The organism is Tomitella cavernea, from assembly GCF_016599145.1.
Classification (GTDB): domain Bacteria; phylum Actinomycetota; class Actinomycetes; order Mycobacteriales; family Mycobacteriaceae; genus Tomitella; species Tomitella cavernae.
Genome location: NZ_JAENKO010000009.1, coordinates 1 through 95,322 on the forward strand (window position 1 = coordinate 1; position 95,322 = coordinate 95,322).

The following is a 95,322-nucleotide window of genomic DNA, read 5'->3' on the forward strand; positions in this document are numbered from 1 at the left end:
ACACCGCGCACCCCCCGGCGGCGGGCCGACCCGTGGCGCGACCCGGCGTCCGCGGCGCACGCGGAGACACCGAGCCCCGGTGACGGCGGCACGCCGAAGGCCCCCGCGGGCCGACTGGGCGTGCGGGACGTGCTCTTCGGCGGGCGGGTGGCGCCGCGCGCACTGGCCGTCGTCGGGGTCATCGCACTCACCATCGGGGTGCTCGGGGGACTCATCGGCCGCTACACGGCCGAAGTGTCGAGCTCGCTCACCAGTTCGTCGGTGCAGCTGGTGCAGCCCGAAGGCGAGAGCGCGGATCCGCCGGCGAACAGGACTGTGGCCATCGCTTCGGCGGTCGTCCCGTCCGTCGTGTCGATCCAAGTGACCTCGCCCCAGTCGGTCGGTTCGGGCTCGGGCGTGGTTATCGACGGCGGCGGCTACATCGTGACCAACAACCACGTGATCTCGAAGGCCGCCACCGAACCGGACAACACCGAACTGCAAGTGGTCTTCTCCGACGGGCAGTCCGTTCCGGCCCGCATCGTCGGCCGCGACACGAAGACCGACCTGGCCGTCGTCAAGGTCGATGACGTCGACGACCTGACCGTCGCCCGGCTGGGCGATTCGGACATGCTCCAGGTGGGTGCCGATGTGGTCGCGGTCGGATCGCCGTTGGGGCTCAACAGGACCGTCACGGAAGGCATCGTGAGCGCGCTGGACCGCCCCGTGCCGCTGTCCGGTGACGGCACCGACACCGACGCGGTCATCGACGCCATCCAGACGGATGCGGCGATCAATCCAGGCAACTCCGGCGGGCCCCTGGTGGACGTCGAGGGGAAGGTCATCGGGATCAATACCGCCATCCGCACGCTTGGCGCGGACAGCAGCGGGTCGATCGGGCTCGGATTCGCGATCCCGGTGAACACTGTGGCGTCCGTGGCGCAGGAATTGATCCGGAACGGCGTCATGCATCATCCGGAGATCGGTGTCAATGCCCGCACGGTGTCCAACGACCGGGTGACCGGCGCCGAAGTGGCCAACGTGCAGGCCGACAGCCCGGCGCAGAAGGCAGGGATCCTCGAAGGCGATGTGATCGTCAAGGTGGGGGACCGGACGATCGCCGGCTCCGACGAGCTGACCGTGGCCGTGCACGAGTTGACGATCGGCAAGCCGGCCACGGTCACTCTGGTGCGCGACGGCCACTCCGTCACCGTCGACGTCACCCCGCAAAGCGACTGACCGGACGAGGGGCCGTTCGGCCGGGCTCGCGGGACACCAGACACCGCGGCGGCACGGGGCGTGCCGCCGCGGGCAGATCCGGTGTCGGCGCGGCGCGTCCGCGTGGGACCACGTACTCTGAGCGTGTGTTCGGCAATATCGGTTGGGCTGAGATGGTGATCATCGTGATCGCCGGTCTCGTCATCCTGGGCCCCGAGCGGCTGCCCGGCGCCATGTCCTGGCTGGCGCGCACGGTCAAGCAGGTCCGCTCGTACGCCACCGGAGCGCAGACGCAGCTTCGTGACGAGCTGGGACCGGAGTTCGAGGACCTGCGCAAGCCGCTTTCGGAGCTGCAGCAGCTGCGTGGCATGACCCCGCGCGCAGCCATCACCAAGCATTTGCTCGACGGCGATGATTCGTTGTTCACCGGCGAGTTCAACGCCGACGACGGCGGTGCGGGGACGACGCGCAATGGTGCGGCGGCGGCCGGTGCCGGTGCGGGGGCCGGCGACGGGGCGCCTCCGTCGCACGGAGTGAACGGCGGTGCTGTGAACGGCGGTGCTGTGAACGGCGGTGCTGTGAACGGCGGCGGAACCAACGGTGCGAGCGGGGCCGCCGAAGTCGACGGGGCCGGACGATCCGCACCACGATCGGACACTCGGGGCGAAACGCCGCCGGCGGCGCCGGGCGGGCCTGCCGCCTACGATGTCGACGCCACCTGACCGCATCGGGACCTGAACCCGCGCCAAGACTGCCGATCGGCCGCACCCGAACCGGCCACGGCCGCTGAATTGTCGACGAGACCCCCACGCGAGGGCGCGGGGGCCCTCGCGCCGAACACCCTGCCGGGTGCGCCGGGTCAGCGTCCGGCGGGGTCGATGCTCAGCGACATTCCCGCGAGCCCGCGCTTGCGCACGCTCAGCTTCTCCGCGATGGCGTTCATGGCCGCCCCGGCCGGCGTGTCCGGCCCGGACAGCACGATGGGGGTGCCTTCGTCGCCTGCCTCGCGCACCGCGGTGTCCAGCGGCACCTGGCCCAGCAGCGGCACGTCGGCGCCCATGGCGCGCGTCAGGTTGGCGGCGACGGCCTCGCCGCCCCCGGCGCCGAAGATCTCCATCCGGGTACCGTCCGGCAACTCGAGCCACGACATGTTCTCGATGACGCCGGTGATGCGTTGACGCGTCTGCAGGGCGATCGCCCCCGCGCGCTCGGCCACCTCGGCCGCCGCTTGCTGCGGCGTGGTCACCACGAGGATCTCCGCACCGGGGATCAGCTGCGCCACCGAGATCGCGATGTCGCCGGTGCCAGGGGGCAGGTCCAGCAGCAGCACGTCGAGGTCGCCCCAGAAGACGTCGGCGAGGAACTGCTGCAACGCGCGGTGCAGCATGGGGCCGCGCCAGACGACCGGCGCATTGTTGTTGGTGAACATCGCGATCGAGATCAGCCGCACATCGTGGGAGATGGGCGGCATGATCATCTTCTCCACCTGGGTGGGGCGGGCGTCCGTGCCCATCATGCGCGGCACAGAATGGCCGTAGATGTCCGCGTCGAGCACACCGACGGACAGCCCGCGCGCGGCCATCGACGCGGCGAGGTTGACAGTGACGCTGGACTTGCCGACGCCGCCCTTGCCCGAGGCGACGGCGTACACGCGCGTCATCGACCCCGGTTGGGCGAACGGGATCACCGGGTCGGCGGAGTCGCCGCGCAGGCTTCGGCGGAGCTCGGTGCGCTGCTCGTCGCTCATCACGTCGAGTTCCACGCGCACCGCCGCGACCCCCGGGACGTCGGCTGCGGCGCGAGTGACGCGGTCGCTGATCTCGCTGCGCATGGGGCATCCGGCAACTGTCAGGTAGATGCCGATGTCGACGGTCCCGTCGTCGGCGATGTCGATGTTGCGGACCATCCCCAGTTCGGTGATGGGTTTGCGGATCTCCGGGTCGTCGACGCGGGCCAGCGCCGCACGGACTGCGGGTTCGGTGAGCTCGGTCATCGCTTCCGATCATAGGACGCATGACGGCGCGACGGGCAATCCCGCCGCCCGGTTGCAATCCAGGTCACCTGTCGGGACGTGGCGGGAGGGCCGTGGGCCGTCATTTGAACGAATGTTCCTTTTACAAGAACATACACCGTGAAAAGGCTGTGGCTGGCCCGGGCGCCGAGTCCGCCACCAGCCGGGTTCAGGGGGTCGGCTGGCCCGGCGCGGGCGCCGCGCCAGGTGTCCCCTCCTTCGGCGTGGACGGTGCAGGCTCCGGAGCCGGGGGCGGAGGCGGCGGGCAGTTGAACAAGCACGGCAGCTCGATCTTGGGCAGTTCGATCTTGGGCAGCTGCACCGGAGGCAACCCTGGTACCTCGACCGTGGTGGCGGGGATGTCGGTGCCGGGGAGGGTCTCCGGCTCCGGTGCCTCGGCGGGCGTGGGCGGGTCCGGGAGATCCTCGGGGGTCGGCGCCGGCTCCGCGCCGTCCGGCGCGTCGATGGCCTTGTCCTCCGGCGAGATCGGCGGCAGCTCGCTGGGGGTGGGGTAGGCGCCCGTGGCGTAGGCATGCGCCCAGGCCTGGACGTTTTTCACATAGGCCATCGAATGGTTGTAGGTGAGGATGGCGCCTGTCGTCGCTGCGGGATCGGAGAGGTTCGACCCGGCCGCACAGAGCAGACGGCCGGCGGCGAAGGTGGCGTCGTAGACGTTGTTGGGGTCCGCGGCCCCGTCGTTGTTCCCGTCCGCGCCGTAGTGGCTCCAGGTGCCGGGCATGAACTGCATCGGCCCCACTGCGCGGTCGTAAGAGGCGTGGCCGTCGAGTGCCCCGCCGTCGGTGTCCGTGATGACGGCGTTCCCGGCGAGGTGCCCGTCGAGCACCGGCCCGAGGATCGTGGTCGTGGTATTGCCTCGGGAGTCCGCCGCGCCCCCGGAAGCATGGCCGGACTCGATCTTGCCGATACCCGCCAGCAGGTACCACGGCAACCCGCAGGAGGGCTGGATCTGCGCCATGAGATCTGCGGCGTGCTTGTAGGCGTTGAGCATGATGCCGGGGATGCCCAATGGCCCGGGGGCGAATTGCACCACGTCGCCGACGAGCGCCGCGGGGTTCACGGGCGCGTCGCCGCCCGCCGTGGGCGCGGACGCGGCCGGCTCGGGGGCGGTGCGGTAGCGCGGAATAGGCCGAAGTGCGGACGCGACGACGCCCGCGGGAGTGGGCTGGGCAGCTTCCTGTGCGGTGATGCGGACCTGTACCGCGCGCTCGGCGGGAGAGGCATGTGACCCGGGCAGGCCGGTGCCGGGCCCGGCGGCGGCCAGCGCGGCGAGGCCCAGGGGGAGAAGGGCGATCAGCGCGGCTCGTGTCTGCCAGCGATGCGGCGATGCCGACGGTGACGATGATGTACGCCGACGGCGTTCCAGCGCCGCCCTCCACGAACCGCTCAACTGCACGACCCCCATCCAGACCGAGACCCGAATGTGACCAAGGCTACAGAACGCGTGAGACGCCCGCAGTGCGAATCGCAAACGCGTGACGCCGCGTTGCGGACGAGTACGGGATGAGCGGACGTGCCGATGATCACACTGGTGCCATCGCCCTGTGCGCGGTCAAGCGTTACCCGTCTTGTGGTCGGTCCAGGGGTGCGCGCTGCAATTGCACTCCGCTGTCCGCGCCGGGGTCACGCGGCCGGCGGGCGGCATCGGACTCGTCGATCGCGTGCCGGGCGACGGCGGTCTGCTCGAGCAGCTCACGGATGTCGTCGAGCTCGCGTCGCAGATAGTCGCGGGTGGCGACCTCGCCGACCGCGATCCGCAGTGCGGCGAGCTCGCGCGCCAGGAACTCGGTGTCCGCCTTCGTCTGCGTCGCGCGGGCCCTGTCCTCCTCCATGGAGACGCGGTCGCGGTTCTCCTGCCTGTTCTGCGCCAGCAGGATCAGCGGTGCAGCGTAGGCGGCCTGGGTGGAGAACGCCAGATTGAGCAGGATGAACGGGTACGGGTCCCAGCGCAACTTGACGGCGGCGACGTTGAGGACGATCCACACGAAGACCACGATCGTTTGAATGGCCAGATAGCGCACAGTCCCGAAGAACCGCGCGATCTGCTCGCTGACCCTTCCCGCGGCCTCCGGATCGACGTGCAGGTGGAGCCGGCGCCGGTCGCGCGGTGTGTCGAGGCGCTGCGACCCGGTGGCGCGGCGCGTACGGGCATCAGACACTGTCGGCCCCTCCCTCCGGTAAACGGCCGCCCGGCGTCGTGCCGACGGCACGACGCCGGAGCCGTGTACGTTCCGGCGCGGCGTCGTCGACCACGATCTCGGCATCGACCAGGTCATCGTCGCGTTCACGCCAGTCGTCGGGCAGCAGGTGGTCGAGGAGGTCGTCGACGCTGACCGCCCCCAGCAGGTGGCCTTCGTCGTCCACGACCGGCCCGCAGACGAGATTGTAGGTGGCGAAATAGCGGGTCACGCGGGCCAGGCTGTCGGCGGGGTCCAGCCGCGGCAGGTCGTTGTCGACCACGCCGCCCACCATCGCGGCCGGCGGTTCGCGCAGTAGCACCTGCATGTGCACACAGCCCATGTACCTCCCCGTCGGCGTCACCGTGGGCGGCCGTGTGACCAGCACCATGCTGGACAGGGCGGGGGTCAGGTCCGGGTGGCGCAGGCGTGCCAGAGCCTCGGCGACCGTGGTGTCCGGCGTCAGCACCACCGGCTTCGGAGTCATCAGTCCGCCCGCGGTGTCCGGCGAATGCTCCAGCAGGCGGCGCACGGGGGCGGAGTCCTCCGGGTCCATCAGCTGCAGGAACGACTCGGCCTCCGGCTCGGCCAGCACTCCCAACAGGTCCGCCGCATCGTCGGGGTCCATCGCCTCGAGGACGTCCACCGCGCGGCTCTTGCCCAAGTGCGTGAGCAGGTCGGTCTGGTCGTCGGTGGGCAGTTCCTGGACGACGTCCGCCAGGCGCTCGTCGTCCAGGGCGGCGGCCAGCTCGTGGCGCCGTTTGTCCGGCAGCTCGCGCATCGCGATGGCCAGATCCGCGGGCCGCATGCCCTCGAACTGGGTGAGCAGCTCGGTGGCTCCTTGCCCGGGCAGCGTCAGCGCGTACTGGTCGAGCCCGTTGACATACTTCCAATCGGTCACCCGGATCGCGGAGCGGCGGCCGAGCCGGGTGCGCCGCTTGCGCACCGCGACGCGGCCCACCACCCAGTCGCGCGAGCGGGTGCGCTCCAGCCCCAGGTCCACGACCACCGAGTCGCCATCGGCGAGGTCGTCGAGCTCGGGATCGGTCACGCGCACGCGCGAGTCGAGGACCTCGCCGAAAACGAGCGTCTCGGTGGGGCGTCGGGTGAACCTGCGCAGCGAGACCGTGCCGGTGGTCAAGGTGATCGATGTGGGTTCGACGGAGGTGACGCGAAGCATCGGCACGAAGATGCGGCGGCGGGTGGCGAGCTCCACAACGAGCCCGAGCACACGCGGGGGTTGGCGCCCGAGCCGCAGGGCGATGACAAGGTCGCGCACCCTGCCGATGGACTCGCCGTCCGGGCCCAGGACCAGTAGGCTCGCGAGCCGAGCCGCATACATCTTGTTCACCGGAGCCATGAGGCAAGGCTAAAGCGTGGGTGCCGGATTCGCCGCTTGCCCACACCGGCCGGGGCTGTAAGGCTTGGAGTATGACCAATTCAATGCCGGGCGGGTCCGTGCCGGGAGGACCGCAGCGCGGCCGCGGGCTGCCGACCCCGCCGACCGGGTGGCCGATCGCCTCCTACACCACGTATGCCGACGCGCAACGCGCCGTCGACCATCTTGCCGACAGTCAGTTCCCGGTGGAGAAGGTGACGATCGTCGGCGTCGACCTCATGCAGGTCGAGCGCGTTCTAGGCAGGTTGACCTGGGCGAAAGTGCTCGCCGGCGGTCTGGTCTCCGGGGCATGGCTGGGCGTGTTCTTCGGGTTGCTGCTCGGGATCGTCACCGGCGGTTTCCTGGGCCCGCTGCTGCTCGGGCTCGTCGGCGGCGTCATCTTCGGGCTGATCTCGACGTCGGTGCCCTACGCGGCCTCGCGCGGCCAGCGGGATTTCGCCTCCACGATGCAGCTCGTCGCCGGACGGTATGACGTGCTGTGCGACCCCAGCCGCGCGGAGGAGGGTCGCGACATCCTCGCTCGTCTGGGGCTGTGAGTGCGGATATGGACTCAGCGAGCGGCGATCCGACTCCGGGACGCGTGATCCGGGTTTTCCCTGAGTACGGACATCCCAGTTCGCTGTGGCCCTCGAAGGAGCTTGTGCTCCGGCAATCGGACCGGCCGTATGTCCTCCCTGGTGACATCGGGATCGACGATGCACTCGGCGACGAGATCGTCGCGTGGACGGACTGCTTTCAGGAGTGCCTGGCCGAGGAGTACGAGGACTTCGATAGGAGGCCACGCTGGGCCCCGGGCATCAGCGCTTTCGATTGGTATGACGAAGGGCGCCGAATCGTTGCGGAGCTTCGTGCGCGCTTTCCCGACGTGCAGGTGCTGGGGCAGTTCGGAAATTACGTGTTCTCCGTGAATGAGATGAGGGAGAACGTCGGCCGCTTACCGATCAGCATGCCCGGGGAAGTCAGGAGCGGGTACATCGGCGTCCGTGACTTCGTTGCGCAGAATCTATACCGCTGACGCGAGGTCGCGGAACCCGGAGACGCTCGTCAGCGTCCCCCCAGGCCTGCGATCAGCAGGGCCTCCGCCAGCGCGCACCTTTCGATCTCCCCAGGGTCCACGCTCTCGTCCGGCGCGTGGATGTTGCACAGCGGCTCCTCCACGCCGATCAGTGCGATCTCCGCCTCCGGGTGCTGCTCGGCCAGGGCGGTGCACAGCGGGATCGCTCCGCCCTGTCCGCTGTACTCGACCTCTGCGCCGAAGGCCTTGCGCAGCGCGTCTGCCAGCGCCGCATAGCCGGGGCCGTCGGTGCGCGCGAGAAACGGGCGCCCCACGACCTCGCGTTCGACGCGCACCCGCACACCCCACGGCGCGTGCGCATGCAGGTGCGCCACCAGTGCGTCCTGGGCCGCGATCGCGTCCGTTCCGGGCGGCACCCGCAGGTTGATGCGGGCCGCCGCGTGCGGCTGCACCGCGGCGGCGGAACCGACGACGGGGGGACAGTCGATCCCGAGGACGGTCGCAGTGGGGCGCGCCCACACGGAATCGGCGATGGCGCCGCTGCCGATGACGTCGACGCCGTCGAGGACGCCGGCATCGGCGCGGAACCGGTCCTCCGGGTATGCGGCGCCCCGCCAGACGCCGCAGGCATCGAGACCGTTGACGGTCGTGTCTCCGTTCGCGTCGCGGAGGCTTGCGAGCATCGTGATGAGTGCGGCCAGCGCGTCGGGCGCAGGCCCGCCGAACATGCCCGAGTGCACCTCACCGGCGAGCGTCTCCACGTGCACGTCCACGTTGGCGTTGCCGCGCAGGCTGGTCGTCAGCGTGGGCCGTCCCGCAGCCGCGTTGCCGGAATCGGCGATGATGATCAGGTCGGCCGCGAACAGCTCGGGATGCTCGACCACCAACTGCTCCAGGCCGCCGGTCCCCATCTCCTCGGAGCCCTCGGCGACCACCCGCACGCCGACGCCCCCGAGGCCGCCGTCGCCGAGCGCCCGCAGTGCCGTGAGATGCATGACGAGGTTCCCCTTGCAGTCGGCGGCGCCGCGCCCGTACCAACGGCCTTCACGCTCGGTCAGTGTGAACGGGTCCGAGCCCCACGCGGCATGATCGCCGGTCGGCTGTATGTCGTAATGGCTGTAGAGAAGCACCGTCGGCATGCCCTGCGCCGGCGGACGGTGGCCCACGACGGCGACGGAGCCGTCGGCGGTCTCGACGAGTTCCACCTGGGGGATGCCCGCCGCGGTGAACGCGTCTCTTGCCCACCGCGCCCCGCGCAGGCACTCCTGCGGATCGACCTGGCGGGCGTCGGCCAGGGTGGGAATCGCGACCAGCTCCGCCAGGTCCGCGCGGGCCTGCGGCATGAGCCCGCGCACCTGCGCGCGCAACGCCTCGGCACCCCTGGACTCCGTTTCCGCATCTTCCATCGGGCGCATCCCTTCGCTGATCGGGCCGGGCTTCGGAGCCGGCGGGCCGCATCGTCGTCGTATGCCGACGACGTGCGCAGGGGCGCGGTCCGCATACGGTCGCCGCCGACGACGACCACTGTGCCACGACCGTCGGCGGTCCGTCCGGTTAGATGGCAGGCGTGGTGGACAACGTGATAGGGCAAGTCGAGGCGCATCTTGTAGAGCAGTTCGGCGGGGCGTCCGCAGGCGCCGCGTCGGTGACCTTCCTGGGGCTCGAGCCGATCGTCGTGCAGGCATTCGTGGCGGCTGCCCCGAGGCCGAACAGGTCTGCCGCGGGGGACGCTGACACGCTGCTGCACCTGGTCTCCGTCGGGTGCTCGCGCGCGCCGATGGCCGATCCGACGGAGATGGTCGCTGATCCGCAGCGCGGCCCGCGCGCCGAGATCGTCGTCGTACTGCGCCCCACGGGCGGCGGCGTTCCTGCCGGGCTGCACCGCTCGGTCGCGGTCCTGGCGGCGGCACCCGCGGTGGAAGGTGTCGTGTTGGCGCCCGACGGGATCGTCGACCTGGCCGAGCCGATGTGGCAGGGGTGCGCCTTCACCGCGGTGCTGCTCGGCGAGTCGGCTGTGCCGGATCTCACCCTGGGTCAGCCGCGCGACCCGGTGCGGTTCCTCGAGGCGGTACCCATCACCGCCACCGAAGCGGCCTGGGTCCGTGTCCGCGGTGCCGATGAGCTGCGTGCGGCGTGGGTCGAGGCGCAGGTCGATCCGCGTGATCCGGGGCGCCGCGCCGTGGCACTCTGACCGGACCGCTGCCCCCGTGCGCCGCCCGGTGCGGGCGGCGCACGCACCGGGCGGCGCACGGGGGCAGGGCGCCGGCGACAGGGTGCGGTCACCGCATGCGCGCGGCGCGATCACGCCGGCGCTGACAGACTGGATCCCGTGCGAATCGACCTGCATGCCCACACCACCGCGTCCGACGGCACCACCGCGCCGCGCGCCCTCGTCGCCGAGGCCGTGACCGCCGGGCTGGACGTGGTCGCGATCACCGACCACGACACCACGGCCGGGTGGTCGGAGGCGACGGAGGCTGCGCTGTCCGCACCGCGCCCGCTGTCGCTGGTGCGGGGGATGGAATGGTCGTGCGAGGCGCGGGCGGAGCCGGACCGGACTGAGCAGAACAGGCGGGTCTCGGTGCATCTGCTGTGCTATCTGTTCGATCCCGATGATCCGGCCATAGTCGCGGAAACCGAGCGACTACGGGGCGAGCGTGCGCGCCGCCTGCGCGTGATGGCGGAGCGTATGGCAGCGGACGGCCTCCCCGTGGACGCGGACGCGCTGTTCGCCGACCCGGGGCGAGTGCCGGGGCGCCCGCACCTGGCGCGGTTTCTGGTCGATCGCGGGGTCGTCGAGTCCATGCAGGCCGCGTTCGCCGGTCCGCTGAGCACGGATTCGCCGTACTACGAGCGCAAGCGCGATACCCCGGTCGAGGACGCGGTGCGCGCGGTGACGGCCGCCGGCGGAGTCACCGTCATCGCCCACCCGCGTGCGCGCAGCCGCGGACCGCTCATGGACATGGCCCAGATCGTGGAACTGGCGGAGTCCGGCCTGGCAGGCGTGGAGGCCGATCATCTCGATCATGACGCGGACGACCGTGCGTGCCTGCGGGACCTCGCCTCTCGCGCGGGCCTGGTGGTGACGGGCTCGTCGGACTTCCACGGCGGGAACAAGACGGTACGGCTGGGCGCGGAGCTCACCGCACCCGATCAGTATGCTGCGCTGGTGCAGCGGGCGAACGGAATCGACGTGGTGGGCACCTTGCGTGCGTCGGCGGACGAGGGGGCCTGAGTGGCGCGGGGGCGGGCGGACTGGGGCACCGGCGGGCGTGCCGGCGGCGCGATGGAACGCTCCGGCGACGACGACCGGGACCACGGGTTCCAGGGTTACGGGACGCACAACTTCGGGGCTCAGGATCACGAGTGCGCCAACGACGAAGGGGCCGTGTCCGGCAATGATGGCGCTGCGGCCCCCTATCGTGGGTCGGGCGCGGTGATGGCGGCCCCGGAGGGGCCCGGCCGGGCGGTGCGGGTGCTGCGTGCGCTCAGCGGCTCGGTCGTCGCCGGGCTGGTGCTGCTCACAATCGGGATCATCGTCGTATCCATCCTGGGCGGCAGGCGCGGCATTCCGGGGCCCGGCGACGAATCGCTGATCGTGCATCTTGTGGCGAGCGCCGTCGCCCTGCTGGCCCAGCGGTACGCGGACCGCCGCCGCGGTCTCGCGGCGGCGGCGAGTTTGCTGGTGGTGTTCTGCGTGGCGGGTGCCGTCCTGTGGACTCAATGGTGGGGGTAATCCGCGAAAACGGCGGCTGTAGTGTTGTGCGGGTAACAGGCCCGGGTGGGCCGGGTGACCCGGCCTGCTGCGAACACGCAGGAGAGTACGTGTCCACTGAATTCGATGCCGTCCACGCTCACCAGCAGACGCTCTCTTCGTTGACCGCGGAGGAGATCTTCGACGGACATGTCGGCGGCAAGCTGTCGGTGGAGACCACCACGGCACTCGACAACCAGCGGGCGCTGTCGATCGCCTACACACCAGGAGTGGCCCAGGTGAGCCGGGCCATCGCCGAGGACGACGCGCTGGCACGGCGGTTCACCTGGACCGAACGCCTGGTGGCGGTCGTCTCGGACGGCACCGCAGTGCTGGGGCTGGGGGACATCGGCCCGCGCGCGTCGCTGCCGGTCATGGAGGGCAAGGCCGCGCTGTTCAAGTCGTTCGCGGGGCTCGACGCGATCCCGATCGTGCTCGACACGCACGACCCCGACGAGATCGTCGAGACCCTGGTGCGGATGCGCATGAGCTTCGGCGCCGTCAACCTGGAGGACATCTCGGCGCCGCGCTGCTTCGAGATCGAGCGGCGCGTCATCGAAGCGCTTGATTGCCCCGTGATGCACGACGACCAGCACGGCACCGCCATCGTGGTGCTCGCGGCGCTCACGGCGGCGTCCAGGGCCGTGCACCGCGATCTCGCAGGGCTGCGCGTGGTCGTGTCCGGCGCCGGCGCGGCCGGGGTCGCCTGCGTCAACATCCTGCTCGCCGTCGGGGTGCGGGATCTCACGGTGCTCGATTCGCGCGGCATCGTCTCCGCGGACCGCGCCGATCTGTCCGAGAGCAAGGCGGATCTCGCGGCCCGCACCAATGCCGTGGGGCGCACCGGCGGCATCGCCGAGGCGCTCGACGGTGCCGACGTCTACCTGGGGGTGTCCACCGGCACCGTTCCCGAGGAGCTGGTGGCCACGATGGCGCCGGAGGCGATCATCTTCGCGTTGTCCAATCCCGATCCGGAGGTGCATCCCGACGTCGCCCACAAGTATGCGGCGGTCGTCGCCACCGGTCGCAGCGATTTCCCCAACCAGATCAACAACGTACTGGCGTTCCCGGGCGTGTTCCGCGGCGCGCTGGACGTCGGTGCCACCGAGATCACTGAGAACATGAAGGTCGCCGCGGCACACGCGCTGGTGGACCTCGTCGGGGACGATCTGGCACCGGAGCACATCGTCCCTTCGGCGCTGGACCCCCGGGTGGCACCGGCGGTCGCGCGCGCAGTGGCTACGGCGGCGGAGGCCGACGGCGTGGCCACCCGGCCGCTGCGGGATCCGGTGGTCGCCGCCGTGCGGAAGGGCGGCACTGCGGGGTGAGGTATCGCAGGTCTGCGGCAGCCGCCGCGGCGGTGGTGACGGCGGCAGTGGCGTTGACGGGGTGCAAGTCCACCACGGCGCTGGAACAGGAGTACTCGTCCACCCAGGTCGTGGTGGGCTCGGGTGCCTCGGCGGAGAGCCGGATCGTCGCCACCATCTATGCGGAAGCCCTGCGCGGCACGGGTATCGGGGTGTCGACCGATCTCGGTGTGGGCGACAGGTTCGATTACGTGCGGGCTCTCGAATCCGGGCGGATCAGCGTCGTCCCGGACGACACCGCGTCACTGCTCGCGTTCTTCCAGCGCTCGAACGCGCAGAACACCCCGGATTCGGCGCCCGACGCGCAGAAGGCCGGCGGCGAGACCGCGGCCACGTCGGACGAGCCGGGTGCGGTGAGCGCGGTCGAGGAGGCGCTGAGCCGCGCGTTGCCGCAATACCTCCGGGTATCCGACGCGGCCCTGGCCGAACGCGGTCAGACGTTGATCGTCGACGACGGCACGGCCCGAAAATGGGATCTGCACAGCGTGTCCGACCTGGCCGCACACTGCGCGGATGCGAATGCGAGCCTGGTGGCCGGGCTCGTCTCGGATGCGCAGGTGCGCGCTGCGCTGGCGGAGTCCTACGGGTGCACGTTCGCCGTGGTGGATGTCGTAGGCGCTCCCGCCGACGCGGCGGACGCGGTGACGCAGGGACTGTCGGAGGTCGGCGGCGTGACGACGCTGTCGCCGGCGGCATCGATGGACGGTTTCACCGCCCTGGAAGACGACCATGACTCGCTGCCCGCCGGGAACATCATTCCGATGTACCGCACGGCGAGCCTGGGCGACCGCCAGGTCGAGGCGCTCAACAACGTCGCCGGAGAACTGACCACCGACGACCTGGCCGGCATGGTGCGCCGGGTCGAGGTCGACGGCCGATCGGTGGCGGACGTGGTGGGCGAGTGGCGTGCCCAGCACGGCGTCTGAGCGTCCGTCAGGCCGTCAGGCCGTCAGCCGTTCGTGGAGGAACGCGGCGATCGCGTCCACCGATTCGGCGGCCTGACGGACCAGGCCCGACTGCAACTGGGCCACATGCCACAGCACGGGGGAGACGTCGAAGGTGACGTCGATCCCGTTCTTCCGCAGCAGCCGGACATACCGCACGGTGTGGTCGTGCAGCATCTCCCTGGACCCCACCTGCACGTAGGTGGGCGGGAATCCGTGGGTGTCGGCATGCAGGGGAGCGAAGCCCGGGTCGTCCGCCGGAGCAGCGCCACGGTATGCGTCGCAGGCGGAGCGTACCCATCCGCGTCGCAGGACGGCGTCGTCCTTCATCGTCGCCGCGTCGGCCCCGGGGTCCACCGCGGGCGCGATGAGGACCAGCGCGACGGGGCCTCGGCCACTGTCGAGCAGCCGGCGCGTGAGCGCCGCGGCGATGCCGCCGCCGGCGGAGTCCCCGGCCACCGCGATGGACGCCGAATCGCCGCCGTGCTGCCGGGCCAGGTCGGCGAAGGCGGCCTCGGCGTCGTCGACGGCCGCCGGATACGGGTACTCCGGTGCCAAACGGTAGTCGAGGGAGTAGACGACAGCGCCGGTGCCCCGTGCCAGCCGTGCGGTCAGCGGACGGTGCGTCCGCGGCGATCCGGCGACGAAGCCGCCGCCGTGCAGATAGAGCACGGCGGCCGTCGGCTCCGCCGGGGCGGCCGGGCCCGCCGCGACGATGCCGTCGCCGGCCGGCGGGGTTGCGGTGAACCGTTCCGCCGGTCGGCCGCCCAGGCGGACCGTGTCCCGGTGCACGTCGCGGACCACCGGCTGCACGCCGGATGCGAGGTCGAGCAGGCGGCGTTGCCAGGCTACCGGCATGCGGTCGTTGAGGATCGTCCGGTAAACGGGCCGTAGCGCGGTCTCGACCAGGCGCGGCGGCAGTGCGAATGCGGGCACGGTGGTGTGCAGTCCTTACCGGTCGGCGTCAGCGGGCCTCGGATGAGGAGGCGGCGCCCTGCGGTTTGGGCATCAGCAGCCCTGTGACCGTGGAGACGACGCGCTGGTAGCCGGACCCCGTGAGCCGGACGAACAGGTCCAGGGCCCGGGCGTCGAGGCCGATGAGGACGCGTCCGCGGTCCGCGTCGACCCCCTTGAGGATGCGGCGTGCGGCGGCCTCGGGGCTGGTGTGGGCCAGGTAGCGGTCGAAGAACTGGGCGAAATCGCGCTGCTGGTAACCCTCCGCAGTGGTGCTGTTGCGGGCGATCGCGGTCTTGATGCCTCCGGGATGCACACAGGTGACCCGGATGGGCCGTCCGGCAGCGAGCATCTCCTGGCGCAATGCTTCGGTGAACCCGCGCACCGCGAACTTGGCCGCGTTGTAGGCGCTCTGGCCGGGGATGGCGAGGAGCCCGAAAAGGCTCGACGTGTTGACGATGTGCCCGTCGCCGGACTCGATGAGATAGGGCAGGAACGCCTTGGTGCCGTTGACGACGCCCCAGAAGTCCACGTCCATGACGCGCTCGATGTCTTTGAACTCGGAGATCTCCACCTCGCCGGTGAAGGCGATCCCCGCGTTGTTGAAGACCAGGTTGACGGTGCCGAAATGCGCGTTGACCGCCGCGGCGTAGTCGATGACGGCCTCACGCTGGGTCACGTCGAGGGGCGCCGAGTGGACGTCCGCGCCGAGCTGCTCGGCCTGCCGGACGGTTTCGGTCAGGCCCAGGGTGTCCATGTCGGACAGCGCGAGCCGCGCTCCGCCTTGCGCCAGTTGGAGGGCGAGTGCCCGCCCGATGCCGGAGCCCGCGCCGGTGACCACTGCCACTTTGCCTGCGATGTCGGTCATGATGCGTTCTCCTCGAGGGTCGCGCCGGCACGGTCGCGGCCGGTCGGTCGGGTGGTCAGGTGGTAGGCGTCCAGATCGAAGCGCCTGGTGCTGCGGCGGAAATCGAAGGTGAATCCGGGCCACAGTGTGGTGTTGTTGCCGTGGCTGTCCAGATACCAGCTGGCGCAGCCGCCCGTCATCCACACCGACGGGCCCAGTTGGTCCTGGAGCTTGCGGTTGAAGTCGTCCTGCACGTCACCGCGCACTTCCACCGACGCGAGGCCGCGCCGGTGCATGGTGGCAACCGCGTCGACGACGTAGTTGATCTGGGATTCGATCATGTAGACCATCGAGCTGTGGCCGAGGCCGGTATTGGGGCCCACCATGAAGAACATGTTGGGGAAGCCGGCCACCGTGGTGCCCTTGTAGGCCTGCATGCCGATGCGGCGCCACGTCTGCGCCAGCGAAGCGCCGGAACGGCCGCGGATCACCTCGAAGGTGGGCGAGTCGGTGACGTGGAATCCGGTGGCCACGATCAGCGCGTCCACGGGGCGCTCAGTGCCGTCGGCGGTGATGATCGAGTGGGCGGCGACCTCCTTGACGGGGTCGGTGACCACGTCGACGTCGTTCCGGTCGAGGGCGGGGTAGTAGTCGTTGGAGATCAGCATGCGCTTGCAGCCGATGGTGAAGTCCGGCGTCACCTTGCGGCGCAGCGTGCGGTCTTTGATGCCGCGGCGCAGATGCAATAGTGCTGCGAGTTGCAGCGGCTTGAGCAGTGCGGGCACGTGGGCGAGACCCACCACCTGGGTTTCGCGCATGGCGTAGACCCCGGCGCGGGCCAGCCGCTGGAAACCGGGGACGTGCCGGAAGGCGAACCGTTCGGCGGGGGAGTAGCGACGGTCCGCGCGCGGCATGACCCAGGGTGCGGTGCGCTGGTAGACGTCCAGGTGGGCGACGTCGGCCGCGATCGACGGGACGATCTGGATGGCCGACGCGCCGGTGCCGATGATCGCCACGCGTTTGCCGGTGAGGTCCGCGTCGTGGTTCCACCGCGAAGAATGGAAGAGCTCGCCTTGGAATCCGGCGATCCCCTTGATGTCCGGGAGCGCGGGTTCGCACAGTGCGCCGACCGCCGCGATGACGGCGTCGGCCGTGTAGTCACCGTCGGTGGTCTGCACCTGCCAGCACGCGCCGTCACTGTCCCAATCCGCGCCGAGCACTTCGACGCCGAACCGGTGCCGGCCCAGCACGCCGGAGCGCTCCGCGACCGAGCGGATGTAGGCCTGAATCTCACCTTGGCGCGAGAACGACCGCGACCAGTCCGGGTTCAGCGCGAACGAGTACGAGTACAGCTGCGACGGCACGTCGCAGGCGGCCCCCGGGTAGGTGTTGTCCCGCCAGGTGCCGCCCACCTCCGGCCCCCTCTCGAGGACGAGGAAGTCCCCCTGACCCGCCTCGTCGAGCTTGATGGCGGCACCGAGCCCGGCGAACCCGCTGCCGATGATGAGCGTGCGGACGTGCCGGGGCGCGGTGCGGCCGCCCGCGCCGCCCTTGGTCGCTGTGGTCATGCCTCGAATCTAGAACGCTATTGAACTTGAGTCAATAGCAGGAGCGCGGTAATTGACTTCGAGTCAGTAGAATGACGCCCGTGGAAGAGAAGCGCACCAGACTCAGTCCGCAGGCCCGCCGCCGCCAACTCGTCACCCTCGGCGTCGAGATGCTCAGCGGCCGGTCGATCGACACGGTGTCGGTCGAGGAACTCGCGGAGAAGGCGGGCGTGTCGCGCGGGCTCATCTTCCACTACTTCGGGTCCAAGCAGGGGTACCTGCTAGCGGTGGTCCGGCACCTGAGCGAGGAGATGATCGCTTTCACCGATCCCGACCCGTCGCTGCCTCCGCTCGAGCAGCTCAGCGCGTCGTTGGCGGCGTATCTGGATTACGTCACCGAGAACCGGGACGGCTACGTGTCGCTGTTGCGCGGGAGCACGAGCAACGATCCGGAGATGCGCATGGTATTCGAACACACCCGGGGCGTGCTCGTGCAGCGTGTCCTCGAGCGGGTCCCGTTGATCGGCGTCGACATGACGCCTCGCGTGGAGTTGGCGGCGCGCGGCTGGGTGGCGTTCGTCGAGGAGACGGTGATCAGCTGGCTGCGCGAGCCCGGAGTCACCCGTGCGGAGCTGCTGGCACTGCTCAATTGGGCACTGCCGGCGGTGGCCATGCGCCCCGAGCAGGCGCTGGCCCTGCTCGCGTCCTCCGATACGTGAGTGTTGCGGCCCCGACGGATGGGGGCTGCATGACGAGGCAGGCGGAGGGCCGGGGCGGATGCCGAGGGCCCCGCCCCGGAAACGTTCCGGGGCGGGGCCCTCGTTATCCGTACACCGCAGACGGGCGCACGCGGTGGGGCGGCTAGCCGAACGCCGCCTCGATCACCTCGTGCTGCTCCACGGCGTGCACCTTGCTGGACCCGGAGGACGGGGCAGACATGGGGCGCCGCGAGACCCGCTGGAGGCTGCCGAGCAGGTCCGGCAGAAGATCTGGCAGCGCCAGCCCGATCGTCGGCCAGGCGCCCTGGTTGCCGGGCTCCTCCTGCACCCACCGGAAAACGGTGGCATTGGGGTAGGCCTCGAGCGCCTCACGGATCCGCCGCCGCGGCAGCGGGTACAACTGCTCGAGCCGGACGATCGCGGTGTCGGTGATGTTCTCCTTGTCGCGCTTGGCCGCCAGTTCGTAATAGAGCTTTCCGCTGACCAGGAGGACCTTGGTCACCGCATTGCGGTCGCCGCCGCCGCCGGTTGCGAAATGCGGGTCCTGCATCACCGAACGGAACTTGTTGTCGGTGAAGTCCGCGACCGGACTGACCGCGGCCTTGTTGCGCAGCATCGACTTGGGGGTGAACACCACCAGGGGACGGTGGATGCCGTCGTAGGCGTGCCTGCGCAGCAGGTGGAAATAGTTGGCGGGGGTCGACGGCACTGCCACGGTCATCGAGCCCTCGGCGCACAGCTGCAGGAACCGTTCGATACGACCGGAGGTGTGGTCGGGCCCCTGGCCCTCGTGTCCGTGCGGCAGCAGCATGATCACGTTGGACCGCTGCCCCCACTTGGCCTCGCCGGAGGAGATGAACTCGTCGATTATCGACTGGGCGCCGTTGACGAAGTCGCCGAACTGCGCCTCCCACAGCACAAGAGCATCGGGGTTACCGACGGAGTACCCGTACTCGAAGCCGAGTCCCGCGAACTCCGTGAGCGCCGAGTCGTAGGCGAGGAACTTGCCGCCCTTGTCGCCGCCCAGGTTGGACAACGGCGTGTACTCGGACTCATCCTGACGGTCGATGAGCACGGAATGGCGCTGGCTGAAGGTGCCGCGCCGAGAGTCCTGGCCGGACAGCCGCACCAGGCGACCCTCGTAGACCAGTGAGCCGAAGGCGAGGAGCTCCGCGAAGGCCCAGTCGACGCCGCCGTCACGCGACATCTTGCGCCGGCGCTCAAGCACCGGCTTGACGCGCGGGTGCACGGTGAACGCTTCGGGGAAGCCCAGGTGGGCGTCGCCGATGCGCTGGACGAGCGTGGGGTCGATGGCGGTCACCAGGCTGGTGCGCAGCGTCTGGTCTTCGAGGACCGAGGGGCTGGGCTCGGCGATGTACTTCTCGAGTTCACGCACCTCGTTGAAGACCCGCTCCAGTTGGCCCTGGTAGTCGCGCAGCGCGGCCTCGGCCTCGTCGAGCGAAATGTCGCCGCGGCCGATGAGAGCCTCGGTGTAGCTTTTGCGGACGCTGCGCTTGCTGTCGATGACGTCGTACATCTGCGGCTGGGTCATCGACGGGTCGTCGCCCTCGTTGTGCCCGCGGCGGCGGTAGCAGATCATGTCGATGACGACGTCCTTGCCGAACCGCTGCCGGAAGTCGACCGCGAGCTTGGCGACCCGCACGCAGGCCTCCGGGTCGTCGCCGTTGACGTGGAAGATCGGCGCGTCGATCATTTTCGCGACGTCGGTGCAGTACTCGGACGAACGCGAGTACTCCGGCGCGGTGGTGAAGCCCACCTGGTTGTTGACGATGATGTGCACGGTGCCGCCGGTGCGGTAGCCGCGCAGCTGGGCCAGGTTGAGCGTCTCCGCGACGACGCCCTGGCCGGCGAAGGCCGCGTCGCCGTGCAGCAGCATCGGCAGCACGGTGAAGCCGTCCTGGCCCTTGTCCAGCAGGTCCTGCTTGGCGCGCACCAGGCCCTCCAGGACAGGGTCGACGGCCTCGAGGTGCGACGGGTTGGCGGTGAGCGACACAGTGATGTCGTTGTCGCCGAACATCTGGATGTACGTGCCGGAGGAGCCGAGGTGGTACTTCACGTCACCCGAGCCGTGGGAGGCTTTCGGGTTCATGTTGCCCTCGAACTCGGTGAAGATCTGCTTGTACGGCTTGCCGACGATGTTGGCGAGCACGTTGAGCCGTCCGCGGTGCGGCATGCCGATGACGACCTCGTCCAGCGCGAACTCGGCGGCCTGGTCGATGACGGCGTCCATCATCGGGATCACCGTCTCCGCGCCCTCGAGCGAGAACCTCTTCTGGCCGACGTACTTGGTCTGCAGGAAGGTCTCGAACGCCTCGGCTGCGTTGAGCTTGCTCAGGATGTACTTCTGCTCGGCGACGGCGGGCTTGGTGTGCGGAACCTCTATCCGGTTCTGCAGCCACTCGCGCTGTTCGGGGTCGAGGATGTGGGTGTACTCGATGCCCATGGTGCGGCAGTACGCGTTGCGAAGCACGCCGAGCACGTCGCGCAGCTTCATCTTGTCGTGGCCGGCGAAACCGCCCACGTTGAACTCGCGGTCGAGGTCCCACAGCGTGAGGTGGTGGCTCAGTACATCGAGGTCGGGGTGGCTGTGCAACCGTGCCGGGTCCAGGCGCAGCGGATCGGTGTCGGCCATGAGGTGGCCGCGGTTGCGGTACGCCGCGATGAGCTCGAGCACCCGCGTGTGCTTGTCGATCACGCCCTCGGCGATGTCCTGCCGCCAGCGCACCGGTTCGTACGGGACCCGCAGGTCGGTGAACAAGTCGTCCCAGAACTCGTCGGAGAGCAGCAGCGTGTGAATGCGCCGCAGGAAGTCGCCGGACTCCGCACCCTGGATGATGCGGTGGTCGTAGGTGGACGTGAGCGTGAGCAGTTTGCCGATGCCCACCTCGGCGAGCCGTTCGTCGCTGGAGCCCTGGAACTCCGCGGGGTACTCCATGGCGCCGACGCCGATGATGGCGCCCTGCCCCTGCATGAGGCGCGGTACCGAGTGCACGGTGCCGATGGTGCCCGGGTTGGTCAGCGAGATCGTCACGCCGCTGAAGTCCGCGATCGTGAGCTTGCCCTCGCGGGCGCGGCGGACGATGTCCTCGTAGGCGTTCCAGAAGCGCGAGAAGCTCATTGTCTCGCAGTTCTTGATGGCCGCCACCACGAGAGAACGGTTGCCGTCCTTGCCGGGCAGGTCGATGGCCAGGCCCAGGTTGACGTGCTCGGGTGTGACGATGTGGGGCTTGCCGTCGACCTCGGCGAAGTGGCGGTTCATCCCCGGGAAGGCGGCGATCGCGCGGACGAGCGCGTAGCCGAGGATGTGGGTGAACGACACCTTGCCGCCGCGGGTGCGCTGCAGGTGGTTGTTCGCCACCACCCGGTTGTCGATCATCAACTTGGCGGGGATGGCGCGCACCGACGTCGCCGTGGGGATCGACAGGGAAGAAGCCATGTTCCTGGCGACGGCGGCGGCGGGGCCGCGCAGGACTCTGCTCTCAGATCCATCGCCGGAGTCCGGCTTGGCCGGGGCGGCCTTGGCTGCGGGGGCCGCCTTGGCGGGCGCGGGCTTCGAGGGGGCCGGAGCGGCCTGGCGGGTGGCGGCGTTCTGTCCGGCGGTGGGCTTCTGCGCAGACGCGGAGTCGGCGGGCGCAGCCGGGGCGGGTGCCTTCCGGGCCGGTGCCGGGGTGCCGCCGGCGGGCTTCGCGGTGCGCTGGCCGGCGGGGGGCGCGGTGGTGGACGTCGTCGCGGCGGGCGCGTGCCCCGGGGAGCGGCCGTTCTCACCGGTACCGGGCTGGTAATCGGCGAGGAAATCATGCCAACTGGCGTCCACGGAGGAGGGGTCCTCCTGGAAGCGCTGGTACATCTCCTCGACCAACCACTGGTTTTGGCCGAACTGCGACGTCGAGCTGCTGGTCACGGCAGAAATTCGCCTCGTTTCGTTCTTCGCTCATCGATCAGCGTGCATGCCTGTACAGGCTATCGTGTCCGCACAGTCGGGGCGCTACCTCATCCTGTTTCGCGGCGCTGCCCGGCGCGGCAGTGGCGGGCAGCGCGCGAAGGCCCCTCGGACGGGGGTGGTTCATGCGCGTGCAGGCTCGGTGGTCGCGGAGGCGGCGAGCAGCCGCGAGTAGTGGCCTCCGGCATGGCGAAGGTGCTGCGGCGCGCCCCGTTCCACGATCCTGCCGCCGTCGACGACCACTATCTCGTCCGCCTGTTCGGCGGTGGCGAGTCGGTGGGCGACGAGCACGGCGGTGCGATCGCGGCGCACCCTGCGTCCGGCCGCGAGCACTGTGAACTCAGTCACCGGGTCGAGCGTGGCGGTCGCCTCGTCCAGAAGGAGGACGTCCGGGTCGACGAGCTCCGCGCGGGCCAGGGCGATGAGCTGACGTTGCCCGGCCGACAATCCTTGCCCCCGTTCGCCGACGGGATGGAGCATTCCGCCGTCGAGTCCGGCGATGGCGGGGAGGGCGCCGACGGCCCGGGCCGCGTCCTCCACCTGACCGCGGGATGCGTCCGGCCTACCGAAAGCGATGTTGTCGGCCACGGTCCCGGTGAACAGGTGCGCCTCCTGAGGGACCACGCCCAGCCGGCGGCGGTAGTCGTGCAGGGGATGGCGGCGGATGTCCGTGCCGCCGACGCGCACCGTGCCGGAGGTCGCGTCGTAGAAGCGCGCGATGAGCTTGACGATGGTCGATTTGCCCGCCCCCGTGCGACCGACCAGTGCCACGGTGGTGCCCGGGGCGATCTCCAGATCCACTCCGGTCAGGGCGGGCGGCGATTCGGGCGCGTACCGGAAGTCCACGCCGACCAGGGCGACGGCCCCGTCGAGCCGGTCCACCGGAACGGCGCCCGGGGTGCCTGTGGGGTCGACGATGGAGCTGGGGGTCCGCAGCAGCTCGCCGATCCGGCGCAGCCCCACCCGCGCCTGCTGATACCCGTCGAACACTTGCGAGAGTTGCTGGACGGGGCCGAACAGCAGCCCCAGATACAGCACGAAGGCGGCGAGAGTGCCGGCCGAGGTGGTGCCGGCGGCCACCTGCTTGGCGCCGACGAACACGATGGCCGCGAGCACGAGGTCGGATATGAGCGTGATCAGCGGGAAATACACCGAGATCGCCACCTGGGCGCGCATGCGCGAGCGCAGGTACGACTCCGCCAGGCCGGTGAACCGGGCCGCGGCCGTCTGCTCGCGCCGGTGGGACTGCGTCGTGCGCAGACCGCTGATGTTCTCCTGGAAGTCGGCGTTGACGGCCGACACCCGCTCGCGTGAGGTGGTGTATGCGGCCGACGAGATCCGCCGGAAGACGACGGTGGCGGCGATGAGCGGGGGGAGCGCGCACAGTGCCATCAGCCCCAGGGTCGGGTCCGTCACGAGGAGCGCCGAGAGCACGCCGATGATCGTCAGCACCGCGACGATCGCCGTCGACAGCCCGGTCTGCAGGAACGACGAGAGGGCGTCGACGTCGGTGGTCATCCGGGTCATGATGCGGCCGGACAGCGTCTTCTCGTAGTAGTCCAGTCCCAGGCGCTGCAGGTGGCTGTAGCTGCGCACGCGCAGCCCGTAGAGCAGCCGTTCGCCGGCGCGCGCGGTGAGCACCGTCATCCGGGACACGATGACCCAGTTGACGGCGACGACCGCGGCGGCGCCCGCGGCCGTGAGATACAGGATGTGCGGCCGGTGCGGGAGAACGCCGTGGTCGATCGCGTACCGGACGATGATCGGGAAGGACAACCCGACCGCCGTATCGAGGGCCACGAGCAGCGCCACCAGTGCCAGCAGGGGCGCCACCGGGGCGAGCATGCGCCGCAGGCGGAAGTCGAGGTCGGGGGCGCGCAGGCCGCGATGGTCCATGCGCGGATCCTCAGTGGCCGGGGGAAGCGCGGCGAGTGCCCTGCGCAGCTCCGGCGTGGCGGCCATCGCGCCCAGTGCGCCGTCGTCGTGCTCCTCCGGCGGGGGTCCTCCCGCGGCGCCGGATTCCCGGGACCAGAGCCGCGCGGAGTCCAGCGCGCCATCGCCGCCGCGGTCCGAGTCGGCGGCCCTGCCGTCGCCCGCTCCGCCAGCGGTCGCCCGGTGGACGAGCTCGGGGTGGATGAGCTCGCGGAACAGGCCACTGCGCGCGAGCAGCTCGGTCTCGGTCCCGGAGTCGACGACGCGGCCGCCGTCGAGCACGGCGATGCGGTCGGCGAGGGCGAGGGTGGAACGGCGGTGCGCGATCACGATCGTCGTGCGGTCGGCGCGTCCGGCTCGCAGCGCGGCGAAGATGCGCGCCTCGGTCTCCGCGTCCACGGCGGACGTCGCGTCGTCGAGCACGAGCAGGCGCGGGTCCTGCAGGATCGCCCGTGCGAGCGCGATCCGCTGCCGCTGGCCGCCGGACAGGGTGAGTCCGCGTTCGCCCACCGCCGTGGCGTAGCCCTCGGGAAGCGCGGCGATGAACTCGTCAGCGTCCGCGGCCACCGCGGCGGCGCGGATGTCCTCGTCGGCAGCGGCCGGCCTGCCCAGCGCGATGTTGGCCGCGATGGAGTCGGAGAACAGGAAGGGCTCGTCGAAGACCACGGCCGCGGTCTCTCGCACGCTGTGCAGCGCAAGTTCGCGCAGGTCCACCCGGGCGGCGCCGGACGTGAACGCGACGATGCCCGCGTCGGGATCGTAGAAGCGGTCCAGAAGCTGGGCCAGCGCCGACTTCCCGGACCCGGTGGGGCCGACGAGCACGAGGGTCTCCCCCGGTGCGACGGTGAGGTCCAGACCGTCGAATACCGGACGGCCCGGCGTGTACGCGAAGTCGACGTTCCGCACCTGCACGCCCACGGGACCTTCCGGCAGGGCCGAGGGGGCGTCGGGCTCGCCGATCGTGGGCCGGGAGTCGATCACGCCGAAGACCCGCTCCGCTGCGGCGCGGGAGAGCTGCACCATGACGAGCATCCCGGCCATGATCCGGGCGATCGCCGCCAGTCGCGTGATGTAGGTGGCGAAGGCCAGGAACGTGCCGATGGTGAGCGACCCCCGCATGGCGAGCCAGCCGCCGAGGGCGATGACGGCGACGAGGCCGAGCTGGGGGAGTGCGGCCAGTGCGGGGGCGAAGCGTGCGTTGACCCGGGCGGCGCGCATCCGGCGGGCGTAGAGGGTGCGCCCCAGCGTCTCGATGCGCGCGATCATGCGCGACTCCTGCCCGAAGCCCTTCACCACACGGACACCGGTGACCGTCTCCTCGACGTGCTGCGCGAGGTCCGCTGCCCCCTGTTGGGCGGACCAGGTGGCGGCGTGCATGGATTTACGGCTGACGTAGGCCACTGCGGTGATGCACGGCGCCACCGCCAACGCGACGACGGTGAGCAGAGGCGACAGGTAGGCCATGATCGCGAGTGCCAGCACGAACTGCAGCGCCGAGCCGGCGACCATCGGGAACATCGACAGCAGGCCCTGCGTCAGCTGCAGGTCGGTGATCGACCGCGACACCACCTGTCCGGTCCGGATCCGGTCCTGCGTGCGGCCGTCGAGCCGTTGAATGGTGGCCAGCAGGTTCAGGCGCAGGTCGTGCTGGACGTCGAGGGAGAGCCGTCCCGCGAGGACACGGCGCCCGAACATGCACGCCCAGCGGACGCACGCGAGCGCCGCGATGGCCACCGCGATGCCTGCGATCGTCGCGGTGCGACCGGCGGTGGCATCGTCGAGCGCGCTGCGGGTGAGCAGGGGGAACGTCAGTTCCATGACAGTGGCGCCGGCGGACAACGCCAACGCGCCGAAGAGGACGCCGCGGCGCGCCATGCACATCACCCACAACCGGCGCAGCCACCCGGGCGGGGAGGCGGTGCGGGACGACTGGTGGCGCTGCGGGCGGGCGGTGGTCACCGTGCGTGGTCCCTCACCGGTCGGCACCCGTCACACGGCGGCGCCCGTACCGGCGCCGCCGGGGCGTGCGTGACAGCCGTGCACCGGCCCGTTCGATCCCATATCAGTGATCGTATGCCCGGCCCGGGACGATGACGACCCGGCTTCCCGAGTCGGTGAATCCCAGACTGTCCGCGAGGGCCGCGGCGGCGGTGGATTCGACACGGATCCTGGCTTGGCAGATCAGCCCGCTGTCTAGGGCCTCGCCGACGGCGATGTCGACGATGGTGCGGGCGTGGCCGCGCCGGCGGAACCCCGGTGCGGTGACAACGCGCAGGTCCGCCAGAAGGTGGTGCACGGCGGTGTAGCCCGCCAGCGCCACGCGCGATTCGTCGTCGAGTACGAGCGTGCAGGGCTGCGCCGGGTGCGGCGGCGCCGATTCCGGCGGGTCGTGCTCTGCGCCTGGGGCGGCGACCGCGCCCGGAGTGCGGAGGATGTCCCTTCGGTCGTCGGCCGGCGAGGCGTCGAGGACGCGGGCTGCATCGTGGGCGCTGCGCGAGACCACCGGCACGGCAGCGCCCGGTGCGATGGCGGGCGCGTAGTGGTCACGGAATGCGAGTCGCTCGCGCGCGGCCGTGCGGGTCCCGGTGCCCGGCTGGTCCTCGGCGACGGCGGCCACCGCGGTGCCGTCGAGGAAGGCGGCGGAGGGCAGCTGCGCCGCCACGTCGACGAGCCGACCGGGCCCTCGGAGCGCCGAAGCGCCGAAGAGCTCGACGAACTCGAGCCCGGACAGTGCGTCGTCGCGCACCAGCGCGCGCTCGCCTGCACGGGAGAAGGCGGCGTCATCGCTCAGCGACAGGCCGCGCGACCACGCGAGCCCGATGACGGCCGCGGTGTGTGCGTCCACGTGGCCTCCTCGGGATTGATCGGGGACCGCGCGACGAGCGCGAGCGGGCCCGGGGAATTATTGCAGCCGGGGCGCGGTGCGGGCCCGGCAGGATGATCAGCCGAGAACGCGGGCGAGGTAGTCGTTCCCGAACACGCGGTCGGGGTCGACCTCGTCCCGTACAGCGACGAAGTCGTCGAACCGCGGATAGGCGGGACGCAGGTCCGCCGCGGCCCGGCGGTGGAGCTTGCCCCAGTGGGGCCGGCCGTCGACCGACCGTGCGATGTCCTCCACCGCGCGGAAATACCGCCGCTGGTCCTGCTTCCAATACATGTGGACCGCGACATAGGCGGTGTCGCGTCCGTGTGCGGTGGAGAGCCACACGTCGTCCGCCGCGGCGAAGCGCACCTCGATGGGGAATCCGATCCGGTGTCCACCGTCGGTGAGGAGCCGGTCGATCCTCTCGAGCACGCCGGGCAGCTCCGCGACCGGGACCGCGTACTCCATCTCCCGGAAACGCACGCGCCGCGACGAGGCGAACACGCGGTGCGCGGCGTCGGTGAATTCACGCGCGGAGAGCAGGCGTGCCGCCAGCGCGTTGGCCCGCGGGATGATCGCGGGCACGCGGGTGGACACCGCGTTGATCCCGCCGAAGACGGTGTTGGACAACAGCTCGTCATCGATATAACCGCGGATCCGGCCGACGGGTCGCAGCGGCGTCGCTCCGGGCAGCCGGGTGTTGCGTTTGGTGAGGACGCGGTGCGTGTGCGGCCACCAGTAGAACTCGAAATGGTCGACTGATGTGCGGATGCGTTCGAGGTCGGACAGTACCGCGTCGAGCGGTTCGGGCCTTTCCTCCGCGTGCATCACATAGGCGTTGCGGCAGGCGATCGTCATCGTAGTGATGACGCCGAGCGCGCCGAGGCCCAGCCGGGCGGCCTCGAAGAGTGTGGGGTTCCGCTCCGCGGAGCACGTCACCACCTCGCCCGTGGCCGTGACGATCTCGAGCCCGACGACTTGTGTGGCCAGGCCGCCGAAGGCCGCGCCGGTGCCGTGGGTGCCGGTGGCGATGGCGCCGGCGAGCGTCTGCATGTCGATATCGCCGAGGTTGATCATCGACAGGCCCAGTGACCACAGCAACTCGTTGAGACGTTCCAGGCGGGTGCCGGCGTAGACGGTGACATGTGCACCCTCGGACGTGGGCACGACGGCGGCGATGCCGGTGAGACGGTCCAGGTGGATCTGCATCCCCGTGGTCACCGCGACCGGTGTGAACGAGTGCCCCGCGCCGACCGCCTTGACCGGGAGTCCGGTGGCGGCGGCCTGCTGTATCAGGCCCGCGACCTCCTCCGCGTCCGCGGGGTGCGCGACGGCCTGTGGTTCGGCGTGGGCGCAATCCGCCCAGTTCCTCCATGTAGTACCGGTCACATTCACAGTATGGACTGGACGGTGGTCCAAGGCAATTCGGGCCAGCGTGTCCGATCCTAGTGCGGCGGCCGGTGCCCGTAAGGTCCGCTGTGGTGAAAAGATCACAGGCAGTGGAATGTGATCCAGGAGAGAGGCTCGGGTCGCGACGAGCGACGCGGCAAGTGGATCCGGGGCACCGGCCCCGGTCTGGCAGTCAGGACGGTAGACAGGTGACAGGTCGAATGGCGAACACTCGGTTGCCCGCGGAAGAGCGCCGTGGGCAGTTGGTGCACGCGGCGCTGACTTTGGCGGAGGCGGAAGGGTTCGGGTCCGTCACGATCCGCCGCGTGGCCGACGAGGCCGGGGTGTCGCTCGGCGTAGTGCACTACTGCTTCGAAAGCAAAGAGGAGTTGATGTCCGCGGCCATCAGCAACATCGTCGCAATGCTCGGTGAGACGATGGCCGAGGCCTACGCTCCGGACGACGGCGCAGAGCAGGTGCCGCAGGGGCGCGAGGGTATGCACGAGTACCTGCGCCGCGGGGTACAGCGGATGTGGGGGCTGATCGAGTCCACCCCCAACGTCCAGCTGCTCACCTACGAGATCACCACCTACGCGCTGCGCCGGGGTGCGGGGCAGGAGGGGTCCGAGCGGGACGCCGCCGCACATGCGCTGGCCGCGCGCCAGTACATCGTCACGGATTCGGTGGCCGTCGAGTTCCTCGAAGAGGCCGCCCGCGCGTCCGGTATCGAGTGGGCCCGGCCGGTGGAGTATGTGGCACGCGTGGCGTTGACTTTCATCGACGGGCTTGTTCTGCGCTGGCTGGTCGACCGCGATACGGAGGCGGCGCAGACCCAGCTGGACGACTTCACGGCGTTCGTGGTGGAACTCGCCGTCGACGCGGGCTGACCGCGCGCGCCCTGCGGGTCTCCGCAGGCCGGTCCCGGCCCGGTCTGCGGAGGCCCGCAGTCACTTGGCGTACAGGGCCTCGATGTCGTCCGCATAGGTGGACGTGACGACATTGCGCTTGAGCTTGAGCGTGGGAGTGAGCTCGCCGCCTTCCACCGTGAAATCCGTGGTGAGCACGGAGAACTTCTTGACCTGTTCCGCCCGCGATACGGCCGCGTTGGCCGTCTGCACCGCGGAGTCGATCTCCGCGACCAGGTCCGGGTCTGTGGCCAGCGCGGCCATCGACGTGCCGGCGGGCTTCCCGTTGCGCTCGAGCCAACCCGGGACCGCCTCGGGGTCGAGGGTGATGAGCGCGGCGATGAACGGCTTCGCGTCGCCGACCACCATCGCCTGGCTGATGAGCGGATGCGCCCGCAGGCTGTCCTCGAGGCCGCTCGGGGCCACGTTCTTGCCGGCCGCGGTGACGATGATCTCCTTCTTGCGCCCCGTGATGAACAGGTAGCCGTCCTCGTCGAGCCTGCCCAGGTCGCCGGTGTGGAACCAGCCGTCGCGGATCGAGTCGGCGGTGGCGGTCGCATTGTTCCAGTAACCGCCGAAGACGACGTTGCCCTTGAGTAGCACCTCGCCGTCGTCGGCGATCTTGACGGCGCAGCCCTCCACCGGCCTGCCCACCGATCCGATACGTTGCGCCTGCGGCGTGTTGACGGTGACGGCCGCGGTGGTCTCGGTGAGCCCGTAACCCTCGTATATGGTGACGCCGACGCCGCGGTAGAAGTGGCCGAGCCGTGCACCGAGGGGGCCGCCGCCGGACACTGCGGCCTCGCACCTGCCGCCGAGCGCCGCCTTGAGCTTGCTGTAGACGAGTTTGTCGAAAAGCGTGTGTTTGAGGTTGAGGAGCAGGCCGGGGCCGCCGGTGTCGAGCGACCTGCTCCATTCGATCGCGGTGGCCTCGGCGGCCGCGAAGATCCGGCCCTTGCCCCCGTCTTCGGCCTTCTGCTTCGCGGTGTTGTACACCTTCTCGAAGACCCGGGGGACGGACAGGACGAAGGTGGGCTGGAACACGGCGAAGTGATCGACGAGATTCGCGATGTCGGCGGTGTGGCCCACGGTGATCTTGGACATGAACGCGCCGACCGAGATGGCGCGGGCGAAGATGTGCGCCAGCGGCAGGAACAGCAGCGTGCTCTTGCCCTCGGTCATCATGTCGCCCAGTGCGGCACTGGCCGCGACGCCCTCGGAGAGCAGGTTGAAGTGGGTGAGTTGCGCTCCCTTGGGGCGGCCGGTGGTTCCCGAGGTGTACACCAGGGTGGCCGCGTCGCCGGCGCGTACGGCCGTGCGTCGGGCCGTGACATCGTCGTCGCCGACCTGGGCGCCGCGTTCGACGAGCACGTCGATCGCGCCGCGATCGGCGTCGAGCAGCAGCAGTTCCCCGACGTTGTCGAGGCGGTCGACGACGTCCCGTGTGACGGCGGCATGCTCCTCCGACGCGACGATGAGCATCCGGCTGCCCGAATCCGAGAGGATCCACTCAGCCTGTTCCGCGGAGGAGGTCTCGTAGATCGCGACCGTGCACGCGCCGACCGTCCAGATGGCGAAGTCCAGCGCCACCCACTCGTACCGGGTGGGCGACATCAGGGCGACGCGGTCGCCATGCTTGATTCCGGAGGCGATGAGCCCCTTGGCCAACGCCGTCACCTCGTCGGCGAACTGCGTCGCGGTGACGTCCGTCCACGCGCCCGCGACGACCCGCCTGAACGGCACGAAGTGCGGGGCCTCCCGGGCGTATCGGTAGACGGTGGCAGAAAGCGAATCGTCGTCGGCGATCGTGTACGACGCCTGAACCGCCAGCTCTGTCATGGAACCCCCTTCTGTGGCCGGTAGGACGGTGACCGTCCTCACCTGGTCGCTGTGAGTCAAACCATAGCGGATGCGTTCCGTCGCGGCGAGGGCGGTTACCCGTCGGTAGAACTCGCGCCGTCGCGGTGCCGGTTCGTGCGGCGCCCCGGCAGTGCGATGATCGCGCAGTGCCATTCTTCGCGGGGGTCGAGGGCAAGGTGTTCTACCGCCGTTGGCGGGCAGCGGAGGCGTCCGGTGCGCCGCCCGCGGTGATACTGCTGCACGGGCTCGGCCAGCACAGCGGTGATTACGGCGGGTTCGCGCGGCTTCTCACCCGGCGCGGTATGGAGGTGTGGGGGCTGGACCACGTGGGCCACGGAATGACGGAGGGCGAGCCGGGGCGGATCGGGCCGATGGACGGGCTCGTCGAGAACGCGCGCCGCCTGACCGCCCTGGCCGGACAGGGCGGCGGTCCGGGCCCGGTGCTGGTCGGCCACTCGCTGGGCGCCGTCGTGGCCGCCGAACTCGCGATGCGGTCCCCGCGACCGTGCGCCGGACTGGTGCTGTCCGGCGTCCCGTTCGCGGCGCCGGACCGCGGACGGTCCCCGCGGCCGGGGGACGACGCACCCGAGGTGGTGGCACGGCGCGAGGAGATCGACGGTATGCGCCGGCGCTTCTTGCGCGATACCGGCACGCCGACTCTGGTACTGCATGGCGCCGATGACCGCATGGTGCCGGCGGAGGGGCTGGTCCGGGCCCTGCGCGGCCGTGGCGGCATCCGCGTGGTCGTGTACGACGGGGCGGGGCACGATCTTCCGCACGAGCACGTCCGCGTCGAAGTGGCGGACGCGATCGCAGGGTTCACCGCCGGTCTCAGTGATCCGCGGGGGTGATCCGGCCGGGGTCGTCAGGCGACGGTGAGCGGTGCGCTCATCGCGTAGGGGGCGGAGGCCGGCGACACACGGTTGAGCTCCCACCGCCAGACTGCGTGCTCGAGCTCCACCGCGGTCGTGCCGACGGCGTCGGCGGCCGCCGTGACGAGCGCGTCGACGGAGCGGGGGCCGGGGACGTCGGACGCATGCGCGATACCGAGCGCATCGGCGACGAACCACGTGGTCAGCGAGCCGGGCAACACGCCGGGTGCGCCCGCGAGCATCAGCAGGTACGCCCAGTTGATCTCGTCGGTGGCGCTGGAGGCGGAAAGCCAGGCGTCGCGTATCGCCCGATGGTGTTCCGTGTCGTGCGCGGCGGCCCGCAGGTCTTCCACGGTGTCGACGCCGAAGGCGTGCATTCTCTCGGCGGCGTCCTGGATCGCCATGGCGCGCACTGCGTTCGCGTCCCCGTAGGGCATCTTGTAGCGGCCGACCTTTCCGCTCCACACCAACGATCCACCCACCTGCTCGAACGTCCGCAGCAGATCCCTTGCGCCGTCGACCACGTCTTCGACGCCCTGGGCGTGCCGATACGCCCGATACCTGTCGACAGTGAGAACCGACTTGTCATACTGCGCGGCGGTGGACTGCACCGCGTCGATGATGCAGAGCGCCAAGCTGTCGTGGAAGCGATCGTGGCGCGTCCACGTGCGCGGTTCGCCGAGCCGTACCCGCACTGCTCTGACGAAGGCGTCCGCAGGGTCGTCGGATTCGGCGGTGCTCGTCACGGTCGCCCCTCACATGTCGGCTTCGATGCCCGCCGGCGCCGGGTCCGCACCGTGGTCCGGCGGCCCCGGGCGCGCCGACGCACCCTCTGCCTGACGCATCGCATGCCGTGACGCGGCTGTTACCTTTCCGCGCGCCGGGTCCGAGATGCGGACCGGGTCTGCGCGGGCGATCCCGGAGGGGGCGGCCGGGCGGCACCGGACACGCCGCTGAGGGGCGTGGAGACGCACGGGGCCGACCCCCGTGTCGCGACGGGGACGCGGCGCGGGGCCCGCTGCCCGAATGGTATAAAATGCTGGGCAAATGAATGATGATAACAGCGTCGGCCCTCGCGCGAGCGACCCTCTTCCCGCCGACGAGCCCACTCCCACTGAAGACACCTCGGTAGACGACACTGACGCCTCGGTAGACGACTCTTCCGAAGACGACACGTCCACCGACGACGAACGGCGCGAGGGTGCGCGTCCGGCGGGTGAACGGGCCCCGGGCGGTGGCGACGCCGCCGTGCCGTCGGCCGGGGGGGCCGCTCCGGTTGCGGCGTCCTCGGACGAGCTGTCCTTCGCCGATCTGGGCATCGCGCCCGAGGTTCTGCGGGCGCTCGGCGACGTGGGCTACGAGACGCCGTCGCCGATCCAGGCCGAGACCATCCCCTTGCTGCTGGCCGGCCGCGACGTTGTGGGGCTGGCACAGACCGGCACGGGCAAGACCGCCGCCTTCGCGGTGCCCGTGCTGAGCCGGATCGTCCCCGGCGGCAAGAAGCCGCAGGCGCTGGTGCTCGCCCCCACCCGCGAGCTCGCGCTGCAGGTGTCCGAGGCCTTCGGAAGCTACTCGGTCCATCAGCCGGGCGTGCACGTCCTGCCGATCTACGGCGGCCAGAGCTACGGAGTTCAGCTGTCCGGCCTGCGCCGCGGCGTCCAGGTGGTGGTCGGCACGCCCGGCCGCATCATCGACCACCTTGACAAGGGCACGTTGGACCTGAGCGAACTCGAGTTCCTCGTGCTCGACGAGGCCGACGAGATGCTCAAGATGGGCTTCCAGGAGGACGTCGAGCGTATCCTGGCCGACACCCCGGAGTCCAAGCAGGTCGCGTTGTTCTCTGCCACGATGCCGGCGGGGATCCGCAAATTGTCCAAGCGGTACCTCGACGATCCGGCCGAGGTCACCATCAAGGGCAAGACGGCGACAGCCCGCAACATCACCCAGCAGTGGGTGTCCGTGTCGAACCAGCGCAAGCTCGACGCGCTCACGCGCATCCTCGAGGTCGAGGATTTCGACGCGATGATCATCTTCGTGCGCACCAAGCAGGCGACCGAGGACCTCGCGGAGAAGCTGCGCGCACGGGGGCTCGCCGCCGCGGCCATCAACGGCGACATCGTCCAAGCGCAGCGTGAGCGCACCATCGGCCAACTCAAGGACGGCCGGATCGACATCCTCGTGGCGACGGACGTGGCGGCGCGAGGACTCGACGTCGACAGGATCTCGCATGTCGTCAACTACGACATCCCGCACGACACCGAGGCCTACGTGCACCGTATCGGTCGCACCGGTCGTGCCGGGCGTGCCGGGCAGGCGCTGCTGTTCGTCTCTCCACGCGAGACCCGTCTGCTCAAGGCGATCGAACGTGCCACACGCCAGCCGCTCCAGGAGATGAGCCTTCCGACGGTCGACGACGTCAACGCCCAGCGGGTGTCGAAGTTCGCCGATTCGATCACCGCGAGCCTCGAAGCGCCGATGGTGGAGCTGTTCCGCCAGTTGATCGAGGAGTACCAGCGCGAGCACGACGTGCCGATGGTCGACATCGCGGCGGCGTTGGCGACACAGTCCAGGGACGGGGAGTCGTTCCTGCTGGCGCCGGAGCCCGAGCGCCGTGACCACGGCAAGGGACGCAAGAACGACCGGGACCGCGGCGACCGGGACCGCGGCGGGCGTGATCGGTCGCGGGGCCGCAACGGCACGGAGTTCTCTACGTACAAGATCCAGGTGGGTCGTCGTCATGGCGTGCAGCCGGGTGCGATCGTCGGTGCGCTCGCCAACGAGGGCGGCCTGGGCCGCGCGGACTTCGGCCACATCAGCATCCGGGGCGAGTATTCGCTGGTGGAGCTGCCCGCGGGCCTGTCTCGTGAGACGTTCGCGGCCTTGCGTCACACGCGGGTCTGCGGTGAGCTGATCGACCTCAAGCCGGACAGCGGTCCGCCGTCCGGGCGTCCGGGGCCCAACGCCGGGAAGGGCCGCGGCAGCGGACACCGCAAGGGCGGCCGGGGGCCGCGTGACGGAGAGCATGGAGATAAGCGCTCGGGCGGCGCGCGACGGAAGTGGGACGGCCCGCGCGGATAGCGTTCCCACTCGTGGAACTCGTTTCAGTTTGAGCGGTGCCCGGCGATCCGACACGCCGCAGAGTTTCTGCGCAGCGCGTCAACCGGCGGGGGGGCCGCTGAATGGAACGTGTTCTTGTAGTGCTCTTCACAAGTGCTGCCCGACCGTTTATGTTCGAACCAGGACGGTGCGCCCTCCCGGGCGTCTCCGAGGTTCGACGAAAGGCCAGACGGGCATGAAGACCAAGGGTGCGATCCTCCGCGGACTCAACCAGCCGTGGAGCGTCGAGGAGATCGAGGTCGGCGAACCGCACGCCGGCGAGGTGATGGTGGAGCTGCACGCGTCCGGCATGTGCCACTCGGACCATCACATCGTCACCGGGGACACGCCGATGCCGGCGTTCCCGGTGATGGGCGGGCACGAGGGCGCCGGCAAGGTCGTCCAGGTGGGCGAGGGCGTCACGGACGTCAAGGTCGGGGACCACGTGGTCTTCTCGTTCATCCCCTCCTGCGGCAAGTGCGAGCCGTGCGTGACCGGCCATTCGAACCTGTGCGATCTGGGTATGTACCTGCTCACCGGCGAGTCGATCAGCGACGGCACCCGGCGCATCCAGACCGCGGCCGGCGAGGACGTCATCCCGATGTGCCTGCTGGGCACGTTCTCGCCGTACGCCACCGTCCACATGTCCTCGGTGGTGAAGATCGACGAAGAGATCCCGTTCGAGGTGGCCTGCCTCGTCGGTTGCGGAGTGACGACGGGCTGGGGCTCGGCGACGAACGTCGCGGAGGTCGAGCCGGGGGAAACCGTGATCGTGGTCGGGGCCGGCGGCGTCGGCATGAACTCGGTCCAGGGCGCGGCGGTCTCCGGCGCCAAGCGCGTGATCGTCATCGATCCGTCCGAGTTCCACCGCGAGGAGGCCAAGAAGTTCGGCGCCACCCACGCCTACCCGTCCATGGCCGAGGCGATCGCGCCGGTGATGGAGATGACCTGGGGCAAGATGGCCGACAAGACCATCATCACCGTGGGCAGGATCAACGGCGAGGACATCGACCCCGCGCTCACGCTGACGAAGAAGGGCGGCCGCGTGACGGTCGTCGGCATGGGCGGCATGGCCGACATGGACGTCAAGCTCAACCTGTTCCTGTTCACGATGCTGCAGAAGGAACTGCGCGGCGCGATCTTCGGCGGCGCGAACCCCAAGGCGGAGATCCCGGACCTGCTGTCGATGTACAAGGCGGGCAAGCTCAACCTGGACGATCTGGTGACCAAGACGTATTCGCTCGAGGAGATCAACCAGGGGTACGAGGACATGCTCGACGGGAAGAACATCCGGGGCGTCATCCTCTACACGGACGCGGACCGGTGACCTCCCCGGGCGGGGGCGAGGACCGCACGCGGATCTACGTGGACGGCCGGTGGACGGACTCCTCCTCGGCCGGCGTGATCGACGTAGTGGACCCGACCACCGAGCAGGTCATCGCGCAGGTGGCCGAGGGCACCGCGGAGGACGTCGATCTCGCCGTCGCCGCGGCGCGCAGAGCGTTCGACGGTTGGTCCGCGCTCCCGGGGTCGGAACGGTCGTCCTACCTGCAGAAGGTGGCGGACGGACTGTCCTCCCGCGCCGATGAGCTCGCCGAGCTCATCGCGCGGGACATGGGCATGCCGGTCCGGTTGGCGGCGCCGATCCAGATCGGCATGCCCACCGCCAACATGGCGGCCTTCGCGCAGTTGGCCGACACCTACGGCTTCGACACGGAGGAGATCGGCAACTCGCTGATCGTGCGCGAGCCCGTCGGGGTGGTCGGCGCGATCACCCCGTGGAACTACCCGCTGCACCAGGTGGTGCTCAAGGTGGGGGCGGCGCTGGCGGCGGGGTGCACCGTCGTGCTCAAGCCGACGGAAGTGGCGCCGCTGATCAGCTATGCGCTCGCCGAGATCATGGACGCCGCAGGCCTTCCGCCTGGTGTGTTCAACCTGGTAAGTGGCACCGGACCCGTGGTGGGGGAGGCGATCGCCCGGCATCCGGGCATCGACATGGTGTCGTTCACCGGATCCACCGGTGCGGGCAAGCGCGTGGCCGCGGTGGCGTCGGAGACGGTCAAGCGTGTCGCACTCGAACTCGGCGGCAAGTCGGCCAACGTCCTCCTCGAGGGTGCCGACCTCGCGAAGGCGGTTCCGGACGGCGTGTTCAAGTGCTATCTGAACTCCGGCCAGACCTGCACCGCGCTCACGCGGATGCTCGTGCCGCGGGAGCGCCTTGCGGAAGTGACGGAGCTGGCCGTGGGCGCGGCGCGGCAGTTCGCCCCCGGCTCCCCATTCGACGACGCGGCCCGGCTCGGACCGCTGGTGAACGCGCGTCAGCTCGAGCGGGTGCGCGGATACATCGACGCGGGTGTGGCCGAGGGCGCCGAGCTGGTGCTGGACGGCAGGGAGACGGGGCTCGAATCCGGGTACTTCGTGGGCCCCACCGTGTTCAGCGGAGTGACGCCCGACATGACGATCGCGCGGGAGGAGATCTTCGGTCCGGTGCTGTCGATCATGGCGTACGAGGACGAGGATGACGCGGTGCGCATCGCGAACGATTCCGAGTACGGGCTCGCCGGCGGCGTGTGGGGTGCCGACACCGATGCGGCCGTCGCCGTGGCCCGCCGGATCCGCACCGGTCAGGTCGAGGTGAACGGCGGGTCATTCAACACAGCGGCCCCGTTCGGCGGCTACAAGCAGTCGGGGATCGGCCGCGAGGGCGGCGTCTACGGTCTGGAGGAGTTCCTCGAGATCAAGTCGATCCAACGCTGATCGGCGTGCCGCGCCGACGCGGAGAGGCACATGATCGGGCGCGGCCCGTGGGGTGACCCACGGGCCGCGCCCTTTTCACATTCGTGCCCGGTGCCCGCGGACTCGTATGACTGTCCGTCAGCGGAGTTTCGGAGTTGACGTCAAGTTCAAGTTGTGATTGCCTTGAGACGTCGCACACATGACTGGGGCCGTCGGGGTCTGCGGCTTTCGAGAACCGTCGAAAGGACATTCATGCAGCTGGCATTGTCGGAGGAGGACCGCGCATTCCAGCAGGAGATGCGCGACTTCTTCACCACGAAGATCCCCGCGGAGCTGCGCCTCCGGCCCGATGCCGGCGGGGAGGCGAATCCTGAGCTCATGCGCCGCGCCCAGCGGACCCTCAACGAGGCCGGACTCGCGGTGCCCGGCTGGCCTGTGGAGTGGGGCGGGCGCGCTTGGACCGATGTGCGCAAGCACATCTGGCTCACCGAGATGCAGTTGGCATCGGTCCCGGAGCCGCTCGCGTTCAACTGCGTGATGGTGGGCCCGGTGATCGCCGAGTTCGGGTCAGAGGAGCAGAAGAAGCGGTTCCTTCCCGCCACCGCCAACCTCGATATCTGGTGGTGCCAAGGATTTTCGGAGCCGGAGGCGGGCTCGGACCTCGCCTCCCTCAAGACGCGGGCCGACCGTGACGGCGATTGCTACATCGTCAACGGGCAGAAGACCTGGACCACGCTCGGTCAGCATGCCGACTGGATCTTCTGCCTGGTGCGTACGGATCCGAACGCACCGAAGAAGCAGGCGGGCATCTCCTTCCTGCTGATCGACATGAAGACGCCGGGGATCACGGTCCGGCCGATCAAGCTGATCGACGGCGGCCACGAAGTCAACGAGATCTTCTTCGAAGACGTGCGCGTGCCCGCGGAGAACCTCGTGGGCGAAGAGAACGCGGGATGGAGCTACGCCAAGTTCCTGCTGGGCAACGAGCGCGTGAACGTCACCCGGCTCGGTGCCTCCAAGGTGCGCGTGGCGCTGGCGAAGGAGCATGCCGCCGCTCTCCGCGTGGGCGACGGCATGCTGCTGGACGAGCCGCAGTACGCCGCGCGCTTCGCACGGCTCGAGAACGAGCTTGTGGCATTGGAATTGACGCAGATGCGGGTGGCGGCGGACTCTGCGGACGGTCGGCCCAACCCCGCCTCGTCGCTGCTCAAGCTGCGCGGGTCCCAGCTGCAGCAGGCGGCGACGGAGCTGCTGATGGACGTGGCGGGGTTCGATGCGCTGCCGTTCCACACGACGGCGGACGTGCAGACCCCGCAGTGGGCGCAGGCGGCGACGCCGACGTACCTGAACTACCGCAAAGTGTCGATCTACAGCGGATCCAACGAAGTTCAGCGAACGATCATCGCCAAGTCGATTCTGGGATTGTGAGGAACCGCCGTGGATTTTTCCTACACCGATGAGCAGAAGATGCTGGCCTCAGCGGCATCGGACCTGTTCGAGAAGGCCTACGACCCCGAAACCCGCCGAGAGACCGTGGCCACCGACCTGGGGTGGAGCAAGGACGTGTGGGCGCAGTGCGCCGAGATGGGGCTGCTCGGGTTGCCTTTCGCCGAGGAGGACGGCGGCATGGGCGCAGGCCCCATCGAGGTGATGGCGGTGATGACGGAGGTGGGGCGCCGGCTGGTGCCGGAGCCGATCCTCGATGTGGTCGTAGTCGCGGGCGGTGTGATCGCCCGGCAGGGGACGGCGGAACAGCGTGCGGAGTTGTTGCCCGGGATCACCGACGGAGAACGGCTGGTGGTGCTGGCGCACCACGAGCCGGCTACCCGGTGGCCGGTGCGCACGGTGACGACCTCGGCTCGCCAGGACGGCGACCACTGGACGGTGACGGGCGTGAAGAACCCCGTTCCCCATGGGGACTGCGCCGACACGGCGATTGTGAGTGCGGTTTTGCCGGACGGTGGTACGGGGCTCTTCCTGGTGCAGGCCGATGCGCCGGGCGTCGAACGCACCGGCTACGCCACGCACGACGGCCTGCGCGCCGGCCAGTGGGATATGGACTCGGCGGCGGCGCGGCCGTTGGGCGAGCCCGCCGACTGCGGCGGCGTGATCCGGGACGCGGAGGTGCGTGCCCAAGCGGGCCAGGCGGCGGAGGCCGTGGGCGCGATGGACGAAGCGCTGCGCCTGACCACCGACTACCTGAGGACGCGGCGCCAATTCGGTGTGCCACTGGCGACGTTTCAGACGCTCACGCAGCGGGCCGCGGACATGTACGTGCTCGTGGAGCTGGCGCGCAGCATGAGCATGTACGCCTCGATGTCGCTGGCCGACGGCGATGCGGACCCCGTGATCGCCTCACGTGTGCAGCTGCAGATCTGTGAATCGGCGCGGACCGTCGGGCAGGAGGCGATCCAGTTGCACGGTGGAATCGGCGTCACCGACGAATATCCGGTGGGGCACTACGCCAGCCGGCTGCTCGCTATCGAACACACGCTAGGCGGCCGCGAGGAACACCTGCGCGTGCTGGTCGACGGCGTGCGGGACCACGAGGTGGTCGAGCTGTAGCGGCGGGGCCGGGAGATCTGCTGCGCCGGTCCGTCAGTGCACGATGAGGTCGCTGTGCGCCGATCAGGCGACGAGGTCGTTGTACTGGGGATGCGCTTCGATGAACCCGAGCACGAAGCTGCATGACGTGACGACGCGCTTGCCTTCCGACCTGGTCGTGTCGAGGGCGTGCTCGATCAGCGCGGATGCGAGTCCCTGCCCCTCGAAACGGCCCTTCGTGACGGTGTGGTCGAAGTTGCGGGTTTCGCCCACATCGACATAGTCGGCGTAGGCGCCGACCTCCTCGCCCACATAGATCTCGAAGCGCTCGAGGTCCGTGTTGTGCAATATTCTGTGTGCCACCGGAGCCTGCCCCTCTCGTTCGAGGTTCTGCATTGTCACGGCTGCTGCTCGCGGGTGCGCTGTCCTGTGGGACCGGCGCTGTCCTGGAAGACCGACGGAGCCGACAGGCCACTAGCGGTTGCCGCGCGACGACCGTCCCTCCAGGTTAGCGCGATCCGAAGCGCCGCGGGAGGGAACGGACGCCGCAGGAGATGTCGTGTATGCGGTGCGGGATCCCGGGTGCGGCGGTGCGGTCACATCCGTCCGTAGTGGTGCGTGAATCCGAGGACTTTGCCGGCGTAGACGGTCGACTGGTTGTAGCGCAGGATCGCGGTCATGATGTCGCCGGGGTTGCGCAGGTCGAGTCCGCCGTCGCACAGGTAGCGGCCGGTCGTCAGGGCCGAGTCGTAGAGGTTCTGCGGGTCGGCGACGCCGTCGCCGTTGCCGTCCGCGGCATATTGCGCCCATGTGGTGGGGATGAATTGCGTCGGCCCCACGGCCCGGTCGTAGGCGGCATCGCCGTCGAGACGGCCGCCGTCGGTGTCGGTGATCACCTGATTGCCGCCGAGGCTGCCGTCGAGGCGAGGCCCGTAGATGGGGTCGATGAGGGTTCCCTGCGCGTCCGTGGCGCCGTGGTCCGCATGCGTCGATTCGACGCGGCCGATGCCCGCGATGAGAGACCAGTCGATGCCGCACCGGGGCATCTCCTCGGCGAGGACCTCTGCGGCATGCGAGTATGCCGCGAAGTTGATGTCGGGCATCCCGCCCTGTACGACGTCGGTGGACAGGCCGGCCGGACGTGGCAGTCCGGGGGGAGCATGCAGGGTGAGCGAACCGGCGGACCCTACGGGCGCTGTGGATCCTGCGGCCGCTGCAGCGGCGTCGCCCGGAGTCGGCCGGGTGACGGCGGTGGCAGTAGCGGCGCCTGTGTCGGGCGCGTCGGCGGGGCCGGGGGCCGTGGGAGAGGTCGCGTGCAGCGGCCCTGCGGAAGCGGGGATCGCGGCCGTGGTGACCGACATCGCGAGTACCGCTGTGGGGATGAGCGCGCGGGCGGTACGCCGGAACTGGGCGTGGTCTCGGGTGCTGGGCACGTGGCTCCTGGTGCTATCGGTGGTGGGCCGGGCCCGCAGCACTTCACGGCGTCGGCGGTGTTAGGTGACGTCGGTCCGCTGTGCGGGGCGGCCCGGCCCCGGGCCGTCGGCGACAGTACCGTCAATTCGTGATCTTGTCGTTATCCAAGCGTTATCAAACGGGTAGCGTGTGGCATATGTGATGGATGATGCGGGAAATGAGCAAGCGGCCATCGTCCAGGTGGATGCAGCCGCTGCCATGGTCGGGCTGGTTGCGGGGGTGTGACCTGTGCGAATGTCGAGCTGTGCGGGCGCGCCCCCGTACTCCTTGCTCGTGGTGCTCGGGCATGCGGCGCTATCCTGGTGACTCCCGTCACCGGAACCCGGCCGACGGCCGGACAGGGACCGTCGGCACGCATGACTGCTCGACGCGGCGTTGGTGTTGTAGAGCCGGCCGTGCCGCGCCGACAGCGCCGCCCGTGCATCGCCGCCCGTGCAGTGCCGGCCGCGGGTTCCGCGACGGTGCGCGCTAGCGTCACAGCATGATCGACGGATCCACGGGCCGCTGCTCGGGTATGCCTGCGTCACCGGATCGGGAAACGTGGAACCGCGGGTCGCTGGTCGTGGCACCGCCGTGTGGAGCTGTACGTGGGCATTCCGACCGGCGGGCGGGCGAACCAGACGTGGGGCATGCGCGCGCCGACCGGATACGGGAGGTCTTCGCGTGGCGTGGAATTCCGTTCGCCGAGCCGCCGGTGGGGGCGCTGCGGTTCCGGGCGCCCGTCCCCGCCCGCAGGTGGAGCGGGGTGCGCGACTGCGCGGAGTTCGGGCCCGTCTGCCCGCAGGCCGAGGGCATGCCCATCGAAGCCGAGCTGGTCCGTGACGAGGACTGCCTCAACCTCAACGTCTGGGCTCCGCGTCCGGAGCAGACCCTGCGCCCCGTGCTCGTATGGGTCCACGGCGGCGCGTACTTCCTGGGCGCGGGTTCGCAAGGGGTCTACCAAGGGCACCGGCTGGCCGCGGAGGGCGACACGGTGGTGGTGACCTTCAACTACCGCCTCGGCGTCCTGGGGTTCGTGTCCCTGGATTCGGTGTCCGGCGGCGCAGGAACATTCGAATCCAATGTGGGTTTGCGCGACCAGCTGGCGGCTCTGGAGTGGGTGCGGGAGAACATCAGCGCATTTGGCGGCGACCCGAACAACGTGACGCTCTTCGGCGAGTCGTCGGGCGGGGGAGCGGTGACGACGTTGATGACGGTGCCGCACGCGGCGGGGTTGTTCCACCGCGCGATCGCGCAGAGTTCGCCGGCCACATCCGTGTACGGCATGCAGCGGGCGTCGTCGGTGGCCGGTCGGCTGTTGCGCCTGCTGGACGTTTCGGCCGAACGAGCGGAAACGCTGCGGACGATGCCCGTCGCCGAGCTCGCCGAGGCGAGCGGCCGACTGTCCGCGGAAGTGTCCGGATCGGATCCGGGCACCCTCGCCATGGCCCCCGTCGTGGACGGGGAACTGGTTCCGCGGTATCCGGTGGCGGCGTTTCAGAAGGGTCTGGCGCACCGCGTGCCGCTGATCATCGGGACCAACCGTGACGAAGCGTCGATATCCCGTCTGCTACGCGTGCAGATGATGCCGGTGACGCCGCAGTCGGTTTACCAGATGCTGGCGGGGGTGCTCGCCGCCAACCCGGACGTCGCACCCGAGCGGGTCGCGGCGATCATGTCCGGATACCGGGAACTGCCGCGGACGCGGGGCGCGGTGGCGGTGTCGCAGGACGCCGCCTTCCGGATGCCCGCCGTGTGGATCGCGGAGGCGCACAGCCGTCGCGCGCCGACGTGGCTGTACCGGTTCGACCACGCCTCGCCGATGCTGCGCGCGGCCCGCGTGGGCGCGGGCCACGCCACGGAGGTTCCGTACGTTTTCGGCACGTTCGGGGCGATGCGGCGCGACCCGACCTTCGCGTTGGGCGGCCGGCGCACGGCGGAACGGGTGGCGGACAGGATGCGCGCACGGTGGCTGACGTTCGCGCGCACGGGCAGACCCGACGGTGAGGACGGCGCCGAACCGTGGGCCGGCTACGACGAGCGCGGGCGCCGGACACTGGTGATCGATCGCCGGGACGAGGTGGTGGTGGATCCGGACAGGAGGGCGCGCTCGCTGTGGGGCTGCAGAGTGCTGGGGTTCCCCTGATGGCCCGGCCCGGTCAGCCGATGCGGCCGGCGAGTCGACCGGCGAGCCCGATGGCCCTGTCGGCGAGTCCGGTGACGCGGCCGATCAGGTGGTCGGCGCCGCCGAACAGCGCGCCCGGATCGCCTGCGGACTGCGAGACTCCGTCGAGGATCTGCTCGGGCCGAGCGCCTTCTGCCCCGGCGGCCTGCTGAGTGACGCCGGCGCCACCGCTGGATACTGAGGTGTGCTCGTGGGCGGACCATTGTCCGTAGTAGTTCTTGCGGATCGTGTTGAGGTCGATCCCGATTCCGTCTACTTTGTCGGTGTCGATGGCGCGCTGGTGCAGATGCGCGGCGTCGTGGATGCGTCCCGCGCTTCCCCAGTCGTGCTGCCAAAAGTACGCGCCCACGCCGGCGGCGAGCGCCCGGTCGATGGTGGGCGCATTGCAGTAGACGCCGGTGCGGGCGTGGCCGAGCACGCTCTCGCAGCCCTGGAGGAACGGCAGCACCTGGGCGTCGAACTGTGCGCGGGTGGGGTTCGAGTCGATGGACATGTACAGGGGGGCGCCGTCGGGGCCGCCGGCTGCGCGGTGCAGTTCGAGTCCCCGCGTCGCGTGGCGGACCCCCGCTTCGTGCCCGCCGAGCCAGTCGGAGGTGTCGCCCTTTCCGTACTGGTAGCACGAGACGACCTCCAGCCCCGCGTCCTGCAGCGCGTCGGCCTCGCTACGGGCCATGGGCTTGCCGGCCATCCAATCGGCCCGTGCGTCCGAGCAGTAGCGGATGGCGCCCGTGTAGCCGGCCGCCCGGATGGATCGGGCGGACGGGACGCCTGCGGAGTAGTCGATGAGGGTGCCCAGCCCTTCGGCCCGGGCGGCGGGAGCCGCAATGAACGCCAGGCCGGCGGCGGCGGTGGCTCCGGTGACGAGCGTGCGCAGCGCATCGCGACGAGACAGTTCCACGGTGACCTCCCACCGGACCCGGTCCGGGTATGCGTTGTTACGCGAGTGATGGTTGTTGTGTAGAAGTCAACTATTGATGCTCGCGTGTTGCAAGTGAAATCTGTGAAAAGTGGGAACGCGTGCGCGCTGTACTGGCGGGTCGGTCAGTCTCCGGTACCCGGAACCACGGGGGTGACGTCGAGTTGCGTCACGTTGGGGGAGGAAGTCGCACAGCCGGTGCTCGCGCGTGGGAGGACCACCGAACCGGTGTCTCCCGGCGGGTATACCCGTATGCCCGACACAGGGGTCGGTTCGCACTCCTCGGCCGGATAGTTCCGCACGTTGGCCGCGCGCACCTGGGACGAGGCGCTCTGTCCCGGCTTCAGCAGCACGGTCTGGCCCGGGCGCGGCGAGCGCACTGCGGCGGACCCCACCTGTGTCTCGCCGTCCGCCCCCACGTAGGAGACGCCCGGGAACCCGAACAACGTGCACGGCCCGGAGGAGGTGTTGGTGAATACCAGCGTGAGGATGATCGACCCCGCGGCGGCGCCCACTCGTCCGAAGCCCACGTCCAGCGCATCGGCGGGGCAGGCCGGAGCCGGTGCAGCGGAAGGCGGGCCGGCGGTCGGCGACGCGGGGGGCGACGACGCGGGTGGCAGCGCTGCGGACAGCGTGGTGACGGGCGTGGGGATGGCCTGCGGAGTCCGTTCCGCCCGGCTGGGCGGCGTCGCGCGCGCCTGAAGGGAGGGGATCGTCGTCTCCTGCGCGGAAGGATCGGTGATGGCGCTTTCGCAGCCGGTGAGCGTGACGGCCGACGCGAGGGCCAGCGCCCCTGCCGCGAGCGCCCGGATGTTCCTGCGGCGCCGCCGGTCCGGACGGTGCGGGCAGTGCCGGAGGCCGCGCCCGCGGGCAGCACGCGACCCCGCCCGCGAGGCCGCGCGCCTGGGGGCCGAGTGCCGCGCCGGTCTCCTCATGTCTCCCAGGCTACGCGGAGCAGGACCGGGCCAGGGGGACGACGCGGCTCAGGGCGGGACACGTGCCGCCCGTGCCGCCCGCGTGCGGCACGGGGATAGGCTGGGGACGGCGCAGGGAGCACAGAAAGGAGCCGGCGTGGACGGTCCGGAGTTGCTGCCCCACCCGCTCGCCGGAGGAGCATTTCCCTCTCCGGTTCCGCCCGGCATAGGGTGGCCGGGCGATCCGGCCGATTCGTCCACTCCTGTCGCGGCGACCCCCGGGGAGGTCGCGTCGCTCGCCGCCGGAGCGGTCGACCTCCACGCGCTTGACGCGCGGATCTCGGTGTGCCGGGCCTGCCCGCGGCTCGTCTCCTGGCGCGAAGAGGCGGCGGTGGCCAAGCGCAAGTCATTCGCCGATCAGCCCTATTGGGGCCGCCCGGTGCCCGGGTTCGGTGACGAGGCTCCCGAGATCCTGGTGGTGGGGCTCGCGCCGGCGGCGAACGGCTCCAACCGCACTTCGCGGATGTTCACCGGGGACCGTGCCGGCGACTGGCTCTATGCGGCGCTGTGCCGGGCGGGCTTCGCCGCCATCCCCACGAGCACGCACGTGGGGGACGGTCAGCGCCTGCAGCGCGCGCGGATCATGTCCGCGGTGCGGTGCGCGCCGCCGGGCAACAAGCCCACGACGGCCGAGCGTGACGCCTGCGCGCCCTGGATGGCGGCCGAGCTCGCGGAAGTCCTGCCGACGGTGCGCGTCATCGTCGCACTCGGAGGGTACGGCTGGGACGCGGTGCTGCGCTCACTGCGCGATGCCGGAGTGCGAATACCCAGGCCCAAGCCGCGGTTCGGGCACGGTGCGCGGACCGCGGTGGAATTGTCCGGCGGTCGCTGCATCAGCGTGCTCGGCTGCTTCCACCCGAGCCAGCAGAACACCTTCACCGGCAGATTGACGGAAAAGATGCTCGACGAACTTTTCGCGGATGCGCGCGCACTGTGCGCGCCCGAATAGTCCGGGGAGGCCAAGGCCGCCCCGGGCCGGTCGGTCGTCCCGGGGCGATCGCGATAAAGGGTCAATCGAGATAGCGCAGTATCGAGAGCATCGCCTGCTCGTCCGGCGGCTCGTCCGGCTGTGTCCGGCACGCATCCAGCGCCGCGACCAGTGCCTGTTCGTCGATGCCCGTCCCGATCGCGACAAGGCGGGTGCCGGAGGCGGCCGGGCCGTCGGCGTCGCGGCGGGGTGCTTCTGCGGCGCCGACGGAACGCCGCCGGGCGTGGATGTATCGGCCGACGGTCTGGATCTCGAACGATCCGCAATCGTCCGGGTCCGCGAGCGCAACTACGCCTTTGGTCCGGTACAGGCCCGCTGGAGCGTCCTCGAGCAGCGCGGCCAGCCGCCGCGGGTGCAGCGGTCCTTCGTGGACGTAGGAGACGGTGTCGTATCCGGCGTGCGGATGCGGGGAAGCGTATTGTGCTTTGCCGCCGCTCGTCGCGCCCTTGTGCGCGGACTCGCGCAACAGGTCGTCGAGCGTCATCTGACGGGGCAGGTCCGGCGCTGCGACGGCGCCGCGTTCGTCGAACAGCAGCGCCGGATCGATGCGGCCGTGGGCCGCCTCGACCACGGGGACCGGACCGCACAGCGACGTGATCGTCCCGCGGACCGCGGCAAGTTCGGCGGGGGAGGCCTGGTCGGTCTTTCCGATGACCACGAGGTCGGCAAGCCGCACGTGGGCGTCGAGTTCCGGGTGCCGCCGGCGGGTGTCGGGGAAGGCGGCTGCGTCGACCACCTCGACCAGCCCGCCGTACCGGAACGCGCGCGATGCGCCGCCGACCACCATGCGGATGAGGCTCCGCGGCTCTGCGAGCCCGCTGGCCTCGATCACGATCGCGTCGACGCCGCGGGATGCGCGGGCGATGCGGGTGAGGGCGGATTCGAGTTCATCTCCCTCCACTGCACAGCACACGCATCCGTTTCCGAGATCGACCACTCCGTCGACCTGCCCCGCCACGAGCAATGCGTCGATCCCGACGGCGCCGAAATCGTTGACGATGACGCCGAGTCGGACCCCGATCGTGTTCGACAGCAGGTGGTTGAGAAGCGTCGTCTTGCCCGCGCCGAGGAATCCGGCCAGCACGACCACCGGTACAGGCGCCGCGGTCACCGCAGTTCCCCTTGGCCGGAGTCGTCTCCCGCGGTATCACTGCGCAGCCGCGGTGGTTCGATCCACAACGGTCGGGGCGGGGTGCCGGTGCGGTCGAGACGCGTCGACCACCCGGCACACCAGGCCCGGATCCCGGGCACGTCGATGCCGTACGGCGGCGTCGCAGCGAACGGTGCGATCGTGACGGCGGCGCGGTCCAGCACCGCCGCCGCCCCAGCCGGATTCCCGCGGGCCGCATGCGTGATCCCGACCGCGAGCTGTGCGAGGCCGCGCCACAACGGCCTGTCGGCGCCCGTCGTCTGCTTCCAATGATCCTCGAACACGTCGTGCGCGTGGAACGGACGGTGCCGGTCCAGCAGATCCTGGCCCAGTTCCAACGTCTGGCCCGGAGTGCGGACGATGCCTTCCGGCTGGCGGGGAACACCGGACGCGCCGTGCGGGAGCGGCCGGCCGAGGGCGTCGCGGGGGCGGTCGTTCTGGGCGCGCCCGCGGTCGTCGCGTGCGCGTGGCCGGCGCGGCGTATCGCCGTCGTGTGGGGAGCTGCGCTGCTCGGGGTTGTGGCGGGTCACGAGTGCATTGTGCGTGATCGTGCCGCAAGCCGGGCGGAGGCCAGCTGGGTGAACAGTACCGCGCAGGTCACAGCCCATACGGCAAGCGCCGCCCACGCTTCCCATCGACCGACGTCCGTGAGCCAGCCGGTGCCGTGGATGGTGCCGAGCTGCCTGCTGGCCTCGCCGTACATGCCGATCGGAAACACCATCGACCACCATGCCGTCCGAAAACGGGGAACGCCGGGGCGCCGCGACAGCTGCCAGACGAACAGCCCGATGAGAAGCGGGACAAGCCATGTGGCGAAGGACCACAGGACCATGGAGACGGTCGCGACCACGTCCGGCTCCAGGAGGGACTGTTCCGAGCTCAGCTCCAGGATCTGCGCCCCGGCGAGGACCGTGATCGCCGCCGAGCCCATGAAGATCCAGTAAGGGGCCACGGTTTCGCGCGGCGCGAGACGGTGCAGCATCAGGCGGGAGAACTCGAGCGACGCGATGAGCCCGAACTTCACCACGCCCACCGACCAGCACAGTGCAGCGAACGTCGCCAGGCCGTGGGAGCCGAAATGGGTGGCGTACGCGCCGCACACCACGGCGACGGACTGTGTCGACACGACCCAGAGGAACCAGGTGCCGTCGACTTGCGACAGCTCGTCGGCGAAGGAGACGCGTTTCTCCGTGGCCGCCGCGGCGACGGCGCGCGCGGTGACTGTGTAGCCGAGGACCACCCACGAGGCTATGGATATGACGACGAACGCCAGCGCGGCGATCCGGAACCCGAGGAACGCATAGTGCGCCCCGAGCACACCCGACGCGGCCACGAAGGTCAGCGTCATGAAGCCGCCGTCGCCTGCCGCCCGGTGATGCTCCCAACGGAACGCCACCCGCACCGTGAGAGTGAAGTACGTCACGTTCGCGATCGTGAACAACACCGCCGCGGCGATGTGTGCGCCGGAGTTGAGGATCGCCGTGGAGACGATCCCCGTGGCCATGACGAAGGCGAAGGCTCCGCGCCAGGGATCCCTCGGAGCGATGTCGGGGTCCGGGGAGGTATCTGTCGACGTCGGCACGCGGATCAGCCTATGGGCGTCGGCGTGGATCGGCAGCTGATTGCACCCCCGTCCGCGGGTACCCGGGCATGCGGATGGGACCGCAACGAGCGTGCCGGGGGGCTGCTGACATAATCAGCGGATATCGGGTTGATTGCGAAGGACAGTGTTACCCATCGGTTTTTGCGGCAGACCCGCCGCTGGTTATAGTCACCCGATCCCCGGGGCATATGCGGACACGATCCGCGCCGCGGGTGCGGCCACCCCGCGGGGGACTCTTCAGATCGCGAGCACGACGCAGGTCGAAAGCGCAAAGCAAGTCGAAAGCACAAAGCAGGTCGAAAGCACAACGTAGAAAGTTTCAGACACTTGGATTCAGCACAGAGCGGTAAGGCTCAGGGTGCCGTGGTGGGCGTGGTTCGGGAGACGAACGACGGCGAGCGCCGCGTCGCTTTGGTGCCGAAGGTAGTGGGCAAACTGGCCGGCAAGGGCGTGAAGGTGGTCGTCGAGGCGGGCGCAGGTGAGAGCGCGCTGATCCCGGACGACGCCTATGTCGAGGCCGGAGCGGAGATCGGGGACCCCTGGGAGTCCGAGGTCGTGGTCAAGGTAGCCGCGCCGAATGCGGGCGAGCTGACCCGTATGCACTCGGGGCAGACCCTGATCGGATTCCTCAATCCGCGCGGCAACGCCGACGGCGTTCAGGAACTCGCCGCGGCCGGCGTCCACGCGTTCGCGGTGGAAGCGATTCCGCGGATCTCGCGTGCACAGGCCATGGACGCGCTGTCCTCGCAGGGCAACGTGTCCGGCTACAAGGCGGTGATCGTCGCGGCGACGGAATCGACCCGGTTCTTCCCGATGCTCACCACTGCGGCGGGCACCGTGAAGCCGGCCACAGTGCTGGTCCTCGGCGTCGGCGTGGCAGGCCTGCAGGCGCTGGCCACGGCCAAGCGGCTCGGCGGCAGGCCCACCGGCTACGACGTGCGCCCGGAGGTGGCCGACCAGGTGCGTTCCGTGGGTGCGCAGTGGCTCGATCTGGGCATCGACGCCGCAGGCGAAGGCGGTTACGCCCGCGAGCTCACCGAGGCCGAACGCGATCAGCAGCAGCAGGCGCTCGAGGACGCCATCAAGGGGTTCGACGTGGTGATCACCACGGCGCTGGTGCCCGGCCGTCCCGCTCCGCGCCTGGTGACGGCCGCCGCGGTCGAAGGCATGCGCCCCGGCAGCGTGATCGTCGACCTCGCCGGCGAGACCGGCGGCAACTGCGAGCTCACCGAGCCCGGACAGACCGTCGTCAAGCATGGGGTGACCATCGCGTCGCCGCTGAACCTTCCGGCGACGATGCCGGAACATGCGAGCGAGCTGTATTCGCGCAACGTCCAGGAGCTGCTCGAGCTGATGCTCGACGACGACGCGCGCCTGGCCCCGGATTTCTCGGACGAGATCCTCGCGGCGGCCTGCGTCACCCGCGCGAAGGAGGACAACTGATGTACACCGGACTATTGGCGAACATCGCGATCCTGGTGCTGGCCGGGTTCGTCGGCTTCGCCGTGATCTCGAAGGTCCCGAACACCCTGCACACTCCGCTGATGTCGGGTACCAACGCCATCCACGGCATCGTGGTGCTCGGCGCCCTGGTCGTGCTCGGTTCGCTGCCGGCGGACGCAGGTTGGGGCGTGCGGATCATCGCGTTCGTGGCGCTGGTGTTCGGCACGCTCAACGTGATCGGCGGCTTCGCCGTCACCGACCGCATGCTGGGCATGTTCAAGGGTAAGAAGGAGGCGGCCAAGTGATCCTTGCTGCTGCGCACACCGCCAGCGAGGGGCTGCACTACACCGTCCTCGCTCTCTACATCGTCGCATTCGGCATGTTCATCTACGGCCTGATGGGTCTGACCGGTCCGAAGACCGCGGTCCGCGGAAACTGGATCGCCGCGGTGGGCATGCTCCTCGCGGTGGCCGCGACGCTGCTGCAGGTCTACAACGACGGCGCAGTCTCCGACGACGGCCACGGCCGGGTCGACGTGCCCGCGATCAACTGGATCCTCATCGCAGTGGGGCTCGTCCTGGGCGTCGTGCTCGGCGTCCCGCCGGCACTCAAGACCAAGATGACCGCGATGCCACAGCTCGTCGCCCTGTTCAACGGGGTCGGCGGCGGCACGGTCGCCCTGATCGCCTGGGCCGAGGCCTCGGAGACGAATGGGTTCTTGAACTTCCACGGTGTCGAGCCGGCCTCGCCGATGGTGGTGGGGTCGCTGATCGCAGCGATCATCGGTTCGATCTCGTTCTGGGGTTCGCTGGTGGCGTTCTCCAAGCTGCAGGAGGTCATGCCCAAGGGCCTCGAGAAGTTCGCCACCGGCAACGCAAAGCTGTTCCAGCTGGCCAACATGGTGTTGCTGATCGTCTCGATCGCCCTCGCCGTGGTGATGGGCGTGCGCGCGGCGACCAATGACGGTTCGTCGATCTGGTGGATGGTGGGCCTGCTCATTGCGGCCGGCATCATGGGCCTGTTCGTGGTGCTGCCGATCGGTGGCGCCGACATGCCGGTGGTGATCTCGCTGCTCAACGCGATGACCGGACTTTCGGCGGCTGCGGCGGGTATTGCGCTCGACAACACGGCGCTCATCGTCGCCGGCATGATCGTCGGAGCCTCCGGTTCGATCCTGACCAATCTCATGGCCAAGGCGATGAACCGGTCGATCCCGGCGATCGTGTTCGGCGCGTTCGGCGGCGGCGACGCGGCCGCGGGCCCGGTCGGCGATGCGGGCGGCACGGTCAAGTCCACCTCGGCGGCGGATGCCGCGATCCAGATGGCCTACGCCAACCAGGTGATCGTGGTGCCCGGCTACGGCCTGGCCGTGGCGCAGGCGCAGCACACGGTCAAGGAGATGGCCAGCCTGCTCGAGGAGAAGGGCGTCGAGGTCAAGTACGCAATCCACCCGGTTGCCGGCCGTATGCCGGGGCACATGAACGTGCTGCTCGCCGAGGCGGATGTGGAATACGACGCGATGAAGGAGATGGACGACGTCAACGGCGAGTTCGGCCGCACCGATGTCGCGATCGTCATCGGCGCCAACGACGTCACCAACCCGGCGGCGCGCAACGATCCGTCGAGTCCGATCCACGGAATGCCGATCCTCAACGTCGATCAGGCGCGCTCGACGATCGTGCTCAAGCGCTCGATGAGCACCGGCTACGCGGGCATCGACAACCCGCTGTTCTACGCGGACGGCACCTCGATGCTCTTCGGTGATGCGAAGAAGTCCGTCGAGTCCGTCATCGAAGAGCTCAAGGGCCTCTGACACGACACGGTCGGCACCACAGGACGACTAGGGCACGCACGAAGGCCCTTGCGCGCCGTCCTTTACCGATCCACCATCGCGGGTCCCGCCCGGCTCCGGCCGGCGCGGGGCCCGCGTGCGTTGTGCACGGGAGGGGCCGTGTACTGGTAGAGGGCTGCCCCGGGAGGTCGGACTTCCGGGGGCAGGTTGGTTGACTGGACGCGCGAAAGGCGGGTGCACGATGAGGCGACGAGCGGTGCGAGGCGCCGCCCGCACCCCGATTCCACGGTCGATCTGGGTGCTGGTGACCGCCGCATTCGTGATCGCGCTCGGATTCGGACTGGTGGCGCCGGTGCTGCCGCAGTTCGCCAAGAGCTTCGACGTGGGCACCACAGCGGCCACCGTGATCATCAGCGCGTTCGCGTTCTTCCGCCTCGTTTTCGCCCCGGCCGGCGGGCGGCTGGTGAACCTGGTCGGTGAGCGGTGGGTGTATCTGACGGGCCTGTTCATCGTTGCGATCTCCACCGGCGCCTGCGCCTTCGCGGCCAACTATTGGCAACTACTGCTGTTCCGCGGACTCGGGGGCATCGGTTCGACCATGTTCACGGTGTCGGCGATGGGCCTGCTGGTGCGCCTGGCCGATCCGGGCGCGCGCGGGCGTGTGACCGGCCTGTACTCGTCGGCCTTCCTGGTGGGGAACATCCTCGGCCCGGTCCTCGGCGGGCTGTTGGCGGGGTTCGGGCTGCGCGTGCCGTTCCTGGTGTACGCGGCAGCGCTCATCGTGGCGATGATCGTGGTGGGCCTGCTGCTCAAGGACGTGTACCCGGCGGACGGCGGTGACGGGACGGACAAGCCCGTCATGGAACTCCGGGAGGCCCTGGCCCATCGTGCGTACCGTGCGGCACTGGTGTCCAAGTTCGCCAACGGCTGGTCGTCGATGGGGGTCCGGGTGGCGCTCGTGCCGCTGTTCGCGGTCGCCATCGGCGCGGGTGAAAGCATGGCCGGAGTCGCGCTGGCGGTGTTCGCGGTCGGCAACGCCCTCGTGATCATCCCTGCGGGCCGGATCGCCGATACGCGGGGCCGCAAGCCGATGGTGCTGGCGGGGCTCGTCGTCACCGGCGTCGGCACCGCTGCATTGGGGTTGTCCGCGGGGTCGGCGATGCTGGTGGTGACCTCCTTCGTCGCCGGTGCCGGGGCGGGCCTGCTCAACGCCCCGCAACAGGCGGTGGTGGCGGACCTGATCGGCGCCGACCGCCGCGGCGGCAGCGTGTTGGCGGGATTCCAGATGCTCTCGGACGTCGGTGCGATCATCGGCCCCATCGCCGCGGGCTTCCTGGCGGAACAGGCCTCTTACTCGGTGGCCTTCGCGGTCACGGGCGCGGTGTGCCTGCTCGCGACCGTCCCGTGGGTGGGCGCGCCGGAGACGCTGACAGGCGCACGGCGCGGCGGCCCGGACGTGATCGTGCGCGGCCGGTCCTGAGCCCGGCCGGCCTGAGACCGTAGCTGCAGTGGAGTCCCCGGGGCCTGTGGCGGACAGCCGTCATCCGCAGCGGTCGGCGATGTGTGCGAGGACGGTCCGGTCGCCGGCGGTGATGGGCAGGGAGTACCGGACCGCGACAGCGAGGTACTTCGCCGCGTAGAAGCAGCGGTAGGCGGCGGGGCCCGGTATCCAGTCCTGCGGCGTGGAGTCGCTCTTGCGCATGTTCGCCGGTCCGTCCACGGCGAGCAGCTCGAAATCCGTGTCATTGGCGAACCTCCTGCGCATCGCCGGCGTCCACGTGTGGGCGCCGAGGTCCCATGCGGCGGCGAGCGGGATCACGTGGTCGATCTGCACCTTGCCCGCGTCGGACTTGCGGAACGTGATGCGGCTCCCGGTGTAGGGGTCGTCGAGCAGCCCCGCGACCACGACGCAGCGTCCGGTGCCGGGCCGGAACCGCACCCCGCTCATGGCCCGGGCGAGCACGTCGTTGCGGGTGTCGCAACCGTTGTGGGAGAGCGGGGCGCTGGTCGCATCGGTCCACGCCGAACCGAATACGCACCCCCCGCCGGGACCGCAGTCGCGCTCATACCCGGGTATGTCGGGCCGTTCGGGGATCACCTGCACCCTGTCGAGGAGGGAGCGGATCCGTTCGGTCGAGGGGCTGCCGGGCGCCGGTCGGTCGGCCATAGGTGTGAACGCGGTGCAACGGTGCGCCAGGAGCACCGCCGCGACCAGCGCGATCAGCCCCGCCGTCCGAGCCAGGACTCCCGTCCACTTGATGCCGCGCGACCCGGCGCAACGTGCTTCGCCGTCCTGCGGCCGTGTATCCCCCCGCGGCATCGTCCCCCCCTGCGGCATCGTCCCCGTCCGGGATGTCCGGGCACCGGAACATCCGCCCCGGCGACCGATTCTGCCTCTGTGACGCTCAGCCCGCCAGGCGCAGCGGATTCTCGAGGGTTCCGGCGACGGTGGCCAGGAACCGCCCTGCCAGTGCGCCGTCGATGAGCCGGTGGTCGAAGGACAACCCGAGCGTGACGACGTCACGGACGACGAGCGCGTCGTCGCACACCCACGGCCTGCGCGCGACCGCGCCGAGCGACAGGATCGCCGCCTCCCCGGGATAGATCAGAGCGGTGCCGGCTTCGAGCCCGAACACGCCGATGTTGGTGATGGTGAAAGTCCCTCCGCGCAGTCGTGCCGGAGGGGTGCGGCCGGTCCGTGCCCCGGTGACGAGCTCGTCGATCGACGCCGCGAGTCCGGCCAGCCCCAGGGAGTCCGCGGCGGGGACGTGCGGGACGGTCAGGCCCCGCGGCCCGGCGACCGCGATCCCGAGGTTCACGTGAAGATGCTCGACGATCTCTGCTTCCGCCTCATCCCAGGACGCGTTGACGAGCGGGTGCCGGTCGAGCGCCACGAGCACCGCCTTGGCGACGAGCGTGAGGGGGGTGAGCCGCGCGTCGCGGTAGTCGGCTGCGGTGTCCGTGTCCGTGTCCGTGCCCGTATCAGTGTCGGTGTCGTCGCCGCGCAGCCGCCGCAGTAGGACCATCGCGGTGGTGACGTCGACAGTACGGAACGCGGACGCGTGCGGGATCGCGCGTGCGCTCGCGGTGACCGCCTCGGCTGTCGCCCTGCGGAACGCGTCTGCCGGGGTGCGGCTTCCGTCGTTCCCGCCGCCGGCGTGACGCGCGACGTCGGTCTCGGTGATGACGCCGTCGTCGCATGCTGGGCGGACTGCGGTGAGGTCGACGCCGAGCTCGCGGGCGGCCTTGCGGGCGGCCGGCTTCGCGCGGGGACCGACTTCGTGATCCGTCCAGGATGCCGTGGCCGGGGGTCGGTGCGAGCGGCGGCGCCACCCCGTGCGGCCCGGCCGGTGCGGCAGGGGGCCGGATCCGACGAGCGTGGGCGGCGCGGGCTCGACGGCGGCTGGGTCCTTTGCGGTGCCGGAGCCGTCAGGGACCGGGACCTCTGTTGCGCCGGGGCTTTCAACGGCGTGACGCTCTGCGGTGTCGGTGTCGGTGTCGGTGTCGGTGTCGGTGTCGATCGAGACGAGCGGTTCGCCGACGACGACGGTTGCGCCGGGCTCGGCGTGCAGCGCGGCGACGGTCCCCGCGAACGGTGCGGGCAACTCGACCACCGCCTTGGCCGTCTCCACCTCGCACAACTGCTGGTCCAGCTCCACGGTGTCGCCGACGGCCACCGACCACGACAGCAGTTCCGCCTCGGTGAGCCCCTCACCGAGGTCCGGCAGCAGGAATTCCGTGGGCGTGCTCATTGCGCCAACACCTGATCGAGGGCGTCGAGGATGCGGTCGACGCCGGGGACATAGTGCGATTCGGCGCGGGCCGCAGGGTACGGGGTGTGGAATCCGCCGACGCGCGCCACGGGCGCCTCCAGCCGATAAAAGCAGCGCTCGGTGATGCGCGCGGCGATCTCCGCCCCGAGCCCCATGAACACGGGCGCCTCGTGCGCCACCACCAGCCGCCCTGTGCGCTGCACCGACGCTTCGATCGTGTCGAAGTCGATGGGCGAGAGAGAACGCAGGTCGACGATCTCCACGCCGCACTCGGAGGCGGCGGTCTCCGCGGCCTCGACGGCCGTGGTCACGAGGGCTCCGTAGGTGACGATGGTCGCCGTGGCGTCGCCGTTCCCGAAGGCCGTCAGGCGTGCGCCGCCGAGCGGTTCGGGTGGAGCGGTGCTGAAGTTCACCGGCGCCTTCTCCCAGTACCGCCGCTTGGGCTCGAAGACGATGACCGGATCGGGTGCGGCGATCGCCTGTCGGGTCATCCAGTATCCGTCCGACGGGGTGGAGGGGCTGACGACCCGGATCCCGGCGGTGTGGGCGAAGTAGGCCTCCGGGGATTCCGAATGGTGTTCCACGGCGCCGATCCCGCCGCCGAACGGGATGCGGATCGTGAGCGGCATGCGCACGAGGCCGCGCGTGCGGTTGTGGATCTTCGCCACCTGCGTGACGATCTGATCGAATGCGGGGTAGACGAATCCGTCGAACTGGATCTCGCACACCGGCCGCTTGCCGCGCAGCGCCATCCCGAAGGCGGTGCCGACGATGCCGGACTCGGCGAGCGGCGTGTCGATCACGCGCCGTTCGCCGAAGTCCTTCTGCAGGCCGTCGGTGACGCGGAACACGCCGCCGAGCCGGCCCACGTCCTCGCCCATGATCACAACCCGGTCGTCGTCCTCGAGCGCACGGCGCAGGCCCGCTCCGATGGCGGGCGCCAGCGCCATGCGTGTGACGGTGCTGCCCGCATCGGGGGCGGCGTCTCGAACATTCGCGGTGCTCATCGCGGGACCTCCTTGCCGGTCGACGGGCCGGCGGGGACGGCCGTGGCGGCGGCCCCGCCGAGGGAAGCGAGGTAGTCGGCGTAGGCGTGGCGCTCCTCGACGATCAGCGGATGCGGCGCCGCGTAGACGTGCTCGAAGATCCCCGCCGCATCGGGCTCCGGGAGTTCCGCGCACGCCGTGCGGTAGCGCTGTGCCGCGTCGTCGGCGGCGCTGCGCACCACGTCCGCATCCGATTCGGTGATCAGTCCGGAATCCGCGAGGAACCCGCGCATGCGCTCGACCGGGTCGCGGGCACGCCACGCCTCCAGCTCTGCGGCGGACCTGTACCGGGTGGGGTCGTCGTTCGTGGTGTGCGGGCCGAGCCGGTAGGTGACCGCTTCGACGAAGTACGGCCCGCCGCCCGCTTGCACGTGCGCGGTGGCCGTGCGGGTGGCGGCGAGGACGGCGAGCACGTCGTTGCCGTCGACGCGCAGCGAGGGGATGCCGAAACCGTGTGCGCGTTGCGCGGGCTGCACGGCGGTCTGCTGTGCGATGGGGACGCTGATGGCGAACTGGTTGTTGGTGCAGAAGAACACCACCGGCGCCGTGGTCGTGGCGGCGAAGTTGAGTGCCTCGTTCAGGTCGCCCTGGCTCGTCGCGCCGTCGCCGAAGAACGCGATCGCCCGGTCCTGGGAGCCGTCGAGCGCGGCCGCCATCGCGTAACCGGTGGCGTGCAGCCCGTGCGCCCCCACGATGATCGCCGGGTTGGTGATCCCGTACTCGGCCGGGTCCCAGCCTCCCAGGGCGCTTCCGCGCCACATAGGGAGCACCTGCTCCGGGGGGACGCCACGCAGGTGGGCCATGAGCGATTCGCGGTAGCTGATGAACAGGTGGTCGTGACGGTCCGCCGCCCGTGCGGCGCCCACGAGCACGGCCTCCTGGCCGACGATCGGCGCCCACAGTGCGAGCGCGCCCTGGCGTGCCAACGCGAGGCACTGCTCGTCGATGCGGCGCAGAACCGCCAGGTCGCGGTAGAGCCCCAGCAAGGCCTCATGGTCGTCGAGAATGTCCCTGAGCCGGTCCTTCAGGGCAGGGGCGGCGGTGCTCCCGGCCTCCGGTGCCATCACGCTCGACGTGGGCAATGGGCCGGAGAGATCGGTGCATTCGGTGGTCATAGTCGCCTCCTCGTGCCCGTCCGGAGGTCTTCCGGGGCGGGAGACTGCCTCCTGGTGACCCGCGCCGCGTCGGCACCGCGCCCACCCCGGTCGGGGCAGCACGCGGAATCTCCGCTGCCGGCGCCCCTCCCGGTTGGGCTGTGCGCCGTGCGCGCGTCCTGCCTCCAGGATGCCCCGTTTTGCGCTCTGCGCACACCGATTCGCCGATATGGGCCGGATCCAGGAGGTTTCGGGTACGGCCGGCCGGTAATAGTCCTACGATGAGATCCAGCTCACCGATTGTCGGCGATCACTCCGGAGTCCGCAGGCGGAGCGGTCTCCACCGGACTGTCGCCGAACCGCCGCTTAACCGCCGCTTAACCGCCACCGTTTCGCTGGAAAGGCGCATCATGAGCATTCTCTGCATTCGTCCACGCGGAAACGCCGTCCGGTCCGCGGGCGCGGCCGTCGGCCTGTGCGCAGCCGTGGCCCTCATGCTGGCGGGTTGTGGCAGTTCCGGGGACTCCGGAGCCACCACCACCTCGCCGTCCACCGCGACGGTGCAGCAGACGACGGGGGCGGGGGCCGTCGATGCGAGCGGCCTGACACAGCAGGAGCAGAGCGACATCACGTCGGCGTATGAGACGTTCTTCTCCGGCAAGTCGGACGCGCAGACCAAGCTGGGTGTCATCGAGGATCCCGACCGCTTCGCGAAGACGATCAACGCTCAGTCCTCCTCCGGACTGGCCGAATCGACGTCCGTCACCGTGAGCGAGATGAGCCTGGTCAGCCCTGGCCGCGCGTCGGTGGTCTACACGATCCTGATGGACGAAAAGCCTGTGCTGCCGGACCAGACCGGCTACGCGGTGAAGGTCGACGGCAAGTGGAAGGTGTCCGCGTCCTCGTTCTGCGGGTTGCTCACTCTGGAGAACGGCGGCACGCCCCCGGCGGAGTGCGGGGCGCGGGGCGGTGCCTCCGCTGAGGCGGGCACCCCGGCCACCCCGACGAGCTGACCAGAGGGGTCGGCGTTGTCCACGGGCACCGCGGCGGCCGGCGCGACGCGGTCGCAACGCGTCGCACTCGGCACTGTGTGCGCTGTCCTGTTCCTGACCTTCATCGACACGACGATCGTCTCCGTGGCGCTCGGCGACGTGCAGTCCGATCTGCATGCCGGGGTCATCTCACTGCAGTGGGTGGTCAACGCCTACACGCTGGTGTTCGCGAGCCTCATGCTCACGGCGGGGACGTTGGGCGACAGGCTCGGGCGCAAGCGGGTCATGGTCGCGGGGATGGTCGTGTTCTGCATCGGTTCGCTGATCGCCGCGACGGCCCCCACCGTGACGCTGCTCATCGTCGGCCGCGCGGTGATGGGGGTCGGCGCGGCGGGGTCCGAGCCGGGGACGCTGTCGGTGATCCGGCACGTGTTCCCCGAGGAGCACGCGCGGGCGAAGGCCATCGGCGTGTGGGCCGCGGTGTCGGGTGTGGCGCTCGCGCTCGGGCCGGTGGTGGGCGGCGTCCTGGTCGGCGCGTTCTCGTGGCGCGCCATCTTCTGGTTCAACGTGATCCTGGGCATCGCCCTGGTGGTGGCGGCGGTCCTGTGGGTTCCGGACAGCAGGGACCGCCAGCATGGTCGGGTCGACCTGCCCGGCTTCGTGCTCGGTTCGACGTTCCTCGCGTGCGTCATCTACGCGGGTATCGCGGGCCAGGAGGTCGGCTACTTCGCCGGCAACGTGTTGACGCTCTTCGCCGTGGGCGCGGTGGCGCTGGCAGGGTTCATCGTCGTCGAGCTGCGCGCGGACAACCCGATGTTCGATTTTCGCTACCTGCGGATACCCATCGTGGGCAGTGCGTTGACGGTGGCGTTCACCATCTACTTCGGCATCTTCTCGATCTTCTTTTTCACCGCGCTGTACCTGCAGGAGGTGGTCGGATACTCGGCGTGGCGCACGGCCGCGGTGTTCGCGCCGATGGCGGTCGCGATCGTTCTCGGCTCCCTGCTCGCCGGCGTGTGGGTGTCGCGATCGATGCCGAGCATCCCGATGATCGTCGGCTGTGTTCTGGCCGGCGGAGGGATTCTCCTGACCCGCCCGCTGTTGCACCAGGACGCCGATTTCACGGTGCTGGCGTTGTCGTTGATGGTCGCCGGCGTCGGCTTCGGCATCGCCGTGGTGCCGCTGACCTCCGCGGTACTCTCGGGCGTCCCGGGTGAGCATTCCGGGATGGCGGCGGCGGCGACCAACACGATGCGCCAAGTGGGCGCGGTGATCGGCGTGGCGGCGCTCGGCGGGCTTGTGAACGCCAACCTCACGAGCGGGCTCAAGTCGAGGCTGCGTGAGCTGGGCATACCGCCCACCTTCGACTCGATCATCATCAACGGGATCGAGACCGGCAAGGTGCCGCAGGGGGCCGGGGGCGCCGGCGATTACGAGCAGACCTACGGATCGATCGTGGTCAAGGTGATCCAGGCCACCTATAACGCATTCCATGCCGGTCTCGACATCGCACTGCTCGTGTCCGGGCTGCTGATCTTTTTGGCCGCGCTCGTGGTGCTCGCCGGGGTGTTCCGTCAGCGCGCGCGGGAGGGCAGGGCTGTGATCGGCTGTCCCGGCCGGCGCGACACGTGACCGAGGTGACGTGCCGCCGACGTCCTGTCGCTAGTATGTTGCCGGGTCGCGGGGCCGCCCGGGACACGACCGACGATGAAGCGAGCACATCGGCGGTCCGGCCGGGTCGGGGCCGGTGCCGTGCGCGGAAGGACGATCAATGGCCGGGGGTCGGCACCAGGCTGCCAACAACTCAGGGGGTGTGCTGCGGTACGCCGCGCTGGCGGTGATCGCCATCGTGGTGGTCGTCGCCGGTATCGTCGTCTTCCAAGTCGTCCGCGGCAGCGGGTGCTCATCGACGACCGCCGTCACTGTGGACGTCGACGCGGCCCTGGCGCCGGCGGTGCAGCAGGCCGTCGCCGCGGTGCCCGCGGCGGACCGCGGTTGCACGGAGTTCCAGGTGAAGGCGCGCGAGTCCGCCACCACGATGAACGCGTTGCTGCACGGAATCGACATCCCGCAGTTGTGGATTCCGGAGTCCACCCGCTGGGTCACCAAGGTCAATCAGGCGGCGGACCTGCCCGTCGACATCGACACCCCGTCCGTAGCCACCTCTCCGGTGGTGGTCGCGGCCGCCACGGGCGCGGTCCCCGCCGCCCGCACCTGGACCGACGTGCTGCGCACCCCGGGTATCAGACTGGGCAATCCCCAGGCCAGCGCGGTGGCGGAGGCCCCGATCCTCGCGGCTGCGGCCGAACAGCAGGCCTCGGGCACCGATCAGACGGCGGCCGAGCAGGCCATGGTCGCCGCGGCACAGACGCAGAGCATGCAGCTGAGCGCCGACGCGCAGACGGTGTCCGACGGGGCCGCCGAGCCGGAGGACATCCTCCACTCCGGCGAGGGGCCCGCGGTGGTGACCGAGCAGCAGGTCGTGCAGCTCGGCCGCGGCTACCAGGCGGCGGTGCCGGACGCCGGCACCGTGATGATGGACTACCCGCTGGTGGTGACGGCGCGCGGCGATGCGAAGGTCGATGCGGCCGAGAGCGCGGCGGACCTCGCGGCGGTACTCGACTCGGACGCCGGCCGGGATGCGCTCACCTCCGCGGGCTTCCGCGTGGACGGTGCGCCGCTGCCGGGCGGTGCGGGCGTCGGCGGCGTGCCGGTGTTGACGATTCCGGATCCCGCCGCGGCGGAGGCAGCGCTGAAGAAGTGGAACGTGCTTGCGGTGCCGGTGCGCAGCCTGGTCCTGTTCGACGTGTCCGGATCGATGTCCTACGTCGCGGACGAGGAGAACAGCCGCATGCAGCTCACGCAGAAGGCGGCGCGCATCGGTGAGAGTCTGTTCCCGGACAACACCCAGCTCGGCGTGTGGGCTTTCTCCCTCAACTTGGACGGGCCGCAGCGCGACTACAAGGAACTCGTGCCCATCGAGAGGCTGGATGCGCAGACCGGCGCCGGTACGCAGCGCGAGGCGGTGAGCGCGGCGGTGGACGAACTGGGCGGCCTCGTCGGCGGCGGCACCGGACTCTACGACACGATCAGCGCCGCATATCGTCAGGTCCAGTCCACCTATGACCCCAACGCGGTCAACTCGGTCATCGTGCTCACCGACGGCGAGAACGAAGACCCGGTGAGCCTGACGAAGGAGCAGCTTCTGCAGCAGCTGCGCCAGGAATCGGATCCGGCGCGCCCCGTGCTCATCATCACGATCGGCATCACGGATGATGCGGACGCGGAGGTGCTCCAGGAGATCTCCGCCGCCACCGGAGGGTCAAGCTACCTTGCCCGCGACCCGGCGGACATTCCGCAGGTGTTCGCGCAGGCGATCGCACAGCGCGGAAAGTGACGCCCGCACAGCCCGCGGCCGTCCCCCCCGGGCTGCACGCGCGGTGGGAGGAAGGCGCGGGACTGCTCGTGTGGAGCGCCGAGCCGGGGCGCGTGCGGTTCCTCGCGCGCGCACTGGGGCGCCGTTCGCCGCGCCACCGTGTGCGGATGCCGTGGCAGGAGGAGGCCGGGTCCGGCTACGAGGCGCTCGGCTTCGCGCCCGCAGCGGCCGCGGACTTCCTCACTGCGCTCGGGACGGAGTCTGCTCCGGTGCGCCCCGCGGAGACGGGGGAGGACCTGGGGTATCTGGCCGCGGTGGTGGCCGGGATCGACCGGTGGGCGGCCGCGGGCCAGGTGGTGGCGGACCTGCGGCGGGTCGACGACGAATGGTGGCCCCGGTGGGCGCTGGAGTGGGGTGCGGCACAGCGGGCCTGGCGTGCGCAGTGGGCCGCCGCCATGCCGTCGGCCGTGCAAGGACCGGGCGCCGAGCCGGCCTCGGCGTTCGACGACTTCACCGCGGCGATGACGGACGCGGTGGTGCGTCGCCGCCTCGCGGCCGGCGGGGAGCCGCCGGATCCGCCGTCGCACCCGCTGCTGGCGGCGCTCGTGGCGGGTGATCCGGTGGCAGAGCACGGGGCCGCCGCGGCCGGCCGGGTCGCGGCATGGCAGGAGGGGGCGCGCTCCGGCGGATTGCAGCTGGTGCTGCGGCTGCTCGAGCCCGCGGAGGCCGCCGACGTCGCGGGTGACCACGGCGCGGGGGACTGCAGCGCCGGCGACTTCGGCACCGTCCCGTCGGCCCCCGGCTGCGGGGAGCGTGCATCGGCCGTCGACGGGGGCGACCTCTGGCGCCTCCAGGTCTGTGTGCGCAGCGAGGACCGGGCCCCGGTGCCACTGTCGTTGACGCAGGCGGATCGCGAGTCGGTGCGGGTGTGCATCGGCGCGCTGGAGGAGGCGATGCGCGTATACCCGTTGCTGCGCGAGCTTCCCCGGGACCGGGATTCGCTGGACATGCTCATGCCGGAGGCCGCCGTCTCGGACCTGGTGCAGCACGGAGCACAGGCGTTGTCCTCCGCGTCGATCACGGTGCTGCTCCCGCGGGCGTGGCGGGTGGTCGAGCCCACGGTGCGGGTCCGGGTGTCGTCGCCGGACGTGCCCGCCGCGCCCGGCGAGGCACGGACTGGACTGGACCACCTGGTCGAATTCGACATGGAGGTGGCGCTGGGCGACACGGTGCTGCGGCCCGGCGAGCTCGACGAACTGGCGCGCCGGAATTCCGACCTGGTCAAGCTGCGCGGTGAATGGGTGCGGGCGGACGGCGCGGCGCTGCATGACGCCGCGCGCTACCTGTCCGCCCGGCGGGCGGATCCCGCGACGCTCGCCGCGCTGCTGCGCACTCTGGCCACGGACCCGCCGCCGGTGCCGCTCGGCGCTGTCTCCGCGACAGGGTGGGTCAAGGCTCTCTTCGGCGAGGAGTCCGCGGCGGACCGGGCGGTGCCGGCGCCGGCCGGCCTGGCGGCGCAGCTGCGCGACTATCAGCTGCGCGGGCTCGCGTGGATGTCGTACATGGCCGACCTGGGACTGGGTGGGATGCTCGCCGACGACATGGGGCTCGGCAAGACCGTCCAGGTGCTTGCGCTGGAAGTGCGCGCACGGGAGCGCGGGGCGCACCGCCCCACTTTGGTGGTCTGCCCGATGTCCGTGGTCGGCAACTGGGAACGTGAGGCGGCGCGTTTCGCGCCCGGTCTGCGGGTCCACGTGCACCACGGGGCCGCGCGCCCGCGCGGCGACGACCTGGCCGCGCGCCTCGACGCGTCGGACCTGGTGCTCACCACCTATGCGCTTCTCGCGCGGGATGTCGAGGAGCTGCGCGCGTTGCGGTTCGAGCGGGTGGTGCTCGACGAGGCCCAGCACATCAAGAACGAGCGCACTGCGCAGGCGCGGGCCGCGCGTAAACTCCAGGCGCGTCATCGGCTGGCGCTGACGGGTACGCCCGTCGAGAACCGGCTCTCCGAGCTGCGGGCGATCCTGGACTTCGTCAACCCCGGGATGCTCGGGAGCGCGGCCAAGTTCCGCGCCGCGTTCACGGTGCCGATAGAGACCGAACGCGACCCGCACGCCCTCGCCCGGCTGCGCGCGGTGACGGCGCCGTTCGTGCTCCGGCGCGTCAAAACGGACCGCGCCGTCGTCGCCGACCTGCCGGACAAACAGGAGATGACGGTACGCGTGAACCTGACGGCGGAGCAGGCGACGCTCTATCGGGCGGTGCTCGACGACCTGGAGGAGAAGCTGGACGGCGCGCAGGGGATGGCGCGCCGCGGCGCGGTGCTCACGGCGTTGCTGCACCTCAAACAGGTGTGCAATCATCCCGCGCACTATCTGGGCGACGGATCCGCGCTGATGCGGCACGGCAGACATCGCAGCGGCAAGCTGGCCCTGGTGGAGGATGTCGTGGGCGATGTGCTGGCGGACGGTGAAAAGATCCTGCTCTTCACGCAATTCCGCGAGTTCGCCATGATGGTGGGCCCATGGCTCGCCGACCGCTTCGGTCTCGACGAGGTGCCGGTACTGCACGGCGGCGTCGCCCGCGGGGCCCGGGAAGGCATGATCGCCGCGTTCCAGGCCTCCGGTGGCCCGCAGGTGATGGTGCTCTCGCTCAAAGCGGGCGGCACCGGGCTCAATCTCACTGCGGCCAACCACGTCGTGCATCTGGACCGGTGGTGGAATCCGGCGGTGGAGGATCAGGCCACCGACAGGGCGTTCCGCATCGGGCAGACCCGCGACGTGCAGGTGCGCAAGCTGGTGGCGGTCGGAACGCTGGAAGAACGCATCGACGAGCTCCTGGCGGGCAAGAGCGAGCTGGCCGAACTGAGCGTGCGCGGCGGCGAGTCGTGGGTCACCGAGCTCGACGACAAGGCGTTGCACATACTGGTGGCACTGGGTGAGGAGGCGCAGGGGGAATGAGCTCACGTCGCACATCTCCGCGCGGACCGGGACTGGTGCTGCGCTTCGCCGACGGCGGCACAGGCTGGGGCGGGCGGCTTGCACGCGTGCTCGAGCGCATCATCGAGGCCGACGCCTTGCGCAGTGGCCGCCGGGTGGCGCGCTCGGGCCAGGTGCTCTCGCTGCGGGTCACCCCCGGTGCCGTGCGGGGTGTGGTGCAGGGCTCGCAACCGGACCCGTTCGAGACGGTGTGCGCAGTACGGGAGCTGGACGGCTACGACCGCGCGGAGATCGTCGCGCAGGTGCGTGCGGAGCCGGGTATCCTCACCGCTCTGGCGTCGGGGGAGGTGCCGGAGTCGCTGGCGGAAAGGCTGCTGCCGGCGGATTCCGCGGACCTCGACTTCGACTGCACCTGCCCCGACTACAGCTGGCCATGCAAACACGGCGCGGCACTGCTGCTGCTCACCGCGCAAGAGGTCGGTGTGCGTCCGTTGCAGATCCTCGCCTGGCGCGGACTGGCGGTGGATTCGCTGGTCGAAGCGGTCGCCACGGCGACGGACGAGGAGCCCGCCCGCGTCGGCGGCGACCCGTTCGCGGTGCGCGGAAGCCTGCCGCCGATGCCGGGACCCGATGCGGGCGCCGGGCCCGCGATCGACCGGCTGGACACTTCGCGTCTGCGTGCCGTTCTGCGCTTGTGGGATCCGGACACGTCGCACGCCGAACGGGACCTGCGCGGGCTGTACCGGAGGTTCATGGCCGACTGAGGGCTACCGGGGTGCTGTCGCGCTTGTCGGGACGGCCGTTCCGGTATGTGGGACCCTGCCTGCTCGTTCGGCGTGGGGTTGTGGTCACAATGGCATGAGCGGATGCGGGCGAAGCACCCGGATCCCGGCACTCGGCTTCGGGAACCCGGCAGCGTGAGGCCCTTCGACGAGGCCCGGAACGGGGCGATGAGGACACGAGGTGGCGTTGATGCAGGCAGGGCAGGATACAAACGCAGGCGCAGGCCAGGACCCGGTGCGTGAGGACGGCCCTCGACAGGCCGGGGGCGCGGACACCGGGGCGGTGGACCTGGGCGACGGGGTGTGGCAGCTCGCGGTCCCGTTCCCGAATCCGCTCAAGGCCACCCTGGTCTATGCGATGGAATCGCCCGGCGGCCTGATCCTGGTGGACGCGGGCTGGGACGGCGAACAGTCGTGGGCGGGGCTCACCTCGGCCGTCGAGGCGACCGGCCACGCCATGGCCGACATCGAGGGCGTCGTCCTCACACACTTCCACCCGGACCACACGGGGCTGTGTGGCCGGGTGCGGGAGGCGTCGGGCGCATGGATTGCGATGCACGACAGCGACTTCCACACATTCGACCTGATGACCGGAAGCCGCGACGCGGCCTGGCTGGACGAGCAGACGGCGAACCTGCGGGCGGCCGGCGCGTCGGAGGAGGACCTCGCCGCGTTCCGGGAGGGCTCGGAGATGACGCCGCCCACCACACGCGCGTCCCGGCCGGATCGGCTGCTGGCGGACGACGAGAAGATCCCGCTGGCGGGCAGGACGCTGCGCACCGTGTGGACCCCCGGCCACACCCCCGGGCACGTGTGCTTCGCCCTCGACTCCGCCGACATGGTGTTCACCGGGGATCACGTCCTGCAGAAGACGACGCCGCACGTGGGCAACTTCGTCTTCCCCCTCGAAGAACGCGACGCGCTGGACGAGTTCATGCAGTCGCAGCGCAGGATCGCGGCGATGGGGATCACCCGCGCATTCGGCGCGCACGGGACCCCGATCGCCGATCTGGCCGGACGTTCCGCGCAGCTGCTCGCGCATCACGAGGAGCGGCTGGACGACCTGTGCCGCGATCTCGAGAACGGCGCGCTGACGTTGTGGCAGATCGCTGCGCGGATGCAGTGGTACCGGCCATGGAACGAGCTTCCGGTGATGGGCAAGCAGATGGCGCTCTCCGAGGCCGCGGCACACCTGCGGTACCTCGTCGGAGACGGGCGCGTCGTGCAGCTGCCGGCATCCGACCCGGTCCGGTTCGCGATCGCCGGCGGGGCTTGATCCAGACCGCCTCACCCGTCCTGCGTGACAGCCCCCGCGGCAGCACCCTCGCTGTCCGCGGGGGCTGCACCGCCGGGGACCTTCCGGGGGCGGCAGTGCGTCGCGCCGGTGCCGGCCGGGACGGGTGGGACCGGGCGGGGTGCGCGCGGCGCAACGACCTCGCCGGGCCCGGCGAGAGCCGGATGCCGACGGAGTACGCGGGGGATCGCCGCGTTCCAGACTCCGCAGAACGCGACGATCGCCGCCGACGCGGCGAACACCGCGCCGACCGTGTCGGTGAGATAGTGGGCGCCCGCGATGACGCGGGCGAACATCACCAGCAGCACCAGCAGCACGCCCGCAGTCGCGATGGTGTCGCGCCGATCGGTGCGCCGGGCCAGGAAGAACGCGGCGAAGACGACGGACACGGCGAGCGCGGTGTGGCCGCTGGGATATGAGGGCCCGTCGGCCGCGTCGAAGAGCGGGCGCGGGCGGTCGAAGACGTACTTGAGCACCATTACGCCCCCCCACCCGACGCTGACGGTGAGGACGGTGGCCAGCGCCGCGAGCCTTCGGCCGCGCAGGACGAGGGCAGCGGCCCACACGCAGAGCACAGCCAGACCTGTGACGGACGAGAATCCGACAGCGACGATCGACACCGAAGTGTGGACCCACCCCGAGTCCAGCGCGTGCAGACCGCCGGAGATGGCGTCGTCGCGGGCGGTGAGCGCGTCGGTCTCCGTGACGACGACGCCGAGGACGAGCGCGGCGGCCAGCAGGGCCAGGGCGACCGCCGGCCACGCGCGGACCTTCGGCAGAGAGCAGATGCTGCGGGTATCTACTGGCACACGACGATTCTGCACGTTCTCGCGCGTCGGAGTCGGCCGGCGGGGGTGGGCCGCACGCCGGGGTGGGAAAAGAGAACGGGCCGGGAAGACATTGGCTGTCCCTCCGGCCCGGTCGCGGGTTCGGCGTGGTGCGCACTATGGAGCGCATAGCCGCCAAGGTGCCCCCGGCAGGATTCGAACCTGCGCACCCGCCTCCGGAGGGCGGTGCTCTATCCCCTGAGCTACGGGGGCGCGCCGACGAGAAGTCAGGCGTGCCGTTCGGCAGGAACGACACTAGCGCATCGCCTGCCGGATCCGAAAACCGGCGGGCCGACGGGGCGTGCTGCGGTGCGGTCGTGCCGGGCGCGGGCGGCGCTGCGATGCGGAACGGTGGCGGATGCCGCACCGCGGCGGCCAGGCAATAGGATGGGTGCCTGTGACTCCCGCCGATCTCGCAGAACTCGTCCGCGCCACCACGCTGAAGGTCCTCGCCGCCGCCGGCCTGGACGTGTCCGTCGTCCCCGAGACCCTGTCGGTGGAGCGTCCCCGCAATCCGGAGCATGGCGACTACGCCAGCAACATCGCCATGCAGATCGCCAAGAAGGTCGGCCGCCCGCCGCGTGCGCTGGCCGAGTCGATCGTCGCGGAACTCGGCGCCGCCGACGGGATCGCAGCAGCCGAGATCGCCGGGCCCGGGTTCATCAACATCCGGCTCGGGGCCGCCGCGCAGGGTGCGATCGTGGAGCGCGTGCTCGAGCAGCAGGCCGACTATGGCACGGACCGTGCACTGGCGGGCAGCCGGATCAATCTGGAGTTCGTCTCGGCCAACCCCACCGGTCCGATCCACCTCGGCGGTACCCGGTGGGCTGCGGTGGGCGACGCCCTCGGACGCGTTCTCGCCGCCCAGGGGGCCGAGGTCACCCGCGAATACTACTTCAACGACCACGGTTCGCAGATCGACCGGTTCACCGATTCGCTCGTCGCGGCGGCCACCGGCGCGCCGACGCCCGAAAACGGCTACGCAGGGCAGTACATCTCCCAGATCGCGGGCGATGTGCTCGAGCGCCGCCCCGACGCGCTGGGGCTACCGGAAGCGGAACGGGCCGAGGTGTTCCGCACGATCGGCGTCGAGCTGATGTTCGCGCACATCAAGCGCACCTTGTCGGAGTTCGGCACGCAGTTCGACGTCTTCTTCCATGAGAACTCGCTGTTCGAATCGGGAGCCGTGGATCGCTCGGTCGGGGAACTGAAGGAGTCCGGGAACCTCTACGAGGCGGACGGCGCCTGGTGGCTGCGCAGCAGCTACTTCGGCGACGACAAGGACCGCGTCGTCATCAAAAGCGACGGCCATGCGGCCTACATCGCCGGTGACATCGCCTACCTGCGGGACAAGCGGGCCCGCGGATTCGACCTGTGCATCTACATGCTCGGCGCCGATCATCACGGATACGTCGGCCGGCTCAAGGCGGTGGCCGCGGCGTTCGGCGACGACCCGTCGACGGTCGAAGTGCTGATCGGCCAGATGGTCAACCTCGTCCGTGACGGCGCGGCGGTGAAGATGAGCAAGCGCGCGGGCACGGTGATCACGCTTGACGACCTCGTCGAGGCCATCGGCGTCGACGCGGCCCGCTACGCGCTCATCCGCTCGTCCGTCGACCAATCCATCGACATCGACCTGGAGCTGTGGGCGAGCAGTAGCAGCGACAATCCGGTCTACTACGTGCAGTATGCGCACGCGCGCCTGTGCTCGCTGGCGCGCAATGCGGCCGACCTCGGCGTCACCGCGGACGGTGCGCGGCCGGGCCTGCTCGACCATCCCCGCGAAGGCGACCTGATCCGCACGATCGGCGAGTTCCCGCGCGTGGTCGCCACCGCCGCGGAGCTGCGTGAGCCGCACCGCGTGGCGCGCTATCTCGAGGAGCTGGCCGGCACCTACCACCGCTTCTACGACTCGTGCCGCGTGCTGCCGCGCGGCGACGAGGAGGCGACGGACGTGCACGCGGCCCGCCTGGCACTGTGCGGCGCGGCCCGGCAGGTGGTGGCCAACGGGCTCGGACTGCTCGGCGTGACGGCCCCGGAGAAGATGTGAACGCGCACCCGGCCGGAGAGGGACACGTGGAACCAGCACACGCGGACGGGCTGCCCGAACGTCCCCCGAACCCGGAGGAGGCCGCGCGGATTCCGGAGAAGGTATGGCCGCGCGGCTGCGCGCGCGGGGAGGACGGCGAGGTCCGGCTCGCGGGGGTCCCGGTGACGGGGCTCGCGGCCGAGTTCGGCACCCCGCTGTTCGTCGTCGATGAGGACGACTTCCGGGGCCGCTGCAGGGAGATGGCCTCGGCGTTCGGCGGTGCCGCGAATGTGCACTACGCATCGAAGGCGTTCCTGTCCGCGGAGATCGCCCGCTGGGTGGGCGACGAGGGGTTGTCGCTGGACGTCGCCTCCGGCGGCGAACTGGCCGTGGCCCTGCACGGAGGCTTTCCGGCGGACCGTATCGCCATGCACGGCAACAACAAATCCGTGCAGGAGCTTGCGCTGGCGGTCGAGGCCGGCGTCGGGCACATAGTCGTCGATTCGATGCAGGAGATCGCACGGCTCGACGACGTGGCGGCGCAGGCGGGCGTTGTGCAGGACGTACTGGTGCGCGTGACCGTGGGCGTGGAGGCGCATACGCACGAGTTCATCGCCACCGCCCATGAGGATCAGAAGTTCGGGTTCTCGCTGTCCTCGGGGGACGCGATGGCCGCAGTGCGTGCGGTGTTCGCGTCGGGGAGCCTCCGCCTGGTCGGGCTGCACAGCCACATCGGTTCGCAGATCTTCGAGATCGACGGGTTCGAGCTGGCCGCGCACCGGGTGATCGGGCTGCTCGGCAGGATCGTTGCGGAGTTCGGTGTGGAGCGCACCCGCGGGCTCGACACCGTCGACCTGGGCGGCGGCCTGGGCATCGCCTATACGCCGGCTGAGAACCCGCCGCCGGTGGCCGAGCTCGCCGCCAAGCTGACGGGGATCATCGCGTCGGAGGCCGCTGCGGCCGGCGTCCCCGCCCCTCGTCTCACCGTCGAGCCGGGCCGGGCGATCGCGGGGCCGGGTACGGTTACGCTGTACGAGGTCGGGACGGTCAAGCCGGTCACGGTCGGTTCCGGTCTGCAACGCCGCTACATCAGCGTCGACGGCGGCATGAGCGACAACATCCGCACCGCCCTGTACGACGCAGAGTACGACGTGCGCCTGGTTTCGCGTGCTTCGACGGCCGAGTCCGCCGTCTCCCGGGTCGTGGGCAAACACTGCGAGTCCGGGGACGTCGTGGTGCGCAACGCGTGGCTGCCGGAGGACCTCACCCCCGGTGACCTGCTCGGTGTCGCGGCGACGGGCGCTTACTGTTATTCGATGTCCAGCCGGTACAACTTGATCACCCGCCCTGCGGTGGTGGCTGTACGCGGCGGTGCGGCGCGGCTGATCCTGCGCCGGGAAACCGTGGACGACCTGCTCAGCTTGGAGGTTTAACTGATGGCCCACCGGGAAATCGGCGTGGCGGTACTCGGTCTCGGCAATGTCGGCGGCGAGGTCGTGCGCATCCTGCGGTCCGCCTCGGCGGACTTCGAGGCGCGGGTCGGCGCGCCTCTGGTGCTGCGCGGCATCGCCGTGCGCAGCATCGGGTCCGACCGCGGCGTGCCGGAGGACCTGCTCACCACCGACGCGCAGGCGCTGGTCGAACGCGACGACGTCGACATCGTCGTCGAGGTGATAGGCGGCATCGAACCGGTGCGGACCCTCATCCTCACCGCGTTGCAATCCGGCAAGTCGGTGGTCACCGCGAACAAGGCGCTGCTGGCCGACTACACGGGCGAACTCGCGTCGGCGGCCAAGGACGCGGACGTCGACCTGTACTTCGAGGCCGCCGTCGCCGGCGCGATCCCGGTGGTGCGGCCGCTTATGCAGTCGCTCGCCGGGGACCGCGTCGACCGCGTCGTCGGAATCGTCAACGGCACGACCAACTACATCCTTTCGGCGATGGACGCCACAGGCGCCGACTACTCCGATTCGCTTGCGGACGCGAGCCGTCTGGGATACGCGGAGGCCGACCCCACGGCCGACGTGGAAGGCTACGACGCGGCGGCCAAGGCGGCGATCCTGGCGTCTCTGGCCTTCCACACCCGTGTCACCGCGGCCGATGTGTACCGCGAGGGGATCTCCGCCATCACTGCCGCGGATCTGGCCTCCGCCCGTGCGGTGGGGTGCACCGTGAAGCTGCTCGCCATGTGCGAGCGCGTCCCCGGGCGGCCCGACGTCGCGGACGGCGAGGACTGGGTGTCCGCCCGGGTGTATCCCGCGCTCGTGCCGTTGACGCACCCGCTCGCCAACGTGGACGGGGCGTTCAACGCCGTCGTCGTCGAGGCGGAAGCGGCCGGCAGGCTCATGTTCTACGGACAGGGGGCGGGCGGTGGGCCCACCGCCTCCTCGGTACTGGGAGACCTCGTCAGCGCTGCGCGCAACAAGGTGCATGGTGGCAAAGGCCCGGACGAGTCCACGTACGCCGGATTGCGCATCGGCCCGATGGGGGACACACCCACCCGTTACCACGTGTTCATGGAGGTCACCGACAGGGTCGGCGTGCTCTCCGCTGTGGCGGCGGAGTTCTCCAAGCACGACGTGAGCATCTCGGTGGTGCGGCAGGAGGACACCGAGGTCGGTGCGTCGCTCGTCGTCGTCACCCACATGGCGCTCGAGTCCGCGCTTCGTGACACCGTGGCCGCGCTGGAGAACCTGGAGTACGTCAACGCTGTCACGAGCGTGCTGAGAATGGAAGGCACCGGAGAATGAGCATTCCGCACAACCCCGTCCACCGCGCCTGGCCCGGCCTGATCGCGGCCTACCGTGACCGCCTGGCCATCGGGGACGGATGGGATCCGGTAACCCTGTTCGAGGGCGGGACACCGCTCGTGCCGGCACCGCACCTGTCGGAGGCCACCGGCTGCCGCGCATACCTCAAGGTCGAGGGCCTCAATCCCACCGGGTCGTTCAAGGACCGCGGGATGACGATGGCGGTCACCGACGCGCGCGCCCGGGGGCAGCGTGCGGTGCTGTGCGCGTCGACCGGCAACACCTCGGCGTCCGCCGCCGCATACGCCACCCGCGCGGGGATGACCTGCGCGGTGCTGGTGCCGTCCGGGAAGATCGCGATGGGCAAGCTCGCGCAGGCGGTCATGCACGGCGCCAAGATCATCCAGGTGGACGGCAACTTCGACGACTGCCTCGAATTGGCACGCAAGACCACCACCGAGTTCCCGAGCATCGGCCTGGTCAATTCGGTGAACCCGGTGCGCATCGAGGGGCAGAAGACCGCCGCCTTCGAGATCTGCGACGTGCTGGGCGACGCGCCGGACATCCACGCGCTGCCGGTCGGCAATGCCGGCAACATCACCGCGTACTGGCGCGGCTACAGCGAGTACCACGCTGACGGTGTCACCGGAAAGCGCCCGCGGATGCTGGGAGTGCAGGCCTCCGGCGCCGCGCCGCTGGTGTCCGGTGCGCCGGTGAAGAACCCCGAGACCATCGCCACCGCCATCCGCATCGGCGCCCCGGCCTCGTGGAACGGCGCGGTGACGGCCAAGGAGGAGTCCGACGGGCAGTTCCGTGCAGCCACGGACGAGGAGATCCTGGCCGCGTACCGCTTCATCGCCGGCCGCGAGGGCGTGTTCGTCGAACCCGCGTCCGCAGCGAGCGTCGCCGGCGTGCTGGCGGCGGCCGAGGACGGATGGCTCAAGCGCGGGCAGACCCTGGTGTGCACGGTGACCGGCAACGGGCTCAAGGATCCCGACACGGCCCTGCTGGGCATGCCCGAGGTCAAGCCGATCGGCGTCGATCCCGTCGCGGTGGCCGCCGCGCTGGACCTGGCCTGATGACGCGGACCGCGCAGACGATCGAGGGACATGCGATGACCGAGGTTCTCCCGGAGGGGGTGCGGGCACGGGTGCAGGTGCCCGCGTCCAGCGCCAATCTCGGACCGGGGTTCGACTCGCTGGGCCTCGCGCTGGGCATCCACGACCTCATCGACGTCTCCACCACCGGCTCCGGCCTCGACGTGGACGTTGCGGGCGAGGGGGCGGGCGAGGTGTCGCTGAGCTCCTCGCACCTTGTCGTCCGGGCGGTCGAACGCGGACTCGATGCGGCCGGCGTCTGGGCGACCGGGCTCCGCGTCGCCTGCCGCAACGCGATCCCGCATTCACGGGGCCTGGGTTCGTCGGCCGCCGCCGTCGTCGGCGGGCTGGTGGCCGCCAACGAACTCGTCACGGAATCATTTCCGGAGCACCGGCTGACGAACGATCAGCTTCTGCAGTTGGCGTCCGGGTTCGAGGGGCATCCGGACAACGCTGCGGCCTGCATATACGGTGGCGCCGCGGTGTCGTGGTCGGACCATTGCGGCCCGGACCGTCGCTATTCGACCGCGCCGCTGGCGGTGCATGCGGATATCCGCGCGCACGTGTTCGTGCCCACGGCCCGTTCATCGACGTCCGCGGCGAGGGGCTTGCTACCGGAACAGGTGCCGCACACGGCCGCTGCATTCAACGCGGGGCGGTCCGCGCTCATGGTGGTGGCGTTGACGCAGCGTCCGGACCTGCTGTTGGAGGGCACGGAGGATCTCCTGCACCAGCCGTACCGGGCCAAGGCGATGCCGGAGTCGGCACGGCTGGTGGCGGCACTGCGCGAGCGCGGAATCGCCGCGGCGATCTCCGGGGCCGGCCCCACGGTGCTCGCGCTGAGCACTGCGGATCCGGGTGCGGCCGAGCAGGAGACTGCGCGCGCTCTCGGAATGACGATGCGGTCCGTCGGCGTCGCACGGGGGGCAGGCCGCGTCTGACGGAGCCGGATACCGCAGCGGCCCCGCACCCGGTGAGGGGCGCGGGGCCGCAGCGGTTCGGCCGTGCCGCGTCAGATGCGTTCCACCTCGAGATCGCCGGCCTTATAGCTCGAACGCAGGCGCTTCTTGTCGAACTTGCCCACCGAGGTCTTGGGCACCTCGGTGATCCGCGCCCAGTTCTCCGGCAGCTGCCACTTCGCGATGCTGCCCGCCAGGAAGTCCCGGAGCACCTGCGGAGTCGTGTCCGAGTCCTCGCGGAGTACGACCGCCACCAGCGGGCGTTCATCCCACTTCTCGTCGGGGACGCCGATCACGGCGGCCTCGAGGACATCGGGATGCCCCATGACGAGGTTCTCCAGATCGACGGAGGAGATCCACTCGCCGCCGGACTTGATGATGTCCTTGGACCTGTCTGTGAGAGTGAGGTAGCCGTCGGGGGTGATCCGCCCGACGTCGCCCGTCTTCAACCATCCGTCGTCGAACTTGTCCGCCGAATCGACGCCGTAATATGCGCCCGCGATCCAGGGCCCCCGCACCTCGAGCTCGCCCACCGACTCCCCGTCCTTGGGGACGATGGCGCCGTCGTCGTCGACCAGGCGTGCCTCGACGGCCGCCGGAAAACGGCCCTGCGTGTACCGGTAGCGCCAGGCCTCATCGCCTTCCGTTCCGGCCGGCGGATTGGCCACGGAGCCGAGTGGGGACGTCTCGGTCATGCCCCACGCGTGGAGCACCCGGATCCCGTACTGCTCCTCGAATGCGTGCATCAACGACGGCGGCACGGCCGACCCTCCGACGACGACCAGCTTCATCGAGGACACGTCGTCATCGTGGTCCTCCAGGTGGTGCAGGAGCCCCTGCCAGATCGCCGGCACGGCCGCCGCGAAGTTCGGGCGGGCCTCGGCGATCATCTGCGCCAGGGGAGCCGGCTGGAGGAAACGGTCCGGCATGAGCAGCGACGCGCCGATCATGAACGCCGCGTAAGGCATGCCCCACGACATGGCATGGAACTGCGGCACGATCGCGAGCGCGAGGTCGCCCTGCTTGAGGCCCATGCCGTCCGTCATGCAGATCGACATCGAGTGGAGCCAGATGGACCTGTGCGAGTACGCAACGCCCTTGGGGTCTCCCGTGGTGCCGGATGTGTAGCACATGGCCGCCGCGGTGCGTTCGTCGAGTTCGGGCCAGTCGAAATCGTCCGGCTCGCCGGCGATGAGCTGCTCCCAGCTGTGCACCGTCATTCCGTCGGGGAGGTCGAACTCCGGCACCTGCGATCCGCTCACGACGATGTGCCGCACCGTCGTGAACTCCGGGAGGCGCGGCGCCAGCAGCGGGACGAGGGTGGGGTCGACCAGGATGACGTGGTCCTCGGCGTGGTTCACCACGTGCACCAGCTGGTCCGGGAACAAGCGGATGTTCAGGGTGTGCAGTACGGCGCCCATCGCGGGAATGCCCAGGTAAGCCTCGAGGTGTTCCTGGTTGTTCCACATGAAGGTGCCGACCCGCTGGTCGCCGGTGACACCCAGGCCGCGGAGTGCGTGCGCCAGGCGGGCGCAGCGCCGGCCCACTTCGGCGTAACTCGCGCTGCGGGGCCCCTCGTCCGTCCAGGTGATCACCTGGGCCTCGCTGTGGATGGTGCTTCCGTAGCGCAACAGCTGCGCGATCGAAAGCGGGGCCTCCTGCATCGTGCTGAGCATCGGATCTCCTGCCTGTGGTGGATCGCCCCCACGGGGCGCCGGGTGTGACCACGACCATATCGTCCGTCGAACGGCGGCGGGAGATGCGGATCGGGATCGCGACGCGCCGGGGGCGTTGTTGCAGGGTCGTTCCGGGCGGGCTATTCTGGACCGTGTCCGCACGAATTGTGCTGATTCGCATGCTCCCTAACGCTTTGCCGCGGGGTTCATGCAGAACGGGTCGACGCTCAGTGGGCTGCTGATCCGGATGCCGTTCCGATGCTCCGTTTCGCCTGGACGATGAGCTTCCTTCCAAGCGGTCGGTCGAGGGCGGCACGGTCCGGTCGGTTCTCCTCTGAGGACATGCTCCTGATTCCTCGAGGGCCTGCTCCGCGCCGGAACCCCGGTGGCGGATCAGGTCAGCCGGTTGACGTCCCCTCTGCACCACTGCATCGTGCATGCAGAAGGCCAGTGCCCGGCGCGCAACGAGTGCCGTGCAGGGAGGCGCGTTCGGCGTCGTGTCGTTCTCCGGCCGTGGCCGGAGCATCAGGAGCGCACCACGCGGCCCGGTGCGGGGCGGCGCTGCGGGTCCGGGCGTGTGTGCCGGACCGGTGACGCCTGGGTGACGTGCGGCAACTGAAGACTCATCACCATCGGTGCAGGCGGATTCCACCCGCCGATGGGTGCCAGCCCGTGAATATCGCGCAATGCGATCTACGGCCAGGCCCGGGGCGCGATCCGCGTCCGGGTAAAGAAAGGACCTCCGTGACCGATACGGAACTCATCAACACCGCAGGCGCCGCGCAAGGCGGTACCCGCGCGCGCGGCGGCGACAAGTCCGCGGTGTCGTCCATGCTTCTTCCCGAGCTGAAAGCGCTGGCCGTGCAACTCGGCATCAAGGGCACGTCGGGCATGCGCAAAGGGCAGCTGCTCGCCGCGATCCAGGAGCACCAGTCCGGCGGCGGGGGCGCGAAGACCGCAGCGCCGACCGGCCGGCGAAAGGCGCCCGCGGCTGCAGATGCACCGGCCAAGGAGGCCTCCGTTGCGGTGGCACCCGCGCAGAACGCGCCCGCCTCGACGGATGCCGCCGACGGCGAAACGGCAGGCGGAAGCGCCCGGCAGAAGCAGGACGCGACGGCGGACGCGTCGCCGGTAGTGCGCGATGCGCAGGGGGACCGGCGCGGCGGGGCCGCCGACCAGCGCCAGACCGACCAGCGCCAGACCGACCAGCACCAGACCGACCGACCTGACTCCGCGGGCGGCGACAAGGCATCTCGCGGGCGCGGCGGCGACGGGAACGGCCGCGGTGATGAAGACGGCAATCGCCGGGACCGCGGCGGGCAGTCGCGGCGCGGAGGCCGGGACAACCGCGGGGGCAACGACAACCGCGGGGGCAACGACAACCGCGGGGGCAACGACAACCGCGGGGGCGACAAGAACAGCCACGGCAAGCCGGCCGATCACGGCGGTGAGAAGAACGCCGACGGCCAGGGTGGTGGTTCCGGAGGCCAGGGCGGGAACTCCGGAAACCAGGGCGGTCGTCCTGGCCGCGGCCAGGGCGACGGCGACGGAGGAGGCCGGCGCGGACGTCGGTTCCGTGAGCGCAGGCGCGGGCGCGACCGCGGCGATCGCGGCGGCGACGTCGAGGTGCGGGACGACGATGTGCTGCAGCCCGTGGCCGGGATCATCGACGTACTCGACAACTACGCTTTCGTGCGCACTTCCGGTTACCTTCCGGGGTCCAACGACGTGTACGTGTCGATGAACATGGTCCGCAAGAACGGGCTGCGCCGCGGCGACGCGATCACCGGGGCCGTCCGGGTGCCGCGGGACAACGACCACCCGAATCAGCGGCAGAAGTTCAATCCTCTGGTGCGGCTGGACACCGTCAACGGTTCCGACGTCGACACGGCGAAGTCGCGCCCGGAGTTCTCCAAACTCACGCCGCTCTACCCCAACCAGCGATTGCGCCTCGAAACCGAGGCGAACCAGCTGACCACCCGGGTCATCGACCTGATCATGCCCATCGGCAAGGGGCAGCGCGCGCTCGTCGTCAGTCCGCCCAAGGCGGGTAAGACTACCGTTCTGCAGAGCATCGCCAATGCGATCGCCACGAACAATCCCGAGTGCTATCTGATGGTGGTGCTCGTCGATGAGCGGCCGGAGGAAGTGACCGACATGCAACGGTCGGTGCGCGGCGAGGTCATCGCCTCGACGTTCGACCGCCCGCCGTCGGACCACACTTCGGTGGCGGAACTCGCCATCGAACGGGCCAAGCGGCTGGTCGAGTCGGGCAAGGACGTCGTGGTGCTGCTGGATTCGATCACGAGGCTCGGTCGTGCCTACAACAACTCGTCCCCGGCGTCGGGCCGCATCCTTTCCGGTGGCGTCGATTCGACCGCGCTGTACCCGCCCAAGAGGTTTCTCGGCGCGGCGCGCAACATCGAGCACGGCGGCTCGCTGACGATCATCGCCACGGCGATGGTCGAGACCGGGTCGCAGGGCGACACGGTCATCTTCGAGGAGTTCAAGGGCACCGGCAATGCGGAGCTCAAGCTGGACCGGAAGATCGCGGAGCGCCGCGTGTTCCCGGCCGTCGACATCAACCCCTCGGGCACACGCAGGGACGACCTGCTGCTGGCGTCGGAGGAGGCCGCGGTGGTGCACAAGCTGCGTCGGGTGATGTCCGGGCTCGATTCGCAGCAGGCCATCGACGTCCTGATGGAGCAGCTGAAGAAGACCAGGACGAACTACGAGTTCCTCATGCAGGTCTCCAAGACCGCCCTCGGGGCCGCCCCCGAGTGAGCGTCCGGTGACCGATGCGGGCTCCGGGAACAAAACGCGCTCTGACATACTTGTACGGTTGTGTCCGGTACCGGTTCACGTCGTCGGCCTGACTGCCGGCGGCGACCCGGGACCACTACGAGAGGACCCCATGAAGACTGGCATCCACCCCGAGTACGTTGCGACGACCGTCGTGTGCGGCTGCGGGAACACATTCGAGACCATGAGCACGAAGGAAGACGCGCGTATCAACGTCGAAGTCTGCTCCAAGTGCCACCCGTTCTACACCGGCAAGCAGAAGATCCTCGACACCGGCGGCCGCGTCGCCCGCTTCGAGGCGCGCTACGGCAAGCGCACCAAGGGTTCTTCCGCGAAGTAGCCGTGCCGCCGGCGCCCGTCCTGCAGCCAACGCAGGCCGGGCGCCGGCGTCGTTCCGGCACCGGTCAGCGGGGTCCGTGCACGGCGGACCCGTCAATCGAGGAGTGAGATGAGCGGGACGCGGCAGCCGTCGGCGATCGACGACATCCTTGCCGAGTATGCGGGTCTGCAACAGCAGATGTCCGATCCGGCGCTGCACGACGACCCGGCGGCGGCGCGCCGCGTGGGCAAGCGGTTCGCGCAGCTGTCGCCGCTGATTGCGGTCCACGACCGGCTGGCGGTGGCCCGCGCGGATCTCGAGGCCGCGCGTGAACTGGCGGCGGAGGACGCGGCTTTCGCGCAGGAGGCGCAGGCCCTGGAGTCGCGCGTCGGCGAGCTCGACGCGCAGTTGACGGATCTTCTCGCCCCTCGAGACCCCCACGACGGCGACGACGTCGTACTCGAGGTCAAAAGCGGGGAGGGCGGCGAAGAGTCCGCGTTGTTCGCGTCCGACCTGGCGCGGATGTACTTGCGTTATGCCGAGCAGTGCGGCTGGAAGGTCGAAGTCCTCGGCGCTTCCGTGTCCGACCTGGGCGGGTATAAGGAGGCGACGCTGTCGATCAAGTCGCGCGCCGACGGCCCGGACGGAGTGTGGGCGAGGCTGAAATTCGAGGGCGGCGTCCACCGTGTGCAGCGGGTACCGGTCACGGAGTCGCAGGGCCGGGTGCACACCTCCGCCGCCGGAGTGCTCGTGTACCCGGAGCCGGAGGAGGTCGAGGACATCGCGATCGATGATGCAGACATCCGCGTCGACGTCTACCGATCCTCCGGCAAGGGCGGCCAGGGCGTGAACACCACCGACTCGGCCGTGCGCATCACGCACCTGCCCACCGGCATCGTGGTCACCTGCCAGAACGAGCGTTCGCAGCTGCAGAACAAGGCCCGCGCCCTGCAGGTGCTCGCGGCGCGGCTCAAGGCTGCGGCGGAGGAGGCCGCGGAGGCGGAGGCGGCGGAGGACCGGCACAGCCAGATCCGCACAGTCGACCGCTCCGAGCGCATCCGCACGTACAACTTCCCGGAGAATCGGATCGCCGACCACCGCATCGGTTTCAAGGCGCACAACCTCGACGCCGTGCTCGATGGCGAGCTCGGCCCACTGATCGACGCGCTGGCACAGGCCGACCGCGACGCGCGGGTGCAGGCGGAATGACGGCGCCCGCAACGGTGGTGCGGCGATGACCCGCCGTCCGCTCCGGCTCGCGATCATCGACGCCGCGGCGGAACTCGCGTCCGGAGGCGTCCCGGATCCCCGGGTCGACGCGGAGATCCTCGCGGCGCACGTGGCCGGGGTGGAACGGTCGCGGCTCGGCCTGGTGCCGCTGGTCGACGAGGATGTGCTGGTCCGCTACCGCGAACTGGTCGCGCTGCGCGCGACACGGGTGCCGTTGCAGCACATTCTGGGCAGCGCCCCCCTCGGCCCGATTGACGTCGCCGTGGGGTCGGGCGTTTTCACCCCGCGGTTCGAGACCGAGCTGCTGTTCGCGTGGGCGGTTGCGGGTCTGCGCCGGTGGGATGCGGCCCGTGAAGGCGGCACCGATCCCGCGCGGCGGCCGCGTCCGGAGTGCGCCCGGCCCGTAGTGCTGGATCTGTGCACCGGTTCGGGCGCCCTGGCCCTGGCGATAGCGCATGAACGGCCCGATGCCGAGGTGCACGCCGTGGAGCTGGATACCGCCGCGCTCGTCTGGGCCCGGCGGAACGCCGACGCGCGGGCCCGGGCGGGCGACACGCCTATCCACCTGCACCAGGGCGATGTCACCGACCGTGACCTGCTCGCGCGGCTCGAGGGCGGCGTCGACGTGATCGTGGCGAATCCGCCCTATGTGCCGGAGTCGACGCCGGTGGCGGTGGAGGTCCGGGACCATGATCCGGCCCGGGCCGTGTTCGCCGGCGCGGACGGCCTGGACGTGATCAGGCCGATGGTCGTTAATATCGCCAGATGGCTGCGGATCGACGGCATCGTGGGAGTCGAACACGACGCGACCAATGGCGACGCGACGGCCGAGCTGTTCCGTGCCCGCAGGGTATTCGACGACGTTTCGCAGGAGGCGGACCTCGTCGGCAGGCCGCGGTTCGTCGTGGCGAGGCGTGCGGCGACCGCCGCCGAGGCACAGTGGTGGCGGTGAGCGATCCCGCTGCCGGGTGGAGCGCGCACCACCGTGAATCGGACGGATGATTGGATGAGGGTGTGAACACTGTTTTCGACTGTGCGGATCCAGCGTCGCGGGCGGCCGGGATCGATGCCGCCGCATCGGCATTGCGCTCCGGCCGACTGGTGGTGATGCCGACGGACACCGTCTACGGACTCGGCTGCGACGCGTTCGACGGCGATGCGGTGTCGTCTCTGCTGCGCGCGAAGGGCCGTGGGCGAGACATGCCCGTGCCTGTGCTGGTGGGCTCGTGGTCGACCATCGACGGACTCGTCTACAGCGTCTCCGACCAGGCGCGGAGCCTGATCCGGGCGTTCTGGCCGGGCGGGCTGAGCCTGGTGGTCCGGCAGGCCCCGTCGCTCGGCTGGGACCTGGGGGACGCGCACGGCACCGTGATGCTGCGCATGCCGCTGCACCCCGTGGCCGTCGAGCTGCTGCGCACGGTGGGCCCGATGGCCGTGTCCAGCGCCAATATCTCCGGGCGTCCGCCGAGCACCACGATGGCCGATGCCAAGGCGCAGCTCGGCTCCGCTGTGGAGGTCTTCCTCGACGGTGGCCATTGCGAGCATGGCGTGCCGTCGACGATCGTCGACGTCAGCGGCGCCGCGCCGCGCATCCTGCGTGAGGGGGCGGTGACCGCGGAATCGGTGGCGGACGTCGTAGGCGTCTCCGCTGAGGACCTGCGGTCCTGATTGCGGGGCGGACGCCATCAGCGGGGTAATCGTCGACGGCGCAGCGATGTCCGCTGTGCCGGGGTCGCCGGACGCGGCCGTGCGTCTGGTCGCTCAGGCCGCGGGCGGTCTCGGTGTGCCGGTGCGCGAGCTGGGCCTGCTGGTGCTGGCGAGTGCGGTCATCACGTTCCTGGTGACAGGCGTGGTCCGTGTGCTCGCGATCCGATTCGGAGCGATGGCGATCCCGCGGCAACGCGACGTGCACGCGACGCCCGTCCCGCGGCTCGGCGGCGTCGGGATGTATCTGGGCATCGTCATCTCGTTCGGGCTGGCCAGTCAGCTGCCCGCTCTCACCCGAGGATTCGAGTTCGGTACCGACGTGGTCGCCGTCATGGTCGCGGGGGCGGTCATCGTGATCGTCGGCGCCATCGACGACACCTGGGGGCTTGACGCGCTCACCAAGTTCGTCGGGCAGGTCACCGCCGCGGGCGTTATGGTCGTTTTCGGCCTGACCTGGTTTCTGCTTTTCCTTCCGTGGGGCGGGGGAGTGACCGTGGTCCTCGACCAGCTCCAGGCCGGCACGCTCACCGTCCTCGTCACGGTGGTCATGATCAACGCGGTGAACTTCATCGACGGGCTCGACGGCCTCGCCGCGGGCGTGGGGCTGATCGCGGCCGCAGCGGTGTGCCTCTTCTCCGTGAGCCTCCTGCGCGACCAGGGCGGAGACGTCAGCGCCTATCCTCCCGCGATGATCGCCGCCGCGCTGGGCGGGGCCTGCCTGGGGTTCCTGCCGCACAATTTCCACCGCGCGCGAATCTTCATGGGCGATTCGGGGTCGATGCTCATCGGCCTCATGCTCGCCGCCGCGTCGACGAGTGCGTCCGGGCGTATCGGTCTGGCCGCCTACGGGACCAAGGACCTGCTCGCACTGCTCTCGCCGGTGCTCGTGGTGGGGGCGATCATGTTCATTCCGTTCCTCGACCTGCTGCTGGCCGTGGTCCGTCGTACCCGGGCGGGGCGCAGCCCGTTCAGTCCGGACAAGATGCACTTGCACCACCGGCTGCTGCAGATCGGTCATTCACACCGCCGGGTGGTGCTCCTGCTCTACCTGTGGACCGTTTCGCTGGCGTTCCTGGCGGTGGGGCCGGCATTGCTGGGAATCGCGGTCGTGATCCCCATCGCCGCCGGCCTGTTCCTGGTGGCGATCGCGGCGACCGTGGTTCCCCGGTTGCGGTCATGACGCATCGTCCGAAGACCGGCGCCGGCGCGGCGGGGCGCACAGGCTATGCTCACTGCCTGTGAACCACCCAGGCGTGCAACACCCCAATCAGTTCGCACCATTGCTGGCGGCCATCCGCTACGGTGCGGTCGGCCTGGCGGCGGTGACCGTCGTCAGCCTCGTCGTGTGGGGGCTCGTCGCTGGCGCGCCGGGCGTATGGGGAGCGCTGGTCGGGGCCGCCGTGGGCGGGGCGTTCATCCTCGCGACCATCATCATCATGTATGCCACCAGGAACGTGGCACCGACGACGACGGGCGCCATCCTTCTTGGCAGTTGGCTGCTGAAGATCATCATCGCTATCGCCGTGATGGTCGTCGTCCGGCGCATGGACTTCTACGACAAGCCGGCGCTCGTCGTCACGATCATCGCCGTCCTCGTGGTGATGCTCGCGGCGGAGTCGACCGCTATCGCGCGCACCAATGCGACGTACGTGACGCCGGAGCCGTCCGCCGCAGGGCCGGACGAGGGCGCGTCCGCGGCCGGCACGGACCTGGACGGCGCCGAGGGGGAGGGGACCGGAGGGCCGGCGACCCGTTGAGGGCAAGGTCGACCGTCCGCCGTACTACGGGATGTAGTATATTTGCTGAGGGCGCCCCCCGCGGGCATGCGGTGGCCGGAATTGATACGCTGCTGCCCGGCAGGCCTGTGAAGTGGCCCCGAAAGGTGGCCGTGGTCACGCACCGAGACCACGCTTCAGTGCGGGTTGCGGCGGGCCGGGGCGGAGTGCCGGTCGGCGGCCGATAGACCAGCGTCAGATCAATATTCAGATCAGATACACACTGTGGCTTCATCGACGGACCGAGAACGGGAGAGACCGCGAGCGCAATGAGCTTCTTTGACTACGGAGAATTCCATCCGCCGGAGCTGCAGGAGGAGTTTTTCCCCGGGCCGCTGTTGTTCGGTGACACCCCGTTTGAGATCGACCGGCTGATCATGGTGCGGCTGATCATGACCGCCGCGCTGCTGCTGTTCTTCTACCTGGGGTTACGGCGTGCGCGCATCGTTCCGCGCGGACTGCAGAACGTCGTCGAATACCTGATGGATTTCGTCCGGATCTACGTGGGCGAGGAGATTCTCGGCAAAGAGCAGGCCAGGCGGTTCATGCCGCTGCTCATGACCATCTTCTTCATGGTCCTGGCGCTGAACCTCTCGTCGATCATCCCGTTCCTCAACATCTCCTCCAACGGTTTGATCGGCCCACCGCTTGTCCTGGCGGTCGTCGCCTACATCGCGTTCAACTACGCCGGCATCAAGAAGTACGGGTTCTTCCGGTTCTTCAAGTCGACGGTCGTCATCCCCAACGTGCCGTGGCCGCTGCTGATCCTGCTCGTGCCGATCGAGTTCGTCTCGACCTTCATCCTCCGGCCGTTCACGCTGACGATCCGTCTCATGGCCAACATGCTCTCCGGGCACATCCTGCTCGTGCTGTTCTTCGGCGCGACCCAGTTCTTCTTCTTCGGTGAGGCGATGGGGTGGATGCGACCGTTCGGCATCGCATCGCTTCTGGTGGGCTTCGCGTTCACGGGCTTCGAGCTACTGGTGATCGTCCTGCAGGCGTACATCTTCGTGCTGCTGACGGCCGTGTATATCGACCTCGCCCTGCATGCCGAAGAGCATTGACCGGGCACGTCACCGACCTTCCGGACCGACCGACAACCCACAGACCGACTCGGCGACCAACCACCGGCGCTGAGCCACACGATAAAGGAATGGATTGACAATGAGCGTTGCGCAGCAGGCTGTCGAGTTCCTGGCGGCTGATGAAATGAAGTTCAAGGGCCTCGGCGCAGTCGGCTACGGCCTGGCGGCCATCGGCCCGGGCGTCGGCATCGGCATCGTCGTCGGCAAGGCCATCGAGGGCATGGCCCGGCAGCCGGAGATGTCCGGCCAGATCCGCACCACGATGTTCCTCGGCATCGCCTTCACCGAGGCGCTGGCGCTCATCGGCATCGTCACCGGCTTCATCTTCTAGATCATGCTGAGCACTCATCTGGCCGTTCTTGCGGCCGAGGAATCGGATCACAACCCGATCATCCCGACGGCGTACGACATCGTCTGGTCGATCGTGGTTCTCATCATCATCGGCTTCTTCTTTTGGAAGTTCGCGCTTCCCGCCTACCGCAAGGTGATGGACGAGCGCTCCGAGAAGATCGAGGGCGGCATCGCCCGAGCCGAGGAAGCGCAGGCCAAGGCGCAGTCCGCGCTGGAGCAGTACACCGCCCAGCTCGCCGAGGCTCGTGTCGAGGCGGCCCGCATCCGTGAGGACGCGCAAGATCAGGGCAAGCAGATCATCGCAGAGATGAAGACCAAGGCCCAGGAGGAGAGCGACCGTATCGTCGCCGCAGGCGGCAGCCAGCTCGCCGCGCAGCGTCAGCAGATCGTCGCCGAGTTGCGTGGGGATCTCGGACGCACCGCCGTGGACCTGTCCGAGAAGATCATCGGCGAATCGTTGTCCGACGACGTCAAGCGTGCCAGCACCATCGACCGGTTCCTCAGTGAGCTGGATTCCGTCGATGCGGGGACCGCGGACAAGGTGGGCCGGTGACGGAGATGTACGCGGCAAGCCGTGAGGCCCTCGGGGCCGCACGGGCATCGCTGCAGGCCGAGCTCTCCGCGAACACGGACGGGACGGGTGCCGGGCGCATCGGCCGCGACCTGTTCCTGGTGGTCGACGTCCTGGACGCCGAGCGGAGCCTGCGCGGCCTGCTGTCCGATCCGTCCGCGGAGCAGTCCGCCCGCGAACGCCTTGCTGACACCGTGTTCAGTGAGAGGATCGGCGAGAGCGCGCAGAAGGTGCTGCGCAGCGCCGTCGGCCAGCAGTGGTCGTCCGCCCGCGACCTGGTCGACTCGGTCGAGCTACTGGGTCGCGAGGCCTTCCTGGTTTCGGCGGATCAACAGGGCCGGCTCGCGGTGGTCGAGGACGAGCTGTTCCGGCTCGGGCGGATCGTCGCGGGTAACCCGGAACTGGAGATCGCGCTGACGGACCGCACCGCGGACCCCGAACGCAAGCGGCAACTGATCTCCCGCCTGCTCTACGACAAGGTCACGTCGGTCACCGAGGCGCTGGCGGCGCAGGGCGTCGGCCGTCTGAGCGGCCCGCCGGCGGCGCTGTTCGACACGCTGTCGAACATGGCGGCAGACCGCCGCGACCAGGCAGTCGCGCATGTGCGCAGCGCGACCTCCATGACGGAGTTGCAGCAGCAGAAGCTGGTCGACTCCCTGTCGCGCCTGTACAACCGGCGCGTCACGGTCCACGTGGAGGTAGACCCCGCTCTGCTGTCGGGCGTGGTCGTCCGAGTCGGTGACGAGGTCATCGACGGCAGCGGTGCGGGCAGGCTGGCGGCCGTCCGCAAGTCCATCGGCTGAGCGCGCCGGCGGCCCGAGCGGGTCACACGAGCATCGGCACAGTGAAAACCCACAATCGATACCCGAGAGCAGGAAGAACATGGCGGAGCTGACGATCTCCTCCGACGAGATCCGTAGCGCGATCGAGAACTACACCGCGAGCTACTCCCCGGAGGCCTCCCGCGAGGAGGTCGGCGTTGTCACGGACACCAGCGACGGCATTGCGCACATCAGCGGCCTGCCGTCGGCGATGTCGAACGAGCTGCTGGAGTTCCCCGGCGGCGTGCAGGGCGTGGCCCTCAACCTGGAGGCGCGAGAGGTCGGCGCCGTCATCCTGGGCGAGTTCGACGGTATCGCGGAGGGCCAGGAAGTCCGGCGCACCGGTGAGGTGCTTTCCGTGCCGGTCGGCGACGGGTACCTGGGCCGCGTGGTGAACCCGCTCGGCCAGGCCATCGACGGTCTCGGTGAGATCGCATCCGAGGGCGAGCGCGCGCTGGAACTGCAGGCGGCCACCGTGCTCGAACGCCAGCCGGTGGAAGAGCCGTTGCAGACGGGGATGATGGCCGTCGACGCGATGACGCCGATCGGACGCGGGCAGCGTCAGCTCGTCATCGGTGACCGGAAGACCGGAAAGACCGCGGTCTGCATCGACTCGATCCTCAACCAGAAGGCCAACTGGGATTCGGGCGACCCGACCAAGCAGGTCCGGTGCATCTACGTCGCCATCGGGCAGAAGGGCTCCACGATCGCGGGCGTCAAGTCGGCCCTCGAGGAGAACGGCGCGATGGAGTACACCACCATCGTCGCCGCGCCCGCCTCTGACTCCGCCGGTTTCAAGTGGCTCGCACCGTACACCGGCTCAGCCATCGGCCAGCACTGGATGTACGGCGGCAAGCATGTGCTCATCGTGTTCGACGACCTCACCAAGCAGGCCGAGGCCTACCGCGCCATCTCGCTGCTGCTGCGCCGCCCGCCGGGCCGCGAGGCATACCCGGGCGACGTGTTCTACCTGCACTCCCGGCTGCTGGAGCGCTGCGCGAAGCTGAACGACGAGCTGGGCGGCGGCTCGATGACCGGCCTGCCCATCATCGAGACCAAGGCCGGCGACGTCTCCGCGTACGTTCCCACCAACGTGATTTCGATCACCGACGGCCAGGTCTTCCTGGACTCGGACCTGTTCAACCGCGGCGTGCGGCCGGCCATCGACGTCGGTATCTCGGTGTCCCGTGTCGGCGGCGCCGCGCAGACCAAGGGCATGAAGAAGGTGTCCGGCTCGCTGCGCCTGGACCTGGCGCAGTACCGCGAGCTCGAGGCCTTCTCGGCGTTTGCGTCGGACCTCGATGCGGCGTCGAAGGCGCAGCTCGATCGCGGCGCCCGCCTCGTCGAACTGCTCAAGCAGGACCAGTACCGTCCGGTCACCGTCGAGGATCAGATCGTCACGATCTTCCTCGCGAGCGAAGGCAAGTTGGACTCGGTGCCTGTCGAGGACATCCGCCGGTTCGTCGCTGAACTGCTGGACGATCTGCACCGCAATGCGGGCGGCGCATTCGACAGCATCGCGGGCGGCACCGTCCTGGGCGACGACGCCGCTGCGGAGTTCGTCGCGGCGACGGACCGCTTCAAGCAGGGGTTCCTCGCTTCGGACGGCAGTCGGGTCGTCAACGAGGCGGAGGCTGATGCACTCGCGCCCGAGGCCGTCGATCAGGAGACCGTCACGGTCAACCGCAAGACGGTCACCCGGTGACCATCGTGTTGAGTGTTTCGACTATCAGTGAGGGGAGTGTGACCGGCTGATGGCAACCCTGCGCGAGCTCCGTTCGCGAATCAAATCGGTCAACTCGACCAAGAAGATCACCAAAGCCCAGGAGCTCATCGCCACCTCGCGCATCACGAAGGCGCAGGCGCGCGTGGCCGCGTCAAAGCCGTACTCGGTGGAGATCACCAAGGTGCTCTCGCAACTCGCCAGCGCGTCCGCGGCTCTCGACCACCCCCTGCTGACGGAGCGCAGCGAACCGAAGCGCGCCGCGATCCTCGTCGTCACCAGCGACAGCGGCATGTGCGGCGGCTACAACTCCAACGTCATCAAAGAGGCGGAGGAGCTGACCCAGCTGCTGCGCGGCGAGGGCAAGGACGTCGTCGTCTACGTGATGGGCAGCAAGGGCATCGGCTACTACACGTTCCGAGGGCGCGAGCTCGCCGGGTCGTGGGCCGGCTTCTCGCAGCAGCCCAAGTACGCCGACACCGCTTCCGCCGGACGGCATCTCGTCGAGTTGTTCATGGCCGGCTCGGGCGAGCAGGTCGACGCGCCCGGCGGCGAGGGCACAATCGAGGGCGTCGACGAGCTGCACATCGTGTACACCCAGTTCGTCTCCATGCTCACCCAGACGCCGCAGGTGCGCCGGGTGGCTCCGTTGGAGGTCCAGGTGCACGAGGAGATCGTCGAGCTCGGTGACGACATGCTCAGTGACAGCCAGCAGAATCCCGACGAACCCGGCGCGGACTACGACTTCGAGCCGGAGGCGGACGCCCTGCTGTCGGCGTTGCTGCCGAAGTACGTGAACACCCGGATCTACGCCGCGCTGCTCGACGCCGCCGCGTCGGAGTCGGCGGCGCGCCGCACCGCGATGAAGGCGGCGACCGACAACGCAAACGATCTGGTCAATGTCCTCTCGCGGGAGGCGAACCAGGCACGTCAGGCCCAGATCACCCAGGAAATCAGCGAGATCGTCGGTGGCGCCAACGCGCTGGCCGCGAGCGCAGGAAGTGACTAACCAATGACCGCAGCAATGACGCAGGACTCGGAGTCCGGCACCTCTGCCTCAGGGCGGGTCGTGCGGGTCATCGGCCCCGTTGTGGACGTCGAGTTCCCCCGCGGTGCCGTCCCGGCCCTCTACAACGCACTGCACGCCGACATCGCCCTGGAGTCGGTCGCCAAGAAGCTCACGCTCGAGGTGGCGCAGCATCTGGGCGACAGCCTGGTACGCACCATTTCGATGCAGCCGACCGACGGCCTCGTCCGCGGGACGCCGGTGTCGGACACCGGCAAGCCGATCTCCGTGCCCGTCGGCGACGTCGTGAAGGGCCATGTATTCAACGCGCTGGGCGACTGCCTCGACGCGCCGGGAACGGGCCGCGACGGCGAGCAGTGGGGGATCCACCGTCAGCCGCCGGCTTTCGACCAGCTCGAGGGCAAGACAGAGATCCTGGAGACGGGCATCAAGGTCATCGACCTTTTGACCCCGTACGTCAAGGGCGGCAAGATCGGGCTTTTCGGCGGCGCCGGTGTGGGCAAGACGGTTCTCATCCAGGAGATGATCACCCGAATCGCTCGCGAGTTCTCCGGAACCTCGGTGTTCGCCGGCGTCGGCGAGCGCACCCGTGAAGGCACCGACCTCATCCTCGAAATGGACGAGATGGGCGTGCTGCCCGATACCGCCCTGGTGTTCGGCCAGATGGATGAGCCGCCGGGTACCCGTATGCGCGTAGCACTGTCGGCACTGACGATGGCGGAGTATTTCCGTGACGTGCAGAACCAGGACGTTCTGCTGTTCATCGACAACATTTTCCGCTTCACCCAGGCCGGCTCCGAGGTGTCCACGCTGCTGGGCCGCATGCCGTCGGCGGTGGGCTACCAGCCCACGTTGGCCGACGAGATGGGTCAGCTGCAGGAGCGGATCACCTCGACCCGCGGCCGTTCGATCACGTCTCTGCAGGCCATCTACGTGCCCGCCGATGACTACACCGACCCCGCGCCCGCGACGACGTTCGCGCACCTCGACGCCACCACGGAGCTCTCGCGTGCCATCACGCAGAAGGGCATCTACCCGGCGGTGGACCCGCTGACGTCGACCTCGCGGATCCTGGAGCCGGCCATCGTTGGTGATGAGCACTACCGGGTGGCCCAGGAGGTCATCCGGATCCTGCAGAAGTACAAGGAACTGCAGGACATCATCGCCATTCTCGGCATGGACGAGCTTTCCGAAGAGGACAAGGTGCTGGTCGGCCGTGCTCGCCGTCTGGAGAAGTTCCTCGGCCAGAACTTCCTCGTCGCGGAGAAGTTCACCGGTCAGGTCGGCTCGGTCGTTGCGCTCACCGATACGATCGAGGCCTTCGACAAGGTCACAAAGGGCGAGTACGATCACCTGCCTGAGCAGGCCTTCAACAGCTGCGGCGGCCTCGACGACGTCGAGGCGAACGCGGCGAAGATCGCCGGGAAGTGACGGTGGCCCGTGGCTGAGATGACCGTGGAAGTGGTCGCAGTGGAGGAGCGGATGTGGTCTGGCTCGGCCACTCTCGTCTCCGCGCAGACCACCGAGGGCGAAATCGGGATCATGCCCGGTCACGCTCCAGTTCTCGGACAGCTCGTGGAAGGCGGGGTCATTGCGATCACGACCTCCGAGGGCGAGCGACGCGTGGCGGCGGTGCATGGCGGGTTCCTCGCCGTCACCGGGCAGAAGGTGAGCATCCTCGCCGAAACTGCGGACTGGTCCGGTGAGGTCGACGCGGAGGAGGCCCGTCGAGTGCTGGACGATGCCGGCGCCGACGAAGTGGAGATCTCGCGCGCACGCGGACGGCTGAAGGCGGTCGAGCGTTCCTGACGTGACGCAGTAGAATCGAGCACGTCTCAAGGCCGCGACAAGTCAGGGGTCCCCACCAGTGCCTACCACGATGGCAATCGTCATCACTGTGGTATGTGTGCTGGTCGGAGCAATAGCCCTCTGGCTTGCCGCGGCCTTCGGTTATCGGTACTACGTGGTGCGGCGCGGGTCGACCTCCGTGATCCTGCGCCGATTGCCGGCCGCCGCCGGGGCGGGCTGGCGGCATGGGGTGATCGTCTACGGGGACAGCGGCGTGCGTTACTACCGGCTGTCGAGCCTGCGCATGTTCGCGGACCTCAACCTCCGACGCAGCCGACTCGAGCTGGGCGGCAGGCGCACGCCGGTGGGCACGGAATTGGAGATCATGAGCCGATCCATGCCCATCGTGGCGGTGGAGGGCGACGGGCTTCGCGTGGAGATCGCGTTGGAGCGCGAGTCGATGACGGCGTTCCAGTCCTGGGTGGAGTCTCGCCCGCCGGAGCGCTCGCTGCGGCGCACCTCGCGCAGGCATCGGTAGGGCGGGGGTCGCCGCCTGTCGAATCATGCGTCGGCGGCTGCGCCTCCGCCGGGCTTCCACAGGACGTCGCCTCCGGGATTCGCCACCCGGCTGAGGATGAACAGCAAGTCGGACAGCCGGTTGAGGTACTTGGCGGGCAATACGTTGGTCGTCTCCGGCTGACGTTCCACCTGTGCCCATGCGGATCTTTCGGCACGTCGCGCAACGGTGCGGGCGGAGTGCAGGAGCGCCGCGATGGGCGTGCCGCCCGGAAGGATGAACGAATCGAGCTTTGGAAGATCCGCGTTGAACTCGTCGCACCAGGACTCCAGCCGGTCGATGTAGCCGGCGGTGACGCGCAGGGGCGGGTACTTCGGGTTGTCGGCGATGGGCGTAGCGAGGTCTGCGCCGGCATCGAACAGATCGTTCTGAATCTTCCGCAGCACGCCCAGCACGGGCTCGGACGGCTGCCCCAGGGCGACGGCGAGACCGATCGCCGCGTTCGCCTCGTCGCAGTCCGCGTAGGCGACCAGCCGGGGATCGGTCTTGTGCACTCGCGAGAAATCGCTGAGGCCCGTCGTTCCATCGTCGCCGGTTCGGGTGTATACGCGTGTGATATGAACGGCCATGTGATCACGGTACCGTGCGGCTGGCCTAGGCTGTGACCCTGTGACTGAGAGATTCCTGGTGACCGGCGGCGCGAGCCTCACCGGCGAGGTGCGCGTCGCCGGCGCGAAGAACAGCGTGCTCAAGCTCATGGCTGCGGCGCTGCTGGCCGAGGGAACGACGCGCATCACGAATTGCCCGGAGATCCTCGACGTGCCGCTGATGGCCGACGTACTCGAGGGGCTCGGCTGCGATGTGCGGCTCGACGGCGACGTCGTGGAAATCAACGTGCCTGCGATGCCGCGGTACCGCGCAGACTTCGAAGCGGTCGAGAAGTTCCGGGCGTCGGTCTGCGTACTCGGCCCGCTGTTGGCACGGTGCCGCCGCGCAGTGGTGGCGCTCCCCGGGGGCGACGCCATCGGGTCCAGGCCGTTGGACATGCACCAGGCCGGGTTGCGTGCACTCGGCGCGGTGTCGCGGATCGAGCACGGCTGTGTCGTCGCCGAGGCCGATACGCTTTTCGGCGCGGAGATGACTTTGGAGTTCCCGTCCGTCGGTGCCACGGAGAACATTCTCATGGCGGCGGTGCTGGCGGAGGGGGTGACTACGATCGTCAACTCCGCCCGCGAGCCTGACATCGTCGATCTTTGCGAGATGCTCAACCAGATGGGGGCCAGGATCACGGGCGCGGGGTCCCCCGTACTGACGGTGGAGGGCGTCGAACGCCTGCACCCCACGACGCACCGCGTGATCGGCGACAGGATCGTCGCTGCCACGTGGGGGATCGCCGCAGCAGTCACGCGCGGCGACGTGGCCGTACGCGGCATCGACCCCGGCCATCTGACGCTGGTGCTCGACAAGCTGCGTGCAGCAGGCGCCGATGTCACCGAGATCGGCGACGGCTTCCGCGTGCGCCAGCAGGAGCGCCCCCATGCGGTGAACTTCTCCACGTTGCCGTATCCGGGGTTCCCGACGGATCTGCAACCGATGGCGATCGTTCTCGACTCGATTGCGCTCGGCAGCTCGATGATCACCGAGAACATCTTCGAAGCCCGCTTCCGGTTCGTGGAGGAGATGGTGCGCCTCGGGGCGCAAGCGCGGGTGGACGGCCATCACGTGGGCCTGCAGGGCATTGAGCGACTCTCCAGCGCCCCGGTGTGGTCCTCCGATATCCGCGCGGGCGCGGGCCTGGTTCTTGCCGGGCTCATCGCGGACGGCACCACCGAGATCCACGATGTGCATCACATCGATCGCGGCTACCCCGACTTTGTCGAGGACCTCGCCCGGCTCGGCGCCAAGATCGAACGAGTCCTCTGAGGCGATGGCCGGCCGCCTGATCGGTGTCAGGCCCCGCGCTCCCGGCGACAGTGCCGGAGGCCCGGGGCCTGACGTCTTGATAAGGGTGCAGCACGGGCGTGCAACGAGATCCCGGTCACCCACGCTCGCCGCCGCAGGTGGCCGCATCCGAATGCCTGCGATGCAGTCTCGCCGCGCACGCCTGCGCTGACCTGGGGATTTGTGTTTGGGTGGGGGTGGGCGTAACTTTGGTCGGGCCGGAGCGGCGAGAGCAGCTCCCAAGCCCGGAAGGGGCTGGGGGCGGTGCGCTTGTGAGTGTGCTACGGTGTATCCAGCAGGTGCGGCCGCAGTTCGCCTGGGAGTGTCCGGGTGGTGGTGGTTGTGCGTGTTCTTTGAGAACTCAACAGTGTGTCGATGAATGCCAGTGCCAAAATTTTTGGCATGTCATGCCTTGTCGTTG

General features: G+C 69.8%; 77 protein-coding genes, 1 tRNA gene and 2 pseudogenes. 51 read left to right on the forward strand and 29 right to left on the reverse strand.

From position 1 onward, the window contains the following. Together JJ683_RS05325 and tatB are read left to right on the forward strand one after the other, a co-directional pair. The coding region (locus JJ683_RS05325; protein ID WP_200171940.1) for a S1C family serine protease at positions 1-1,218 on the forward strand (1,218 nt) is incomplete at its 5' end. A gap of 125 nt (positions 1,219-1,343) precedes the next feature. Next, positions 1,344-1,634, forward strand: a pseudogene (tatB, locus tag JJ683_RS18925) (Sec-independent protein translocase protein TatB); the annotation flags it as partial. A 422-nt stretch (positions 1,635-2,056) separates the two neighbouring features. Here tatB and JJ683_RS05335 read toward each other — a convergent pair. From JJ683_RS05335 to JJ683_RS05350, 4 genes and pseudogenes are all read right to left on the reverse strand, one after another. Next, positions 2,057-3,190, reverse strand: a complete 1,134-nt coding sequence (locus JJ683_RS05335; protein ID WP_200171944.1) for an Mrp/NBP35 family ATP-binding protein — start codon at positions 3,188-3,190, stop codon at positions 2,057-2,059. 187 nt (positions 3,191-3,377) lie between these two features. Continuing rightward, the gene (locus JJ683_RS05340; protein WP_307810694.1) at positions 3,378-4,622 is read right to left on the reverse strand and encodes a lytic transglycosylase domain-containing protein; all 1,245 of its coding nucleotides are present in this window, start codon (positions 4,620-4,622) and stop codon (positions 3,378-3,380) included. A 163-nt stretch (positions 4,623-4,785) separates the two neighbouring features. Continuing rightward, positions 4,786-5,385, reverse strand: a complete 600-nt coding sequence (locus JJ683_RS05345) for a DUF1003 domain-containing protein (RefSeq protein ID WP_307810695.1) — start codon at positions 5,383-5,385, stop codon at positions 4,786-4,788. A gap of 112 nt (positions 5,386-5,497) precedes the next feature. Next, positions 5,498-6,763 (reverse strand): annotated as a pseudogene (locus JJ683_RS05350) (magnesium transporter MgtE N-terminal domain-containing protein); the annotation flags it as partial. 71 nt (positions 6,764-6,834) lie between these two features. Between JJ683_RS05350 and JJ683_RS05355 the strand changes: the two are divergent. Together JJ683_RS05355 and JJ683_RS18930 are read left to right on the forward strand one after the other, a co-directional pair. After that, positions 6,835-7,338 (forward strand): YflT domain-containing protein, encoded by a 504-nt coding sequence (locus tag JJ683_RS05355; protein ID WP_158726749.1) that lies wholly within the window; start codon positions 6,835-6,837, stop codon positions 7,336-7,338. Positions 7,339-7,346: 8 nt separating this feature from the next. Further along, complete coding sequence (locus JJ683_RS18930) at positions 7,347-7,817, forward strand: hypothetical protein (protein ID WP_242474429.1); 471 nt, start codon at positions 7,347-7,349, stop codon at positions 7,815-7,817. A gap of 29 nt (positions 7,818-7,846) precedes the next feature. Here JJ683_RS18930 and JJ683_RS05365 read toward each other — a convergent pair whose 3' ends face one another. After that, a complete protein-coding gene (locus JJ683_RS05365) occupies positions 7,847-9,223 on the reverse strand; it encodes a dipeptidase (RefSeq protein WP_200171952.1) in 1,377 nt (458 codons plus the stop codon). 152 nt (positions 9,224-9,375) lie between these two features. Here JJ683_RS05365 and JJ683_RS05370 point away from each other — a divergent pair, with 152 nt between their 5' ends. The 5 genes from JJ683_RS05370 to JJ683_RS05390 all read left to right on the forward strand — a co-directional run bounded on the left by JJ683_RS05370 (position 9,376) and on the right by JJ683_RS05390 (position 13,864). After that, positions 9,376-10,008, forward strand: a complete 633-nt coding sequence (locus JJ683_RS05370; protein WP_200171954.1) for a suppressor of fused domain protein — start codon at positions 9,376-9,378, stop codon at positions 10,006-10,008. Between the two features lie 138 nt (positions 10,009-10,146). Then, positions 10,147-11,052, forward strand: coding sequence for a PHP domain-containing protein (locus JJ683_RS05375; RefSeq protein WP_200171956.1), 906 nt, complete (start codon positions 10,147-10,149; stop codon positions 11,050-11,052). Then, entirely contained in the window at positions 11,053-11,553 is a 501-nt protein-coding gene (locus tag JJ683_RS05380) for a hypothetical protein (RefSeq protein ID WP_307810697.1), read from the forward strand. It begins immediately after the preceding gene. Between the two features lie 89 nt (positions 11,554-11,642). Further along, positions 11,643-12,899, forward strand: coding sequence for an NAD(P)-dependent malic enzyme (locus JJ683_RS05385; protein WP_307810698.1), 1,257 nt, complete (start codon positions 11,643-11,645; stop codon positions 12,897-12,899). After that, the gene (locus JJ683_RS05390) at positions 12,896-13,864 is read left to right on the forward strand and encodes an ABC transporter substrate-binding protein (protein WP_200171960.1); all 969 of its coding nucleotides are present in this window, start codon (positions 12,896-12,898) and stop codon (positions 13,862-13,864) included. Before JJ683_RS05385 ends, JJ683_RS05390 begins: the two co-directional genes overlap by 4 nt. 15 nt (positions 13,865-13,879) lie before the next feature. Here the strand turns inward: JJ683_RS05390 and JJ683_RS05395 are convergent, their stop codons facing one another. The 3 genes from JJ683_RS05395 to JJ683_RS05405 are packed head-to-tail and all read right to left on the reverse strand — an operon-like array spanning position 13,880 to position 17,251. Further along, entirely contained in the window at positions 13,880-14,818 is a 939-nt protein-coding gene (locus JJ683_RS05395; RefSeq protein WP_307810699.1) for an alpha/beta hydrolase, read from the reverse strand. Positions 14,819-14,846: 28 nt separating this feature from the next. Next, complete coding sequence (locus JJ683_RS05400; protein WP_200171962.1) at positions 14,847-15,704, reverse strand: SDR family NAD(P)-dependent oxidoreductase; 858 nt, start codon at positions 15,702-15,704, stop codon at positions 14,847-14,849. After that, entirely contained in the window at positions 15,701-17,251 is a 1,551-nt protein-coding gene (locus JJ683_RS05405) for a flavin-containing monooxygenase (protein WP_200171964.1), read from the reverse strand. Before JJ683_RS05405 ends, JJ683_RS05400 begins: the two co-directional genes overlap by 4 nt. Before the next feature lie 80 nt (positions 17,252-17,331). Between JJ683_RS05405 and JJ683_RS05410 the strand changes: the two genes are divergently transcribed. Continuing rightward, positions 17,332-17,949, forward strand: coding sequence for a TetR/AcrR family transcriptional regulator (locus JJ683_RS05410; RefSeq protein ID WP_486398936.1), 618 nt, complete (start codon positions 17,332-17,334; stop codon positions 17,947-17,949). A gap of 142 nt (positions 17,950-18,091) precedes the next feature. Here JJ683_RS05410 and JJ683_RS05415 read toward each other — a convergent pair whose 3' ends face one another. The 4 genes from JJ683_RS05415 to JJ683_RS05430 all read right to left on the reverse strand — a co-directional run bounded on the left by JJ683_RS05415 (position 18,092) and on the right by JJ683_RS05430 (position 28,094). After that, positions 18,092-21,871 carry a multifunctional oxoglutarate decarboxylase/oxoglutarate dehydrogenase thiamine pyrophosphate-binding subunit/dihydrolipoyllysine-residue succinyltransferase subunit gene (locus JJ683_RS05415; RefSeq protein WP_200171968.1) on the reverse strand — a complete coding sequence of 1,260 codons (3,780 nt, stop codon included), beginning with the start codon at positions 21,869-21,871 and terminating at the stop codon, positions 18,092-18,094. 162 nt (positions 21,872-22,033) lie between these two features. Next, entirely contained in the window at positions 22,034-25,723 is a 3,690-nt protein-coding gene (locus tag JJ683_RS05420; RefSeq protein WP_200172068.1) for an ABC transporter ATP-binding protein, read from the reverse strand. A gap of 181 nt (positions 25,724-25,904) precedes the next feature. Further along, positions 25,905-26,687, reverse strand: a complete 783-nt coding sequence (locus tag JJ683_RS05425; protein WP_200171970.1) for a GNAT family N-acetyltransferase — start codon at positions 26,685-26,687, stop codon at positions 25,905-25,907. Positions 26,688-26,783: 96 nt separating this feature from the next. Beyond that, positions 26,784-28,094: a D-arabinono-1,4-lactone oxidase gene (locus tag JJ683_RS05430; RefSeq protein ID WP_200171972.1), complete on the reverse strand. Its 1,311-nt coding sequence runs from the start codon at positions 28,092-28,094 to the stop codon at positions 26,784-26,786. A 221-nt stretch (positions 28,095-28,315) separates the two neighbouring features. Here JJ683_RS05430 and JJ683_RS05435 point away from each other — a divergent pair, with 221 nt between their 5' ends. Next, complete coding sequence (locus tag JJ683_RS05435; protein WP_200171974.1) at positions 28,316-28,981, forward strand: TetR/AcrR family transcriptional regulator; 666 nt, start codon at positions 28,316-28,318, stop codon at positions 28,979-28,981. Between the two features lie 60 nt (positions 28,982-29,041). Here the strand turns inward: JJ683_RS05435 and JJ683_RS05440 are convergent, their stop codons facing one another. Continuing rightward, entirely contained in the window at positions 29,042-30,838 is a 1,797-nt protein-coding gene (locus JJ683_RS05440) for an AMP-dependent synthetase/ligase (protein WP_200171976.1), read from the reverse strand. A 167-nt stretch (positions 30,839-31,005) separates the two neighbouring features. Here JJ683_RS05440 and JJ683_RS05445 point away from each other — a divergent pair, with 167 nt between their 5' ends. After that, positions 31,006-31,710, forward strand: coding sequence for an alpha/beta hydrolase (locus JJ683_RS05445; protein WP_200171978.1), 705 nt, complete (start codon positions 31,006-31,008; stop codon positions 31,708-31,710). 14 nt (positions 31,711-31,724) lie between these two features. Here the strand turns inward: JJ683_RS05445 and JJ683_RS05450 are convergent, their stop codons facing one another. After that, on the reverse strand, positions 31,725-32,477 hold the full coding sequence (locus JJ683_RS05450; protein WP_200171980.1) for a DUF8548 family protein: 753 nt from the start codon (positions 32,475-32,477) through the stop codon (positions 31,725-31,727). Positions 32,478-32,778: 301 nt separating this feature from the next. Here JJ683_RS05450 and JJ683_RS05455 point away from each other — a divergent pair, with 301 nt between their 5' ends. The 5 genes from JJ683_RS05455 (at position 32,779) to JJ683_RS05475 (ending at position 40,128) form a co-directional block, all read left to right on the forward strand. Then, positions 32,779-34,809 carry a DEAD/DEAH box helicase gene (locus tag JJ683_RS05455; RefSeq protein WP_200171982.1) on the forward strand — a complete coding sequence of 677 codons (2,031 nt, stop codon included), beginning with the start codon at positions 32,779-32,781 and terminating at the stop codon, positions 34,807-34,809. A gap of 214 nt (positions 34,810-35,023) precedes the next feature. Further along, on the forward strand, positions 35,024-36,154 hold the full coding sequence (locus tag JJ683_RS05460; protein ID WP_200171984.1) for an NDMA-dependent alcohol dehydrogenase: 1,131 nt from the start codon (positions 35,024-35,026) through the stop codon (positions 36,152-36,154). Next, positions 36,151-37,584: an aldehyde dehydrogenase family protein gene (locus tag JJ683_RS05465; RefSeq protein ID WP_200171986.1), complete on the forward strand. Its 1,434-nt coding sequence runs from the start codon at positions 36,151-36,153 to the stop codon at positions 37,582-37,584. Before JJ683_RS05460 ends, JJ683_RS05465 begins: the two co-directional genes overlap by 4 nt. Positions 37,585-37,815: 231 nt before the next feature. Further along, a complete protein-coding gene (locus JJ683_RS05470) occupies positions 37,816-38,991 on the forward strand; it encodes an acyl-CoA dehydrogenase family protein (RefSeq protein ID WP_200171988.1) in 1,176 nt (391 codons plus the stop codon). Between the two features lie 9 nt (positions 38,992-39,000). Further along, the gene (locus JJ683_RS05475) at positions 39,001-40,128 is read left to right on the forward strand and encodes an acyl-CoA dehydrogenase family protein (protein ID WP_200171989.1); all 1,128 of its coding nucleotides are present in this window, start codon (positions 39,001-39,003) and stop codon (positions 40,126-40,128) included. Positions 40,129-40,191: 63 nt separating this feature from the next. On the opposite strand, the gene JJ683_RS05480 is transcribed toward JJ683_RS05475, so the two are convergent. Beyond that, positions 40,192-40,503 (reverse strand): GNAT family N-acetyltransferase, encoded by a 312-nt coding sequence (locus tag JJ683_RS05480; protein WP_207279979.1) that lies wholly within the window; start codon positions 40,501-40,503, stop codon positions 40,192-40,194. A gap of 200 nt (positions 40,504-40,703) precedes the next feature. Then, on the reverse strand, positions 40,704-41,468 hold the full coding sequence (locus tag JJ683_RS05485; RefSeq protein WP_200172070.1) for a lytic transglycosylase domain-containing protein: 765 nt from the start codon (positions 41,466-41,468) through the stop codon (positions 40,704-40,706). 626 nt (positions 41,469-42,094) lie between these two features. Between JJ683_RS05485 and JJ683_RS05490 the strand changes: the two genes are divergently transcribed. Further along, positions 42,095-43,705, forward strand: coding sequence for a carboxylesterase/lipase family protein (locus JJ683_RS05490; protein WP_200172072.1), 1,611 nt, complete (start codon positions 42,095-42,097; stop codon positions 43,703-43,705). 13 nt (positions 43,706-43,718) lie between these two features. Here the strand turns inward: JJ683_RS05490 and JJ683_RS05495 are convergent, their stop codons facing one another. Both JJ683_RS05495 and JJ683_RS05500 read right to left on the reverse strand, forming a co-directional pair. After that, complete coding sequence (locus tag JJ683_RS05495; RefSeq protein WP_200171990.1) at positions 43,719-44,642, reverse strand: DUF1906 domain-containing protein; 924 nt, start codon at positions 44,640-44,642, stop codon at positions 43,719-43,721. Between the two features lie 143 nt (positions 44,643-44,785). Beyond that, a complete protein-coding gene (locus tag JJ683_RS05500; protein ID WP_200171991.1) occupies positions 44,786-45,595 on the reverse strand; it encodes a DUF4232 domain-containing protein in 810 nt (269 codons plus the stop codon). A gap of 136 nt (positions 45,596-45,731) precedes the next feature. Here JJ683_RS05500 and JJ683_RS05505 point away from each other — a divergent pair, with 136 nt between their 5' ends. Further along, positions 45,732-46,583, forward strand: a complete 852-nt coding sequence (locus tag JJ683_RS05505) for a uracil-DNA glycosylase (protein WP_307810702.1) — start codon at positions 45,732-45,734, stop codon at positions 46,581-46,583. A 61-nt stretch (positions 46,584-46,644) separates the two neighbouring features. Here JJ683_RS05505 and JJ683_RS05510 read toward each other — a convergent pair whose 3' ends face one another. Genes JJ683_RS05510 through JJ683_RS05520 form a run of 3 tightly spaced genes read right to left on the reverse strand, consistent with a single transcriptional unit; the run spans position 46,645 to position 49,354 of the window. Next, positions 46,645-47,733: a CobW family GTP-binding protein gene (locus tag JJ683_RS05510; protein ID WP_307810703.1), complete on the reverse strand. Its 1,089-nt coding sequence runs from the start codon at positions 47,731-47,733 to the stop codon at positions 46,645-46,647. Beyond that, positions 47,730-48,302, reverse strand: coding sequence for a DUF309 domain-containing protein (locus JJ683_RS05515; RefSeq protein ID WP_307810704.1), 573 nt, complete (start codon positions 48,300-48,302; stop codon positions 47,730-47,732). Before JJ683_RS05515 ends, JJ683_RS05510 begins: the two co-directional genes overlap by 4 nt. Continuing rightward, entirely contained in the window at positions 48,299-49,354 is a 1,056-nt protein-coding gene (locus JJ683_RS05520) for a tellurite resistance/C4-dicarboxylate transporter family protein (protein WP_200171995.1), read from the reverse strand. The genes JJ683_RS05515 and JJ683_RS05520 overlap by 4 nt, the downstream gene beginning before the upstream one ends. 384 nt (positions 49,355-49,738) lie before the next feature. Between JJ683_RS05520 and JJ683_RS05525 the strand changes: the two genes are divergently transcribed. From JJ683_RS05525 to JJ683_RS05540, 4 genes are all read left to right on the forward strand, one after another. Further along, entirely contained in the window at positions 49,739-50,818 is a 1,080-nt protein-coding gene (locus JJ683_RS05525; RefSeq protein ID WP_372435247.1) for a Re/Si-specific NAD(P)(+) transhydrogenase subunit alpha, read from the forward strand. Continuing rightward, positions 50,818-51,123, forward strand: a complete 306-nt coding sequence (locus JJ683_RS05530) for an NAD(P) transhydrogenase subunit alpha part 2 (protein WP_143907811.1) — start codon at positions 50,818-50,820, stop codon at positions 51,121-51,123. Before JJ683_RS05525 ends, JJ683_RS05530 begins: the two co-directional genes overlap by 1 nt. Beyond that, on the forward strand, positions 51,120-52,631 hold the full coding sequence (locus tag JJ683_RS05535; protein ID WP_200171999.1) for an NAD(P)(+) transhydrogenase (Re/Si-specific) subunit beta: 1,512 nt from the start codon (positions 51,120-51,122) through the stop codon (positions 52,629-52,631). The genes JJ683_RS05530 and JJ683_RS05535 overlap by 4 nt, the downstream gene beginning before the upstream one ends. Positions 52,632-52,851: 220 nt before the next feature. After that, the gene (locus JJ683_RS05540) at positions 52,852-54,090 is read left to right on the forward strand and encodes an MFS transporter (RefSeq protein WP_200172001.1); all 1,239 of its coding nucleotides are present in this window, start codon (positions 52,852-52,854) and stop codon (positions 54,088-54,090) included. Between the two features lie 60 nt (positions 54,091-54,150). On the opposite strand, the gene JJ683_RS05545 is transcribed toward JJ683_RS05540, so the two are convergent. The 4 genes from JJ683_RS05545 to JJ683_RS05560 form a co-directional block, all read right to left on the reverse strand. Beyond that, complete coding sequence (locus tag JJ683_RS05545) at positions 54,151-54,930, reverse strand: HNH endonuclease family protein (RefSeq protein WP_242474430.1); 780 nt, start codon at positions 54,928-54,930, stop codon at positions 54,151-54,153. A gap of 85 nt (positions 54,931-55,015) precedes the next feature. Continuing rightward, complete coding sequence (locus JJ683_RS05550) at positions 55,016-56,362, reverse strand: dihydrolipoamide acetyltransferase family protein (protein WP_200172004.1); 1,347 nt, start codon at positions 56,360-56,362, stop codon at positions 55,016-55,018. Next, on the reverse strand, positions 56,359-57,333 hold the full coding sequence (locus JJ683_RS05555; protein WP_242474442.1) for an alpha-ketoacid dehydrogenase subunit beta: 975 nt from the start codon (positions 57,331-57,333) through the stop codon (positions 56,359-56,361). The genes JJ683_RS05550 and JJ683_RS05555 overlap by 4 nt, the downstream gene beginning before the upstream one ends. Positions 57,334-57,386: 53 nt before the next feature. After that, complete coding sequence (locus JJ683_RS05560; protein ID WP_372435248.1) at positions 57,387-58,511, reverse strand: thiamine pyrophosphate-dependent enzyme; 1,125 nt, start codon at positions 58,509-58,511, stop codon at positions 57,387-57,389. Positions 58,512-58,933: 422 nt separating this feature from the next. Here JJ683_RS05560 and JJ683_RS05565 point away from each other — a divergent pair, with 422 nt between their 5' ends. From JJ683_RS05565 to JJ683_RS05590, 6 genes are all read left to right on the forward strand, one after another. Next, on the forward strand, positions 58,934-59,536 hold the full coding sequence (locus JJ683_RS05565) for an MTB12 C-terminal domain-containing protein (RefSeq protein ID WP_200172008.1): 603 nt from the start codon (positions 58,934-58,936) through the stop codon (positions 59,534-59,536). A gap of 15 nt (positions 59,537-59,551) precedes the next feature. Beyond that, entirely contained in the window at positions 59,552-61,147 is a 1,596-nt protein-coding gene (locus JJ683_RS05570) for an MFS transporter (protein ID WP_207279971.1), read from the forward strand. A 139-nt stretch (positions 61,148-61,286) separates the two neighbouring features. After that, positions 61,287-62,912, forward strand: a complete 1,626-nt coding sequence (locus tag JJ683_RS05575) for a VWA domain-containing protein (RefSeq protein WP_200172010.1) — start codon at positions 61,287-61,289, stop codon at positions 62,910-62,912. Further along, positions 62,909-65,851, forward strand: a complete 2,943-nt coding sequence (locus tag JJ683_RS05580; RefSeq protein WP_307810705.1) for a DEAD/DEAH box helicase — start codon at positions 62,909-62,911, stop codon at positions 65,849-65,851. The genes JJ683_RS05575 and JJ683_RS05580 overlap by 4 nt, the downstream gene beginning before the upstream one ends. Beyond that, complete coding sequence (locus JJ683_RS05585; protein WP_200172012.1) at positions 65,848-66,594, forward strand: SWIM zinc finger family protein; 747 nt, start codon at positions 65,848-65,850, stop codon at positions 66,592-66,594. Before JJ683_RS05580 ends, JJ683_RS05585 begins: the two co-directional genes overlap by 4 nt. Positions 66,595-66,802: 208 nt before the next feature. Further along, a complete protein-coding gene (locus JJ683_RS05590) occupies positions 66,803-67,888 on the forward strand; it encodes an MBL fold metallo-hydrolase (protein WP_200172014.1) in 1,086 nt (361 codons plus the stop codon). A gap of 11 nt (positions 67,889-67,899) precedes the next feature. Here JJ683_RS05590 and JJ683_RS19610 read toward each other — a convergent pair whose 3' ends face one another. Further along, positions 67,900-68,715 carry a phosphatase PAP2 family protein gene (locus JJ683_RS19610; protein ID WP_200172017.1) on the reverse strand — a complete coding sequence of 272 codons (816 nt, stop codon included), beginning with the start codon at positions 68,713-68,715 and terminating at the stop codon, positions 67,900-67,902. Positions 68,716-68,874: 159 nt separating this feature from the next. Continuing rightward, positions 68,875-68,946, reverse strand: a tRNA-Arg gene (locus JJ683_RS05600). A gap of 184 nt (positions 68,947-69,130) precedes the next feature. Here JJ683_RS05600 and argS point away from each other — a divergent pair. From argS to thrB, 5 genes are read left to right on the forward strand one after another with little or no spacing between them, the layout of a single operon-like run. After that, positions 69,131-70,783, forward strand: a complete 1,653-nt coding sequence (gene argS, locus JJ683_RS05605; protein ID WP_200172019.1) for an arginine--tRNA ligase — start codon at positions 69,131-69,133, stop codon at positions 70,781-70,783. Next, positions 70,780-72,195, forward strand: a complete 1,416-nt coding sequence (lysA, locus tag JJ683_RS05610; RefSeq protein ID WP_200172020.1) for a diaminopimelate decarboxylase — start codon at positions 70,780-70,782, stop codon at positions 72,193-72,195. The genes argS and lysA overlap by 4 nt, the downstream gene beginning before the upstream one ends. A 3-nt stretch (positions 72,196-72,198) precedes the next feature. Next, positions 72,199-73,512 carry a homoserine dehydrogenase gene (locus JJ683_RS05615; protein WP_200172022.1) on the forward strand — a complete coding sequence of 438 codons (1,314 nt, stop codon included), beginning with the start codon at positions 72,199-72,201 and terminating at the stop codon, positions 73,510-73,512. Further along, positions 73,509-74,591 carry a threonine synthase gene (gene thrC, locus JJ683_RS05620; RefSeq protein WP_200172024.1) on the forward strand — a complete coding sequence of 361 codons (1,083 nt, stop codon included), beginning with the start codon at positions 73,509-73,511 and terminating at the stop codon, positions 74,589-74,591. The genes JJ683_RS05615 and thrC overlap by 4 nt, the downstream gene beginning before the upstream one ends. A 35-nt stretch (positions 74,592-74,626) precedes the next feature. Continuing rightward, the gene (gene thrB / locus JJ683_RS05625) at positions 74,627-75,550 is read left to right on the forward strand and encodes a homoserine kinase (protein WP_200172026.1); all 924 of its coding nucleotides are present in this window, start codon (positions 74,627-74,629) and stop codon (positions 75,548-75,550) included. Positions 75,551-75,621: 71 nt separating this feature from the next. Here the strand turns inward: thrB and JJ683_RS05630 are convergent, their stop codons facing one another. Then, positions 75,622-77,244 (reverse strand): long-chain fatty acid--CoA ligase, encoded by a 1,623-nt coding sequence (locus tag JJ683_RS05630; RefSeq protein ID WP_200172029.1) that lies wholly within the window; start codon positions 77,242-77,244, stop codon positions 75,622-75,624. A gap of 744 nt (positions 77,245-77,988) precedes the next feature. On the opposite strand from JJ683_RS05630, the gene rho reads away from it, so the two are divergent. From rho to JJ683_RS05710, 16 genes are all read left to right on the forward strand, one after another. After that, positions 77,989-80,028 (forward strand): transcription termination factor Rho, encoded by a 2,040-nt coding sequence (rho, locus tag JJ683_RS05635; RefSeq protein WP_200172031.1) that lies wholly within the window; start codon positions 77,989-77,991, stop codon positions 80,026-80,028. Positions 80,029-80,158: 130 nt separating this feature from the next. Next, the gene (rpmE, locus tag JJ683_RS05640) at positions 80,159-80,386 is read left to right on the forward strand and encodes a 50S ribosomal protein L31 (protein WP_200172033.1); all 228 of its coding nucleotides are present in this window, start codon (positions 80,159-80,161) and stop codon (positions 80,384-80,386) included. A 108-nt stretch (positions 80,387-80,494) separates the two neighbouring features. Beyond that, entirely contained in the window at positions 80,495-81,574 is a 1,080-nt protein-coding gene (gene prfA / locus JJ683_RS05645) for a peptide chain release factor 1 (protein ID WP_200172036.1), read from the forward strand. Between the two features lie 25 nt (positions 81,575-81,599). Then, positions 81,600-82,547, forward strand: coding sequence for a peptide chain release factor N(5)-glutamine methyltransferase (gene prmC, locus JJ683_RS05650; protein ID WP_200172039.1), 948 nt, complete (start codon positions 81,600-81,602; stop codon positions 82,545-82,547). A gap of 62 nt (positions 82,548-82,609) precedes the next feature. Next, on the forward strand, positions 82,610-83,263 hold the full coding sequence (locus JJ683_RS05655; protein ID WP_200172041.1) for an L-threonylcarbamoyladenylate synthase: 654 nt from the start codon (positions 82,610-82,612) through the stop codon (positions 83,261-83,263). A 46-nt stretch (positions 83,264-83,309) separates the two neighbouring features. Further along, positions 83,310-84,482 carry a glycosyltransferase family 4 protein gene (locus JJ683_RS05660; RefSeq protein WP_200172043.1) on the forward strand — a complete coding sequence of 391 codons (1,173 nt, stop codon included), beginning with the start codon at positions 83,310-83,312 and terminating at the stop codon, positions 84,480-84,482. Positions 84,483-84,555: 73 nt separating this feature from the next. Next, complete coding sequence (locus tag JJ683_RS05665; RefSeq protein WP_307810706.1) at positions 84,556-85,059, forward strand: Cg1360 family ATP-synthase-associated protein; 504 nt, start codon at positions 84,556-84,558, stop codon at positions 85,057-85,059. A 287-nt stretch (positions 85,060-85,346) separates the two neighbouring features. After that, positions 85,347-86,141 carry a F0F1 ATP synthase subunit A gene (atpB, locus tag JJ683_RS05670; protein WP_200172047.1) on the forward strand — a complete coding sequence of 265 codons (795 nt, stop codon included), beginning with the start codon at positions 85,347-85,349 and terminating at the stop codon, positions 86,139-86,141. A gap of 100 nt (positions 86,142-86,241) precedes the next feature. Then, on the forward strand, positions 86,242-86,493 hold the full coding sequence (locus tag JJ683_RS05675) for an ATP synthase F0 subunit C (protein ID WP_276520827.1): 252 nt from the start codon (positions 86,242-86,244) through the stop codon (positions 86,491-86,493). A 6-nt stretch (positions 86,494-86,499) separates the two neighbouring features. Continuing rightward, complete coding sequence (locus JJ683_RS05680; protein WP_200172084.1) at positions 86,500-87,066, forward strand: F0F1 ATP synthase subunit B; 567 nt, start codon at positions 86,500-86,502, stop codon at positions 87,064-87,066. A gap of 5 nt (positions 87,067-87,071) precedes the next feature. Next, positions 87,072-87,887: a F0F1 ATP synthase subunit delta gene (locus tag JJ683_RS05685; protein WP_200172086.1), complete on the forward strand. Its 816-nt coding sequence runs from the start codon at positions 87,072-87,074 to the stop codon at positions 87,885-87,887. Between the two features lie 79 nt (positions 87,888-87,966). Then, positions 87,967-89,610 (forward strand): F0F1 ATP synthase subunit alpha, encoded by a 1,644-nt coding sequence (gene atpA, locus JJ683_RS05690; protein WP_200172049.1) that lies wholly within the window; start codon positions 87,967-87,969, stop codon positions 89,608-89,610. Between the two features lie 49 nt (positions 89,611-89,659). Further along, positions 89,660-90,637 (forward strand): F0F1 ATP synthase subunit gamma, encoded by a 978-nt coding sequence (locus JJ683_RS05695; protein WP_200172051.1) that lies wholly within the window; start codon positions 89,660-89,662, stop codon positions 90,635-90,637. A gap of 3 nt (positions 90,638-90,640) precedes the next feature. Further along, the gene (atpD, locus tag JJ683_RS05700) at positions 90,641-92,086 is read left to right on the forward strand and encodes a F0F1 ATP synthase subunit beta (protein WP_200172053.1); all 1,446 of its coding nucleotides are present in this window, start codon (positions 90,641-90,643) and stop codon (positions 92,084-92,086) included. A gap of 9 nt (positions 92,087-92,095) precedes the next feature. Next, on the forward strand, positions 92,096-92,464 hold the full coding sequence (locus JJ683_RS05705; protein ID WP_200172055.1) for a F0F1 ATP synthase subunit epsilon: 369 nt from the start codon (positions 92,096-92,098) through the stop codon (positions 92,462-92,464). Positions 92,465-92,561: 97 nt separating this feature from the next. Next, entirely contained in the window at positions 92,562-92,981 is a 420-nt protein-coding gene (locus JJ683_RS05710) for a DUF2550 domain-containing protein (protein ID WP_307810707.1), read from the forward strand. Positions 92,982-93,004: 23 nt separating this feature from the next. Here JJ683_RS05710 and JJ683_RS05715 read toward each other — a convergent pair whose 3' ends face one another. Continuing rightward, positions 93,005-93,589, reverse strand: a complete 585-nt coding sequence (locus JJ683_RS05715; RefSeq protein WP_200172058.1) for a cob(I)yrinic acid a,c-diamide adenosyltransferase — start codon at positions 93,587-93,589, stop codon at positions 93,005-93,007. Between the two features lie 40 nt (positions 93,590-93,629). Between JJ683_RS05715 and murA the strand changes: the two genes are divergently transcribed. Continuing rightward, positions 93,630-94,883, forward strand: coding sequence for a UDP-N-acetylglucosamine 1-carboxyvinyltransferase (gene murA, locus JJ683_RS05720; RefSeq protein ID WP_200172060.1), 1,254 nt, complete (start codon positions 93,630-93,632; stop codon positions 94,881-94,883). Positions 94,884-95,322 lie beyond the last annotated feature (439 nt).

Excerpts from the sequence above, each read along its gene's own strand:
- JJ683_RS05335 (WP_200171944.1), bottom strand. The coding sequence starts at position 3,190 with ATGACCGAGCTCACCGAACCCGCAGTCCGTGCGGCGCTGGCCCGCGTC.
- JJ683_RS05355 (WP_158726749.1), top strand. The coding sequence starts at position 6,835 with ATGACCAATTCAATGCCGGGCGGGTCCGTGCCGGGAGGACCGCAGCGC.
- JJ683_RS18930 (WP_242474429.1), top strand. The coding sequence starts at position 7,347 with ATGGACTCAGCGAGCGGCGATCCGACTCCGGGACGCGTGATCCGGGTT.
- JJ683_RS05365 (WP_200171952.1), bottom strand. The coding sequence starts at position 9,223 with ATGGAAGATGCGGAAACGGAGTCCAGGGGTGCCGAGGCGTTGCGCGCG.
- JJ683_RS05370 (WP_200171954.1), top strand. The coding sequence starts at position 9,376 with ATGGCAGGCGTGGTGGACAACGTGATAGGGCAAGTCGAGGCGCATCTT.
- JJ683_RS05400 (WP_200171962.1), bottom strand. The coding sequence starts at position 15,704 with ATGACCGACATCGCAGGCAAAGTGGCAGTGGTCACCGGCGCGGGCTCC.
- JJ683_RS05405 (WP_200171964.1), bottom strand. The coding sequence starts at position 17,251 with ATGACCACAGCGACCAAGGGCGGCGCGGGCGGCCGCACCGCGCCCCGG.
- JJ683_RS05420 (WP_200172068.1), bottom strand. The coding sequence starts at position 25,723 with ATGTGCATGGCGCGCCGCGGCGTCCTCTTCGGCGCGTTGGCGTTGTCC.
- JJ683_RS05435 (WP_200171974.1), top strand. The coding sequence starts at position 28,316 with ATGGCGAACACTCGGTTGCCCGCGGAAGAGCGCCGTGGGCAGTTGGTG.
- JJ683_RS05440 (WP_200171976.1), bottom strand. The coding sequence starts at position 30,838 with ATGACAGAGCTGGCGGTTCAGGCGTCGTACACGATCGCCGACGACGAT.
- JJ683_RS05455 (WP_200171982.1), top strand. The coding sequence starts at position 32,779 with ATGAATGATGATAACAGCGTCGGCCCTCGCGCGAGCGACCCTCTTCCC.
- JJ683_RS05460 (WP_200171984.1), top strand. The coding sequence starts at position 35,024 with ATGAAGACCAAGGGTGCGATCCTCCGCGGACTCAACCAGCCGTGGAGC.
- JJ683_RS05470 (WP_200171988.1), top strand. The coding sequence starts at position 37,816 with ATGCAGCTGGCATTGTCGGAGGAGGACCGCGCATTCCAGCAGGAGATG.
- JJ683_RS05480 (WP_207279979.1), bottom strand. The coding sequence starts at position 40,503 with ATGCAGAACCTCGAACGAGAGGGGCAGGCTCCGGTGGCACACAGAATA.
- JJ683_RS05485 (WP_200172070.1), bottom strand. The coding sequence starts at position 41,468 with ATGTCGGTCACCACGGCCGCGATCCCCGCTTCCGCAGGGCCGCTGCAC.
- JJ683_RS05490 (WP_200172072.1), top strand. The coding sequence starts at position 42,095 with ATGCCTGCGTCACCGGATCGGGAAACGTGGAACCGCGGGTCGCTGGTC.
- JJ683_RS05500 (WP_200171991.1), bottom strand. The coding sequence starts at position 45,595 with ATGAGGAGACCGGCGCGGCACTCGGCCCCCAGGCGCGCGGCCTCGCGG.
- JJ683_RS05530 (WP_143907811.1), top strand. The coding sequence starts at position 50,818 with ATGTACACCGGACTATTGGCGAACATCGCGATCCTGGTGCTGGCCGGG.
- JJ683_RS05540 (WP_200172001.1), top strand. The coding sequence starts at position 52,852 with ATGAGGCGACGAGCGGTGCGAGGCGCCGCCCGCACCCCGATTCCACGG.
- JJ683_RS05545 (WP_242474430.1), bottom strand. The coding sequence starts at position 54,930 with ATGCCGCGGGGGGATACACGGCCGCAGGACGGCGAAGCACGTTGCGCC.
- JJ683_RS05550 (WP_200172004.1), bottom strand. The coding sequence starts at position 56,362 with ATGAGCACGCCCACGGAATTCCTGCTGCCGGACCTCGGTGAGGGGCTC.
- JJ683_RS05555 (WP_242474442.1), bottom strand. The coding sequence starts at position 57,333 with ATGGCGCTGGCGCCCGCCATCGGAGCGGGCCTGCGCCGTGCGCTCGAG.
- JJ683_RS05565 (WP_200172008.1), top strand. The coding sequence starts at position 58,934 with ATGAGCATTCTCTGCATTCGTCCACGCGGAAACGCCGTCCGGTCCGCG.
- JJ683_RS05575 (WP_200172010.1), top strand. The coding sequence starts at position 61,287 with ATGGCCGGGGGTCGGCACCAGGCTGCCAACAACTCAGGGGGTGTGCTG.
- JJ683_RS05585 (WP_200172012.1), top strand. The coding sequence starts at position 65,848 with ATGAGCTCACGTCGCACATCTCCGCGCGGACCGGGACTGGTGCTGCGC.
- JJ683_RS05590 (WP_200172014.1), top strand. The coding sequence starts at position 66,803 with ATGCAGGCAGGGCAGGATACAAACGCAGGCGCAGGCCAGGACCCGGTG.
- JJ683_RS05615 (WP_200172022.1), top strand. The coding sequence starts at position 72,199 with ATGGCCCACCGGGAAATCGGCGTGGCGGTACTCGGTCTCGGCAATGTC.
- thrC (WP_200172024.1), top strand. The coding sequence starts at position 73,509 with ATGAGCATTCCGCACAACCCCGTCCACCGCGCCTGGCCCGGCCTGATC.
- thrB (WP_200172026.1), top strand. The coding sequence starts at position 74,627 with ATGACCGAGGTTCTCCCGGAGGGGGTGCGGGCACGGGTGCAGGTGCCC.
- JJ683_RS05630 (WP_200172029.1), bottom strand. The coding sequence starts at position 77,244 with ATGCTCAGCACGATGCAGGAGGCCCCGCTTTCGATCGCGCAGCTGTTG.
- rpmE (WP_200172033.1), top strand. The coding sequence starts at position 80,159 with ATGAAGACTGGCATCCACCCCGAGTACGTTGCGACGACCGTCGTGTGC.
- prfA (WP_200172036.1), top strand. The coding sequence starts at position 80,495 with ATGAGCGGGACGCGGCAGCCGTCGGCGATCGACGACATCCTTGCCGAG.
- prmC (WP_200172039.1), top strand. The coding sequence starts at position 81,600 with ATGACCCGCCGTCCGCTCCGGCTCGCGATCATCGACGCCGCGGCGGAA.
- JJ683_RS05660 (WP_200172043.1), top strand. The coding sequence starts at position 83,310 with ATGTCCGCTGTGCCGGGGTCGCCGGACGCGGCCGTGCGTCTGGTCGCT.
- atpB (WP_200172047.1), top strand. The coding sequence starts at position 85,347 with ATGAGCTTCTTTGACTACGGAGAATTCCATCCGCCGGAGCTGCAGGAG.
- JJ683_RS05675 (WP_276520827.1), top strand. The coding sequence starts at position 86,242 with ATGAGCGTTGCGCAGCAGGCTGTCGAGTTCCTGGCGGCTGATGAAATG.
- JJ683_RS05685 (WP_200172086.1), top strand. The coding sequence starts at position 87,072 with ATGTACGCGGCAAGCCGTGAGGCCCTCGGGGCCGCACGGGCATCGCTG.
- atpA (WP_200172049.1), top strand. The coding sequence starts at position 87,967 with ATGGCGGAGCTGACGATCTCCTCCGACGAGATCCGTAGCGCGATCGAG.
- JJ683_RS05695 (WP_200172051.1), top strand. The coding sequence starts at position 89,660 with ATGGCAACCCTGCGCGAGCTCCGTTCGCGAATCAAATCGGTCAACTCG.
- atpD (WP_200172053.1), top strand. The coding sequence starts at position 90,641 with ATGACCGCAGCAATGACGCAGGACTCGGAGTCCGGCACCTCTGCCTCA.
- JJ683_RS05715 (WP_200172058.1), bottom strand. The coding sequence starts at position 93,589 with ATGGCCGTTCATATCACACGCGTATACACCCGAACCGGCGACGATGGA.